The 112,838-nt window shown below is 69.0% G+C and carries 107 protein-coding genes and 1 riboswitch (1 of these 108 running past the window's edge); of the genes, 54 read left to right on the top strand and 53 right to left on the bottom strand.

Going from position 1 to position 112,838, the window contains the following annotated elements; translation table 11 throughout:
* Positions 1 to 689, top strand: the 3' portion of a protein-coding gene (locus BLV57_RS35620; RefSeq protein ID WP_218134947.1) for a CdaR family transcriptional regulator. 409 nt of this gene lie to the left of the window's left edge; 689 of the gene's 1,098 nt are visible here — the last part of the coding sequence; the start codon falls outside the window, past its left edge; its stop codon occupies positions 687 to 689.
* On the top strand, positions 686 to 1,342 hold the full coding sequence (locus tag BLV57_RS35615; RefSeq protein WP_091297112.1) for an O-methyltransferase: 657 nt from the start codon (positions 686 to 688) through the stop codon (positions 1,340 to 1,342). Before BLV57_RS35620 ends, BLV57_RS35615 begins: the two co-directional genes overlap by 4 nt.
* Before the next feature lie 159 nt (positions 1,343 to 1,501).
* Here the strand turns inward: BLV57_RS35615 and BLV57_RS35610 are convergent, their stop codons facing one another.
* From BLV57_RS35610 to BLV57_RS35595, 4 genes are all read right to left on the bottom strand, one after another.
* Complete coding sequence (locus BLV57_RS35610; protein WP_245757647.1) at positions 1,502 to 3,334, bottom strand: transglycosylase domain-containing protein; 1,833 nt, start codon at positions 3,332 to 3,334, stop codon at positions 1,502 to 1,504.
* Between the two features lie 708 nt (positions 3,335 to 4,042).
* Positions 4,043 to 6,151 (bottom strand): NAD-dependent DNA ligase LigA, encoded by a 2,109-nt coding sequence (gene ligA / locus BLV57_RS35605; RefSeq protein ID WP_091297108.1) that lies wholly within the window; start codon positions 6,149 to 6,151, stop codon positions 4,043 to 4,045.
* An 11-nt stretch (positions 6,152 to 6,162) separates the two neighbouring features.
* Positions 6,163 to 6,846: a hypothetical protein gene (locus BLV57_RS35600; RefSeq protein WP_091297106.1), complete on the bottom strand. Its 684-nt coding sequence runs from the start codon at positions 6,844 to 6,846 to the stop codon at positions 6,163 to 6,165.
* Between the two features lie 10 nt (positions 6,847 to 6,856).
* Positions 6,857 to 7,894 (bottom strand): uroporphyrinogen decarboxylase/cobalamine-independent methonine synthase family protein, encoded by a 1,038-nt coding sequence (locus BLV57_RS35595; RefSeq protein WP_091297104.1) that lies wholly within the window; start codon positions 7,892 to 7,894, stop codon positions 6,857 to 6,859.
* Positions 7,895 to 7,987: 93 nt separating this feature from the next.
* Here BLV57_RS35595 and BLV57_RS35590 point away from each other — a divergent pair, with 93 nt between their 5' ends.
* Complete coding sequence (locus tag BLV57_RS35590; protein ID WP_091297102.1) at positions 7,988 to 8,794, top strand: LURP-one-related family protein; 807 nt, start codon at positions 7,988 to 7,990, stop codon at positions 8,792 to 8,794.
* A gap of 243 nt (positions 8,795 to 9,037) precedes the next feature.
* Complete coding sequence (locus BLV57_RS35585) at positions 9,038 to 10,075, top strand: MBL fold metallo-hydrolase (protein WP_091297552.1); 1,038 nt, start codon at positions 9,038 to 9,040, stop codon at positions 10,073 to 10,075.
* Here BLV57_RS35585 and BLV57_RS35580 read toward each other — a convergent pair.
* The gene (locus BLV57_RS35580; RefSeq protein WP_091297099.1) at positions 10,063 to 10,794 is read right to left on the bottom strand and encodes a class I SAM-dependent methyltransferase; all 732 of its coding nucleotides are present in this window, start codon (positions 10,792 to 10,794) and stop codon (positions 10,063 to 10,065) included. The two genes, BLV57_RS35585 and BLV57_RS35580, sit on opposite strands and share 13 nt — an antisense overlap.
* Positions 10,795 to 10,812: 18 nt before the next feature.
* On the opposite strand from BLV57_RS35580, the gene BLV57_RS35575 reads away from it, so the two are divergent.
* Positions 10,813 to 11,259: a GNAT family N-acetyltransferase gene (locus BLV57_RS35575; RefSeq protein ID WP_425426065.1), complete on the top strand. Its 447-nt coding sequence runs from the start codon at positions 10,813 to 10,815 to the stop codon at positions 11,257 to 11,259.
* Here BLV57_RS35575 and mnmA read toward each other — a convergent pair.
* From mnmA to BLV57_RS35540, 7 genes are all read right to left on the bottom strand, one after another.
* A complete protein-coding gene (gene mnmA / locus BLV57_RS35570; RefSeq protein ID WP_091297096.1) occupies positions 11,256 to 12,332 on the bottom strand; it encodes a tRNA 2-thiouridine(34) synthase MnmA in 1,077 nt (358 codons plus the stop codon). The two genes, BLV57_RS35575 and mnmA, sit on opposite strands and share 4 nt — an antisense overlap.
* A gap of 3 nt (positions 12,333 to 12,335) precedes the next feature.
* The gene (locus BLV57_RS35565) at positions 12,336 to 13,508 is read right to left on the bottom strand and encodes a cysteine desulfurase family protein (protein ID WP_091297094.1); all 1,173 of its coding nucleotides are present in this window, start codon (positions 13,506 to 13,508) and stop codon (positions 12,336 to 12,338) included.
* Between the two features lie 27 nt (positions 13,509 to 13,535).
* The gene (locus tag BLV57_RS35560; protein WP_091297091.1) at positions 13,536 to 14,900 is read right to left on the bottom strand and encodes an MFS transporter; all 1,365 of its coding nucleotides are present in this window, start codon (positions 14,898 to 14,900) and stop codon (positions 13,536 to 13,538) included.
* Positions 14,901 to 15,007: 107 nt separating this feature from the next.
* Complete coding sequence (locus tag BLV57_RS35555) at positions 15,008 to 15,865, bottom strand: lysophospholipid acyltransferase family protein (RefSeq protein WP_091297088.1); 858 nt, start codon at positions 15,863 to 15,865, stop codon at positions 15,008 to 15,010.
* Positions 15,862 to 16,641, bottom strand: a complete 780-nt coding sequence (locus BLV57_RS35550; RefSeq protein ID WP_091297085.1) for a GNAT family N-acetyltransferase — start codon at positions 16,639 to 16,641, stop codon at positions 15,862 to 15,864. The genes BLV57_RS35555 and BLV57_RS35550 overlap by 4 nt, the downstream gene beginning before the upstream one ends.
* A gap of 143 nt (positions 16,642 to 16,784) precedes the next feature.
* A complete protein-coding gene (locus BLV57_RS35545; RefSeq protein WP_091297084.1) occupies positions 16,785 to 17,744 on the bottom strand; it encodes an electron transfer flavoprotein subunit alpha/FixB family protein in 960 nt (319 codons plus the stop codon).
* A 15-nt stretch (positions 17,745 to 17,759) separates the two neighbouring features.
* Entirely contained in the window at positions 17,760 to 18,548 is a 789-nt protein-coding gene (locus BLV57_RS35540; RefSeq protein ID WP_091297081.1) for an electron transfer flavoprotein subunit beta/FixA family protein, read from the bottom strand.
* Positions 18,549 to 18,774: 226 nt separating this feature from the next.
* Here BLV57_RS35540 and BLV57_RS35535 point away from each other — a divergent pair, with 226 nt between their 5' ends.
* The 6 genes from BLV57_RS35535 to BLV57_RS35510 all read left to right on the top strand — a co-directional run bounded on the left by BLV57_RS35535 (position 18,775) and on the right by BLV57_RS35510 (position 24,560).
* Positions 18,775 to 19,623, top strand: coding sequence for a DegV family protein (locus tag BLV57_RS35535; protein WP_091297079.1), 849 nt, complete (start codon positions 18,775 to 18,777; stop codon positions 19,621 to 19,623).
* Positions 19,624 to 19,747: 124 nt separating this feature from the next.
* Positions 19,748 to 20,434, top strand: coding sequence for a TetR/AcrR family transcriptional regulator (locus tag BLV57_RS35530; protein WP_091297076.1), 687 nt, complete (start codon positions 19,748 to 19,750; stop codon positions 20,432 to 20,434).
* 34 nt (positions 20,435 to 20,468) lie between these two features.
* Positions 20,469 to 21,680 carry a cytochrome P450 gene (locus BLV57_RS35525; RefSeq protein ID WP_091297073.1) on the top strand — a complete coding sequence of 404 codons (1,212 nt, stop codon included), beginning with the start codon at positions 20,469 to 20,471 and terminating at the stop codon, positions 21,678 to 21,680.
* 132 nt (positions 21,681 to 21,812) lie between these two features.
* Positions 21,813 to 22,586 carry a class I SAM-dependent methyltransferase gene (locus BLV57_RS35520; RefSeq protein ID WP_091297070.1) on the top strand — a complete coding sequence of 258 codons (774 nt, stop codon included), beginning with the start codon at positions 21,813 to 21,815 and terminating at the stop codon, positions 22,584 to 22,586.
* Positions 22,583 to 24,061: a 1,4-alpha-glucan branching protein domain-containing protein gene (locus BLV57_RS35515; RefSeq protein ID WP_091297069.1), complete on the top strand. Its 1,479-nt coding sequence runs from the start codon at positions 22,583 to 22,585 to the stop codon at positions 24,059 to 24,061. Before BLV57_RS35520 ends, BLV57_RS35515 begins: the two co-directional genes overlap by 4 nt.
* A gap of 10 nt (positions 24,062 to 24,071) precedes the next feature.
* A complete protein-coding gene (locus BLV57_RS35510) occupies positions 24,072 to 24,560 on the top strand; it encodes a glutathione peroxidase (RefSeq protein ID WP_091297066.1) in 489 nt (162 codons plus the stop codon).
* Here the strand turns inward: BLV57_RS35510 and BLV57_RS35505 are convergent.
* The 4 genes from BLV57_RS35505 to BLV57_RS35490 form a co-directional block, all read right to left on the bottom strand.
* A complete protein-coding gene (locus tag BLV57_RS35505; RefSeq protein WP_245757646.1) occupies positions 24,557 to 25,477 on the bottom strand; it encodes a nitroreductase family protein in 921 nt (306 codons plus the stop codon). The two genes, BLV57_RS35510 and BLV57_RS35505, sit on opposite strands and share 4 nt — an antisense overlap.
* A gap of 65 nt (positions 25,478 to 25,542) precedes the next feature.
* Positions 25,543 to 27,195, bottom strand: coding sequence for a sensor histidine kinase (locus BLV57_RS35500; protein WP_176968954.1), 1,653 nt, complete (start codon positions 27,193 to 27,195; stop codon positions 25,543 to 25,545).
* 104 nt (positions 27,196 to 27,299) lie between these two features.
* Positions 27,300 to 27,944 carry a response regulator transcription factor gene (locus BLV57_RS35495; RefSeq protein ID WP_091297063.1) on the bottom strand — a complete coding sequence of 215 codons (645 nt, stop codon included), beginning with the start codon at positions 27,942 to 27,944 and terminating at the stop codon, positions 27,300 to 27,302.
* Positions 27,945 to 27,979: 35 nt separating this feature from the next.
* Positions 27,980 to 28,390 carry a pyridoxamine 5'-phosphate oxidase family protein gene (locus BLV57_RS35490; protein WP_176968953.1) on the bottom strand — a complete coding sequence of 137 codons (411 nt, stop codon included), beginning with the start codon at positions 28,388 to 28,390 and terminating at the stop codon, positions 27,980 to 27,982.
* 220 nt (positions 28,391 to 28,610) lie between these two features.
* On the opposite strand from BLV57_RS35490, the gene BLV57_RS35485 reads away from it, so the two are divergent.
* The 3 genes from BLV57_RS35485 to BLV57_RS35475 all read left to right on the top strand — a co-directional run bounded on the left by BLV57_RS35485 (position 28,611) and on the right by BLV57_RS35475 (position 30,834).
* Positions 28,611 to 29,402 (top strand): nitroreductase, encoded by a 792-nt coding sequence (locus BLV57_RS35485; RefSeq protein WP_143047231.1) that lies wholly within the window; start codon positions 28,611 to 28,613, stop codon positions 29,400 to 29,402.
* A gap of 153 nt (positions 29,403 to 29,555) precedes the next feature.
* Complete coding sequence (locus BLV57_RS35480) at positions 29,556 to 30,608, top strand: trypsin-like peptidase domain-containing protein (protein ID WP_091297054.1); 1,053 nt, start codon at positions 29,556 to 29,558, stop codon at positions 30,606 to 30,608.
* Between the two features lie 10 nt (positions 30,609 to 30,618).
* Complete coding sequence (locus BLV57_RS35475) at positions 30,619 to 30,834, top strand: hypothetical protein (protein WP_091297051.1); 216 nt, start codon at positions 30,619 to 30,621, stop codon at positions 30,832 to 30,834.
* A gap of 42 nt (positions 30,835 to 30,876) precedes the next feature.
* Here the strand turns inward: BLV57_RS35475 and BLV57_RS35470 are convergent, their stop codons facing one another.
* Complete coding sequence (locus tag BLV57_RS35470; protein WP_245757645.1) at positions 30,877 to 32,526, bottom strand: glycoside hydrolase family 2 protein; 1,650 nt, start codon at positions 32,524 to 32,526, stop codon at positions 30,877 to 30,879.
* Positions 32,527 to 32,591: 65 nt separating this feature from the next.
* Here BLV57_RS35470 and BLV57_RS35465 point away from each other — a divergent pair, with 65 nt between their 5' ends.
* Positions 32,592 to 33,845, top strand: a complete 1,254-nt coding sequence (locus BLV57_RS35465) for a glycosyltransferase family 4 protein (protein WP_091297045.1) — start codon at positions 32,592 to 32,594, stop codon at positions 33,843 to 33,845.
* A 10-nt stretch (positions 33,846 to 33,855) separates the two neighbouring features.
* On the opposite strand, the gene BLV57_RS44285 is transcribed toward BLV57_RS35465, so the two are convergent.
* Complete coding sequence (locus BLV57_RS44285) at positions 33,856 to 33,978, bottom strand: hypothetical protein (RefSeq protein ID WP_281244458.1); 123 nt, start codon at positions 33,976 to 33,978, stop codon at positions 33,856 to 33,858.
* A gap of 112 nt (positions 33,979 to 34,090) precedes the next feature.
* Positions 34,091 to 34,528: a nuclear transport factor 2 family protein gene (locus BLV57_RS35460; RefSeq protein ID WP_091297044.1), complete on the bottom strand. Its 438-nt coding sequence runs from the start codon at positions 34,526 to 34,528 to the stop codon at positions 34,091 to 34,093.
* An 83-nt stretch (positions 34,529 to 34,611) separates the two neighbouring features.
* Between BLV57_RS35460 and BLV57_RS35455 the strand changes: the two genes are divergently transcribed.
* Positions 34,612 to 35,130 carry a TetR/AcrR family transcriptional regulator gene (locus tag BLV57_RS35455; RefSeq protein WP_091297040.1) on the top strand — a complete coding sequence of 173 codons (519 nt, stop codon included), beginning with the start codon at positions 34,612 to 34,614 and terminating at the stop codon, positions 35,128 to 35,130.
* Between the two features lie 181 nt (positions 35,131 to 35,311).
* On the opposite strand, the gene aceB is transcribed toward BLV57_RS35455, so the two are convergent.
* Both aceB and aceA read right to left on the bottom strand, forming a co-directional pair.
* Entirely contained in the window at positions 35,312 to 36,904 is a 1,593-nt protein-coding gene (aceB, locus tag BLV57_RS35450; protein WP_091297038.1) for a malate synthase A, read from the bottom strand.
* A gap of 83 nt (positions 36,905 to 36,987) precedes the next feature.
* A complete protein-coding gene (gene aceA / locus BLV57_RS35445; RefSeq protein ID WP_091297036.1) occupies positions 36,988 to 38,262 on the bottom strand; it encodes an isocitrate lyase in 1,275 nt (424 codons plus the stop codon).
* Between the two features lie 227 nt (positions 38,263 to 38,489).
* Between aceA and BLV57_RS35440 the strand changes: the two genes are divergently transcribed.
* A complete protein-coding gene (locus BLV57_RS35440) occupies positions 38,490 to 39,914 on the top strand; it encodes a short-chain fatty acyl-CoA regulator family protein (RefSeq protein ID WP_091297033.1) in 1,425 nt (474 codons plus the stop codon).
* A gap of 48 nt (positions 39,915 to 39,962) precedes the next feature.
* Positions 39,963 to 40,229 carry a PASTA domain-containing protein gene (locus tag BLV57_RS35435; protein ID WP_091297031.1) on the top strand — a complete coding sequence of 89 codons (267 nt, stop codon included), beginning with the start codon at positions 39,963 to 39,965 and terminating at the stop codon, positions 40,227 to 40,229.
* 211 nt (positions 40,230 to 40,440) lie between these two features.
* On the opposite strand, the gene BLV57_RS35430 is transcribed toward BLV57_RS35435, so the two are convergent.
* Entirely contained in the window at positions 40,441 to 41,193 is a 753-nt protein-coding gene (locus BLV57_RS35430; RefSeq protein ID WP_091297028.1) for an acyltransferase, read from the bottom strand.
* Positions 41,194 to 41,245: 52 nt separating this feature from the next.
* Between BLV57_RS35430 and BLV57_RS35425 the strand changes: the two genes are divergently transcribed.
* Complete coding sequence (locus BLV57_RS35425; RefSeq protein ID WP_091297025.1) at positions 41,246 to 42,187, top strand: nucleoside hydrolase; 942 nt, start codon at positions 41,246 to 41,248, stop codon at positions 42,185 to 42,187.
* Positions 42,184 to 43,278 (top strand): C40 family peptidase, encoded by a 1,095-nt coding sequence (locus BLV57_RS35420; protein ID WP_425426064.1) that lies wholly within the window; start codon positions 42,184 to 42,186, stop codon positions 43,276 to 43,278. Before BLV57_RS35425 ends, BLV57_RS35420 begins: the two co-directional genes overlap by 4 nt.
* 63 nt (positions 43,279 to 43,341) lie before the next feature.
* Here BLV57_RS35420 and BLV57_RS35415 read toward each other — a convergent pair whose 3' ends face one another.
* On the bottom strand, positions 43,342 to 43,782 hold the full coding sequence (locus BLV57_RS35415; RefSeq protein WP_091297024.1) for a MerR family transcriptional regulator: 441 nt from the start codon (positions 43,780 to 43,782) through the stop codon (positions 43,342 to 43,344).
* Positions 43,783 to 43,818: 36 nt separating this feature from the next.
* Here BLV57_RS35415 and BLV57_RS35410 point away from each other — a divergent pair, with 36 nt between their 5' ends.
* The 4 genes from BLV57_RS35410 to BLV57_RS35395 all read left to right on the top strand — a co-directional run bounded on the left by BLV57_RS35410 (position 43,819) and on the right by BLV57_RS35395 (position 48,089).
* The gene (locus BLV57_RS35410; RefSeq protein WP_091297021.1) at positions 43,819 to 44,475 is read left to right on the top strand and encodes a class I SAM-dependent methyltransferase; all 657 of its coding nucleotides are present in this window, start codon (positions 43,819 to 43,821) and stop codon (positions 44,473 to 44,475) included.
* 183 nt (positions 44,476 to 44,658) lie between these two features.
* Entirely contained in the window at positions 44,659 to 46,071 is a 1,413-nt protein-coding gene (gene rox / locus BLV57_RS35405; RefSeq protein ID WP_091297019.1) for a rifampin monooxygenase, read from the top strand.
* Positions 46,072 to 46,096: 25 nt separating this feature from the next.
* A complete protein-coding gene (locus BLV57_RS35400; RefSeq protein ID WP_091297541.1) occupies positions 46,097 to 46,762 on the top strand; it encodes a DNA alkylation repair protein in 666 nt (221 codons plus the stop codon).
* Between the two features lie 118 nt (positions 46,763 to 46,880).
* Positions 46,881 to 48,089 (top strand): glycosyltransferase, encoded by a 1,209-nt coding sequence (locus tag BLV57_RS35395; RefSeq protein ID WP_091297017.1) that lies wholly within the window; start codon positions 46,881 to 46,883, stop codon positions 48,087 to 48,089.
* Here the strand turns inward: BLV57_RS35395 and BLV57_RS35390 are convergent.
* A complete protein-coding gene (locus BLV57_RS35390; protein WP_091297014.1) occupies positions 48,086 to 49,312 on the bottom strand; it encodes an MFS transporter in 1,227 nt (408 codons plus the stop codon). The two genes, BLV57_RS35395 and BLV57_RS35390, sit on opposite strands and share 4 nt — an antisense overlap.
* Before the next feature lie 97 nt (positions 49,313 to 49,409).
* Between BLV57_RS35390 and BLV57_RS35385 the strand changes: the two genes are divergently transcribed.
* Positions 49,410 to 50,000, top strand: coding sequence for a class I SAM-dependent methyltransferase (locus BLV57_RS35385; RefSeq protein ID WP_091297011.1), 591 nt, complete (start codon positions 49,410 to 49,412; stop codon positions 49,998 to 50,000).
* Here BLV57_RS35385 and BLV57_RS35380 read toward each other — a convergent pair.
* Positions 49,992 to 50,810, bottom strand: a complete 819-nt coding sequence (locus BLV57_RS35380) for an alpha/beta fold hydrolase (RefSeq protein WP_091297008.1) — start codon at positions 50,808 to 50,810, stop codon at positions 49,992 to 49,994. The two genes, BLV57_RS35385 and BLV57_RS35380, sit on opposite strands and share 9 nt — an antisense overlap.
* 96 nt (positions 50,811 to 50,906) lie before the next feature.
* Between BLV57_RS35380 and BLV57_RS35375 the strand changes: the two genes are divergently transcribed.
* Entirely contained in the window at positions 50,907 to 51,797 is an 891-nt protein-coding gene (locus tag BLV57_RS35375) for an SGNH/GDSL hydrolase family protein (protein ID WP_091297006.1), read from the top strand.
* A gap of 58 nt (positions 51,798 to 51,855) precedes the next feature.
* Here BLV57_RS35375 and BLV57_RS35370 read toward each other — a convergent pair whose 3' ends face one another.
* Positions 51,856 to 52,200, bottom strand: coding sequence for a peptidase inhibitor family I36 protein (locus BLV57_RS35370; protein WP_091297004.1), 345 nt, complete (start codon positions 52,198 to 52,200; stop codon positions 51,856 to 51,858).
* A gap of 144 nt (positions 52,201 to 52,344) precedes the next feature.
* Here BLV57_RS35370 and BLV57_RS35365 point away from each other — a divergent pair, with 144 nt between their 5' ends.
* On the top strand, positions 52,345 to 53,088 hold the full coding sequence (locus BLV57_RS35365; RefSeq protein ID WP_091297002.1) for an SDR family NAD(P)-dependent oxidoreductase: 744 nt from the start codon (positions 52,345 to 52,347) through the stop codon (positions 53,086 to 53,088).
* A gap of 149 nt (positions 53,089 to 53,237) precedes the next feature.
* On the top strand, positions 53,238 to 54,827 hold the full coding sequence (locus tag BLV57_RS35360) for a TolB family protein (protein WP_143047230.1): 1,590 nt from the start codon (positions 53,238 to 53,240) through the stop codon (positions 54,825 to 54,827).
* A 55-nt stretch (positions 54,828 to 54,882) separates the two neighbouring features.
* On the opposite strand, the gene BLV57_RS35355 is transcribed toward BLV57_RS35360, so the two are convergent.
* Positions 54,883 to 55,425: a TetR/AcrR family transcriptional regulator gene (locus BLV57_RS35355; protein ID WP_091297538.1), complete on the bottom strand. Its 543-nt coding sequence runs from the start codon at positions 55,423 to 55,425 to the stop codon at positions 54,883 to 54,885.
* A gap of 79 nt (positions 55,426 to 55,504) precedes the next feature.
* On the opposite strand from BLV57_RS35355, the gene BLV57_RS35350 reads away from it, so the two are divergent.
* Together BLV57_RS35350 and BLV57_RS35345 are read left to right on the top strand one after the other, a co-directional pair.
* Positions 55,505 to 57,769, top strand: coding sequence for a molybdopterin-dependent oxidoreductase (locus BLV57_RS35350; RefSeq protein WP_091296997.1), 2,265 nt, complete (start codon positions 55,505 to 55,507; stop codon positions 57,767 to 57,769).
* 124 nt (positions 57,770 to 57,893) lie between these two features.
* Complete coding sequence (locus BLV57_RS35345; protein ID WP_091296994.1) at positions 57,894 to 58,517, top strand: TetR/AcrR family transcriptional regulator; 624 nt, start codon at positions 57,894 to 57,896, stop codon at positions 58,515 to 58,517.
* A 5-nt stretch (positions 58,518 to 58,522) separates the two neighbouring features.
* On the opposite strand, the gene BLV57_RS35340 is transcribed toward BLV57_RS35345, so the two are convergent.
* Positions 58,523 to 59,395, bottom strand: a complete 873-nt coding sequence (locus tag BLV57_RS35340; protein WP_091296992.1) for a zinc metalloprotease — start codon at positions 59,393 to 59,395, stop codon at positions 58,523 to 58,525.
* Positions 59,396 to 59,687: 292 nt separating this feature from the next.
* On the opposite strand from BLV57_RS35340, the gene BLV57_RS35335 reads away from it, so the two are divergent.
* Positions 59,688 to 62,420 (top strand): AfsR/SARP family transcriptional regulator, encoded by a 2,733-nt coding sequence (locus BLV57_RS35335; RefSeq protein ID WP_091296989.1) that lies wholly within the window; start codon positions 59,688 to 59,690, stop codon positions 62,418 to 62,420.
* Between the two features lie 158 nt (positions 62,421 to 62,578).
* Positions 62,579 to 63,547 carry a chitinase gene (locus BLV57_RS35330; RefSeq protein WP_091296986.1) on the top strand — a complete coding sequence of 323 codons (969 nt, stop codon included), beginning with the start codon at positions 62,579 to 62,581 and terminating at the stop codon, positions 63,545 to 63,547.
* 67 nt (positions 63,548 to 63,614) lie between these two features.
* Here BLV57_RS35330 and BLV57_RS35325 read toward each other — a convergent pair whose 3' ends face one another.
* Genes BLV57_RS35325 through BLV57_RS35305 form a run of 5 tightly spaced genes read right to left on the bottom strand, consistent with a single transcriptional unit; the run spans position 63,615 to position 68,146 of the window.
* Positions 63,615 to 64,370, bottom strand: coding sequence for an HAD family acid phosphatase (locus tag BLV57_RS35325; protein ID WP_091296983.1), 756 nt, complete (start codon positions 64,368 to 64,370; stop codon positions 63,615 to 63,617).
* 10 nt (positions 64,371 to 64,380) lie between these two features.
* The gene (locus BLV57_RS35320) at positions 64,381 to 65,541 is read right to left on the bottom strand and encodes a class I SAM-dependent methyltransferase (protein ID WP_091296980.1); all 1,161 of its coding nucleotides are present in this window, start codon (positions 65,539 to 65,541) and stop codon (positions 64,381 to 64,383) included.
* Entirely contained in the window at positions 65,542 to 66,498 is a 957-nt protein-coding gene (locus tag BLV57_RS35315) for a class I SAM-dependent methyltransferase (protein ID WP_091296977.1), read from the bottom strand.
* Positions 66,499 to 66,500: 2 nt separating this feature from the next.
* Entirely contained in the window at positions 66,501 to 67,280 is a 780-nt protein-coding gene (locus BLV57_RS35310; RefSeq protein WP_091296976.1) for an enoyl-CoA hydratase/isomerase family protein, read from the bottom strand.
* Positions 67,281 to 67,333: 53 nt separating this feature from the next.
* On the bottom strand, positions 67,334 to 68,146 hold the full coding sequence (locus tag BLV57_RS35305) for an ABC transporter ATP-binding protein (protein ID WP_091296974.1): 813 nt from the start codon (positions 68,144 to 68,146) through the stop codon (positions 67,334 to 67,336).
* Between the two features lie 334 nt (positions 68,147 to 68,480).
* On the opposite strand from BLV57_RS35305, the gene BLV57_RS35300 reads away from it, so the two are divergent.
* Positions 68,481 to 69,026, top strand: coding sequence for a cysteine dioxygenase (locus BLV57_RS35300; protein ID WP_091296972.1), 546 nt, complete (start codon positions 68,481 to 68,483; stop codon positions 69,024 to 69,026).
* Complete coding sequence (locus BLV57_RS35295; RefSeq protein ID WP_091296969.1) at positions 69,023 to 69,418, top strand: rhodanese-like domain-containing protein; 396 nt, start codon at positions 69,023 to 69,025, stop codon at positions 69,416 to 69,418. Before BLV57_RS35300 ends, BLV57_RS35295 begins: the two co-directional genes overlap by 4 nt.
* A 71-nt stretch (positions 69,419 to 69,489) precedes the next feature.
* On the opposite strand, the gene glgP is transcribed toward BLV57_RS35295, so the two are convergent.
* Positions 69,490 to 72,000 (bottom strand): alpha-glucan family phosphorylase, encoded by a 2,511-nt coding sequence (gene glgP, locus BLV57_RS35290; RefSeq protein WP_091296966.1) that lies wholly within the window; start codon positions 71,998 to 72,000, stop codon positions 69,490 to 69,492.
* A 157-nt stretch (positions 72,001 to 72,157) separates the two neighbouring features.
* Between glgP and BLV57_RS35285 the strand changes: the two genes are divergently transcribed.
* Positions 72,158 to 73,588 carry a neutral zinc metallopeptidase gene (locus BLV57_RS35285; RefSeq protein WP_091297536.1) on the top strand — a complete coding sequence of 477 codons (1,431 nt, stop codon included), beginning with the start codon at positions 72,158 to 72,160 and terminating at the stop codon, positions 73,586 to 73,588.
* Between the two features lie 55 nt (positions 73,589 to 73,643).
* Here BLV57_RS35285 and BLV57_RS35280 read toward each other — a convergent pair whose 3' ends face one another.
* Together BLV57_RS35280 and BLV57_RS35275 are read right to left on the bottom strand one after the other, a co-directional pair.
* The gene (locus BLV57_RS35280; RefSeq protein WP_176968952.1) at positions 73,644 to 73,829 is read right to left on the bottom strand and encodes a DUF397 domain-containing protein; all 186 of its coding nucleotides are present in this window, start codon (positions 73,827 to 73,829) and stop codon (positions 73,644 to 73,646) included.
* Between the two features lie 17 nt (positions 73,830 to 73,846).
* Entirely contained in the window at positions 73,847 to 74,731 is an 885-nt protein-coding gene (locus tag BLV57_RS35275) for a helix-turn-helix domain-containing protein (protein ID WP_176968951.1), read from the bottom strand.
* A 184-nt stretch (positions 74,732 to 74,915) separates the two neighbouring features.
* Between BLV57_RS35275 and BLV57_RS35270 the strand changes: the two genes are divergently transcribed.
* Entirely contained in the window at positions 74,916 to 75,191 is a 276-nt protein-coding gene (locus BLV57_RS35270) for a hypothetical protein (protein ID WP_091296957.1), read from the top strand.
* 71 nt (positions 75,192 to 75,262) lie between these two features.
* Here the strand turns inward: BLV57_RS35270 and BLV57_RS35265 are convergent, their stop codons facing one another.
* On the bottom strand, positions 75,263 to 76,234 hold the full coding sequence (locus BLV57_RS35265) for a tetratricopeptide repeat protein (protein WP_091296954.1): 972 nt from the start codon (positions 76,232 to 76,234) through the stop codon (positions 75,263 to 75,265).
* Between the two features lie 168 nt (positions 76,235 to 76,402).
* On the opposite strand from BLV57_RS35265, the gene BLV57_RS35260 reads away from it, so the two are divergent.
* Positions 76,403 to 76,633 carry a hypothetical protein gene (locus BLV57_RS35260; protein WP_143047229.1) on the top strand — a complete coding sequence of 77 codons (231 nt, stop codon included), beginning with the start codon at positions 76,403 to 76,405 and terminating at the stop codon, positions 76,631 to 76,633.
* 57 nt (positions 76,634 to 76,690) lie between these two features.
* Here the strand turns inward: BLV57_RS35260 and BLV57_RS35255 are convergent, their stop codons facing one another.
* A complete protein-coding gene (locus BLV57_RS35255) occupies positions 76,691 to 76,993 on the bottom strand; it encodes a thiamine-binding protein (protein ID WP_091296949.1) in 303 nt (100 codons plus the stop codon).
* A gap of 94 nt (positions 76,994 to 77,087) precedes the next feature.
* Between BLV57_RS35255 and BLV57_RS35250 the strand changes: the two genes are divergently transcribed.
* Positions 77,088 to 77,588: a MarR family winged helix-turn-helix transcriptional regulator gene (locus tag BLV57_RS35250; RefSeq protein ID WP_091296947.1), complete on the top strand. Its 501-nt coding sequence runs from the start codon at positions 77,088 to 77,090 to the stop codon at positions 77,586 to 77,588.
* Positions 77,589 to 77,642: 54 nt separating this feature from the next.
* Here BLV57_RS35250 and BLV57_RS35245 read toward each other — a convergent pair whose 3' ends face one another.
* From BLV57_RS35245 to BLV57_RS35230, 4 genes are all read right to left on the bottom strand, one after another.
* The gene (locus BLV57_RS35245; RefSeq protein ID WP_091296945.1) at positions 77,643 to 78,005 is read right to left on the bottom strand and encodes a DUF3817 domain-containing protein; all 363 of its coding nucleotides are present in this window, start codon (positions 78,003 to 78,005) and stop codon (positions 77,643 to 77,645) included.
* Positions 78,006 to 78,177: 172 nt separating this feature from the next.
* The gene (locus tag BLV57_RS35240; RefSeq protein ID WP_091296942.1) at positions 78,178 to 79,272 is read right to left on the bottom strand and encodes an ABC transporter permease; all 1,095 of its coding nucleotides are present in this window, start codon (positions 79,270 to 79,272) and stop codon (positions 78,178 to 78,180) included.
* The gene (locus BLV57_RS35235) at positions 79,269 to 80,189 is read right to left on the bottom strand and encodes an ABC transporter ATP-binding protein (RefSeq protein ID WP_091296940.1); all 921 of its coding nucleotides are present in this window, start codon (positions 80,187 to 80,189) and stop codon (positions 79,269 to 79,271) included. The genes BLV57_RS35240 and BLV57_RS35235 overlap by 4 nt, the downstream gene beginning before the upstream one ends.
* 144 nt (positions 80,190 to 80,333) lie before the next feature.
* Positions 80,334 to 82,673, bottom strand: a complete 2,340-nt coding sequence (locus tag BLV57_RS35230; RefSeq protein WP_091296937.1) for a GH92 family glycosyl hydrolase — start codon at positions 82,671 to 82,673, stop codon at positions 80,334 to 80,336.
* A gap of 216 nt (positions 82,674 to 82,889) precedes the next feature.
* Between BLV57_RS35230 and BLV57_RS35225 the strand changes: the two genes are divergently transcribed.
* From BLV57_RS35225 to BLV57_RS35205, 5 genes are all read left to right on the top strand, one after another.
* Positions 82,890 to 83,873: a LacI family DNA-binding transcriptional regulator gene (locus BLV57_RS35225; protein ID WP_091296934.1), complete on the top strand. Its 984-nt coding sequence runs from the start codon at positions 82,890 to 82,892 to the stop codon at positions 83,871 to 83,873.
* Complete coding sequence (locus tag BLV57_RS35220) at positions 83,870 to 84,910, top strand: class I mannose-6-phosphate isomerase (RefSeq protein WP_091296931.1); 1,041 nt, start codon at positions 83,870 to 83,872, stop codon at positions 84,908 to 84,910. The genes BLV57_RS35225 and BLV57_RS35220 overlap by 4 nt, the downstream gene beginning before the upstream one ends.
* Positions 84,907 to 85,674 carry an ATP-binding cassette domain-containing protein gene (locus BLV57_RS35215; RefSeq protein ID WP_091296929.1) on the top strand — a complete coding sequence of 256 codons (768 nt, stop codon included), beginning with the start codon at positions 84,907 to 84,909 and terminating at the stop codon, positions 85,672 to 85,674. Before BLV57_RS35220 ends, BLV57_RS35215 begins: the two co-directional genes overlap by 4 nt.
* 62 nt (positions 85,675 to 85,736) lie before the next feature.
* Entirely contained in the window at positions 85,737 to 86,723 is a 987-nt protein-coding gene (locus tag BLV57_RS35210; RefSeq protein ID WP_425426069.1) for an ABC transporter permease, read from the top strand.
* A gap of 29 nt (positions 86,724 to 86,752) precedes the next feature.
* On the top strand, positions 86,753 to 87,745 hold the full coding sequence (locus BLV57_RS35205) for an ABC transporter substrate-binding protein (protein WP_176968950.1): 993 nt from the start codon (positions 86,753 to 86,755) through the stop codon (positions 87,743 to 87,745).
* Positions 87,746 to 87,807: 62 nt separating this feature from the next.
* Here BLV57_RS35205 and BLV57_RS44065 read toward each other — a convergent pair whose 3' ends face one another.
* Positions 87,808 to 88,245 (bottom strand): CPCC family cysteine-rich protein, encoded by a 438-nt coding sequence (locus tag BLV57_RS44065; RefSeq protein ID WP_245757644.1) that lies wholly within the window; start codon positions 88,243 to 88,245, stop codon positions 87,808 to 87,810.
* Between the two features lie 655 nt (positions 88,246 to 88,900).
* Positions 88,901 to 91,198 carry a tetratricopeptide repeat protein gene (locus tag BLV57_RS35190; protein ID WP_091296919.1) on the bottom strand — a complete coding sequence of 766 codons (2,298 nt, stop codon included), beginning with the start codon at positions 91,196 to 91,198 and terminating at the stop codon, positions 88,901 to 88,903.
* A gap of 91 nt (positions 91,199 to 91,289) precedes the next feature.
* On the opposite strand from BLV57_RS35190, the gene BLV57_RS35185 reads away from it, so the two are divergent.
* The 6 genes from BLV57_RS35185 to BLV57_RS35160 all read left to right on the top strand — a co-directional run bounded on the left by BLV57_RS35185 (position 91,290) and on the right by BLV57_RS35160 (position 97,156).
* Positions 91,290 to 92,306 (top strand): sensor histidine kinase, encoded by a 1,017-nt coding sequence (locus BLV57_RS35185; protein WP_091296917.1) that lies wholly within the window; start codon positions 91,290 to 91,292, stop codon positions 92,304 to 92,306.
* A complete protein-coding gene (locus BLV57_RS35180) occupies positions 92,303 to 93,064 on the top strand; it encodes a LytR/AlgR family response regulator transcription factor (RefSeq protein WP_091296915.1) in 762 nt (253 codons plus the stop codon). The genes BLV57_RS35185 and BLV57_RS35180 overlap by 4 nt, the downstream gene beginning before the upstream one ends.
* Positions 93,065 to 93,084: 20 nt before the next feature.
* The gene (locus tag BLV57_RS35175) at positions 93,085 to 93,405 is read left to right on the top strand and encodes a hypothetical protein (RefSeq protein WP_091297532.1); all 321 of its coding nucleotides are present in this window, start codon (positions 93,085 to 93,087) and stop codon (positions 93,403 to 93,405) included.
* Positions 93,405 to 95,144 (top strand): sodium/solute symporter, encoded by a 1,740-nt coding sequence (locus BLV57_RS35170; protein WP_091296912.1) that lies wholly within the window; start codon positions 93,405 to 93,407, stop codon positions 95,142 to 95,144. The genes BLV57_RS35175 and BLV57_RS35170 overlap by 1 nt, the downstream gene beginning before the upstream one ends.
* A 72-nt stretch (positions 95,145 to 95,216) precedes the next feature.
* Positions 95,217 to 95,552 (top strand): DUF485 domain-containing protein, encoded by a 336-nt coding sequence (locus BLV57_RS35165; protein WP_091296909.1) that lies wholly within the window; start codon positions 95,217 to 95,219, stop codon positions 95,550 to 95,552.
* Entirely contained in the window at positions 95,549 to 97,156 is a 1,608-nt protein-coding gene (locus tag BLV57_RS35160; RefSeq protein ID WP_091296906.1) for a solute symporter family protein, read from the top strand. The genes BLV57_RS35165 and BLV57_RS35160 overlap by 4 nt, the downstream gene beginning before the upstream one ends.
* Positions 97,157 to 97,280: 124 nt before the next feature.
* Here the strand turns inward: BLV57_RS35160 and BLV57_RS35155 are convergent, their stop codons facing one another.
* Positions 97,281 to 98,015 (bottom strand): isocitrate lyase/PEP mutase family protein, encoded by a 735-nt coding sequence (locus tag BLV57_RS35155; RefSeq protein ID WP_091296904.1) that lies wholly within the window; start codon positions 98,013 to 98,015, stop codon positions 97,281 to 97,283.
* Positions 98,016 to 98,477 carry a carboxymuconolactone decarboxylase family protein gene (locus BLV57_RS35150; protein ID WP_425426063.1) on the bottom strand — a complete coding sequence of 154 codons (462 nt, stop codon included), beginning with the start codon at positions 98,475 to 98,477 and terminating at the stop codon, positions 98,016 to 98,018.
* A 46-nt stretch (positions 98,478 to 98,523) separates the two neighbouring features.
* Between BLV57_RS35150 and pdxR the strand changes: the two genes are divergently transcribed.
* Entirely contained in the window at positions 98,524 to 99,879 is a 1,356-nt protein-coding gene (gene pdxR / locus BLV57_RS35145) for a MocR-like pyridoxine biosynthesis transcription factor PdxR (RefSeq protein WP_091296902.1), read from the top strand.
* A gap of 235 nt (positions 99,880 to 100,114) precedes the next feature.
* Positions 100,115 to 101,377 (top strand): HNH endonuclease signature motif containing protein, encoded by a 1,263-nt coding sequence (locus BLV57_RS35140; protein ID WP_091296900.1) that lies wholly within the window; start codon positions 100,115 to 100,117, stop codon positions 101,375 to 101,377.
* A gap of 547 nt (positions 101,378 to 101,924) precedes the next feature.
* Here BLV57_RS35140 and BLV57_RS35135 read toward each other — a convergent pair.
* From BLV57_RS35135 to gcvP, 7 genes are read right to left on the bottom strand one after another with little or no spacing between them, the layout of a single operon-like run.
* Complete coding sequence (locus BLV57_RS35135; protein WP_176968949.1) at positions 101,925 to 102,641, bottom strand: FadR/GntR family transcriptional regulator; 717 nt, start codon at positions 102,639 to 102,641, stop codon at positions 101,925 to 101,927.
* Positions 102,642 to 102,658: 17 nt separating this feature from the next.
* On the bottom strand, positions 102,659 to 104,023 hold the full coding sequence (locus tag BLV57_RS35130; protein ID WP_091296895.1) for an L-serine ammonia-lyase: 1,365 nt from the start codon (positions 104,021 to 104,023) through the stop codon (positions 102,659 to 102,661).
* A 12-nt stretch (positions 104,024 to 104,035) separates the two neighbouring features.
* Positions 104,036 to 105,034 carry a lipoyl synthase gene (lipA, locus tag BLV57_RS35125; protein ID WP_218134946.1) on the bottom strand — a complete coding sequence of 333 codons (999 nt, stop codon included), beginning with the start codon at positions 105,032 to 105,034 and terminating at the stop codon, positions 104,036 to 104,038.
* On the bottom strand, positions 105,031 to 106,302 hold the full coding sequence (locus tag BLV57_RS35120; RefSeq protein WP_091296892.1) for a serine hydroxymethyltransferase: 1,272 nt from the start codon (positions 106,300 to 106,302) through the stop codon (positions 105,031 to 105,033). Before BLV57_RS35120 ends, lipA begins: the two co-directional genes overlap by 4 nt.
* 4 nt (positions 106,303 to 106,306) lie before the next feature.
* Positions 106,307 to 106,684, bottom strand: a complete 378-nt coding sequence (gene gcvH, locus BLV57_RS35115; protein ID WP_091296890.1) for a glycine cleavage system protein GcvH — start codon at positions 106,682 to 106,684, stop codon at positions 106,307 to 106,309.
* Between the two features lie 14 nt (positions 106,685 to 106,698).
* On the bottom strand, positions 106,699 to 107,799 hold the full coding sequence (gcvT, locus tag BLV57_RS35110; RefSeq protein ID WP_091296888.1) for a glycine cleavage system aminomethyltransferase GcvT: 1,101 nt from the start codon (positions 107,797 to 107,799) through the stop codon (positions 106,699 to 106,701).
* Positions 107,799 to 110,618 carry an aminomethyl-transferring glycine dehydrogenase gene (gene gcvP / locus BLV57_RS35105; protein ID WP_091297525.1) on the bottom strand — a complete coding sequence of 940 codons (2,820 nt, stop codon included), beginning with the start codon at positions 110,616 to 110,618 and terminating at the stop codon, positions 107,799 to 107,801. The genes gcvT and gcvP overlap by 1 nt, the downstream gene beginning before the upstream one ends.
* A 43-nt stretch (positions 110,619 to 110,661) precedes the next feature.
* Positions 110,662 to 110,762: riboswitch (glycine riboswitch) on the bottom strand.
* A 275-nt stretch (positions 110,763 to 111,037) separates the two neighbouring features.
* Here gcvP and BLV57_RS35100 point away from each other — a divergent pair.
* The 3 genes from BLV57_RS35100 to BLV57_RS35090 all read left to right on the top strand — a co-directional run.
* Positions 111,038 to 111,628: a type IV toxin-antitoxin system AbiEi family antitoxin domain-containing protein gene (locus BLV57_RS35100; protein ID WP_091296885.1), complete on the top strand. Its 591-nt coding sequence runs from the start codon at positions 111,038 to 111,040 to the stop codon at positions 111,626 to 111,628.
* Positions 111,625 to 112,497, top strand: a complete 873-nt coding sequence (locus BLV57_RS35095) for a nucleotidyl transferase AbiEii/AbiGii toxin family protein (RefSeq protein ID WP_091296882.1) — start codon at positions 111,625 to 111,627, stop codon at positions 112,495 to 112,497. The genes BLV57_RS35100 and BLV57_RS35095 overlap by 4 nt, the downstream gene beginning before the upstream one ends.
* A 149-nt stretch (positions 112,498 to 112,646) precedes the next feature.
* The coding region (locus tag BLV57_RS35090) for a helix-turn-helix domain-containing protein (protein WP_218134942.1) at positions 112,647 to 112,838 on the top strand (192 nt) is incomplete at its 3' end.

Raw genomic sequence — 112,838 nt, 5'->3', positions numbered from 1 at the left:
CTTTCTTCGACGCGGCCATCGTCGAACCAGCCGCCATCGCGGGACGCGCGGTCGAACTGGGGCTGGACATCCGGCTGCCGAGGACCGCCGTGGTCATCGAGATCAGCGGCACCCCGGAGACCTCGCCGATCCGGACGGTCCGCGAGGTCTTCGGCGACCCTCAGGACGCGGTCGCCGAGATGACCGCGAGCCGGTTCGCCGTGCTGCACCGCGGCTCGGCGGAGACCCCGTGCGCACGGGCCGTCGAGCTGCTCGCCGAGCGCAACGGACTGCGAGCGCGCGCCGGTTTCGGGTTGCCCGCGACGACCGTCGCCGGGCTGCACGAGTCGTACCTGGACGCGGTCGCCGCCGTCCGGCTAGGCCGGACCGGGCGAGTTTCGGCCATCGCGGACCTGCGGGTCGAGCAGCTGCTGGCGGCGGCCCCACAGCTCGCGCGGCAGCGGTTCACGGCCACGGTCCTGGGCGCGCTGCGCTCGGATCCGGCGTTGCGCGCGACCGTGGTGGCGTGGTGCGAGAGCGGGTTCAACCTGGTGCGCGCCGCGGGCGCGCTGCACATCCACCGGAACACCCTGCTGAACCGGCTCGACAAGATCTCGAAGCTGACCGGGCGGCCGGTGCGGACCCCGGCCGAGGGAATCGCGCTCTACCTCGCGTGCGTGACGAGTAAGTTGGCAGGGGAGGTCTCATGACACAGGAACTTTGGTCCACAGTAGACGATTACCTGACCACGACGCTGTCCCCCGACGACCCCGCGCTCGAAGCGGCCAGGCGCCGCTCCGACGACGCCGGGCTCCCGCCGATCGCGGTCGCGCCGAACCAGGGCAAGCTGCTGCATCTGCTGGCCAAGCTCGCGGGTGCGCGCCGGATCCTCGAGGTCGGCACGCTCGGCGGCTACAGCACGATCTGGCTGGCCCGCGCGCTGCCCGCGGGCGGCGAGCTGATCACGCTGGAGTTCGACCCGAAGCACGCCGAGGTCGCGCGCGAGAACCTCGCGGCGGCCGGTGTCGGCGACCGCGTCGACATCCGGCTGGGCGCGGCGGCCGACACGCTCCCGGCGCTGGACGGGACGTTCGAGTTCGTGTTCATCGACGCGGACAAGGTGAACAACCCGACCTACTTCACCGAGGCGCTGCGGCTCACGAAGCCGGGCAGCGTGATCGTGGTCGACAACGTGGTGCGCGGCGGCGCGGTCGCGGACGCGGCGAGCACCGACCCGTCGATACTCGGCATCCGCCGGATGAACGAGCTCATCGCGGCCGAGCCCCGGGTGGACGCGACGTCGTTGCAGACGGTCGGCGGGAAGGGGTACGACGGCCTGACCATCGCTTTGGTGGTCGCTTAGGGCGTGTTTCATAAGTCTGTTCGATGAGCTTCGTGATCCAGGTGGTTCCTGGCGGCGCCGCGGAATCGCCCTCGTACCGGGTTGTACTCGGGTGATTCCGCGGTGCCGCCAGGGGCCGCCTGGGCGCGAAGATCGCGAACAAGACTTATGAAACACGCCCTAAGTTCCCATGAAAGCGTTCCAGATGGCGGCGGGGACGTTCTGGCCGCTGAGGTGCTCGTCGTTCGCGTCGCGCATCCGGCGTTCCTCGTCGGCGCCGACCCAGACCGCCGTGGCGAGCTGGGTGGTGTAGCCGGCGTTCCAGGCGTTCGCGGCGTCGCCCGTGTCGTTGAAGCGGAACGCGCCACGCATGACCGGGATGGGCCTGCCGTCGGCGGCTTTCTCCTGCAGCGCGCCGGTGATCGTCTTGGCGACGCGCGGGTCCACTCCCGGCGCGCGCTTGACGTCACGCTGCCAGACGACCTGGCCGTTCTCGTCGCGGATCTTGGCGACGAAGTGCGTCTCGACCTTCTGGCCGTCCCCGGCGAACGTCGCGTACGCGCCCGCGACGTCCCGCGGCCGCAGCCCGTAGCGCCCGACCGCGATGCCCGCGCCGATCTTGACGCCGTCCGGCTCGCGCAGCGTCGCCTGGCCGTCGACCTCGTCGGGGATCCCGGCGTCGCGCGCCGCCTTGCTGACGGCGTCGACGCCGAACCGCCTGGTCATGTCGACGAACGGGGTGTCGGCAGGCAGCTTGATCGCCTCGCGCGCCGAGCATTTCTTCTCGTCGGCGCAGTCGTTCTGGTTCTTGAACGTCTCGCCGCCGAACTCCATCTTGAACGGCGCCTCGTAGGGCTGGTCGAGCGTCCCGCCATGCTGCAGCGCGGCGGTGGCGATGAACGGATAGAACGCGGGCCCGGCCGCGTACGGCGTGCCCGCGTAGTCGTGCGCGCTCCATTTCCCGCCCTGGTAAGCACGAACGGCCCCCGTCGCCGGATCGACGGCGACCAGCGCGGCGCGGTAGTGCTCCGGCATGTCCTTGAGCCCGCCGTCGACGGCCTTCGCGGCGTTGGCCTGCGCTTGACGGTCCAGGGTGGTCTCGACCTTCATGCTGCCGCGGCGGAGCCGGTCGAGCGGGAAGCCGAGCTGCTCGAGTTCGGTGAGCACCTGCTGCTTGACGTGATAGTCGGGGTAGGTCACGCGCCCGGCCCGGGTCTCGGACGGCGGCAGGATCGAGTCTTTCGGGTACGCCAGTGCGCTGACCTGGTCCTTCGGCACATAGCCACGCGAGGTCAGCTTGTCGGCGACGTACTGCCAGCGTTTGGCGGCGTGCTCGTGGCTGGACGCGAACGGGTCGTGCACACTCGGCGACTGGATCATCCCGGCGAGGAAGGCGGCCTCGCTCCACGTGATCGAGTCGTCCAGCTTGCGCCCGAAGTAGGCGTTCATCGCCGCCGCGGGCCCGGACGTGCTGCGGCCGAACGAGATGATGTTGATGTAGCTCTCGAAGATCTGTTCCTTGCTCTGTTCCTGGGTGATCTTCGTGGCCAGCACCAGCTCGGTGAACTTCCGGCCGGCGGTGGCGTCGTCGTCGCCGGTCGACTTCTTGATGTACTGCTGGGTGATCCCGGACCCGCCGCCGACCCCGGTCACCGCGGCCCTCGCGATGCCCATCGGGTCGAAGCCCTGGTTGTCCCAGAACGTCGGATCCTCGACGGCGATGATCGCGTCACGCAGTTTCTGCGGAATCTCCTGGTACCGCACGTAAAGCCGGTCACCGTCCGACGGAACGACCTTGAGCAGATCGGTGCCGTCGGAGTACTGCAGGACCACGGTCTTGTCGAGATCCGCGAGCACGTCCTGCGGACTCCGCACGTCCAGCATCAGATAGGCGACCCCGAACGCGCTGACCGGTATGGCGATCCCGATCCCCGCCAGCCAATACGCGACCCGGCGCACCACCCTCCACCGCTTCCGCCGCCGTGCCTTCGCCTCGTCCGGAAGATCGTCCACGACCCCTAAGACGCCCGACCGGGTGACAGGTTCAGTGAAAAGATCACCAAAAGTTATGAAGATCTTGTCAAGCCCCCCACCCGAGTCACCCCTGCCCCCAAGCCCTACCACGCGTCGTCCGTCTGTGCACGCGCGTCGTCCGTCTGTGCACGCGTGTCGTCTATCCATGCACGCGTGTCGTCCGTCTGTGGACACGAAGTGCCCGAGCGCGGAACACGAGGTGCGCGGGTGCGGAACACGAGGTGCGCGAGTGCGGAACACGAGGTGCCCGAGCGTGCGACACGAGGCACGCGAGTGTGGGACACGACGGACCCGGGTGCGGGACACGGGGCACGCGGGTGCGGGACACGGGGTTTCGCCGTGTCCCACACTCCGGTAGCGCGTGTCGACCACTCCGGTAGCGCGTGTCCCACGCCCGCGCGCCGCGTGTCCCACGCTCGGGTAGCGCGTGTCGACCATTGGGTGCTGGGCGGTGAAACTCAGGCGGTCAGGTGACCCCGGGAAGTCGGCACGCGTGCCCGAGGAGTCGGCACGCGTACCTGAAGGGTCGGCACGCGTACGCCGATGGACGACACGCGTACCTGGACGGACGACACGCGTGCACAGGCGGACGACACGCGTACGTGGATGGACGACACGTGTGCACAGATGGACGACACGCGTGCCTGGACGGACGGCGCGCGGGTGGGGTGGGTGGGGTGGGGTGGGTTAGGCGTCGGGGGTGGTGGGGAGGGCTTGGGTGAGGGCGGCGTCGGGGCCGTTCGAGAGGAGGGTGCGGAAGCCGGGCTCGTCGAGGATGGGGACTTGGAGCTGGACGGCTTTGTCGTATTTGGAGCCGGGGGCGTCGCCGACGACGAGGAAGGCCGTCTTTTTGGAGACCGAGCCCGCGGCTTTGCCGCCGCGGGCCATGATGGCTTCTTTGGCTTCGTCGCGGGAAAAGCCGGGGAGGGAGCCGGTGACCACGATGGACAGGCCTTCGAGGTTGCGGGGGATGGACTCGTCGCGCTCCTCGACCATGCGGACGCCCGCGCGGCGCCACTTGGTGACGATGTCGCGGTGCCAGTCGACGGCGAACCACTCGACGACCGCGCGGGCGATCGTCGGGCCGACGGTGTCCACCTCGGCCAGCGCTTCCTCGGTCGAGTCCTCGATGACCGTCAGGGAACCGAATTCGCGGGCGAGTGCCTGAGCCGCGGTCGGGCCGACGTGGCGGATGGACAGCGCGACGATGACCTTCCACAGTGGACGGTCCTTGGCCGTCTCCAGGTTGGCCAGCAGCTTGGCGCCGTTGGCCGAGAGCTCGCCCGCCATCGTGCGGAACAGCTCGACCTGGAGCAGGTCTTCCTCGGTGAGGTCGAAGATGTCGCCCTCGTCGGCGACGACGCCTGCTTCGAGCAGCGCGGCGGCCGCGGACTCGCCGAGTACCTCGATGTCGAACCCGCCGCGACCGGCCAGGTGGAAGATGCGCTGGCGGAGCTGGGCCGGGCAGGCCTGCGAGTTGGGGCAACGGATGTCGATGTCGCCCTCCTTCTGCGCCGCCAGCTCGGTGCCGCACGAGGGGCACACGGCGGGCATCACGAACTCGCGCTCGGCGCCGGTGCGCGCGTCGGCGACCGGGCCGAGCACTTCGGGGATCACGTCGCCCGCCTTGCGCAGGATGACCTTGTCACCGATCAGGACGCCCTTGCGCTTGACCTCTTCCTGGTTGTGCAGGGTCGCCATCGAGACCGTCGACCCGGCGACCGTCACCGGCTCCATCACGGCGAACGGGGTGACGCGGCCGGTGCGTCCCACGTTGACCTGGATGTCGAGGAGCGTGGTGACGACCTCCTCCGGCGGGTACTTGTACGCGATCGCCCAGCGTGGCGCGCGCGAGGTGGAGCCGAGCCGCCGCTGCAGCGAGACGTCGTCGACCTTGATGACCACGCCGTCGATCTCGTGCTCGGCATCGTGCTTGTGCTCACCCCAGTACTGGATGTGCGCCAGCAGGTCCTCGCCCGAGGTGATCACCTTGCTGTGCGTGGAAACCGGCAGCCCCCACGCGGCCAGCGCTTCGTACGCCTCCGACTGACGCACCGGCTCGAAGCCCTCGCGCCTGCCCAGGCCGTGACAGATCATCCGCAGCCTGCGGGACTTGGTGATCTTCGGGTCCTTCTGCCGCAACGACCCGGCCGCCGTGTTGCGCGGGTTGGCGTACGGGGTCTTGCCGGCCTCGACCATCTTCGCGTTGAGCTCCAGGAAGTCCGAGACGCGGAAGAACACCTCGCCGCGCACCTCGACCAGCGCGGGCACCGGGAACTCGGCGGTGCCGGTGAGCTCCTCCGGCAGCCCTTCCAGCGTGCGGATGTTGAGCGTGACGTCCTCGCCGGTGCGCCCGTCGCCGCGCGTCAACGCCCTGGTGAGCTTGCGGTTCTCGTACAGCAGGTTGATCGCGAGCCCGTCGATCTTGAGCTCGGCCAGATACCGCGTCGGCCCGATCTCCTTCTCCACCCGCTCGGCCCAGGCCCGCAGCTCATCGGCGGTGAACACGTTGTCCAGGCTCAGCATGCGCTCGAGATGGTCGTGCGTGGCGAAGTCGGTGGAGAACGTGCCGCCGACGTTCTGCGTCGGCGAATCCGGCGTCTGCAGCGAGGGGTGCTCGTCCTCGATGCGCTGCAGCTCGCCGAGCAGCTCGTCGAACTGGCCGTCCGACACGATCGGCGAATCCAGCACGTAGTACCGGAACTGATGCCCGGTGATCTCCTCCGCGAGCGCGGCGTGGCGCTCGCGGACGTCGGCGGGAACGTCAGCGGGGATCTCGGCGGGTTCGGTGCTCACAGTGGGTAAGACTAGTCGTCCCCACCGACAGTTTCGGCGAGGCCGCGCACCAGGTCACGGAACTCCAGGAGGGTGATGGCGCCCTGCGGCTCGGCCTCGGCGGTCTCCACGCGGCGTAACCGTTCGGCGGCGAGCCGCTCCCCCAGCGCCGCGTCGAGCGGCAGGAAAGTCAGCGTCGACCGGGTCTCGGCGTCCAGCGACGCGAACACCGGGTGGTACACCGCCACGTCCACAACGGACTCGTCGACCTGGGCGACCACGCGCACGTCGGCCAGCGAGATCCGGTGCTGCGCGATGTTGACGGTCACCTCGGCCGGGTCGGGCACCGGCGGCACGGAGTCGTGGTACTCCCAGATCGCGTCCTCCGGCGGCGCCGCGGCCTTCCACGCGTCGGTGTACGGCCGCAGCGCCGGGTCCTCCTGGCCGGTCAGGACCAGCGAGTAGATCGCGCGCTGTCCCCGGTCGAGCGAGAAGTGCAGGTCCGGGTGCAGCAGCGCGACCGCCTGGCACAGGTCGTGCTCGACCCGCTGCGGCTCGCGCTCGCCCAGCGCGGCGCTGATCAGCGGCAGCAGCTCGAACCAGCGCGTCCAGAACGCCACGGCCGCCGCGTCGGCGTCGGCCGGGATCTCCTGCTCGGGCCACGCCGTGCGCGGGTCGGGGACGTCTTCGGTGCGGTTGCGGCGGAAAAAACCCATGGGTACCTGGCTACCAGGTTTCCGGCGGCTCGACGAAAGCTTTGCCGAGATCGCGGGTGAGAGCGAGCGCACGCCGCATCCACTCCGGCTTCGCGCCCGCGAGACCGCAGGTCGGCGTCGGCACCGCGCGCTCGGCGAGGATGCGCCGGTTGAACCCGAGCCGGTCCACCAGCTGCAACGCGGGCCCGGCGACGTCACGCAGCTTGACGTCGGTGCCCGGATCGGTCGACGGCACCAGCCCGAGGAAGAAGCTGACGCCGCTGTCCCAGGCCTCGCCGAGGTCGTCGAGCAGCGAGGCGGGCGAACCACCCAGCAGGGTGGCGTCGATGGCCAGCGCGCCCGCGCCCGCCGAGCGCAGCAGTGCGACCGGCGGCCGCGCGGCGCAGCAGTGCAGGACGACCGGCTGCCCGGTGATCTTCTCGGCGCCTTCGATCACCTGCGCGAGCAGTTCGCGGGCCTCGGGCTCGGGCACCGACCGGACCGTGCCGTAGCCCGAAGGCGTCGGCAGCGAGCCCGCCAGCACGTCCGGCAGCGACGGCTCGTCGAACTGGACGACGATCGGGGCGCCGGTCCGCTTCGTCAGCTCGGCCACGTGCGCGGCGAGGCCCTCCAGCAGCGACGACGTGAAGTCGCGGACGGCACCGGGGTCGGTGAGCACGCGATGCCCGCGCGCGAGTTCGATACCGGCGGCCAGCGTCCACGGGCCCGCGAGCTGGGTCTTGAGCACCGGCGGGGTGAGGCCGGTCTTCTCGCGCGCCTCTTCGAGCGCGTCGAGGTCGTAGCGCAGCAGGTCGACACCGCGCCGGTGCTCGTGCCCGGCGTGCGGCGCCACCCGGTAGCCGCTCGGCACGGTCTCGACGGCGAGGTCGACCAGCAGCGACGCGGTGCGCCCGATGATGTCGGCGCCGAGCCCGCGCGCGGGCAGTTCAGCCAGGTGGGGGAATTCGGGAAGCTCACCGAAGACGACGGCAGCGGTTTCAGCGGGGTCGACGCCCGGCATCGACCCGATTCCGGTGGCCGCGCCAGCGGACCAAGGTTGCACAGTCACTCGCACAGTGTGGCAGTACCCGTGACACGGACATTGGGCGCATTTCTCTTTCTTGGCTCCACTTTCGGTGTGGCACTACTACGCTGACCTGCTATGACGAGCACCCCGCCGCCTCCCGGCTGGTATCCCGATCAGCAGAACCCCAAGCAGGTCCGCTGGTGGGACGGACAGGTCTGGACCGCGAACACCCGCAGCGCGAACGACGCCGAGGTGATCGAGCTGGACATCGAGCGCCAGCACGACCCGGGACGCATCCAGCAGCAGGCCGCGAAGGGCACGCAAGGCCGCGCGGGCGCGCACCAGGGTGGCGGAACGCTGTTCACCGAGCCGGTGCTCGTGGTCAACCAGCGCGCCAAGCTGATCGAGATGGCCAACGAGTTCGGGGTGTTCGACCAGAACGGCAACCGGCTCGGCGGCGTGGTGCAGGTCGGGCAGAGCACGCTCAAGAAGGCGATCCGCCTGCTCACCAACTACGACCAGTTCCTCACGCACAAGTTCGAGGTCCGCGACGCCAACCACAGCACCGTGCTGAAGGTGACGAGACCGGCGAAGGTCTTCAAGTCGCGCTTCCTGGTGACCCGCGCCGACGACTCACCGATCGGCGAGATCGTCCAGGAGAACATGATCGGCAAGATCCGGTTCTCGTTCCTGGTCAACGGGCAGAAGGTCGGCGGCATCCAGGCGGAGAACTGGCGTGCCTGGAACTTCTCGATCAAGGACCACACCGAGACCGAGGTCGCTCGGGTGACCAAGACCTGGGGCGGGTTCATCAAGGCCGCGTTCACCACCGCGGACAACTACGTGGTCGAGATCCACCGGCCGCTGCAGGATCCGCTGGCCAGCATGGTGGTCGCGACCGCGCTGACCATCGACACCGCGCTCAAGCAGGACGACCGCTAGGCCGTGTTTCTCGGATCTCGTTCGATGAGAGTCGAGATCCAGGTGGTTCCTGGCGGCGGCGCGGGACCATCCTCGTACCGGGGTTGTACTCGGATGGTTCCGCGCCGCCGCCAGGGGCCGCCTGGGCTCGGCTATCGCGAACACGGATCCGAGAAACACGGCCTAGTGACGTGCGTCTCAAGGTAGCGCCATAGCGGCGTTTCCCGGCCCATGGTGAAGGGCACGAGAGACAAAGGGGTCGCCGTGGAGCTGCTGGAAGACGACAACACCCGCCACTGGGCCGAGCCGGGCGTCTACGCCGTGGCGCCCGGCGTGTACCGGATCCCGCTGCCGTTGCCGCACGACGCGTTGCGCGCGGTCAACGTCTACGCCATCACCGACGGGTCGGAGCTCGCGCTCATCGACTCCGGCTGGGCGCTCGACGAGGCGCGGGAGCTGCTTTCGCTGGGATTGAAGGCGATCGGCGCCGATCTGGCCGACATCGGGCAGTTCCTGGTCACGCACGTCCACCGCGATCACTACACGCAGGCCGTCGCGCTGCGGCGAGAGTTCGGCAGCAAGGTCGCGCTCGGCGAGCACGAGGAGCCGTCGCTGGCGCTCGCGGCTGACCCGGAAGTGTTCGGCATGAACGGGCAGATCGAGCTGCTGCGCCTGCACGACGCGCAGCCGGTGATCGAGGAGCTGGGCCGGTTCTTCGGCGACGCGAAGCGCACCGACCTCGACCTGTGGGAGTACCCCGACGAATGGCTGGCACCCGGGCGCCGCTCGGTGCTGCCGGGACGCGAACTCGACGTCATCCACACGCCCGGGCACACGGCCGGGCATGTGGTGTTCGACGACGGCGCGGCCGGGCTGCTGTTCACCGGCGACCACGTGCTGCCGCACATCACCCCGTCGATCGGCTTCCAGCCGGAGCCCACCGCATTGCCGCTTCGCGACTACATCGGCTCGTTGAAGGTGGTCAGGGCGCTGCCGGATCGCCGGATGCTGCCCGCGCACGGCGCCGTCTCCCCCAGTGTCCACGCGCGCGCCGACGCGCTGCTGGAGCATCACCGGGACCGGCTGGAGAAGATGGGCGGCAAGATCCTGGCGGGCGCGAGCACGGCGTACGAGGTCGCGCTCAGCCTGGGCTGGACGCGACACGAGCGCAAACTCGGCGACATGGACGCCTTCAACCAGATGCTCGCCGTGCTGGAGACCGCCGCGCACCTGGATCTGCTTGCCGCGGACGGAAGACTGCGTTCGTCCGATGTGGACGGTGTGCGGCACTACTCGGCCTGAGCGACGAGCAGCGGCTGGAAGAAACCGCTGTCTTCCGGTTCGACCCAGCGCAGGTCCGTGAACCCCGCCTCGGCGACGAGGGGGCTCAGCTGCGCGCGGGTGATGGCCCAGTAGGTCATCTGTCGCGTGTGGACGGTCCAGGTATCGCCGTCGGGCAGCAGCTGGAAAACCTCGGCGTCATAACGCTCGCCGTCGTCGTGCCAGTGCCAGAGCTGGAACGTGATCGCGCGGCCGTCCGCGGCGTGCTTGACCGACGGCGGCTGCGAGCCGGGCCTGGTCCCGTCGTACGGCCGGGTGCTGATCAGCAGCCCGCCGCCGGGCTTGAGCACGCGGCGCATCTCGGCGAGACCGGCACGCATCTCGTCCGGAGTCGTCAAGTGCGGCAACGAGTTGTCCGCGCAGACCACGGCCGCGAAAGTGCCGTCACCGAACGGCAAAGCACGCATATCGGCGGCGGCGAACGAAACGCGCACGCCCCGTTGCGCGGCCTCACGCCGGGCGCGCGCGACCGCGACCGGGCTCAGGTCAGTGCCGACGACTTCACGCCGCCGCAGCGCGAGACCGAGCGACTGGGTGCCGATGCCGCACGCGCAGTCGAGCACCAGGCCGTCCGGCAGGAACCAGTCGAGCGCCTTCGCCTGGCGGGCCATGCTGGCGTCCCAGTCGGCGTACAGGAGGTCGTACGTGCCTGCGAGGTCGTCGTAAAAGCCCCTGGTCATGGCTTGTAGTTTGACACCGTGATCGAGATACGACGAGCCACCGAAGCCGACCTCGAAGCCATCGTGCGGATGCTCGCCGACGACCAGCTCGGCAGCACCCGCGACTCGGCCGAGGACCTCACGCCGTATCTGAAGGCGTTCAAGGAGATCGAAGCCGACCCCGCGAACCTCCTGGTCGTCGCGGCCGACGGCGCGGAGGTGGTCGGCACGCTGCAGCTGACGATCATCCCCGGGCTGGCGCGAAGCGGCGCGCTGCGCGGACTGGTCGAAGCCGTGCGTGTGCGCTCGGACCAGCGCGGCAAGCGCGTCGGTGAGCAGCTGATGCAGTGGTCGATCGACGAGTCACGCCGCCGCGGTTGCGCGCTCGTGCAGCTCACGTCCGACAACAAGCGCGTGGACGCGCACCGCTTCTACGACCGGCTCGGCTTCGTCGCCAGCCACACCGGCTTCAAGCTGCTGCTCTAGCGTGTGGCGCGGATCTTCGCGCTGCCGAGCACCAGGTCGCCGCGGTAGAGCACCACGACCTGGCCCGGCGCGACGCCCTTGAGCGGCTCGCGGAGCTGGATGGTCACGTCGTCGCCGTCGGCCTCGGCGACCGCTTCGACGATGCCGCCGTGCGCGCGGACCTGGATGGTGCACTCGGTCGGGCCGTCGAGCGGCCGCTCGCTCGGCCAGATCGGGCGGTCCGCCTCGATGACATCGACGCCGAGGTTGTCCGCCGAGCCGACCTTCACGGTGCCGGAGACGGGCTCCAGCGAGAGCACGTAGCGCGGGCGGCCGTCGGGCGCGGGCGCCTCGATGCCGAGGCCCTTGCGCTGGCCGATCGTGAAGCCGTGGACGCCGGTGTGCTGGCCGAGCACGGCGCCGGTCTCGGCGTCGATCAGCTGGCCGGGCGCCTGGCCGAGGCGCTTCTCCAGGAAGCCCTTGGTGTCGCCGTCGGGGATGAAGCAGATGTCGTGGCTGTCTGGCTTGTTGGCCACGGACAGGCCTCGGCGGTCGGCCTCGGCGCGGACGTCGGTCTTCCACGAGTCGCCGAGCGGGAACATCGAGTGGCGCAGCTGCTCGGGGGTCAGCGAGGCCAGCACGTACGACTGGTCCTTGCCGACGTCGACGCTGCGGCTGAGCGAAGGCACACCGTCCTCAATGGACAGCTGGGCGTAGTGCCCGGTGGCGACCGCGTCGAAGCCGAGCGCCATCGCCTTGTCCAGCAACGCCTCGAACTTGATCTTCTCGTTGCAGGTGACGCACGGGTTGGGCGTGCGGCCCGCGGCGTACTCGCCGACGAAGGTCTCGATGACCTCCTCGGTGAACCGCTCGGCGAAATCCCAGACGTAGAACGGGATGCCGAGGATGTCCGCCGCGCGGCGAGCGTCGTGCGAGTCCTCGATCGTGCAGCAGCCACGGGACCCCGTGCGCAGCGTGCCCGGCTTGGCGGACAGCGCGAGGTGCACGCCGACGACGTCGTGCCCGGCGTCGACGGCCCGCGCGGCGGCCACCGCCGAATCCACTCCCCCGCTCATCGCGGCCAAAACGCGCATTTCCTACACCTCCTGCTTTTGTTTACGCATACCTGCGAGACCAGCTTGCCTTGCTCTCGTGACGACGCCACCGATTTCCCGTGCGACGGCTTCGACGTCGGCGCGGGTGGACGTGTGGCCCATCGAGAACCGCAGCGAACCCCGCGCGGCCATCGGGTCGGCGCCCATCGCGAGCAGCACGTGGCTGGGCTGGGCGACGCCGGCGGTGCACGCGGAGCCCGTCGAGCACTCGATGCCCTTGGCGTCGAGCAGCATCAGCAGGCTGTCGCCCGCGCAGCCGGGGAACGTGAAGTGCGCCGTGCCGGGCAGCCCGTCGCGGTCGCCGTTGAGCACCGCGTCCGGCACCGCGCGCAGCACCGCGCCGACCAGCTCGTCCCGCAGCTCGGCCAGCTCGAGCGCCTTCTTCTCCTGCTGGTCGACGGCCACGCGGACGGCCGTCGCGAAACTGTGGATCGCGGGCACGTCGAGCGTGCCCGAGCGCACATCGCGCTCCTGGCCGCCGCCGTGCAACAGCGGGACACAGGGCGTGTCGCGCGCGAGCAGCAGCGCGCCCACTCCGTACGGCCCGCCGAGTTTGTGGCCGGTCAACGTGAGCGCGCTCGCGCCGCTAACCGCGAAATCGACGGGAACCGCGCCGACCGCCTGGACGGCGTCGGTGTGCAGCGGGATGCCGTGCTCGGCGCAGATGGCGGCCAGCTCGGCGATCGGGTTGACCGTGCCGACCTCGTTGTTGGCCCACATGACGGTGACCAACGCCACAGTCGAGGGGTCCTCGTCGATGGCGGCGCGCAAGGTCTCCGGGCTGACCCGGCCGTGCTCGTCGACTTCCAGCCAGGTGATCTCGGCGCCCGAGTGCTCGACCAGCCATTCCACGGTGTCCAGCACGGCGTGGTGCTCGACGGCGCTGGCCAGGATCCGGGGCTTCTCGCGTGCCCAGAAGATACCCTTGACCGCGAGATTGTCGCTTTCGGTGCCACCGGCGGTGAAGATCACCTCGGACGGCCGCGCGCCCAGCGAAGCGGCGATGACCTCGCGGGCCTCCTCGACCATCCGGCGGGCCCGCCTGCCCGAGGAATGCAGCGACGAGGCGTTGCCCACTGTGGACAGCGCCTCGGTCATCGCCGCTATGGCTTCGGGCAACATGGGGGTCGTCGCCGCGTGGTCGAGATAGGTCATCGCCCACCCAGGATAGTCGCACCTGGCTCAGGCTTTTTCCGGCCACCGCCCGGTGAGGAAAACACCCGAACAGGCGATGCCGATGGTGATCATCGCGAGCACGGCCACCGCCGGTCCCGGATGCTCCGCCGAGGCCAGCGCGGCCAGCAGCACGCCGCCGACGCCGATCAGCAGCGCCGAGCCCACCCAGTCGACCAATTGCAGTGCCGAGGTGTTGAATCCGCGCTCACTTTCCGGCGAATAGCGGTACAAAAGCACCGAAATGGCGGGCATCGCGATGCCCATTCCGGCGCCACCGATGGTGCAGACCACGAACGCGATCCAGCCGGGCAGCCACGGCTGGCTGACCATGAGGAACCCGACCAGGCCGAACGCGACCAGCCCGAACCCCACCCGCAGCGAGGTCTCACGCGACCAGTCCGGGTACCGGCCCTGCACCGCCGAGCCCGCCGACCAGCCGAGCGCGGTCAGCGTCAGCGGCAGCCCGGCCATCGACGGGCTGTAGCCGTGCACGGTGGACATGGTCAGCGGCAGGAAGGCCTCCATCGAGGCGTACGCGGCGGCGATCAGCCCGCGCGAGGCGACCACGGTCGGCAACCCGCGCCTGCCGCTGAGCGTCCCGGCTGGGAGCAGCTTCCGCAGCGCGACGGCGAGCACGACCAGCGCCGCGGCGCCGTAGCCGAGCGCGAGGGGCGACGGGTGCTGCGCGGCCCAGCTCAGCGCGGCGATCCCGAGCGCGGTGGCGACCGCGGCGGGCACACTCGCGCGCGCCTGCCGTTCGCCGGGCACGTGCGGCGGGAGCCGCCGGGCGACCACCACCAGCATCGCGGTCCCGACCGCCACGAACGGCACCAGCCCGAGGAACACCCACCGCCAGCCGAAGTGGACGGTGACCAGCCCGGCCACGAACGGCCCGACCACCGCGGGCAGCACCCAGGCCGCCGCGGTCGCCGCGTACATCACCGGGCGCTCGCGGTCGGTGTAGGTGAGCGCGATCAGCAGCGAGTACGCGACCAGGAAGAACCCGGAGCCGAGGCCCTGCAGCACCCGCCCGGCGAGCAGCGTGGCCATGTCCTGTGCGCTGCCGGCCACCAGCAGGCCCGCGACGAAGACGACCAGCCCGCCGAGCAGCGCGGGCACCGGGCCCTTGCGGTCACCCAGCCGTCCGGACAGCACGGTCGCGACGACACTGGCGACCAGGAAGCCGGTGAACGGCCACGAGTACAGGCTCTGCCCGTGCAGCGCGGCGACCATGGTCGGCATGGCGGTCGCCACACCCATCGCCTCGAACGCGACCAGCGTCACGAGGAGCAGCAGTCCGGCTGTGGTGACGCGGTGCTCAGGCGTCCACAGCACGCCCTTCTTGGGTGGTGCCCCCAGTGTGTCGGTCATGGCCCTCAGCCTGGTACCTCGACCTGGGTGGAGGTCAAGCGGGATAAAGCGGGCTTTATCCCGGGCGCTTTTCCCGGGATAAAGCCCGCTTTATCCCGTTCTTGCCCCTAGCGGGAGGCGAGCACCTTGCGCGCGGCGCGGCGGCGGGCCGGGATACGGACGGTGCCGAGCGCCGAGTGCACGGCGGACTCGGCGAGCGCGGCGAGTTCGCGGCGATCGACCGCGCGGCCGGGCGCGATCTCCGGGCAGATGAACAGCTCCAGCACCAGGCCGCGCAAAGCCGCGACCCGGCTCAGCGACGCGATCAGCGACTCCGGGCCGATGAACGCCGGGCGGCTGGTCTCCCGGCCGTCGGCGAGACGGAAGCGCAGCGCGATCGGGCGCACCGGCACACCGCCGTCGATGGCCGCCTGGAACGTCGCCGTCGTGAAGCGGCCGGAAGCGAGGCCGCACCACGTCGTGCCTTCGGGCGTGACGCTCACCAAGGATCCGGAACGCAGTGCCTCGGCCAGCTCGGCCATGGTCCCCGGAAGCGTCGAAAGCCGTTCCCGGTCAAGGAAGATGCTGCCGCCCCGGCGGACCAGGGTGCCCAGCAGCGGCCACGACGCGATCTCCTTCTTGGCCAGCGCGCGCATCGGGCGGACCGCGTTGATCGCGACGATGTCGAGCCACGAGATGTGGTTGTTGACCACCAGCGCGCCACGGCCCGCGGCGAAGTCGTCGGCGCCGTGCACGAGCAGGCGGACGCCGAACGCGCGCAGCACGCCGCGGAAGATCAAGCGCACCAGGCGTTCGCGGGCCGCGCCGCGCAGCGCGAACATGACCGGCGCGGCCAGCAACGCGAGCAGGAGCACGCCGATCGCGCTGCCGAACCGGAAGATCCGGCGCGGCAGCGAGACCGTCGGCTCGCCTTCGGTCAGGCATCCGTCGCCGCAGGGCGACGTCGGCATGTACGCGTGCCTCATTGGACACCTAGGAAGAACTTGAGGTAACGCTCGTCGATCTTCTGCAGGTCGAGCAGCACGAAGAAGTCCGCGACCCCGAAGTCCGCGTCGAGCGCGGGCGCGCCACAGACCTGGGCGCCGAGGCGCACGTACCCCTTGATCAACGGCGGCAGCACGGACCGCGCCGGTCGCTCGATGCCGTCCGGATTCCACGGATGCAGCGGCGAGACACGCAGCGAGTCGGGCGAGAAGTGCTTGGTACGCAACACATCCCACACGCCGGCGGCGTAGCTGCCACCGTCCACGAGCGGCACGGAGGCGCAACCGGCGAGGTAGCGGTGACCCGAGAGCAGCATGTAGCGCGCGATGCCCGCCCAGACGAGGCTGACGACGGCGCCGCTGCGGTGATCGGGGTGCACGCACGAGCGCCCGGTCTCGACCAGCGACGGCCGCAGCGGGGCCAGCGCGGTCAGGTCGAACTCACCGTCCGAGTACAACTGTCCGGCCGAGACGGCCCGCTCGGGCGGCAGCATGCGGTAGGTGCCGACGATCTCGCCGGTGTTGTCGTCACGGACGACCAGGTGATCACAGAACTCGTCGAAGCGGTCCACGTCCAGCCCGTCGACGAGCGAGTTGAGCCGCGCGCCCATCTCTTCGGCGAAGACCTGGTGGCGAAGTCTTTGCGCGGCAAGGACTTCGGCGTTGTCGTTGGCTACGAGAAGTGAATACCGGGGCGCATCGGCCGGGAGCTCGACACCCGCCTGATCAGTGCTGACGAGTAGCTGTGACGACGTCATGCCATAGGTGTACGCCTGCCTTAGAAAAGGCTGAGAGAGCGATCCGATGGCCGGTCCATGCACTTCGGGTTAATTGCCGGTACTTGATAAAGGAAATGGGGCGGTCCCGTTAAGGAACCGCCCCATCCAGATGAACGCCCGGGTCAGCCCTTGCGGGCCGCGACCGCCTCGGTCAGCTGCGGCGCGACGTTGAACAGGTCGCCCACCACACCGAAGTCGGCGATCTCGAAGATCGGCGCCTCCGCGTCCTTGTTGACCGCGATGATCGTCTTCGAGGTCTGCATGCCGGCGCGGTGCTGGATCGCGCCGGAGATGCCGAGCGCGATGTACAGCTGCGGCGAGACCGTCTTGCCGGTCTGGCCGACCTGGAACTGCGCCGGGTAGTAGCCAGAGTCGACGGCCGCGCGCGACGCGCCGACGGCCGCGCCGAGCGAGTCGGCCAGCTTCTCGACGACGTCGAACTTCTCGGCCGAACCGACACCGCGGCCACCGGAGACGACGATCGACGCCTCGGTCAGCTCGGGACGGTCGCCGCCGACCAGCGGCTCGACGCCGACGATCTTCGCGGACTTGGCCGCGTCGACCGCGGGCAGCTCGACGGCCTCCTCGGCGGCGGCGCCCTCCGCGGGCTCCGCCTCGACGCCACCGGGGCGCACCGAGATGATCGGGGTTCCCTTGGCGGCCTTGGCCTTCACGGAGAACGCGCCACCGAAGATGGACTGCTCGACGGTGCCGTCGGAGTTCACGCCGACGACGTCGATGAGCAGACCGGAGTCCAGGCGCGCGGCGAGGCGGCCCGACACCTCCTTGCCCTCGGCGGTGGCGGCGACCAGCACGGCGGCCGGGGAGGCCTGCTGAGCCAGCTTGTGCAGCGCGTCGACCTTCGGGGTCACCAGGTACGAAGCGGCCTCGTCGGACTCCGCGACGTAGACCTTGGCGGCGCCGTAAGCAGCGAGCTGCTCCTTCACCTTTCCGGCGGTGCCGGGCGAACCCACGACCACCGCGGACGGCTCACCCAGCGCGCGAGCGGCGGTCAGCAGCTCGAGGGTGACCTTCTTGACCGCGCCGTCGGCGTGGTCGACGAGAACGAGAACTTCAGCCATGTTGTGTCAACTCCCTCAGATGAGCTTCTGACCGACGAGGTACTCGGCGACCTTCGTGCCGCCGTCGCCTTCGTCCTCGACCCGCTGCCCCGCGGTGCGCGGCGGCTTCGGCGAGGCTTCGACGACCGACGACCACGCGTTGCCGAGGCCGACCTCGCCCGCGTCGACACCGAGGTCGGCGACGGACAGCGTTTCGACCGGCTTCTTCTTGGCGGCCATGATGCCCTTGAAGGACGGGTACCGCGGCTCGTTGATCTTCTCGGTCACGGAGACCAGCGCGGGCAGGCTCGCCTCGAGGTGCGTGAGGCCCTCGTCCGCGGTCTCGCGCTTGACCTTGACGGTGGTGCCGTCGACGGTCAGCTCACGCGCGTGGGTCAGCTGCGGCAGGCCCAGCAGCTCGGCGACGATCGCCGGGACGGCGCCACCGCGGCCGTCGGAGGCCTCGTTGCCGGCGATGACCAGGTCGACGCCCTCGACCTTGCGGACGGCGGCGGCGATGACCTTGGCCGTGGCCAGCAGGTCGGAGCCGTGCAGCGCGTCGTCGGAGACGTGGATGGCCTTGTCCGCGCCCATGGAGAGGGCCTTGCGGATGGCGTCGGTGGCACGCGACGGGCCGACGGCGAGCACGGTCACCTCGCCTTCACCGGCTTCCTTGATCTTGAGCGCCTCCTCGACGGCGCGCTCGTTGATCTCGTCGAGCACCGCGTCGGCGGACTCACGGTCGAGTGTGTGGTCGGACTCGGACAGCTTGCGCTCCGAGTAGGTGTCAGGCACCTGCTTGACCAGGACAACGATGTTCGTCATGGGTCTTCTTCGACCTCCCGCTATTACGAAGCTCTGCTTCGGCGAAGGTTATGGCCTTTGACGCCTGCTGGGAGCCCCTAGGTGACCTCATTCACCCCTAAGCGCTGTTTACCGGGACTATCGTCCCATTAGTCTCGCGTACCGCCCATCGGAACCGATCCGGTAACCCGGTTGGAGCAACACTGGGCTACACGGAGTAGGCCGTTAGGGGTTAACCTCCCTGCCCATGCCCGCCCACGTCGCTGTGATCACGGACTCCACCGCCTGCCTACCCGATCATCTGGCCGCCCAATGGGGTGTCGCCGTCGTGCAGGTCCAACTGCAGGTCGGGAAGGCCATGGACGACGAGCACCGGGTCGGCAGACAGGACCTGATCGAGGCCATGAAGGGGGGAACGCCGGTCGCGACGGCGCCGCCGGACACCGGCGCGTTCTTCTGGGCGTTCCAGGAAGCCGCGAGCTCAGGCGCCAGTTCGGTGGTAAGTATCCATCTGTCGGGACGGATGTCCGCGACCGTCCAAGCCGCCCGTGAAGCCGCGGGCCAGGTGCGCATCCCCGTCCACGTGCTGGACAGCCAGACGACCGGCATGAGCCTCGGCTTCGCCGCCATTTCGGCCGCGCGGGCCGCGGGCGCGGGCGCGCAGGCGCGGCGGGTGATCGACGCCGCCGAGCAGCGATTCCGCACCAGCACCGAGTTCATCTACGTCGACACCCTCGAATACCTGCGCCGCGGCGGCCGGATCGGCGGCGCGCAGGCGTGGATCGGCACGAAGTTCGCCATCAAGCCCGTGCTGACCGTGCGCGGCGGCGAGGTCGCGCCACTGGCCCGCGTTCCCGGCGCCCGGCGGGCGATTTCGAAGATGACCGACCTGGCCGTCGCCGCAGCGGGCACCCGGCCGGTCGACATCGCGGTCACCCGCTTCGGCTCGGACGAGCGCTTCGCGGAACTGTCCGCTGACCTGGTGAAACGCATCCCGAACGTGCACGAGAGCCACCTCGTCGAGGCCAGCGCGATCATCGGTGCCCACGTCGGGCCCGGCGCGCTCGGCATCACCGTCTCGCCCGTTGGCGGCTGACCACCCGTTCGCCCGCCCCGAAAACCCTTGCCGTGCTTGGCGGTTCGGCGCTACCTTGGATTATGACCGGATGACCGACTTTGGTCATCTGGTCAACAAGTCAGGGGGTATGCGAACATGCCGTATGCCAGAACCATCGAAGGACCGGGCGGACCGGATCCTGGACGCGGCGGCCTCACTGCTGATCCGTTACGGCTACCGCAAGGTGACCGTCGAGGACGTCGCCAGGCAGGCGGGCATCGGCAAGGGCACCGTCTATCTGCATTGGCGCACCAAGGAAAAACTGTTCGAAGCCGTGATTCTGCGTGGCTACATCGAGCTGGCGGGCGAACTGCTCGACCGGGTCAGGGAAGATCCGGCCGAGGTCGTGCCGCACCGGTTCCTGCGCGCGTCCTATCTGGCCACCATGCGGCGCCCGCTGATGCTCGCGCTGCTCACCGGCGACAGCAGTGAGCTGCTCGGCTCACTGAAACGCGATTCCTCTTATCAGGCACAGGAAACAGTGGTCGGCGACCGCTTCGCGACGATGATGGCCGAGCGCGGCCTGATCCGGCCGGACGTCCCGCACGTGCAGTTCGCGCTGCAGGCCGTCGGCGCCGGTTTCTACCTCGTCGACAACGTCAGCGAAGACGGCAGCGGGCTGACACTGGAGGCCAAGGCCGACCTGCTGGCGTACACGGTGCGCAGTGCTTTCGAGCCTGCCGAACCGGCGGACCCGGCCTCCGTGGCCTCGACCGCCGCCGAGCTGGTCACGCTGCTCGAAGGCTTGCTTTCCATCTACCACAAGGGAATTTACGCCGAGCCCGGCTGATCGCCGGTGCGTCGGCGTGGACAAGGGGAGAACGATGACCACCACACTCGCCGACAACTGGGGCGTCCACGAAGCACAGTTCTGGCTGCGCGGGAAACAGCCGGAAAAGCGCGTCGAGTTCAGTGAGAAGTCCGGGATGTGGAACGTCTACGGCCACCAGGAGGCGTTGCGGATCCTCGCCGACCCGGCCACCTTCTCGTCGGACTTCCTGCGCGTCGTGCCCGAGGGGACCTTCCCCGACCAGGACAAGGACGCGCTCTCCGCGGGCAACCTGATCCAGCTCGACCCGCCGATGCACACCAAGCTGCGCAAGCTGGTCAGCCACGCCTTCACCCCGAAGGTGGTCGCCGACCTCGAGCCGCGTATCGCCAAGGTCACCACGGAACTGCTCGACGCGGTCGGCGGCGCCGGACGGCTGGAGCTGGTCGAAGACCTCGCCTACCCGCTGCCGGTCATCGTGATCGCCGAGCTGCTGGGCATCCCGGCGAGTGATCGCGCGCTGTTCAAGGGCTGGGTCGACAAGCTGCTCGACAACGACGACGAGTTCTCGCTGAAGGAGCCGACCGAAAAGCAGCAGAAGCGGCTCAAGGACACGATGGAGGTGCGCCAGCACCTCATCGACTACATCACCGGACATGCCGACGAGCGCCGGAGCCGTCCCCGCGAGGATCTGCTCACCAAGCTCATCGAAGCCGAGGTCGACGGCGAGAGCCTGAGCCCGGTCCAGGTGGCGAACTTCGCGAACCTGCTGCTGGTCGCCGGGCACATCACCACCACCATGCTGCTCGGCAACACGATGCTGTGCCTCGACGCGCATCCCGGGGAGTGGGAGAAGGCACGCGCCGACCGGTCGACCGTGCCCTCGGTGATCGAGGAGTCGCTGCGGTTCCTCAGCCCGTTCGCGGCAGTGGCGAGGGTCACCAACACCGAGGCCGACTTCGGCGGCACGGTCATCCCGCCGGACCAGATGATCATGGTCTGGGTGGCCGCCGCCAACCGCGACGAGCGCACGTTCACGAACCCGGACACCTTCGTCGCCACCCGTGACCCGAACCCGCACCTGGCGTTCGGCCGCGGCGTGCACTTCTGCCTGGGCGCGCCGCTGGCCAGGCTCGAAGGCCGGGTCGCGCTGAACCTGCTGCTCGACCGGTACCCGGCGCTGCGCTCCGACCCGGACGCCAGGCCGGAGTTCCAGCCGAGCCCGAACATGACCGGCGTGCGCAAGCTCCCGCTACTGGCCGGCTGACGAACGGGATAAAGCGGGCTTTATCCCGGGCGCTTTTCCCGGGATAAAGCCCGCTTTATCCCGTCTTGGACCCGTGCCGTGCGGGAGGGCCAGCGCGAGCCACCGGGATGTGGCACCGGCTAAGGTCGCGGAGTGACCACCCCAGCCACCCGAGCCGACGCGTTGCACCTGACCGGGGAACGCACGGTGCCCGGCATCGCCGAGGAGACCTACTGGTTCAGGCGCCACGAGGCCGCCTACCTCGCGCTGCTGCCGTACTGCGACGGCGCGACCGTGCTCGAGGCGGGGTGTGGCGAAGGTTACGGCGCCGGGCTGATCGCGCGGACCGCCGCGCGCGTGCTCGCGCTGGACTACAACGTCGAGACGACCGAGCATGTCCGGCGCCGGTATCCGGAGGTGGATGTCGCGCGAGCGAACCTCGCGTTCCTGCCGGTGCGGTCGTCCACTGTGGACGTCGTGGCGAACTTCCAGGTGATCGAGCACCTCTGGGACCAAGGCGGCTTTCTCGCTGAATGCCACCGAGTGCTCAAGCCGGGCGGCAGGCTGCTGGTCACCACGCCGAACCGGATCACCTTCAGCCCAGGCAGCGACACCCCGCTCAATCCCTTTCACACCAGGGAACTCGCACCGTCCGAATTGGACTCGCTGCTGACCGATGCCGGGTTCGAGGTCGAGCTGCTGCACGGCCTGCACCACGGCGAGCCGCTCAAGGAGCTCGACGCGCGCTACGGCGGTTCGATCATCGACGCGCAGCTCGACGTCGTGATGGGCCATCTGCCCGGGCAGGCGACCTGGCCGCCGAAGCTGCTCGCGGACGTCGCCGCGATCAAGGCCACGGACTTCGCCATCCACGGCGACGAGCTCGACGCCAGCCTGGACCTCGTCGCGGTGGCGGTCCGGCCGTGACCGCGAGCGAAGGCACGTTCTGCCTGGTCGTGCACAGTCACCTGCCCTGGCTGCCCCATCACGGCTCCTGGCCGGTCGGCGAGGAATGGCTGTACCAGGCGTGGGCGCATTCGTACCTGCCGATGGTCGACCTGCTCGACCGGTTCGCCGACGAGGGCAAGCGCGACGTGCTGACACTGGGCGTCACGCCGGTGCTCGCCGCGCAGCTCGACGACCCGTACAGCCTGCGCACGTTCCACGACTGGCTCGGGCATTGGCAGCTGCGCGCCCAGCAGGCTTCGACGCTCTGGCGCGGCGATCCGCTGCTGCGTGAGCTCGCCGCCGCCGAGCACCGGACCGCGATGCGGGCCTCCGAGGCGCTGGAAACCCGGTGGCGGCACGGTTTCTCGCCGGTCTTGCGGTCCTTTGTGGACAACGGGACGGTCGAGCTGCTCGGCGGGCCGCTGACGCATCCGTTCCAGCCGCTGCTCGACCCGCGCATCCGGGCTTTCGCGCTGCGTGGCGGTCTCGACGACACCGCGCTGCGGATCGGCCACCGGCCCGAAGGCATCTGGGCGCCCGAGTGCGGCTACGAGCCCGGCATGGAGGTCGGTTACGCGCGGGCAGGCGTACGGCGGTTCATGGTCGACGGGCCGTCGCTCAAGGGCGACACGTCGCAGGCGCGCACGGTCGGCGACTCCGACGTCCTGTGCTTCGGACGGGACCTCGAAGTCACGTATCGCGTGTGGTCGCCGAAGGCCGGTTACCCGGGGCACGCCGCCTACCGGGACTTCCACACCTGGGATCACCGGGTCGGGCTCAAGCCGTCGCGGGTGACCGGCAAGACAGTCGAGCCGCCGGACAAAGCACCCTACGACCCGGCGCTCGCCGCGGACACGCTTCGCTTGCACGTCAAGGACTTCGTGGACACGGTCGTCACACGGCTGCGTGAGCTGCGTGGCCGGCACGACCGCGAGCCGATGGTCGTGGCCGCCTACGACACCGAGTTGTTCGGCCACTGGTGGCACGAAGGCCCGGCGTGGCTGGAAGGCGTGCTGCGCGCGCTGCCGGAAGCGGGCGTGCGGGTCACGACGCTGCGCGGGGCGGCAGAGGCCGGGCACGTCGGCGGGGCGGTCGACCTGCCCGCGTCCTCATGGGGCTCGGGCAAGGACTGGCGGGTCTGGGACGGCGAACAGGTCGCCGACATGGTCGACGCGAACGCCGCGTTGCAGGAGCGGCTGCTCAAGCACGTCCAGCCGGGGACCGCGCGCGACGCCGTGCGCGACCAGGCCGTCATGGAAGCCATGCTCGCGCTGTCCAGCGACTGGGCTTTCATGGTCACCAAGGACTCGGCGGCCGACTACGCGCGGCGCCGGGCGCGGGTGCACACCGAGCGCTTCGACGCGCTCATCAGCTCACCGGACCGCGAGCGGCTCGCCGCGGAATACCGGGCACAGGACCGGCCGTTCGGACATCTCGACGCACGAAACCTCTAGGGAGAAACACTTGAGCATTCACGACATCCCGCTGCGCACGCTCTCCGGCGAGCCGTCCACGCTCGGCTCGCTCGGCGGCAAGGCGCTGCTCGTGGTCAACGTGGCCTCGAAGTGCGGGCTGACGCCGCAGTACACCGGGCTGGAGAAGCTGCAGGAGACCTACGCGGACAAGGGTTTCTCCGTGGTCGGCTTTCCGTGCAACCAGTTCGGCGGGCAGGAGCCGGGCAGCGCCGAGGAGATCGCGACGTTCTGCTCGACCACGTACGGCGTGAGCTTCCCGCTGTTCGAGAAGATCGACGTGAACGGCGACGACCGGCACCCGCTCTACGCCGAGCTGACCCAGGCGGCCGACGCCGACGGCGCCGCGGGCGACATCCAGTGGAACTTCGAGAAGTTCCTGGTCAGCGCCGACGGCGAGGTGCTCGCCCGTTTCCGCCCGCAGACCACCCCCGAGGACGAAACCCTGGTCAAGGCCGTCGAAGCCGCCCTCCCGCGCTAGGCCTTGATCGCGAACTGGACGATCTCGTCGAGCGAGCGCCTGGGCTCGTCCGGGACCGGCTGGGCGCTGACCGGCGCCCAGCCGACCCGGATCACCGCCTGCGGGAACCAGCCGCCGAGCAGTTCGGCGCGGAGCACGGCGCGGGTGTCCGCGATGCTCAGCGGCGTGGTCAGCAGGCAGCTCGCCAAGCCGAGACTGGTGGCGGTGAGCAGGACGCGGCTGGCGATCTCGCCGGCGCGCAGCCGCGCCTGCCGGTCGTCCGAGCCGGTGCCGAGCACGAACAGCTCGGACTCGCGGTCGAAGTCGAGGGTCGGCGACGTCCAGGCGAGACCGTTCACCTCGAGCAGCTCCAGCAGCAGCGCCGGGTCCACCGACCGGCGGCGCTCCGCTTCCGCGATCGCGTGCACGAGCCGCGGCCGGACCGCGCCGTCACGCACCAGCTCGACCGAGACCGAGTCCTTGGCACAGCGCGAAAGCCAGGTCAGGTGCGCCTCGGGCACCTTCCAGTCGCTGTAGCGGCGCGGATCGTCGCGGCGGCGGCCGATGGCGGCGGCCAGCGAGATCTCGTCGGCGGTCGGCTCGCCCCTGGTCAGCTCGATCGTCGCCAGCAGCTCGGGCTCGGCGGCGTCGGGCAGCCGGTGCACCAGCGTGCGCCAGCCGAGCCCGGCCAGCGCGATCCGCAGGTGGTGCAGCGCGGTGCCGCAGCTGAACAACAGCACGGGGCCGTTCGGATCGGTTTCGAGGGTCTGCCGGTCACGCCCGGCGTAGAGATGCACCGTCGGGCCGTCGACCACCCAGCGCCACGGCTGTGAGTTGCGCGGCGATGGCGCGCGCACCGCGAGAGTCAGCGCCTCGCGCACGATGGACTCGTCAAACGGCCCGGGACTTCTCCACGGCATCTCCGGCAAGCTGATCACTTGGGCACTCTGTCAAAACCCCACGCGGCCGCGTCAGGGCCGAAAGTCACCAGAAGCAGGGGCCTTCAGGGCAGTGGTACCGACCAGAAGACCCGCGTGCCGCCGCCCGGCCTCGGCGAAAGGGTCAGCGTCCCGTCGTGCTCCACGGCCCGTTCGGCCAGATTGCGCAGCCCGCTTCCCTCCGGGCTGCCCCCGATGCCGATCCCGTCGTCGGTGACCTCGACGCTGACGTCGTCGTCCATCGTGACGGTGACCGTCAGCATCTTCGCCCGCGCGTGCCGCAGCACGTTGCTGATCGCCTCCCGCATCACCGCCTCGACCTGATCGGCGAGCCCGGCCGGCACCACGCCGAGCGGGCCGGACAGCCGCACCACCGACCGCAGCCCCGCGTCGGCGGTCAGCTCGGCGATGGCCTCGTGCAGACGTTTGCGCAGCCGCGACGTCCCGTCGTGGTCACCGTGCAGGTCGAAGATCGTCGTGCGGATGTCGCTGATCACGCCCTGCAGGTCCTCGATGCCGTCGCCGAGCCGTCTCTGGGTTTCCGGTGACCGGCTGCGATGCCGGGTCGCCTGCAGGGAAAGCCCGATGGTGAACAGCCGCTGGATGACCCGGTCGTGCAGATCGCGGGCGATCCGCTCCCGGTCGGCGAGCAGCCCCAGCTCATAGCGCTGCCGCTGTTCCCGCGCGACCTGCAGCGCCAGCGCGGCCTGGTCGGTGAACGAAGCGACGAACGGGACCTGTTCCGCCTCGAAGTTCTCCCCGCCGAGCTTGCGCAGCACGGCGAGCACCCCCGAAACCGATCCCGCCGTGCGCAGCGGCAACGCCAGCACCGGCCCGAGTTTCACGCCCACCTCGGACGACAGGTCGTAGTACAACGCGGACGCGCGGCACGGCATCCGCGTGCGGAAGGCCTCACCGCAGGTCGAGCCCTTGATCGGGATCGTCCGGCCGACGACCGTCCCCTCGTCGAACCTGGCGGCCATCGTGATCACCAGCTCGGTCACCTCGTCGGCGGGCGTCTCCGGATCCGTCGGCAGCGCGAGGAACGCGTAGTCGGCGCCGACCAGCTGGCACGCGCGCTCGGCGATCAGCCGCAGCACGTCGTCCGCGTCGGCTCCGGCCAGCAGCTCGGACCGGATCTCGTCGGCGGCCGCGCGCCATTGCAGGCGCCTGCGCGATTCCTCGTTCAGCCGCACGTTCTCGATCGCGATCCCGGCCACCGCCGCCAGCGCCTGCAGCACTTCGCCGTCGTCGTCGCTGAAAGTCCGCCCGCCCGCCTTGTCCGTCAGGTAGAGATTGCCGAACACCCGGTCCCGCACCCGCACCGGGACACCGATGAACGAGCCCATCGGCTGGTGCCCGCCGGGAAACGCCGCGGCGGCGGGATGTTTCGAAAGGTCTTGCAACCGCACCGGCTGTGAGGCGTCGAGCAGCAGTGAAAGCAGGCCGTGGCCGACGGGAACCGAGCCGGTGGCGCCTTCCTGGACGAACTCCGCGAGCCCGCCACTGGCCTTGAACACGCCGATCGCGCCGTAGCCGGCGTCGGTCAGCTTGATCGCGGCGAGCACGACACGGCGCAAGGTCGCTTCCAGCTCGAGCCCCGAAGTGACCGCGAGCATCGCGTCGAGCAAGCCGTCCATCAGCTCGCGCGCGTCGACGAGAAGGTTGACGCGGTACTGGATTTCGGTGACGAGTTCGCGGAGGCGCAACTGCGACATCGGGTCCCGCTGGCTAGGCTCAGGACCGTCAGAAGCGGCTCGGTCGCTCTCGGTCACTGGCTGAGGGTCTCACCCATTCACCGGGAATGACAGCACCGTTCAGGCTAAGTGCCCCGTCTGCCGTCTTTCAGGCGGCTCGCCAGCGCGGCCGCTTGCGCGCGCCGCTGCACGCCCAGCTTCGTGAGCAGCCGGGATACGTAATTCTTGACCGTTTTTTCCGCCAAATGCAGGCGTTCCGAGATCTGCCGGTTGGTAAGTCCCTCACTGATGAGGTCGAGCAATTGGTGTTCACGGTCGGTCAGCTCCTTGAGCGGCCCGCCGCGCCCGGCGTCGGCGCGCACCTTGGCCATCAACGTCGCCGCGGCGCGGTTGTCCAGCAGCGAGCGCCCGGCGCCGACGTCACGCACGGCACTGATCAGCCGCGTGCCGTCGATGTCCTTGATGACATAGCCCCGCGCTCCGGCCAGTATCGCGTCGAGCATCGCCTGCTCGTCCGTGAACGACGTGAGCACGAGACACTTGAGGTCGGGCACCCGCGACCGGAGTTCGCGGCACAGTTCGATGCCGTTGCCGTCGGGCAGCCGGATGTCGAGCACGGCCACGTCCGGGCGCAGCGCCGGAATCCGCGCGAGCGACTGGGCGTACGTCGCCGCCTCGCCGATCACCAGCAGGTCTTCGGCCGAGTCCAGCAGGTCCGCCACACCGCGCCGCACCACCTCGTGATCGTCGACCACGAACACCTTGATCATCTTCCCCCCTGCCTGTGCCATACGCTGAAGATCGCTCAACCCCCCTCCGACGTGACGCGCCCGCCCGAAACGACCTCGACCGCGATGCGCACGTAGGCACCGTTTTTCTGGATTCCCCAAGGCCACGGCCGCAACCCCGCCAGTTTGGCGAGTTCGAGACTGTCCTTGACGGCCGTGGCGTGCCCGACCACCGTGACACTCCAGCCGCCGCCGAGCTCGGGGGAGATCTCGTCGGCCTGGAACGCCACCACCGCGTCACGCACGGCCTTGGCGACATCGGAATCCACCACCCGCATGATGACGGTGCTCTCCCTGACGGCGAAAGGGACCAGCCGGACCGCGGGCAGCGCGTGCGCGGTATAGACGAGCCTGCCGAGTGACACGCTGCCGAGCAGCCGGAGACATTCGCGGTAGCCGAGTTCGTTCACCCCTGCCGACTCGTACATGCCATCCTCCCGTTGACCCTCCGTTGGCCACCTGATTGTCGCCCGGCGAGCGACAGGGCAGGGAGGGCCGAAGGTCATCGACCAACGCCTCTTGTGCCGCCGAAGCGGCGAATGAGGGGCCCATGAGTCCCCGCCCTTGAGGACCAAAGTCTCTTAACCGGGTGTCACGGGTCCCGCATGCTGTGTCACGAATCAGTCGTGGCGAGGAGGCCTGGTGCCGATGACAACGAGATTCGTGCTCGGACGGTCCATCAGGGTCGAACGCCAGCCCACGACCGAGGATCTGGCCACGGACGGCCAGGTTCGCATCGCCCTGCACGTGGCCAACCGCGTGCAGGGCACCCACGTCATCCGGCCGTGGTGCTTCGAGGTCGAGGACGACCGCATCGAGGTCTGGCTGGAGAGCGACCGTGCGTGGCCGGGCACGATGCCGCCCTCACGCGAGGTCAGGGTCAACTGTGGCGCGGCGATCTTCAACCTGCGCACCGGTCTGCGGGCGAGCGGGCGGTCCTCGGCGACCCACCTGCTGCCGAACCGGCGGCGCCCCGGTCACCTCGCCACGGTCTGGCTCAAGGGTGCGCGGCCGCCGGCGTTCGCCGATCAGGCGCTCTACCGCGCGATCGCACACTGGCGCCCGCACCCTCACCCCTTCGACCGGCGCCCGGTCGCGCCGAACATCGTCAACGCGCTGGCCCGCGCCGCCCGCGCGGAAGGCCTCGACCTGATCCAGAGCCACGACTCCACAATGGACGGACGGGACGCCAGGGCGCCATTGGTGGCCGAGATCGTCTCGCGCGGCGACACCGCGCTCGACCAGCTGCACGCGGGCCAGGCGATGCAGCGCGTGCTACTCGCGGCGACCGCGTCCGGCGTCAGCGCCTCGTACACCATTCCAGAGGAGGCCATCAAGAAGAACCGCACGACCAGGGGCCGGCGCGACGGCGACACCTACTCACAGGTTGTCATCCGATTCGGCTACGGATTCGCGGCGGTCACGAAAACGACGTTCTGAAGCCTTTTTCGTCCGTCCTTTGTGGATTTAAAACTGCGGATTTAAAACGCGCACCCGATTGACGTATTGCCGACACGCGCGCGGCGGGGAACACTCGATTCCTTGGGGATCCCCGCTTCGTCAACGCCTAGCAGCCAGGAAAGCGTGAGCGGCATGATCGAGAACAACATGATCCCGGAGGAGTACATCTCACTGGCCGGCGTGCAAGCCGCCGAGGAAGAAGCCCTGTTCGCCCGGCAGAACGTGGTCGGCGTCGCGCTCGGCACGAAGTGGCGGGACGGGGTGGACACCGGCGAAAAGGCCATCACCATCCTGGTCGACGCGAAGCTCCCGCGCGAGATGCTGCGCGAAGACGACGTCCTGCCCGAGCGGCTCGGCGACGTGCCGACCGACGTGCAGGAGGTCGGCGTGCTGCAGGCGGGCGCGCCGGTGGTTCCGTTGCTGGACAACGGGTCGGCCGTGCGTTCCGACGAGTCCGGCGTCCGGCTGGCGTACCGGACCGAAGAGGAACAGCCCGGCCCCTTCACGCTGGCCAAGAAGTTCCGCCCTGCGTTCGGCGGCGTGAGCGTCGGCCACTTCAAGATCACCGCGGGCACGTACAGCACGGCCGTCTACGACGCGTCCGCGTTCCCCGGAAAACCGTCCCGCTACTACATCCTGAGCAACAACCACGTGCTGGCGAACTCCAACGCCGCCGCGATCGGCGACCCGATCCTGCAGCCGGGCCCGTTCGACGGCGGCACGGCGCCCGCCGACGTCATCGCCAGGCTGAGCCGGTTCGTGCCGATCAAGTTCATCCAGCCCGGCCAGCCGGTGCCGCTGAACTTCGTCGACGCGGCCATCGCCGAAGGCCAGTTCCACGACCTGCACCGGCGCGTCTTCTGGATCGGTGAGCTGGCGGGCGTCAACACCACCCCGGCGATCGGCCTGCAGGTGCAGAAGTGCGGCCGCACCACCAACTGGACCACCGGCACGATCACGAACATCAACGCCACGGTCGACGTCAACTACGGCGGCGGGCAGGTGGCCCGGTTCGCACAGCAGATCCTGACCTCGGACATGTCCGCGGGCGGCGACTCCGGCAGCCTGGTGGTCGATCTGACCAAGCGCGCCGTCGGCCTGCTGTTCGCGGGTTCGCCCGTGGTGACGGTGATGAACCGGATTTCGCTCGTCGAGGCGCTGCTCAGCATCCGCGTGTACCCGTAAAATACCCGCCATGACCGACGCCGACACCGAAGCCGCGCTCACCGTCGCCGCACGCTGGCTCGACGACGTGCCGGGGGTGATCGGCGTCGGCCAGGGCGAAGCGGACGGCGCACCGACGATCGACGTCTTCACCGGCGGCGGCAAGGTCGGCACCCTGCCGCGCGAGGTGCACGGCATTCCCGTGCGAGTCCGCGAAGGCGGCCCCTTCGACATCCAAGCCGAGTAAAGACTCGTGAGTGTTTAGGCCGGTTAGAACCGGCCGTACCACTCACGAGTCTTGACCTGCGGAGATGGCCTTGCGGTTGAGGTCGGCGACGCCCGGGTCGAGTTTCAGCACCCGCCGGTCGTAGGTGTAGAAGCCGTTGACCTCGTTCTCCACATCGGTCAGCTGCGTGTAGACCGCGCCCGAAAGTCCTGTCGCGCCAATGATTTCCACCAAAGCCTCGCTGACCTCGGCGTAGCGGGACGTCAGCGTCTCCGAGTCTGGACACATCTCGTAGGCGTCCGGCGGCCCCGGCCACCGATGTTCGTCGAGCACCAGGCCGAGCCCACCGTACTCACCGTCCACAATGGCCCGTCCACCCGAGACCACCGGCACACCGGGGCCGACGTAGGTGTGGTCGTCGTAGACGTCACCGGCGCCGGAATCCGGGTGGGAGAAACAACAATTGACCCCGCTCGACGCCACCACGAGCCGCGTCGGATCCATTCCCTTGACGAGCGCGGCGATCCGGGCCGTGTCGAACTCGCCCCAGCCTTCGTTGAACGGGACCCAGCCGATGATCGACGGCACGCTTCGCAGCTGAGAGATCATCGCCACCAGCTCGGCCTCGAAGCGCGCCTTGGCTTCCGGCACCGGGTCGGGTTCGGGCACCTGCGGGCCGTCGAAGTGCATCGCCAGGGACGGCATGTCCTGCCATACCAGCAAACCCAGCCGATCCGCCCAGTAATACCAGCGCGCGGGTTCCACTTTGACGTGCTTGCGGACGAAGTTGAAGCCGAGTTCCTTCGCCTTCTCCAGATCGGACCGCAGCGCCTCGTCGGTGGGCGCCGTCGAGATGCCGTCCGGCCAATAGCCCTGATCGAGCGGGCCGTGCAGAAAGGTGATCCGGCCGTTCAGCGCGATGCGCGGCCTGCCCTCCGAGTCCGGCAGCAGGCCGACCGTGCGCAGGCCCGCGTAGCCGCGCACGACATCCGTGCCCACGCGGACGGTCACGTCGTACAGGAACGGGTCCTCTGGCGTCCACAGCCGCGGCTCCCCGATGTCGACGCGGTCGCCGGTCGTCCGCGCGACCTCGCCGTCCGGCGTCGAGACCACGATCTCCCAACCGGTGTGCGGCCCGACGACGTGTGGCCGCACGGTGAAGCCCGTCAGGTCCGGTGTGATGTCCAAGCCAGAGACGTGGGTCGCGGGCACGGGCTCCAGCCACACCGTCTGCCAGATGCCGGAATGCGCCGTGTAGAAGATCCCGCCAGGTGCCGCACGCTGCTTGCCGACCGGGAACGTCTCGACGTCCGTCCGGTCCTCCGCGTGCACGACCAGCTCCTGTGAACCGGTTTCGCGCAGCACGTCGGTGATGTCGACGGAAAAGGCTGTGTAGCCGCCCTCGTGAGTGGCGACGCGCTGATTGTTGACCCAGACGGACGCCCGCTGATCGACCGCGCCGAAATGCAGGAGCACCCGGTCGCCCGTCCAGCCCGCTGGGATTTCGAACACGCGCCGATAGCGCATCCGGTCGTCGTGCCGCCCGATCCCGGACAGCGCCGACTCGGGCGGATACGGCACGCGGATCCGCTCGTCACGGCCGTAGTCCCAGGTCCCGTTGAGATTCAGCCAGCGCTCACGCACCAGCGCGGGCCGGGGATACTCCGGCAGCGCGTCGGCTTCCCATGGCGTCGTCAGTGTGCCGCCCGTCACAGTGATGGCCTGCTCCTTTCCCGCGAGGTTCGAGTCTCACCGACTGGTGAGTAACCTGCTGTGTCATGCGTGTGCTGATGTTGTCGTGGGAGTACCCACCGGTGGTCGTCGGCGGCTTGTCCCGGCACGTGCACGCGCTGGCGCGGCACCTGAGCCGCCGGGGGCACGAGGTGGTCGTGCTCTGCCGTCACACGGCGGGCACCGACGCCGAGACCCATCCGCGCACCGACCGCGTTGTCGACGGCGTGCGGATCATCCGGGTCGCCGAGGATCCCGCCCACCTCACCTTCGAACGCGACCTGGTCGCCTGGACGCTGGCCATGGGCCACGCGATGATCCGCGCGGCCACCGACCTGCTGCGCACCTGGCAGCCCGATGTCGTGCACGCCCACGACTGGCTCGTCACCCACCCTGCCATCGCGGTCGCCGAGGCGGCCAGGGTGCCGCTCGTGGGCACCATCCACGCCACGGAGGCCGGGCGGCACTCCGGCTGGCTCTCGCAGCCGCTCAGCCAGCAGGTGCACTCGGTCGAATGGTGGCTGGCGAACAGGGTCGACGCGCTGATCACCTGCTCGCAGGCGATGCGCAAGGAGGTCGCGCACCTCTTCGAGATCGAGGCCGGCGACATCACGGTCATCCACAACGGCATCGAGGAACGCAGCTGGCAGGTCCCCGAGGACGAGATCGCGCACGCACGCGAGGTCTACAGCCCGTCCGGCGCGCCGCTGCTGCTGTTCTTCGGCAGGCTGGAGTGGGAAAAGGGGGTGCAGGACCTGCTGGCCGCGCTGCCGAGGATCCGGCGCTCCCAGCCCGGGACCCGGCTGGTCGTGGCAGGCAAGGGACGGCATCTCGAGGAACTGGTCGAGCAGGCGCGCAAGCTGCGGATCCGGCGCGCGGTGGACTTCGTCGGGCATCTCACCGACCGCGAGCTGCGCGCGGTGCTGGCCGCGTCGGACGCCGTCGTGCTGCCGAGCCGCTACGAGCCGTTCGGCATCGTCGCGCTCGAAGCGGCGGCCGCGAAGGCGCCGCTGGTCGCGTCGACCGCGGGCGGGCTCGGCGAGGTGGTGATCGACGGCGAGACCGGCCTGGCGTTCAAGCCTGGCGACGTCGACGCGCTCGCGACGGCCGTGGAAGCCGTGCTGGAAGACGAAACCGCGGCGACCCGGCGGGCGCTGGCCGCCCAGTCCCGGCTCGCCGCGGACTTCGATTGGGACCGGATCGCCCAGGCCACGGCGGATGTCTACCGCCGTGCGAAGGTCGGCGAGCCGGTCGAGTTCGGACGGCCCAAGATCGCTACGGGCAACGCCTTCGAACTCTAGGTAGCCGGGACTACCAGTGGCAGGGCCGGACGCAGACCGGCGCCGCGGACGCGGTCGACGGCACGACCGTGGCCCCGGCCAGCGCCAGCACCGTGAAAACAGCGGCCAGCACAGCTCTCAACTGCGTTTTCATGGGGACTCCTCAGGGATGACAGGCGCGAACGCGCCTGCGCAGAGCATCCGCGCGCGGTCCCGGCGAAACAATAGGTGGAACACTAGGTACCGGTACTTATTTCCGTTTTCCGTCAGAAAACGGGCAACAGGACCCCATGTTCTGACTCCGGACGGCTGCCCCTGATGCGCCGTTCGGACGCGTCGATCGCCACGTCGTTGATGCTCGCCTCGCGCCGCCGCATCAGCCCGCTGTCGTCGAACTCCCAGAGTTCGTTGCCGTAGCTGCGGAACCACTGGCCGTCCGCGTCATGCGACTCGTACTGGAACCGGACGCCGATCCGGTTGCCCCGGAAGCCCCATAACTCCTTGCGCAATGCGTAGTCGAGTTCCCGCGCCCACTTGGCCGTCAGGAACTCGACGATCTGCGCGCGCCCGACCACGTGCTGGTCGCGGTTACGCCAGACGCAGTCCTCGGTGTAGGCGAGCGCGACGCGTTCGGGGTCGCGGGTGTTCCAGTTGTCTTCGGCGGCCTGCACCTTCCGGCGCGCCGTCTCTTCGTCGAACTGCATGACTAGTGCTCCCTCGGTTTGGAGAACATGCGTTCTCCGGATAGCCTAGAGAACGCACGTTCTCCAAACCAGAGGCAGGTGTCGTGGACCACACCGAGGCGACCGAACGGCTGCTCGACGCCGCCGAGTCGCTCTTCTACGCGCACGGCGTCTCGGCCGTCGGCATGGACGCGATCCGCGCCGAGTCCGGGGTCTCGTTGAAGCGGCTTTACCAGTGCTTCGCTTCGAAGGACGAGCTTGTCGAGGCGTACCTGCTGCGGCGGGACAAGCGTTGGCGCGCATCGCTGGAGGCCTACGTGACCGCGCACGGCAACGATCCGCTGGCGGTGTTCGACTGGCTGCACGACTGGTTCAGCGAACCCGGGTTCCGGGGCTGCGCGTTCATCAACTCGTTCGGGGAGCTGGGCTCCCCCGCGCCCGGCATCGCCGCCGCGATCCGGCTGCACAAGAACGAAGTCCGGCGGTACTTGCGTGGGCTGAGCGCCGACGGTGACCGGATCTTCGTGGCGATGGAGGGCGCGACCGTGCTCGCGGCCATCACCGGCGACCCAGGCGAGGCCCTGACCGCCAAAGACCTCGTTTTCGCAGCTCAGGGGTCGTGAGTGTTTGGACCGGTTAGAACCGGCCGCGCCACTCACGACCCCTGAGCTGGGCAAACCCTCGGAGCGGGCCCGGCGCAAGGGGAGCCACCCTGCGCCGGACCCGCTCCACACACCGGCCCAAATCCATTCCCGGTGTGCACCGCTCCGGTCCCTCGTCAGGTAGGGACCGGAGCGGGGTCTCTCACGCGGTGAGGTACCGCGCGTAAGCGCTCGTCGTCAGGAAGCTGGGGAGCTTCTCGCCGAGCGCGGTCTCTTCGAAGATGGCACGAGCGTCATCGAGCCGGGAGTGGCCGAGTTCCGCCCGGATCGACGCGAGCTCTTCGTCCAAATAGGACACTGCCAGCTCGTGGGTGAGCGCCGTGCCGTCTTCGAGCTTGGTGCCGTTGCGGATCCACTGCCACACCTGGCAGCGCGCGATCTCCGCGGTGGCGGCGTCCTCCATCAGGTTGTGGATCGCCGCCGCGCCGGTGCCGCGCAGCCACGCGTCGATGTACCGCAGCGCGACGTTGATGTTGCCGCGCACGCCGGCCTCGGTGACCTCGCCGCCCGCGCTGGCCACGTCGAGCAGGTCCTCGGCGGTGACCACGACGTCCTCACGCAGCTTGCCGAGCTGGTTCGGCCAGCCGCCGAGCACCTCGTCGAAGACCTCGCGGCACACCGGGACCAGGCCGGGGTGGGCGACCCACGAGCCGTCGAATCCGTCGCCCGCCTCGCGTTCCTTGTCCGCGCGGACCTTGTCGATGGCGACCGCGTTGACCTTCGGGTCCTTCGACGGGATGAACGCCGCCATGCCGCCGATGGCGTGCGCGCCACGCTTGTGGCAGGTCCGCACCAGCAGTTCGGTGTAGGACCGCATGAACGGCACGGTCATCGTCACCTGCGCCCGGTCCGGCAGCACGAAGTCGGCGCCGTGCTCGGAGAAGTTCTTGATGACACTGAAGATGTAGTCCCAGCGGCCGGCGTTGAGCCCGGCGACGTGCTCGCGCAGTTCGTAGAGGATCTCGTCCATTTCGAACGCCGCGGTGATCGTCTCGATCAGCACGGTCGCGCGGACCGTCCCGCGCGGGATGCCCAGTTCGTCTTGCGCCAGCAGGAAAACGTCGTTCCACAGCCGGGCTTCGAGGTGGCTTTCCAGCTTGGGCAGGTAGAAGTACGGGCCGCGGCCGCGGGCGATGAGCTGGCGCGCGTTGTGGAAGAAGTACAGCCCGAAGTCGACCAGGCTCGCCGACACCGGGCGGCCGTCGATGCGGATGTGCTTCTCCACCAGGTGCCAGCCACGCGGGCGGGCGACGATGGTGGCAGGCGACTCGCCGACGGCGTAGTGCTTGCCGGACTCGGTGGTGAAGTCGATCGCGCGGCGGATGCCGTCGAAGAGGTTGAGCTGGCCGTCGATCACGTTGTGCCAGGTCGGAGACGTGGCGTCCTCGAAGTCGGCGAGCCAGACCTTGGCGCCGGAGTTGAGCGCGTTGACCGTCATCTTGCGGTCGGTCGGGCCGGTGATCTCGACGCGGCGGTCCTCGAGCCCGGGCGCGGTGGGCGCCACGTGCCACGAGTCGTCGTTCCGGATCGAGGCGGTCTCGGGCAGGAACCCGAGCGTCTCCTCGCCGGAGCGGATCTTCTCGCGGCGGAGACGGCGCGCGTCGAGCAGCTCGGCGCGACGGCCGGCGAAGGCGTTGTCCAGCTTGGCCACGAAGGCGAGCGCGGCGGGGGTGAGGATCTCGTCGAACCGCGGGCCATCCGGTCCGGTGACCTCAATCCGGTAGTCCAGCTTCATCTCAAGTCCTCCAAGAAGGGGGGATTTAGCGGGCTTTATCCCGGCGCTTTTCCGGGATAAAGCCCGCTAAATCCTGGGCTGCGTCAGAACTGGGCTTCCTCGGTGGAACCGGTGAGCGCCGTGGTCGAGCTGGTCGGGTTGAGCGCGGTGGCGACCTTGTCGAACCAGCCGGTGCCGACCTCGCGCTGGTGCTTGGTGGCCGTGTAGCCGCGCTCCTCCGAAGCGAACTCGCGCTCCTGCAGGTCGACGTAGGCGGTCATGCCCTCGCGGGCATAGCCGTGCGCCAGGTCGAACATCGAGTAGTTCAGCGCGTGGAAACCGGCCAGCGTGATGAACTGGAACTTGTAGCCCATGTGCCCGAGCTCGCGCTGGAACTTCGCGATGGTGGCGTCGTCCAGGTGCTTCTTCCAGTTGAACGACGGCGAGCAGTTGTAGGCCAGCAGCTGGTTCGGGTACTTCGCCTTGATGGCCTCGGCGAACTTGCGGGCCACCTCCAGGTCCGGCTCCGAGGTCTCCATCCACAGCAGGTCGGCGTACTGCGCGTAGGCCAGGCCGCGGTCGATGCAGGGGTCGATGCCGTTGCGGACGGTGTAGAAGCCTTCAGCGGTGCGCTCGCCGGTCACGTACTTCTGGTCACGCTCGTCGACGTCGCTGGTCAGCAGGGTCGCGGCCTGCGCGTCGGTGCGGGCGATGATGACCGACGGGACACCGGCCACGTCCGCGGCGAGACGCGCGGCGTTGAGGGTGCGCTCGTGCTGCTTGGTCGGGATGAGCACCTTGCCGCCGAGGTGGCCGCACTTCTTCTCCGAGGCGAGCTGGTCTTCCCAGTGCACGCCAGCGGCTCCGGCGGCGATCATGCCCTTCATCAGCTCGAACGCGTTGAGCGGACCACCGAAGCCCGCTTCGGCGTCGGCGACGATCGGGGCGTACCAGTCGATGTCGGTGTTGCCCTCGGCCCAGTTGATCTGGTCGGCGCGGCCCAGCGCGTTGTTGATGCGGCGGACGACCGCGGGCACCGAGTTGGCCGGGTAGAGGCTCTGGTCGGGGTAGGTCTGGCCCGCGAGGTTCGCGTCGGCCGCGACCTGCCAGCCGGACAGGTAGATCGCCTTCAGGCCGGCGCGCACCTGCTGCACGGCCTGGTTGCCGGTGAGCGCGCCGAGCGCGTGGATGTAGTCCTCGGTGTGCAGGAGGTTCCACAGCTTCTCGGCACCGCGGCGGGCGAGGGTGTTCTCTTCGACGACACTGCCGCGCAGCTTCACCACGTCGGCCGCGGTGTAGCTCCGCTGGACGCCCTCCCAGCGGGGATCGGTGGCCCACTGCTCGGCCAGTTCCGCCGCCTGCTGCTGCTGATCAGTCATCGATGCTCCCGGGTGTTGCGAATCTTGCGATGTCTCGTCTTGCCGGTCCAGACCCTGACACGGCCGGGGAAACGAGATCCAGAGCGCCAATTTGCCAATTTCTGCGAAGATTCCGTACGCTTCTGTGAAGGTTGCGAATCGCAGGTTCGCAACCGAGCGAGAATCCGCGTTCTGGATCGTTCACGGAATCGTTCAGAACCGGAAACCTTGCGGACAGAGAGGCCAGAGTGGACAAAACCTTCGCCGGGGCGCGGCTGCGGCATCTGCGCGAAAGCCGGTCGATGAGCCAGGCGGATCTGGCTCGTGTGCTGGAGATCTCACCCAGTTACCTCAACCAGATCGAGCACAATTCGCGCCCGCTGACCGTTCCCGTGCTGCTGCGCATCACGCAGGCTTTCGGTGTCGACACGGAGTTCTTCGCCAACAACGACACCGCCCGCCTGGTCGCCGACGTCAAGGAAGCGCTGCTCGACGAGGTGATCGGCGTCGACGTGACCACCTCCGAGCTGAACGAGCTCGCCACCAACCTGCCGACCATCGCGCAGGCACTGGTCAAACTGCACCGCAGCTACCGCAACGCCGTCGAGAACACCGCGGCGCTGACCACGGAAAACGGCCTCGGCCTGCACGGCAGCGCGGCGGGCAGCCTCCCGCACGAGGAGGTGCGCGACTTCTTCTACGAGCGCGAGAACTACGTCGCCGAGCTCGACGAGCGCGCCGAGCGCATGGCGGTGTCGACGCCGTTGCGCCGGGGCGAAGTGCTCGGCGCGCTACGCGAATACCTGACGGTGAAACACGGCGTCGAGGTCACCAGCGAGGGCATCAACCAGGCATCCGACGAACAGCACCGCTACGACCCGCGTGCCCGCGTGCTGCGGCTCGCGCCGAGCCTGCGCGTCGGCCAGCAGGCGTTTCGCATGGCTTCGCAAATCGCGTTGCTCGAATACGACGACCTGATCACCGAACTCGCCGACTCGTGGGCGTTTTCGGGGCCTGCGGCCAGGTCTCTGGCCCGCGTCGGGCTGGCGAACTACTTCGCGGGCGCGCTGATCCTCCCCTATGGACCATTCCTGTCGGCGGCGGAAGGCTTCCGCTACGACATCGAGCGGCTGTGCGACCACTTCGGCGTCGGCTTCGAGACGGTCTGCCACCGCCTGTCCACCTTGCAGCGCCCCAAGATGCGCGGGGTGCCGTTCTCCTTCGTGCGGGTGGACCGCGCGGGCAACATGTCGAAACGCCAGTCGGCGGCCGGTTTCCACTTCTCACGGGTGGGCGGCGCGTGTCCGCTGTGGAACATCTACGAAGCGTTCACCTCACCCGGCAAAATCCTCACACAGATCGCGACCGTGCCCGACGGCAAGAGCTATTTCTGGATCGCGCGCACGGTGTCACGCAACATCGGCGGTTACGGCAGCCCGGGAAAGACGTTCACGGTCGGCCTCGGCTGCGAACTGCGGCACGCCCGCCGCCTGATCTATTCGACCGGCCTCGACCTGGACGACCGCGCGGCCGCGACCCCGATCGGCATGGGCTGCAAAGTCTGCGAACGCCCGGCGTGCTCGCAGCGCGCGTTCCCCACGATCGGCAAGCAGCTCACGGTCGACGAGAACACCAGCACCTTCGTCCCCTATCCGGCGGTGCCGAAGTCCTAACGGGTGCACCTGCTTGGGACGGGCACGGCGGCGCGGTAAGCAGGATCCATGAAGTCGATCATGATCGCCCTGTTGCTGCTGCCGCCGATGCCCGACGTCGTCGGCAAGACGGTGGTCGAGGCGTACGACCAGATCGGCTGGCAGAACCCGGTCCACGTCCGCGACATCTCCGGCGACGACCGCCCGGTCCTGTGGCCCGCGCACTGGAAGGTCTGCGCCCAGCGCCCCGCCGCAGGCGCACCGGTCAAGCGCTACGAGCCGGTGGAACTCGACGTCGTCAAGCTGAAGGAGCCCTGCCCCAAGCCGGGGTCGTGAACGTTGCGAGCGGCTCTTTTGCAACCTTGAGCGTTGTGAGCGCCTCGTTCACAACGTGCGCCCGGACGTGACAAGGGCGGCCCTTGTCACGCTGAGCGTTACAAGGGCCACCCTTGTTCCTTGCGGAGCCTGCCCCTGAGCCAGAACGGGATAAAGCGGGCTTTATCCCGGGTGCTTTTCCCCGGGATAAAGCCCGCTTTATCCCGTTCGCCTAGGACTCGAGGGTTTTCTGGAGGGCTTTGTTGGCTTTGCGGGCCATGTCGGCGATGGCTTCGCGGCGGGCCGCGTCGGCGGCGTAGTCGTCTTGGCGGTTGCGGACGACGCGGGCGGGTGAGCCGACGGCGATCGAGTAGTCCGGGATCTCGCCGCGGACGACCGCGTGGGCGCCCAGCACGCAGCCTCGGCCGACGCGGGTGCCCTTGAGGACCGTGACCTTGGTGCCGAGCCAGGTGTCCGGGCCGATGCGGACCGGGGACTTCACGATGCCCTGGTCCTTGATCGGCACGGTGATGTCCGCGGTGACGTGGTCGAAGTCACAGATGTAGACCCAGTCCGCGACCAGCGTGGCCTCGCCGAGCTCGATGTCGAGGTAGCCGTTGAGCACGTTCTGCCTGCCGAAGACGCACTTGTCCGCGATGCGCAGCGAGCCCTCGTGGCAGCGGATGGCGTTGCCGTCGCCGACGTGCACCCAGCGGCCGATCTCCATCCGGCCGTAGCCGGGGCGGCAGTGGATCTCGACGTCCTTGCCGAGGAACAGCATGCCGCGCAGGATGATGTGCGGGTTGGCGATCCGGAACTTGAGCAGCCGCCAGTATCGGACCAGGTACCAGGGCGTGTACGCGCGGTTGCGCAGCACCCAGCGCAGCGAGGCCTTGGTCAGGAACTTCGCCTGCCGCGGGTCGCGGCGGGCCTTCCCCCAGGCCTTCAGCCTGGACATGGCGGGTGCACCCCACATGGACGTCATACCCGAGACCGTAACCTGATGCGGGGTGCACGTCGTTATCAAGGGGATGGACATGGGGACGAGGCTGATCATCGACACCGATCCGGGTGTCGATGACGCGTTCGCGATCGGGCTGGCCGCGCTGAGCGACGACGTCGAGCTACTCGGGGTGACCACGGTCTTCGGCAACGTGCCACTGGAAACGACCACGCTCAACGCGCGGCGGCTGCTCGAACTCTGCGGCAGGCCGGACGTGCCGGTCGCCGCGGGCGCGGACCGGCCGCTCGTGCACGCCCAGCTGGACAGGGCCGCGCACGTCCACGGCGCCGACGGGCTGTCCGGCCGCTCGCACACCCTGCCGGAGCCGACCAGGCCGCTGGAGTCCTCGGACGCCGTCAGCCTGCTGGTCTCCCTGATCGAAGCGGCGGACGGGCCGGTCACCCTCGCGCCGATCGGCCCGCTGACCAACATCGCGCTGCTGCTGGCCGCGCACCCCGGCGTCAAGGCGAAGATCGCGCGCATCGTGATCATGGGCGGCGGCCTGCACCACGGCAACAGCACCCCGGCGGCCGAGTTCAACATCTGGAGTGACCCCGAGGCCGCGCGGCGCGTGCTGGTCGAGGAGGACGTGCCCTGCGTGCTGGTGCCGCTCGACCTCACGCATCGCTGCGCGTTCGACTCGGCGTGGCTGGGCAAGCTCGCGGCGTCCGGCCCGCTCGGCGCGACGCTGAAGAGCCTGACCGCCGAGTACCTGGCGCACTACCGCACCGAGCTGGGCTTCGACGGGATCGTGCTGCACGACGCTGTCGCCGTCGCCGAGGCGATCAAGCCGGGCATCCTGGTGACCGAGACCTACCCGATCGAGGTGGACTGCGGTTTCGGCGCGGCGCGGGGCGCGACCGTGGCCGATCGCAGGCTCAAGCCCGGCGGCGGCCGCACGGTCGACGTCGCGCTGGACACCGATCTCGACGGACTCCGCGCATTCCTGCTGACCCGATTGGCTGGTACCCGGTGAAGCGCAAGGCAGTGATCTCCCTCGGAGCCGTCGTCGTCGCGGCGGGCGCGCTGGTCGTCGCCGTGCAGCTCGCGCCGGGCGGCGCGAAGACGACGACCGCGGCCGACCCCGCCCCCACGCAGCTGCCGCCGGTCGAGACGCCGGTCATCCTGCGCGACAACAGCAAGCCGCCAGCCGAGCCCGGCCAGGCGTTCGACGCGTGGGCCAGCAAGACCAGCACCTGGCTCGACATCCCGTTGCGCCCCATGGAGAGCTACGCCAAGGCGACGCTCGCGATGGCCAAGGAGAAGCCGGACTGCCACCTCTCGTGGGTGACGCTGGCCGCCGTCGGCAAGACCACCACCGACCACGGCCGCGCGCTCGAGGCGCAGTTCGACCAGGCGGGCACCCCGTCGAAGCCGATCGGGAACGTGCAGTTCAAGGACTTCTACGGCCGTGTGGTGTCGTCCCCTGACGCGAACGGCCCGTTGCAGCTGCCGTCGGCGATCTGGGACAAGTGGCAGGCCAGCGCGTCGGGCAAGACGCCCGATGTGCAGAACATCGACGACGTGGTGCTCACCGCGGCCCGCGCGCTCTGCGGCGACGGCCGCGACCTGCTCAAGGGTGACGTGTGGTGGAAGGCCGTGAGCACACTGCACTCCGCTCCCCTGATGCTGCACCGCACCCTGGCCACCCTCAACGTCTACGGCACCGTCGGCCAGCGCTCCGACGCGCCGAACCCGGCCGTGCTGGGCGCGGTGAACTTCGCGATCAGCAAGATCGGCCTGCCGTACGTGTGGGGCGGCAACGGCAAGGGCGGCAGCGACCCCGGTTTCGACTGCTCCGGCCTGACCACCGCCGCGTACGGGAGCGCGGGCGTCAAGCTGATGCGCACGGCCGACACGCAGTTCCGCAGCGTGAAGGCGGTCAGTGAGCCGCAGCTCGGCGACCTGATCTTCTACGGCGAGCCGAAGACGAAGATCCACCACGTCGGCCTGTACATCGGCAACCAGCAGATGATCGACGCGCCGACCGAGGGCCAGGCCGTCCAGGTGCACACGTACCGCAAGCAGGGTGACGACTACGCGGGCGCGGGCCGTCCGGTCGCCTGACCATCCGTCGCAGGTGACGAGCATGACCCGGCATCCGGGCACTCGGGCTCGGTGAGCGGTCGGTCAGTGCGCTCGCTCGTGGCTTTCTTCCAGTGAGAGGCCGCGCTGTCGCCCTTCGATGATCGACCAGAACCGGGGGCACTTCACGGGATCGCCTGCCGGGCATCGCCGACCGTGCTCGAGCGCCGCGCGGGCCACCTCGATACGGTGCTGCTGCTCGGCCAGCTCAGCCAGCTTGTGCTCGATCATCTCCCGCCGGCCCTGCCGCTCGCCCGCGAGGAACCGCCCGATCTCCGCCAGCGAAAATCCGATCTCGCGGAAGAAGAGGATCGTGGTGACGTCCCTGGCCGCCGACGCGGCGTAGCGGCGTCGTCCCGACGCCCGTGCCTCCGGCCGCACCAAGCCGAGTTCGTCGTAGTAGCGCAGCGCGCTCGTCGGCACACCGGTGCGTTCGGACAGCTCACCGATGGACAACGACGGCGGGGTGCGCTCGGTAGCGGACATTGACTTCAAGCGTACTCGAAGTGCTTGGCTCACCCCATGAAGATCAAGGAGAGGGTGCTGGGCCGCATCCTGCGATGGTGGGGTCCTCGTGGTGGGCTGGCGCAGTTCCACCAGCCGACCGGAGCGGTGGGGCATGTCGCCGGCTGGATCATGGGCCGACGCTCATCGAACGTGGCGCGCAACCGCTGGGCAGTGCGGCTTCTCGACGTCCAGCCGACCGACCGCGTCATCGAACTCGGCTGCGGTCCGGGCGTGGCCATCGCCGCTCTCGCCACCCGAGCGTCCCGGGGATTGGTCGTCGGCGTCGACCATTCGCAAGTCATGATCCGCCAGGCCCGCCACCGCAACAGGCCCGCCATCAGGACCGGACGAGTACACCTGGTGCACACTCCGGTCGAGAACCTGTCGATCAGCGAAGGGCCATTCGACGCCGCGCTGGCGGTCAACACGGTAGGCATGTGGCCCGAGCCGACCGCCCGGCTCCGCGAACTGGCCCGGCTGTTGCGGCCCGGTGGGCGCATCGCCCTGGTCTCCCAGCCCCGCTGTCCCGGTGCCACCGCGGCCACTTCGGCGGCGGCCGCCCAGGAGCTGGCAGGCCGGCTGACCGAGGCTGGGTTCGAACGCCTCCGCACCGAGATGCTCGACCTCGACCCGCCGGCGACGTGCGTCATCGGGTACGTGGCACCTGCCTGAGGCCGATAAAGAAGTGGCGCCGGGCGGGCGGGAGCTTGTAGCTTGCTCCCGTCCGTGACACCGCCCGAGGAGGTGAGACCCATGACCGCTGGATCGACGTGGGTGCTCCCCCTTGCTGTCACGGCAGGCGATTGACGTAGGTGTCGCCGGGAGCGCCGCCAGGCACTCCCGAAAGGCACCACCATGGATTTCGATGTCGTCATCGCCGGCTGCGGGCCCACCGGCGCGATGCTGGCCGCCGAACTGCGGCTGCACGAGGTGCGGGTTCTCGTTCTCGACAAGGAAACCGAACCCAAGTCGTTCGTCCGCATCGTCGGCCTGCATGCCCGCAGTCTCGAACTGATGGCCATGCGCGGCTTGCTGGACCGCTTGCTCGAACACGGCAGGCAGCGTCCGGCGGGCGGCATCTTCGCCGCCATCGACAAACCCGCTCCCCAGGACCTGGACACCGCGCACGCGTATCTGCTGGGCATCCCGCAGCCGGTCATCGAGCGCCTGCTGGAAGAACACGCGGCCGAGCTGGGCGCTCAGGTCCGGCGCGGTCACGCGGTCACCGGCTTCGAGCAGGACGACGCTGGCGTGACCGTCGAGCTGGACGATGGGCAACGGCTGCGTACGCGCTATCTCGTCGGCTGCGACGGCGGGCGCAGCAGGGTCCGCAAACTGCTCGGCGTCGGATTTCCCGGCGAGCCCTCACGGACCGACACGCTGATGGGCGAAATGGAAGTGAGCGCGCCGCAAGCGGAGATCGCCGCCAAGGTCGCCGAGGTCCAGGAGATCCACAAACCGTTCTGGCTCAGGCCTTTCGGCGGCGGAAGCTACAGCGTCGTCGTTCCGGCGAAAGGAGTCAGTACGGAACCGCCGACTCTCGCGGATTTCCAAGACCGGCTGCGCGCCCTCGCCGGAACCGATTTCGGCGTGCACTCGCCGCGCTGGCTGTCCCGTTTCGGGGACGCCACCCGGCTGGCCGAACGGTATCGGGTCGGACGGGTGCTGCTGGCGGGCGACGCCGCGCACATCCACCCGCCGACCGGCGGTCAAGGCCTCAACCTCGGCGTCCAGGACGCGGTCAACCTTGGCTGGAAACTGGCGGCACAAATCCGCGGGTGGGCTCCGGAAGGTCTGCTGGACACCTACCAGGCCGAACGTCATCCGGTCGCCGCGGACGTGCTCGACAACACCCGTGCCCAGATGGCTTTGCTGTCCACCGAACCGGGCGCGCAAGCGGTGCGCAGGCTGCTCACCGAGCTGATGGACTTCGACGAGGTGAACCGCCATCTGATCGCGAAGATCGCCGCGCTCGACCTCCGCTACGACTTCGGCGAAGGCCCCGACCTGCTCGGCCGCCGTCTTCGCGACATCGACGTGAAAACGGGCCGCCTCTACGACCTGCTGCGCCGTGGCCGCGGCCTGCTGCTCGACCGCACCGAACGCCTGACCACCGGCGGCTGGTCGGACCGGGTCGATCACCTCGCGGACCCCACCGCGGCGATCGACGTTCCGTGCCTCCTGCTCCGTCCCGACGGTCACGTCGCCTGGATCGGTGACACGCAGTCCGGACTGGACGACCATCTCGCGCGCTGGTTCGGCGAATGATTGACTTCCGCCGGAGGTGGTGGCGATGAGCGTGGCCGAGGTGATGGCCGAACTGGCCGATCTCGAGGACCCGAGAGCCCGCGCGGTCAACGAGAAGCACGGCGACGACCACGGCGTGAATCTCAGCAAGCTGCGCGCGGTCGCGAAACGGCTGAAAACCCAGCAGGACCTCGCGAAGGAGCTGTGGGCGACCGGTGACACCGCGGCGCGGCTGCTGGCGTTGCTGATCTGCCGTCCGAAGGCGTTCGAGCGCGACGAGCTGGACACGATGCTGCGCGAGGCACGCACACCCAAGGTGCATGACTGGCTCGTGAACTACGTCGTCAAGAAAAGCCCGCACGCCGAAGAGCTGCGCGTGGCCTGGTTCGCGGACGCGGATCCGGTGGTCGCGAGCGCGGGCTGGGCGTTGACGACCGAACGCGTCGCCAAGAAGCCGGAAGGTCTCGACCTCGCGGGCCTGCTCGACGTCATCGAGGCCGAGATGAAGGACGCGCCGGACCGGCTGCAGTGGGCGATGAACCATTGCCTGGCCCAGATCGGGATCGAGCACGCGGAGCTGCGCGCCCGCGCGCTCGAGATCGGCGAGCGGCTGCAGGTGCTCAAGGATTATCCGACGCCGCCGGGCTGCACTTCGCCGTTCGCGCCGATCTGGATCACCGAGATGGTGCGGCGCCAAGAGGTCACCGGATAGGGGGAACTCCCCGCCCCCTTCAACATATAGCGCACCCCGGGGCTTGCGGCAAGCCCCGGGGCATGTTCCACAATTGCCCGGTCCAAGGCTATGACCTGGGGAAACGGGGATTCGAAAAGTGCGTGTGCTGTTGTCGACATGGGGATCACGCGGGGACGTCGAGCCGCTGGCGGGGCTCGCGGTGGCGTTGCGGGGGCTGGGCGCCGAGGCCTCGGTGGCCGCGCCGCCCGACGACGATTTCGTCGAGCTGCTCGGGCGGGCCGGGGTCCCGCTGGTGCCGCTCGGGCCGTCGGTGAAGTCGGTGGTGTCCGGGGAGAAGCCGCCGACCGCGAAGGACGCGTTCTGGCTCGCGCCCGAGCTGGTCAGGGCGCGGTTCGAGGTGCTCGGCAAGGCGGCCGAGGGATGCGATCTGATGATGGGCTCCGGCCTGATGCCCGCGGGGGTGCGGGACGTGGCCGAACATCTGGGAATTCCTTACGTGTACGCGTGTTTCCAGATCTTCGGGCTGCCTTCGCGGCACTTCCGGCCGGGTCAGCGGCCAGGCACGCCGTCGTCCGAGGACGAGACGGACAGCGAAGTGCTGTGGAAGCAGGACGCCGAACGCGTCAACGGCCTGTACGGCGAGGCGCTCAACGCCGGGCGGGCGAAGCTCGGCATGCCGCCGGTGGACAACGTGCGTGATCACGTCTTCACCGACCGGCCGCTGCTGGCCGCCGATCCGACGTTGTGCCCGTCGGAGGGCATGACGAATTACGACGACCTTGTCCAAACCGGAGCGTGGCTGCTGCCCGACGAGCGGCCGCTCCCGGACGACCTGACCGCGTTCCTGGACGCGGGCGCTCCGCCGGTCTACGTCGGCTTCGGCAGCATGGCGGCGCACGCGCCGTCGGACATCGCGCGGGTGGCGACCGAGTCGATCCGCGCGCAGGGGCACCGGGTGCTGCTCGGCAGCGGCTGGGCCGGGCTGGGACTGGTCGACGACGCCGACGACTGCTTCGCCATCGGCGAGGTCAATCAGCAGGCGTTGTTCCGGCGGGTGGCCGCGGTCGTGCACCACGGCGGCGCGGGCACCACGACGACGGCCGCCGGGGCCGGTGCGCCGCAGGTGATCATGCCGCGCATCGCCGACCAGCCGTACTGGGCCTCCCGGGTCGCCGACCTGGGAATCGGGGTGGCGCATATGGACTCGACGGCGACCGTCGAGTCACTGACCGCCGCGCTCACTCAGGTACTCACCCCCGAAACGCGGGCGCGGGCGAGTGAAGTGGCGGGCATGATCCGGACGGACGGCGCGACCGTCGCCGCGAAGATGCTGCTCGAGCGCTAGGAAACGGGCTGCGGCTGTTTGGTGTGGTCGCGCCGGGGCAGCAGGACCGGCGTGATCAGGCAGAGCACGCCCGCGGCCGCGAGCGCGATCCGGGGGCTGGTGGCGGTGGCCAGCAGCCCCCACAGCGCGGTCAGCGCCGCGATGGTCGCGCTGGAGCTGATCGACCACGCCGAGAGCATCCGCGCGACGCGGCCCGTCTCGGTGCTGGCGAGGCGGTACGTGGTCATCACCGGGTTGAACAGGCTGATGCACAGGATCAAGCCCAGCTCGACGACCATCACGATCACCAGTCCCGGCAGTCCGGGCCGGATGAAGACCAGGCCGATCAGCCAGCACGCGCGCAGTGTCCCAGCGACGAGCAGGACCCGGTGCTGGCCGAATCGCGTGACGAGCTTGCGGGCCAGCCGCGAACCGATGAGCCCGCCGGCACAAGGCACCGCGAACGCGAGGCCGTACTGCCACGGCTCGAACCCGAGCTGGCCGAGCATGAGCACGGCGAGCAGCGGTTCGGTCGCCATGATCAGGCCGTTGACGAGCATCGTGTTGAGGAAAAGCTTGCGCAGCACCGGGTTTTCCAGGATGTAGCGCCACCCGTCGAGCAGGTCACTGGCGCGCGGCCTGGCCTTGTCCACGCGCTCGGGGCGCAGCTCGGTGCCACCGATCGCGCGGATGCCCAACGCCGACAGCAGGTAGCTGCACGCGTCGGCCAGCACGGTCGTGACCGGGCCGAACAGGCCGATCGCGGCTCCGCCGAGCGGTGGGCCGAGCGCGACGGAGCTCCAGGTCGTCGACTCGAACCGGGCATTAGCGACCAGCAGATCCTCTTGCGGCACAAGCGTTTTCAGGTAGGCGCCGCTCGCGGAGGTGAACGCGATCTTGGCGGCGGCCACGAGCACCGACACCACCAGCAGCTGCACGAAACTGAGCCACCCGAACGCGAACGCCAGGGGGATGCTCAGCAGCGCGGCGAACCGGATCAGGTCCATCGCGATCATCACCGGCCGCTTGCGCCGGAACTCCACCCACGGCCCGAGCGGGACGGCGAGCACCGCCCCGGCCGCCAGCCCGGCGGCCGACAGCACCGACACCGCGGCCGGTCCCACGTGCAGCACCATGATCGCCAGCACCGAAAACGCGCCGAAGCCCAGTCCGGACCCGTAGGAACTGACCGCGTACGCGGCCCAGAGCCAGCCGAACTTCCGCCCCAAAGATCGCCGCCCCATCGCATGATCCAAGCAGATCTACCCGGCCCCGGCGCGACTTTGCCAAAGTGGCAAACCGATTTGGCGGAATCGCAATCCCGCGCGCACTGTGGACGGTATGGATCAGGAATTCTGGGATGAGATGTACCGCGAGCGGCGCTGGAGCGGCCGCCCGAACGGCGCGCTGTGCGTCGAGGTCGAGGACATGAAGCCGGGCAAGGCGCTGGATCTCGGCTGCGGTGAGGGCGGCGACGCGATCTGGCTCGCGGGCAAGGGCTGGAAGGTGACCGCGATCGACATCTCCCCGGTGGCGCTCGCCCGTGCGGCCGAGGCGGCGGGCCCCGCCTCCGGGATCGACTGGCAGCAGACCGATCCGAGGGTCTCCCCGCCACCGAGCCGGAGCTTCGATCTCGTGTCCGCGCAGTACTTTCCCGTGCTGCACGAAGAAGACCACGCCACGCTGCGCGGTGTGCTCGACGCCGTCGCGCCTGGCGGCACGCTGCTCGTGGTCAGCCACCTCATCGAAGGCTCGCCGCCCGAAGGCTGGTCCGGTCCCGACCCGAGCGAGTTCTACCAGCCGTCCGAGATCGCGGAGCTGCTCGACGACGACTGGGTGATCGAGCGCCACGAGAACCGCGCGCGCGTCGACGTCCCGCACGACAACCCGCATCACGCCGACATCGTGCTGCGGGCCCGCCGCCTACGCTGAGAGCCGGGTCAGCCAGTCCCGTGCTTCGGCGGCCCGCCGGAGCACGGAGACATGCCCGTCGCCGGGCGAAGACCAGAATTCCGCCGAGGGACACCGTTTCGCGAGCCACGCGCTGTGCGAGTGGGGCACCACCCGGTCGTCCTCACCGTGCACCAGCAGCACCGGAGCGGTGACCTCGGCGGGATCGAACCCCCACGCGCCCACGAACGCCAGATCGTCGTCGATCAGCGCACTGGTGCCCGCCGCGAGCGCGGGCCCGACCACCTCGCCGACCCACGCCCAGTCCCCCGCCAGCGCGGCATGGTCGGCCTCGGTGAACATCGCCGGGTCGTAGGCGCCTTCGGCCTCGAACCGCTCCTTCGCCGCGCGGCCCTCGACGGCAGCACGCAACCCGTCCGCGCCGGACGCGTTCATGCCCGCGTACCAATCGAGCCCCTCGGCGTCGAACGGCGCGAGCCCGGACAGGCTCACCACACCCACCACCCGGTCCGGCAGCAACGCCCCACACGCGAGCGCGTGCGGACCTCCACCCGAATGGCCCATCACGGCGAACCGCTCGATCCCGAACGCGTCGGCCACGGCGGCGACACACTCCGCCACCGACGCCACGTCCCGCTCGGGCACCGCGGTCGACCCGCCGTATCCGGGCCGGTCGAACGAGACCCAGCGGACTTCCTCGGTGAACAGCGGCCTCGGCGGGGCGCCGATGTTCGGCGTGCCGTGGTGCCAGAACACGGCCAACCCGTCCCCGCCGGTGTCGTAAGCGTGCAGTGCGCGGCCGTCCGGCAAGGTCAAGTCGGTCTCGATCACCCGGCCGAGCTTAGCTCCTTCGGCTCTTGACCTTGGACGGGAAATCCGCTGACGTTACGTTCGAGTATTTTCCCCTCAGCGCCGAGAGGACCACCCATGTCCGCACGCCTGTCCGCGGTACTCGCCGCCCTTCTGCTTCTAGCCGGGATCGCCACTCCGGCGACCGCGGCCACGCGCACGTACAGCGAGTACGTCGCGCTGGGCGATTCCTGGACGGCGGACGTCGTCCTCGTGCCACTGCCCACGACCGAGTACGTGCCGTTCGGCTGCGCGCAATCGGCGAGGGACTACCCCAAGCAGGTCGCCGCGGCGCTCGGCGTGCCGAAGTTCTTCGACGCCAGCTGCGGCGGCGCGACCACCGACGACTTCGCCAACCCGCAGAGCGGGCTCCCGCTGGGTGGCACCAACGCTCCGCAGTTCTCCCAGCTCACCGAGTCCACCGACCTGGTGACCGTCGGCATCGGCGGCAACGACGCCGGGCTCGCCGGCGCAGTCAGCGGCTGCATCAACCTGCTGCCCGCCCCGCTCGGCGTGCCCTGCAAGCCGAAGTGGGTCAGCGGCGGCGTCGACCGGATGTCGGAGAACATCAAGGCGGCCAAGCAAAAGGTGATCAACGCGGTCACCCAGATCAAGCAGCGCTCCCCGCACGCGCGGATCCTGCTCGTCGACTACCTGGCGGGCATCCCGCAGACGGGCGGCTGCTGGCCGTTCCAGCCGGTGCTGGACAGCGACATGGAATGGCTCGGCGCCAAGCTCCGTGAACTCAACGCGGCCGTCAAGAGCGCGGCGACGGCCACCGGCGTCGAGTTCGTCGACACGCACAGCCAGACCATCGGCCACGACGTGTGCACCAGCCCGCTCACCCGCTACGTCGAAGGCCTGCTCCCGATCTCGGCGAACGGCCTCGCCATCGCGGTCCCGTTCCACCCGAACTCGGCGGGCGGCGACGCGCAGACCCGCGTCGTGCTGTCGAAGATCCGCGGCTGACGTGAGAAACCCTCTGCTCTGGGGGCTCCCCGGAGCAGAGGGTTTCGTTTCGTTGTGTCTAGCAAGGCCTGATGGCCACCACGGGCGTCCAGTCCCAATAGCCGTTGGAATGGTGAGGCGGGGGCGTCACGTAACGCGTGCCGTCGGCGTTGTAGATCACCGCACGCACTCCGCCTGACTGATTGTTGTCCCACGACCCGATTCCAGACCATGGCATGGTCCAGACGCCGCAGTCGCGCATGGGAACCATCCTTCCCGTGTAGTGCGGCCCGGTCCAGACGCAGAAGTTCTCATATGGGCATGACTCCTGCGTCGAGGCGTTCGCGGCGCCGCCTGGCGCGGCCACCACCACCGAGAGCACCATCGCGAGCATGATCCCCAACTGACTGGCAAAACGTTTCATCTCTGACTCCCTCCTTGCGGTCGAAACCCAGGTCTAGCCCGGATGGCTTGTTCGGTGTCGGGACCTCGGTGCCGAACGCCGAAGTCCGAACAACCGGCCTCGCCAGGCTGCGCCGGTCGGGGACGACCGGAATACTGGGCGGCCATGGGCAGATTGCTGGAAGGCAAGACCGCGATCGTCTACGGCGCCGGCGGGCCGATCGGCGGCGCGGTGGCCACCGCCTTCGCCAGGGACGGCGCGCAGGTCTTCCTCGCCGGGCGGACCAAGTCCAAGCTGGACGCGCTGGCGCAGAAGATCGGCGCCGCCGTCACCGAGCTGGACGCGCTCGACCAGCTGGCGGTCACCACGTTCGTCGACTCCGTGGTCGCGCGGACAGGGCGGGTGGACATCTCGGTCAACGTCATCTCCTACGGCGACGTGCAGAAGCCGTTGGCCGAGCTCACCGTCGAGGAGTTCCTCCAGCCGATCACCACCGCCATGCGCACGCATTTCCTGACCACCAGCGCGGCCGCGCGGCACATGGTCGCGCAGGGGTCGGGGGTGGTGCTGGCGTTCGGCGGGTCGGGGCCGCAGACCGTGCCGGGCCTGGGCGGGTTCAAGGTCGCGCTGGACGCGCTCGAGGGGCTGCGGCGGCAGTTCGCGGCCGAGCTCGGGCCGCACGGGATCAGGGTGGTCACGCTGAAGACCGGCGGGGTACCGGAAAGCATCCCGGAGTCGTTCGGCGAGCGCGGCGAAATCGAAAGCATGATCCGCGGGTCGACGCTTTTGGGTAAGGCGGCTACTTTGGCCGATGTCGGGAATGTCGCGTCGTTCGTCGCTTCGGATCAGGCGCGGACGATGACCAGTTCCGCGGTCAACATCTCGTGCGGGGCGATCGTGGACATCTAGGGCTGATCGGGTATTCGTTCCCCTCGCTCAGTGTTCCCCTAACCGGAAATCGTTGGGCCGGTCAGGTGTTACCTTCCCGGACCGGTTGACCGTGCCCGGCGCGCCCATTTAGGAAATGGGAGGTTGTCCGTCCTTTGGGGAGGTAGGGAATGTCCGCTCTCAGACCCGTGCTCGCGACCGCGGGCGTGCTCGCCGGATTACTGGTGGCAGCGCCCGCATCGGCGGCGGCGCCGGTGATCCAGGTGGTCAGCCGCACGCAGGCGGCCGAGGGTAACGACAGTTCTTCGGATCCGGCCACGAGCGCGGACGGCCGGTATGTGGTTTTCGCGTCCTACGCGACCAACTTCATTCCGGGGAATACGAACGGAAGTCAAGGTATATACGTCAAGGACACCGTCTCCGGTGTTATATCCCATGCCTCGGCGGCGGCCAATGGCACGCAGGCCGACGCGGATTCCGAAGGCCCCAGCATCAGCGCGGACGGCCGGTACGTCGCATTTTCCTCACTCGCGGCGAACCTGGTGCCGGGCGACACCAACGGCGCGCGCGACATTTTCGTCAAAGACATCCGGACCGGCGCGATCGTCAAGGCCAGCACCGCGGCGAGCGATTTCGCGACGATCAGCGCGGACGGCAAGCACGTGAGCTTCCGGTCGGGGACGAACGCGTACGTCAAGAACCTCGACACCGGCGAACTCAAGCTCATCGTCGCCACCGCGCCCGCCACGCCGTACCCGCTCAGCGCCGACGGCCGGTTCGCCGTGTTCACGACCACCGGCGCGCTCGTCGCGGGCGACACGAACGGCAAGTCCGACGTCTACCTCAAGGATCTGCAGACCGGCACGCTGACCAGGATCAGCACCACCGCGACCGGCGGGCAAAGCACGGGTGGCGCCACGGCACCCGCGATCAGCGCCGACGGCCGGTTCGCCGCCTTCGAGTCGGCGGCCGCCGACCTGGTGCCCGCCGACACCAACGGCGCGTCCGACGTGTTCGTCAAGGACCTGGCGAAGGGCACGATCCGCATCGGCGCGGTGGCCGCCAACGGCGCCACGACGGAGCCGAAGCTCAGCGCCGACGGCCGCTACCTCGCGTTCGCGTCCAGCGCGACGAACCTGGTGCCCGGGGACACCAACGGCGTGAGCGACGTCTTCGTCAAGGATCTGAGCAAGGACACGGTCATCCGCACCAGCGTGGCGGCCGGCGGCGCGCAGGCCGACGAAGGCAGCGACAACGTCGACCTGAGCGGCAACGGCCGGGTGACCGTCTTCCGTTCGGAGGCGGCGAACCTGGTCCCGGCCGACGGCAACCACGTCGCCGACATCTTCTCGGCGCCGGCCTTGAAACCGGGCGCCGACCCGTACGCCGACGCGATCGCCGCGGGCACCACGGTCGGCCTGTCGAACGGCGCCAACGCGCTCGGCGCCCCGGACGGCAAGCTCGCCGGCGTCACCGGCCTGCTCGGCGGGCGGCTCGTGCTCGACATGGGCGAGGACGAGGAAGGCACCGGCGATCTGGCGGTCTACTACGGCGGGCTCAACCTCGGGTTGCTGACCTCGCTCGATTTCCTTGACGCGCAAGGAAAAACCGTCGGCTCCGGCCAGCTGAAGCTGATCGACCTCGGCGCGGGCACACACGTCGCCAAGGTGCCCCACAGCGGCGCGCCGTACCGCTACGTCCGCATCAACACGGGCCTGCTGCAGGTGTTCAGCCTCGACGCCGTCGAAGCCGCAGGTTAAGCGGGGTCGTGCGCGTTGCGGGCGGTTAGAACCGCCCGCAACGCGCACGAGCCTTTCAGCCCAGGTAGACCTCGAGGAGCTTGTGGAGGTGGGCGTCGGCGTCGTCGAGCGGGCGCGTCGACTTGGTGCTGCGGCTCTGGATGATCGCGCCTTCGATGGCGCTCACGATGAAGGTGGCCATCGAGGGCGCCGACGCCTCGTCCATGCCTGCTCCGGTCAGCGCGGCCGTGAGGCGGCGCTGCCATTCCTCGAAAACCGTGGCCGCGGCCGTCTGCTCGGCCAGCGCGGCGGCCACGACCGGGCAGCCGAAGCGGTAGTCGCTGGCGTCGAGGGTGCGTTTCCACCAGCGGACCAGGGTGGCGATCAGTGCGGATGGCGAGTCGGCCCGTGCCTCGATCAGGGCGCTCATCTGCTCGCCTGCCGAGAGCGTCGCGTGCTCGATCAGCTCGGTCTTGCCGCCGGGAAAGTGCTGGTAAATCGAGCCGCGCGCGGTTTTGCTGTGGGTGAGCAGCTCGGTGAGGCCGGTGCCGTGCACGCCGTGCTCACGGATGAGCGTGATGGCGCTTTCGATCAGGCGCTCGCGTGGTCCGGCGGTCATCCACATCTCCTCATGCTCTAGACCGGTCAGTCTAGATGTGCCATCGTACCCATAGACCGATCGATCTACGGGAGCACTCGTGAGCACAGCCAAGAGCGCCTGCATCCTCTGCGAATGCAACTGCGGCATCGAGGTCACGCTGGACGGACGCAGGCTGGCGAAGATCAGCGGCGACAAGGAGCACCCGGCGTCGGCGGGCTACACCTGCGAGAAGGCGCTGCGGCTCGATCGCTATCAGAACGGCCGCGACCGCCTGACCTCCCCGCTGCGCCGCCGCCCCGACGGGTCGTACGAGGAGATCGACTGGGACACGGCGATCACCGAGATCGCGCGGCGCCTCGAGGTCATCCGTGACGCGCACGGTGGCGACAAGATCTTCTTCTACGGCGGTGGCGGGCAGGGCAACCATCTCGGCACCACGTACAACCGCGCGTTCCAGGCCGCGGTCGGCGCGCGATACTACTCGAACGCGCTCGCGCAGGAGAAGACCGGCGAGATGTGGGTGGACGGGAAGCTCTACGGCGGCCACACGAAAGGCGACTTCGAGCACGCCGAAGTGGTCGTGTTCGTCGGGAAGAACCCGTGGCAGTCGCACAGTTTCCCGCGTGCCAGGCCGACTTTGCGCCAGATCTCGGCCGATCCGGGCCGCAGCATGGTCGTGATCGACCCCAAGCGCACCGAGACGGCCGACCTCGCCGACTTCCACCTCCAGGTCAAGCCGGGCACGGACGCCTGGTGTCTCGCCGCGATCCTCGGCGTGCTCGTGCAGGAAGACCTGGTCGACAAGGCGTTCCTGGCCGAGCACACCACCGGAGCGGACGCCGTGCTCGCCGAACTGTCCGATGTGGACGTTCCGGCGTTCGCGGACGCGTGCGGGGTGCCCGAGTCACAGCTCCGGGCGGCCGCGCGGCGCATCGGCGCGGCGTCGAGCGTGTGCACCTACGAGGATCTCGGCATCCAGCAGAGCATCCACAGCACGCTCTGCTCGTACTTGAACAAGCTCCAGTGGATCCTCACCGGCAACTTCGGCAAGCCGGGCGCGATGTACCTGCACTCGTCGTTCGTGCCGCTCGCCGGTTCGAACACCTCGGCCGCCGCCAAGCCGAGCCGCGTCACGCCGGTCACCGGCGCGCGGATCATCGCCGGGCTGGTGCCGTGCAACTCGATCGCCGAGGAGATCCTCACCGATCACCCGGACCGCTTCCGCGCGATGTGGCTCGACAGCGTCAACCCGGCGCACTCGCTGGCCGACTCGCCGACGTTCCGCCGCGCGCTCGACGCGCTGGACCTGGTCGTCGTCGTGGACGTCGCGTTCACCGAGACCGCGCGGCACGCCGACTACGTGCTGCCCGCGGCGAGCCAGTTCGAGAAGTGCGAGGCGACGTTCTTCAACGTCGAGTTCCCGCACAACGCCTTCCAGCTCCGCGCGCCGCTGTTCGACCCGCTGCCGGGAACCCTGCCCGAGCCGGAGATCTACGCCCGGCTCATGCGCGAACTCGGCACCGTCGCCGAAGCCACGCTCGACCGGCTGCGCGCGGCCGGGCGTGAGGACTTCGCCCAGGCGTTCTTCACCGAGGTCGCCGCCGACCCGCGCCTCATGGGCCTCGCGCCGTACGTGCTGTACGAAACGCTCGGCCCGGAGCTACCCGCGGGCATGTCCGGCGCGGCCTCGCTCTGGGGCGCCGCGCACCTCTGCGCCCAGGCGAACCCGGATTCCGTGCGACGCGCTGGCTTCACCGGCGACGGCCTCGAACCCGGTGAGAAGCTGTTCGAGGCCGTGCTCACCCGACGCTCCGGCGTGACCTTCACCGTCGACGAGTGGGAGCACGTCTGGAACTACGTGCGCCGCGAAGACCGCCGCTTCACCATCGCGCTGCCCGAACTCCTCGCGGAGCTGCGCGCGCTGAGCGGCGAGCACCCCGGCAAGACCAGCGCCGAGTTCCCGTTCGTGCTCTCGGCAGGCGAACGCCGCGCCTTCACCGCGAACACCATCTTCCGCGACCCCCGCTGGCGCCGCCGCGACACCGACGGCGCGCTGTTCATCAGCCCGGCCGACGCGGACCGCCTCGGCATCGCGACGGGTGACCACGTCACCCTCACCACCGCCCGCGGCAGCATCGACACCCCGGTCGCCGTCAACGACCGCATGCAGCAGGGGCACCTCTCCCTGCCGAACGGCATGGGCGTCGACTACCCGGCGGACGGCGCCGATCCCGTGCACGGCGCCAGGACCACGACCGGTGTCGCACCGAACGAGCTGACCGACCTCGACTGGCGCGATCCGTTCGCGGGCACTCCCTGGCACAAACACGTGCCTGCCAAGCTGGAGCCCGTGCGAAGGTGAGCCGACGAGCTTGGCCTCGTCCACGGCGGACACCGTGAACTTGGCCAGTTCGATCACCATGATCACCACGCTAGAACACCGCACCGACAGTTTTCAGTGAGCGCACGCGCGTACCTTGTCCCCCATGCCGCCACGCACAACCTACCGCCACGGTGACCTGCGGCGCGCGCTGCTGGAGGCGGGCACGGCGATGGCGCGCGAAGGCGGCCCCGAGGCGGTCGTCCTGCGCGAAGCCACTCGCCGCGCCGGCGTCGCACCCAACGCGGCATACCGGCATTTCGCCGACCGCCAGGCCCTGCTCGCGGCCGTCTGCGCGGTCGCGCAGACCCAGGTCGCCATCGCGATGGAGACCGAGCAGAGCACCCTCCCGCCTGCCGCCGACCACGCCGAGGCAGCCCGTGCCCGGCTGCGCGCGATCGGCGTCGGCTACCTCCGCTTCGCCCAGTCGGAGCCGGAGCTGTTCCGCACCGCCTTCTCGGTCCCGCTCGACATGACCGACGCCGCCGCGCCCAACCGCGCGGGCCCGAGTGGCCTGACCCCGTTCCAGCTGCTTTCGTCCGCGCTCGACGGCCTGGTCGAGGCCGGGGTGCTGTCCCGGGAACGCAGGCATGGCGCCGAATTCCTCGCGTGGTCCGCCGTGCACGGCCTGGCAACGCTGGAAACCCAAGGCCCGCTGCGCATGCTCGGTGACGAATTCCGAGAGGCGATCGGGCAGCGCGTTCTGGACATGATCGAGAACGGCCTGTAACCGGCTCAGGCGCGGTAGGCCTTCCACTGGTCCTTCATGCGGTCGATCTGCCCGTCGGAGAACCGGTTCAGGCAGGCGTCGTCGCTGTAGTCCATGTAGTTGTGGATCGGGTCCAGACCAGGCTTGTCGCAGGTGTCGCGCCCCTTGGGACAACCAGTGGCGGCGCTGCGCTCATAAGGCGTGTCGTCGACGTAGTCACCCGGAGCCTTGCAGCCGCCTTGGAAGGTGTGCAGCAGCCCCATCCAGTGGCCGACCTCGTGCGTCGCGGTCTTGCCGAGGTCGAACGGGGCGACGCCGCCCGGCAGCGTGTTGTACGCCAGCACCACGCCGTCCTTGCGTGGCCTGGCGGTGTACTCCCACGGGAACGTCGCCCAGCCGAGGATGCGGGACTCGGGTTTGGCCGTGTACAGGTTGAGCGCGCCGGCGCCGCCGCGGCGCAGTCCCTGCTTCATGGCCAGCTCGGTCGAGGAGTCCGGCTTGACGCCGAACCAGTCGGCGTCGTCGGTGCGGTCGACGCTCTTGAGGTCGAACTTGAAGCCGGTGCCGCCGAAGTCCTTGTTGAGCACGGCGATCTGCTTGCCGATGTCGGCGTCGGAGACCTTGCCGTCCGGGCCGTCGGTGATCACGTGGAAGTGGACCGGGATGGTCTCGGCGACCACGCGCGGCGCGGGCGAGAGGGCGAGCCTGGCGCGAAAGTCCAGCTCGGCGACCGCCGCTTCGACGGTGCCGACGTCGTTGAGGCCGCCGTCCCGGTTCCGCGCCGCGGCCGAGTCCGGCGGGGTGACGCAGCCGTCTTCGGCCGCGCCGCCCGCGCTGTTCGGTACCGCCAGGAACGTCAACGCCAGCGCGGAGATCGCGACGACATGTGCGGGCCTCATCCGGGCACTCCCCTTCCGGTTGCTCTGTGCAACCGGAAAGGTACTCAGGCAGAGTCCCCTGCGACCCTCTGAGCGGGACACGGCCACCCCACCGTGGACGGGTTTTCGCCCGTTCAGCCCCACCAGCGCCCGCGCATGCCGTCCCTCCTCCTCAAGTAGAGGCGGCGGTCTTACCCCCAGGAAGGCCGTCGCCGTGCACTACTGTGCAGGGCCGTTCGTGGGAAAATCTTGAACAGGCATTGAATGCGCAGCTAGATGCCGCTATGCACTCCTCGGGGAGGGAAGAGGCGCGGTGACAGCCCGGTTCGGTGTGCTCGGTGAGATCGAGATCCGCTTCGATGGCGTGCCCGTCGACGCCGGTCATGCCCGGCAACGGTCGGTGCTCGCCGCACTACTGTTCGACGCGAACCGGGTGGTGTCCGCGGACACCCTGGTCGACCGGGTCTGGGGCGAGCAGCCGCCGCATCGGGCGCGCGGCACGCTGTCGAGCTACCTCACCCGGCTCCGGCAGGCGCTGCCGTCCGACGTGTCGATCACCCGGCATTCCGGAGGCTACCTGCTGACGGTCGATCCCGCCGCCGTCGATCTGCACCGGGCGCGCACGCTGCTGCGCGACGCCCGCGCGGCAGGCACCGACGATCTCGCCGAGCCGCTGCTGCGCGAGGCGCTCGGCCTGTGGCGGGGTGAGCCGTTCGCGGGGCTCGACACGCCGTGGGTCAACGGCGTGCGCGACACGCTCGACAAGGAACGGCTGGCGGCCGAGCTCGACCTCACCGACATCCGGATGCGACGCGGCGAACACGCGTCGTTGCTGCCGGAGCTTTCGGCGCGGGCCGCCGAACGCCCGCTCGACGAGCGCGTCGCCGGGCAGTACCTGCTCGCGCTGTACCGCTGCGACCGGCAGGCCGACGCGCTCGACGGGTACGAGCGGCTCCGGCGGCGGCTGGCCACCGAGTTGGGCGCGGATCCGTGCCAGGCGCTGCGGACGCTGCACCAGCGGATGCTGCGTGCCGACCCGGCGCTCGCCCCGGCAACGCGGCGGATACCGATGCCGCGTCAGCTCCCGGCGCCGCCACATTCGTTCATCGGGCGGGCGCGGGAGCTGGCCGCGCTCGGCGAGCTGCTCGAGGTCTCGGGCGCGCTGCCGATCGCGGCCGTCAACGGCGCCGGCGGCACCGGCAAGACCTGGCTCGCCGTTCACTGGGCGCACCGGCATCTCGACCGGTTCCCCGACGGCCAGCTGTACGTGAACCTGCGCGGGTTCGACCCGTCCGGCTCGGCCGTGCCGCCATCCGCGGCCATCCGGGCGTTGCTCGACGCGCTCGGCGTCGACCCGTCGGCGATACCGTCCGGTGTGGACGCCCAGGCCGCGCTGTACCGGAGTGTGCTGGCGGACAAGCGGATGCTCGTGCTGCTCGACAACGCGCGCGACGCCGCGCAAGTGCTGCCGCTGCTGCCGGGCGGCTCGCGATGCACCGTGGTCGCGACCAGCCGCAACCAGCTGACCGGGCTCGTCACCACGCACGGCGCGCGTGATCTGACGCTCGGCGTGCTCGCCGAGGCCGAGTCGCGCGAGCTGCTCACCCGGCAGCTCGGCACGGCGCGGGTGGACGCGGAACCGCTGGCTGTCAACGCTTTCGTCCGGTACTGCGCGGGACTGCCGCTGGCGCTGAGCATCGTCGCGGCACGGGCCGGGCGCCATCCGGGCTTCCCGCTCGCCGCGCTGGCCGAAGAGCTCGAAGACCGCGCGACGCGGCTCGACGCGCTCGGCTCCGGCGACCTGAACGCCGACATCCGTGCGGTGTTCTCCTGGTCGTGGCACGCGCTCGGTGCCGACGCGCTGGCCGTTTTCCCTTTGCTGGGCACGTTTCCGGCGTCGGACATCACGCCGTTCGCGGTCGCGAGCCTCGCCGGGCTGCCGCTGAGCCGGGTGCGCGGGCTGTTGCGGGAACTCGAGGCCGCGAATCTCGTCCAGCAGCACTCGCCGGGCCGCTACCGCATGCACGACCTGCTGCGGCTGTACGGGTCCGAGCAGGCAACCGCCGAGGACGCGCAGGCGGCGCTGCGGCGGGTCACCGAGTTCTACCTGCACACGGCGCACGCGGCCGACCGGCTGCTCGACCCGCACCGGCCGAGCATCGAACTCGGCCCGCTCCCGCCGGGACGCGAGCCGCAGGCGCTGCCCGACCGGGCGGCCGCGCTGCGCTGGTTCGCCGAGGAGTACGCGAATCTCGGCGCGATGCACCGGCTGGCCGTCGAGTCCGGCTGGGACGAGACCGTCTGGCTGCTGTCGCGGAAGATGGAGGCTTACCGCTGGCTGCGCGGGCACGCCGACGACAGCCTGGTCGCCTGCCGGGACGCGGTCGCGGCGACAGGGCGTCTCGGTGACCGGCGCGCCGAGGGCTGGGCGCTGGTGATGCTCGGGCACGCGCTGACCCGGTCCGGGCATCTGGACGAGGCGATCGCCACGCTCCGGAAGTCACTGTCCGTGCTGGAGACCACGGGCGACACCCAGGGCATGGCCAACGCGCACATGGCCACGGGCGACACGCTCGGCCTGCGCGGCGAGCACCTGCCCGCGCTGCGGCACACCCGGCTCGCGACCCGGCTGTTCCGCGAGCTCGGCGACGTGGTCTGGGGCGCCGCCGCGCTGACGATGGCGGCGAAATGCTGCGCGCGGCTGGGCCGGACCGACGCGGCGCGCGCGTGCTCGGAGTACGCGTTGCCGCTGCTCAGGAAGCACGACAACCAGGAAGGCGAGAGCGCGGCGCTGCTCGTGCTCGGTGATGTCGCGCCGACGAGCGGCGAGGCGATCGGCTACTACGAGCGTGCGCTCGAGGTGCTGAGCGGGCTCGGCTACACCTTCTACCTGCCGGACATCCACGCCAAGCTCGGCGAAACGCACGCCGCCGCGGGCGACATCCCACGCGCGCGGGCCTCGTGGCAGGACGCGCTCGAGTTGTACGCGGCGCAATATCGGACGGCCGACGTCCGCCGGATGCAAGACCGCCTCCAAGGGTCGTGAGTGTTCCCGACGGTTAGAACCGTTCGGAACACTCACGAGGCTTGACAACTTTTGTCCTCCCTCGAATGGCCTATGGCCGCGCGGGATTCACTGGTCTATACCAATCAGAAGGCTTCTTTACTTGGCCGCTCCGCCGCCCCTGCACCGGAGGTCCTCGCATGTCCTTCTCCCGCAAGCTGACCGCGCTCGGTGGCCTGCTGGCCGTCGCGCTCGGCGTCGTCTCCCCCTCGGCCGAAGCCGCGCCGGGCTCACCGCTCCCCGTCGCCCCGTACGTCGACATGGGCGCTTGGCCGACTCCGCTTCTGTCCACAATGTCCGCTTCCGGCGGCGTCAAAGGCTTCACGCTCGGCTTCGTGACGTCCTGGGGTTGCAAGGCGAGCTGGTTCGGCGCCTACGACCCGCGAACCGCTTGGCAGGTCGACGAAATCGCGAAGATCAGGGCGGGCGGCGGTGACGTCAAGGTGTCGTTCGGCGGCGCGTCCGGCATCGAACTCGCGCAGGCCTGCAGCAGCGTCTCGACGCTGGCGGCGGAGTACGACGCGGTCGTCAAGGCGTACGGGCTGAAGTACATCGACCTCGACATCGAAGGCGCGGCGGTGGCCGACCCGACGTCGATCCAGCGTCGCTCGCAGGCACTGAAAATCGTGCAGCAGAACAACTCCGGGCTGAAGATCTCGCTCACCCTGCCGGTGCTGCCGAGCGGGCTCGACGCCAACGGGGTCGCGGCCGTCCAGGCGGCCAAGAACGCGGGCGTCGACCTGGACATGGTCAACGTGATGGCGATGGACTACTACCAGGGCCCCGGCGACCAGGGCGCGAAGGCGATCTCGGCGGCGAAGGCCACCCAGGCGCAGGTCAAGTCGATCTTCGGGCTGTCGGACGCGGCCGCGTGGAAGAAGGTCGGCGTGACGCCGATGCTCGGGGTGAACGACTCGCAGAACGAGATCTTCTACCAGAAGGACGCGCGGGCGCTGGTGGCGTTCGCCAAGACCGTCCACTTGGGAATGCTTTCGTTCTGGGAGGCGGGCCGCGACGCGAACGCCTGCACCGGCGCGCTCTACAAGTGCACCAACATCAGCCAGTCCAAGTACGAGTTCGCCAAGATCTTCGCCGCCTACACCGGCTAGCAAAACGGGATAAAGCGGGCTTTATCCCGGGTGCTTTCCCCGGGATAAAGCCCGCTTTATCCCGTTTTCAGGGGAGGTAGTACATGGGGTTGGGGAGCTTGACGGGGTGCTCGGCGAAGCCGCCGGTGAGGTCGCTGAACTGGTCGCCCAGGTTGAGCACGATCGTCGAGGTGCGCGAGATGTAGGCGCGGGTGCCGGACTTGTACTGGAGGGTGGTGCAGGTCAGGCCGCACGGGAGGTAGTCGGGCGCGGTCGTCTTGGGCTTGAAGAAGGCGCCCGCCGGGGCCGGGAAGCCCTCGTTCGCGAGGTTCTTCAGCGACTGCGGGCCCTGGAACTCGTTGCGGCCGGTCAGGAAGTAGACCTTCACGCCGTGCTGCGAGGCCCAGTTCGCCAGCTCCAACACCGGCTTGTTCGCGACGAACGTGCCGTTGTCGATGGCCTGCTGCTGCTTGACCGGGTCGAAGCCGAAGTCGTTGTCGGCCTCCCAGCCGTAGGTGACCTCGGAGGTGTCGTCGACGTCGAGCACGATCGCCGGGTTCTTGACGCCACGCGCCAGGCGGCGGGCGAGGTACTGCTTGGCGTCGTCGACCTGGCGCTTCGTGTCCTTCACGAAGGTGCTCGTGTCGGAGTAGTGGTGCTTGCCGGCGGCGTCGACCGTGTCACCGTAGTACGCCTTGACGTCCAGCTTGACCTGGCCGATGTTCGCGGGCTCGTGGCTGTGCGACCAGCCGCCGGTGGTGGCGATCGCGGTGGCACCGCCCGCGACCGTCGCGCCGACCGCCGCCGCGGCGGCCAGTTTGAGCAATCCCGACAAGCGGCTCATAACGTTCTCCCTACGTGCGTTGTGCGCGGCAGAGGAACGCTACCCCGGATCGGCCGATTCTGGTCAGCACCAAAGTCGCTTCTTCGCGGCCTTTCGGTTTCAGCTTGCGCCGCAACACGTCGGGGTCGACGTCGAGGCCGCGCACGAGGATCTCCAGCCTGCCGACTTCGTACTTCTTGAGCAGCGCGCGCAGGCTCTTTTCGCTGTACGGACCGTGTTCGAGTATCCGGAATGCCCGGATTCCGGTCGGCGGTTCGTCTCCGGTCAGGTACGCGATCCGGTCGTCGAGCTGCCAGAGGCCGTGCCGCGCCGCGTAGTGCCGGACGAGCCCGGCACGCACGACCGCGCCGTCGGGATCGATGAGCCATTCCCCCGGCTCGCGGCTGGGGATCTCGTCCGGTTCGGCGTCGGTGAGCGTCCACTGTGCACCGTCCGAACGCAACACGGTCGCGCGCCGCGAGACGGCCGAGTCGCCACGCCACAGGCACGCTTCCCGCACCTGGCCGTCCAGGGAGACGACCTCGACCTCGTCCGCCCACGGCGCGATGTCGAAGTCCAAGCCCGGCGCGCACTTCACCGACAGCTCGCGGCCGGGATAGGCGTCGACCAGCTCGTCGAGCGGCGGCAGGAAATCCGCCGGTTTCCACGCCCGCCTGCCCGCGGAGTCGCGGCGTGCCGGATCGGCGACGACCACGGTGTCCCTGCTGACCGGGCGCAGCGCGTCGGCACGCACCAGCCCCGGCGAAACCCCCGCCACGAAAGCATTGTGCCGAGCCATAGCGAGCCGCACTTCGTCCAAATCGGACCCAAGCGCGCGAGAAGCCACGCGGGCGATCTCGATCAGGTCGGCGCCTACGGAACACGTCACGTCATGCACGTCACGCCCGGCGAGCCGCGCCGCCCGATGCCGCGCGACCAAGGAAGCGCTCGCCTGCTGCAGCGCGTCCGAAGTGAACAGCCAGTCCACGGCGTCCAGTTTGGACACCGACTTCCGGCGCAGCACGGCCGTTTCCAGCACCGCGGCCGCATACCGCTCACCGACGAGCCGCCGCACGAAAGCGACGTCGCCGATCGGATCGGTCAGCGGCCGGGTGGCGCACTCGGCGAGTGCCGCCACCCCGGCTGCGGACTTCAGGAACCCGACATCGTCGAGTGAAAACGCATAAGCCACTTAGGACGGCCGCTTGGTCCCGGTGATCATCACGTTGTAGAACAGCTCACGCGGCAGCACCTTCGAGAGCAGCTTCTTGTCCAAAGCGGACAGCCGCAGCCACAGCCGGTACGCGAACAGCCGCCACCGCAGCGTCAGCTTCTCTTGCGGCACAGCGGCTTCGAAGGTCCGGATCGGCCAGCCCGCGAGCGCGGCCGCGAACTCCTCGGTCACCGCGCGCACGTCCTGGGCACCCGCGTCGCGGGCCTGACGCTCCAAAGTGGCCGGATCGAAGGTGTGGATGTCCACCACGGCCTCCAGCGCCGCCGCGCGCGAGGACTCGTCGAGCTCCTCCTGCGGACGCCGCCAGCCGCGCAGCACCGGCAGCTTCGTGACGTTGGTCGTCAGGAACCAGGTCAGCTGGCCGAGCTTGCGCGCGTAGGTGTCGCCGATCTTCGTCGGCTCACCGGCGAACACGAACCGCCCGCCCGGCTTGAGCACCCGCAGCACCTCGCGGAACGCCGCCGGGACGTCCGGGATATGGTGCAGCACGGCGTGCCCGACCACCAGGTCGAACGAGTCGTCCGGGTACGGGATGCGCTCGGCGTCGGCGACGCGGCCGTCGACGTCGAGGCCCAGCTTCTCGGCGTTGCGCAGCGCGACCTGCACCATGCCCGGCGAGAGGTCGGTGACCGACCCCTTCTTGATCACCCCGCCCTGCATGAGGTTCAGCAGGAAGAAGCCGGTGCCGCTGCCCAGTTCCATCGCGGTCGGGTACGGCTGGCCGTCGTCACCGGCGACGGCGTTGAACACGCCGGTCGCGTAGGAGATGCAGCGCTCGTCGTAGGAAATGGACCACTTCTCGTCGTAGGTCCCGGCTTCCCAGTCGTGGTAGAGCACGTTCGCCAGCTTGGGGTCGGCGAAGGCCGCCTTGACCTCTTCCTCGGTGGCGTGCGGGTTGGGTGCTGGATCGGTCAAAGCTACTTCCCCTCGAAAGTGGCCTTGCCTGGCCCGTTCTCGATGAACGACTTCATGCCGTTCGCCTGGTCCTCGGTCGCCCACAGCGCGGCGAACAGGGTCGCCTCCAGCTTGAGCCCGGTCGCGAGGTCGACGTCGAGCCCGCCGTCGATCGCGGCCTTGGCCGCCGCCAGCGCCACCGCGGGGCCGTTGACGAACTGCGAAGCCCACTTCAGCGCCGCCGCGTACACGTCGTCCGGCGCGACGACCTCGTCGACGATACCCAGCGAGAGCGCCTCGTCCGCCTTCACCCAGCGGCCGGTGAACACCAGGTCCTTGGCCTTGCTCGGGCCGATCAGCCGCGCGAGCCGCTGCGTGCCGCCCGCGCCGGGGATCACGCCGAGCTGGATCTCCGGCTGGCCGAGCTTGACGTTGTCGCCCGCGATCCGGCGGTCGGCAGCCAGCACCAGCTCCATGCCGCCGCCGAGCGCGTACCCGGTGATCGCCGCGACGACCGGCTTCGGGATGGCCGCGACCGCGGACACCGACGCGGTCAGCGCGGCGCCGAACTTCGCGATCTCGACGTACGACCTGGCGGCCATCTCCTTGATGTCCGCGCCACCGGCGAACGTCTTCTCGCCGCCGTAGAGGATCACGGCACGGATGTCGTCACGTGCCGCCGCCTCCCGCGCGGCGTCACCGAGCTCGGCCTGCAGCTGGTTGTTCAGCGCGTTGACCGGCGGCCGGCTCAGCCGGATCGTGCCGACGCCCGCCTCCACCTCGAGATTTACGAACTCTCCCACGCGCCATCCTCCTCATTGACCATGTGCCAGCAGGCTACCCGCCGGTAAGCAGACTACCGACGACGCGCGAAGTAGCGATCACCCGAACGCTGGAGCAGCAGATCCTGGTCGAACGTCTTCGACAGGTTCTCGCTGGTCACGACGTCTTCGATCAGCCCGGACACGACCGCGCGGCCCTCACGCAGCAGCAGCGCGTGGGTGAAGCCCGGCGGGATCTCCTCGACGTGGTGCGTCACCAGCACCATCGCGGGCGCCTCCGGGTCGAGCGCGAGCGCGGACAGCCGCGCGACCAGGTCCTCGCGGCCGCCGAGGTCGAGACCGGCGGCGGGCTCGTCGAGCAGCAGCATCTCGGGGTCGGTCATCAGCGAGCGGGCGATCAGCGCGCGCTTGCGCTCACCCTCGGACAGCGTGCCAAACGTGCGCTCCGCGAGATGGCCGATGCCCAGCGCCGCGAGCAGCTCGTCGGCGCGCTCGGTGTCGAGCGTGTCGTACACCTCACGCCAGCGGCCGAGCACCGCGTAACCCGCGCTGACCACGACGTCGCGCACCATCTCCTCACCGGGCACCCGGCCCGCGATGGCGGCCGAGGTGAACCCGATGCGCGGGCGCAGCTCGAAGATGTCGACGCGTCCCAGCTTCTCGCCGAGCAGGTGGACGCTGCCGGTGGTCGGGTGCAGCTCGGCCGCGGCGAGCCGGAGCAGGGTGGTCTTGCCCGCGCCGTTCGGCCCGAGCACCACCCAGCGCTCGTCGAGTTCGACGTTCCAGTCGAGATCGGCGAGAAGGTCGTTCTTACCGCGCCGGACGCCGACGGCGGCCATCTTCACCACGAGATCGTCAAGTTCGCTGGGCTGGATCGGCTCGCTCACGGGCCCATTGTGGCCGCAGACGCGCGCGGCGCTGCACCGGCATGCCAGTCGAGAAGAAATCGGCAGGTCGTAGGCGTCCACCACGTGGAACGGACGTTCGCGGGCTCAAGCGGAGTGTGGCAGGATCGAACCCGTGATCAAGTCCGGTGCGTGGAGGTTCCTCCCCTTCGTGGGGACCTTCTGGCGCGACCGCACGATCGATCTGGTCCTTGTCGCGTCGAGCTGTTGTACCGCCGCGCGACACGGCCGGTAACCACACTTTTCCTCCACGCCACCGCTTCAAGCCGTGTCGCGCGTGTCTTCGTGGCGTCCATCCCACGGGGAGTACCTGACGATGACCCAGTCACTGGCAGCCGCCGAACTCGAGATCCACCCGCAGCTCACCGACCCGCTGCTGCCCGACCTGCTGCACCCCTCGCGCCTGCTGTGGACGGCGCGTGAGCTGAACGACCTGACCTCCACGGTCACCACCGAGCTGACCACCAGCCTGCGCGGGCTGCTCCGCTTCGACGAGGAACGACGATGGTGGGCGCGTCTCGCGCTCACCGACGGCGTCGAGCTGTGGCTGCTGTCCTGGCTGCCAGGCCAGCACACCGAGCCGCACGACCACGGCGGCGCATCCGGCGCGTTCACCGTGCTCCAGGGCGAGCTCGGCGAGGAGTACCGCTACCCCGGCGGCCCGATCCGCCGCCGCACGCACACCGCGGGCCAGGGCATCGGCTTCGGCGCCGGCCGCGCGCACCAGGTGATCGGCATCGGCGACGAGCCGTCCGCCAGCGTCCACGCCTACTCGCCGCCCTTGGTCGCGACGCGCGAGTACGCCACACTGGCCGACGTGCCCGCCGAGATCCCGCCACTGCCCGCCCTGATCAGCCGATGAGCGCCATCGACGACGCGATCACCGCCGCGCGGTCCACTTTGGACCGTGCGGAGCCGGTCGACGCGCAGCGCCTGCAGCACGAGGGCGGGCTGATCGTGGACATCCGCCCGATCGTCAACCGGACCGAGGAGGGCGAGATCCCCGGTTCGGTGCCGATCGAGCGCATCCACCTGGAATGGCGGCTCGACCCGTCGAGCGAATGGCGCCTGCCCGAGGTGACACCGGAGCTGCCGGTCGTGGTGGTGTGCAACGAAGGCTGGGCGTCTTCGCTGGCCGCGGCCGACTTACAACGACTGGGGCTGAAGAACGCGACCGATCTCGTCGGCGGTTACCGCGCTTGGAAAGCGGCCGGGCTGCCCACCCAGGAAGGCGGGACCCCCGCGGTTCCGTGACGTCCTGCGCTGGTAAAAGCTCGTGCGCGTTGCGGGCGGTTAGAACCGCCCGCAACGCGCACGACCCTGGGTCAGGCCAGGTGCACGCGGGCCAGTTCGGCGGGGCTCGCCAGAAGCTCGTGCTTGGGCAGCACCCGGACCGTGTAACCCAAAGAGCCCGCGTAGGGCAGCCGGATCTCGGCCGCGAAGGCGCCGATGCCGTCCGGGTGCATGGCCACGGTCACCACGTCACTCAGCTCGTCGCCGTCGCCCACCTTGCCGACCACCGCTTGAACGTCCACTTCGGACAGATCGAGGCCTGCCAGGTCGATCCGGGCGCGCACCTGGACCTCGGTGCCCACCACCAGCGGCTCCTTGGCGCCGACGATCAGCTCCGAGTCGAAGATCCGCACCTGCGGCCACGAGGTGCCCAGCTTCGTGCGGTATTCCGCCAGCGAGCGCGCGCCCTTATAGCCGTCGGACGTCGCGGCCGCGACCATGCGGGCGGCGGGAACGTAGCCGGACTCGACGTATTCGCGGACCATGCGCGAGGCCTGCACACGCGGGCCCAGAGTCTCCAGGGTGTGCCAGACCATCGACATCCAGCCGCCCGGCACGCCTTCGAAATCGCGGTCGTAGAACAGCGGCGCGATCTGCTGGCCGAGCAGTTCGTACAGCGCCGCGGCTTCGAGGTCGTCGCGGCGCAGCGGGTCGGTGACGCCGTCGGCGGTCGGGATGGCCCAGCCGTTGCTGCCGTCGTAGCACTCGTCCCACCAGCCGTCGCGGATCGACAGGTTGAGCCCGCCGTTCAGCGCCGACTTCATCCCGGACGTGCCGCAGGCCTCCAGCGGCCGCACCGGGTTGTTCAGCCAGATATCGCAGCCGCGGTAGAGATACCGCGCCATCGACATGTCGTAGTCGGGCAGGAAGACGATCCGGTGGCGCACCGCGGGATCGTCGACGAACCGGACGATCTGCTGGATCAGCGCCTTGCCGCCCTCGTCGGCCGGATGCGACTTGCCCGCGACGACCACCTGGATCGGCCGTTTCTCGTCGAGCAGCAGCGCGCGCAGCCGGTCGGGGTCGCGCAGCATCAGCGTCAGCCGCTTGTACGTCGGCACCCTGCGCGCGAAGCCGACCGTCAGCACGTCCGGGTCGAACACTGTCTCGGTCCAGCCGAGTTCCAGCGGCGACGCGCCGCGCTGCAGCCAAGCCGCGCGCACACGCCGCCGCACTTCGTAGACGAGCTTCTCGCGCAGATCCCGTCGCAACGCCCACAAAGCGTCGTCGCCGACCCGCTCGCGCAGGCCACCCTCGCCGACCTCGCCGAGCAACGCGCTCAGCTCACGCGCGACCCAAGTCGGCCCGTGAACGCCGTTGGTGACCGACGAGACCGGCACCTCGTCCTCGTCGAAACCGGGCCACAGCCGGGAGAACATCCGCCGCGAGACCCGCCCGTGCAGCGCGGACACCCCGTTCGCGCGCTGCGCGAGCCGCAAGCCCATGTGGGCCATGTTGAACATGCCCGGGTTCTCTTCCGCGCCGAGCGCGAGCACGGCACGCAGCTCGACGTCCGGCACCAGCCTGCCGTCACCGAAGTACCGCTGCACCAGGTCGACCGGGAAGCGGTCGATGCCCGCGCTGACCGGGGTGTGCGTGGTGAACACCGTCCCGGCGCGCACCGCGGGCAGCACCTCGTCGAAGCCGAGCTGGTCGGCCTGGATGATCTCGCGGGCCCGCTCCAGCCCGAGGAACCCGGCATGGCCTTCGTTGGTGTGGAACACCTTCGGCTGCGGATGCCCGGTCAGCTCGCAGTACTTCCGCACCGCGCGGAACCCGCCGATGCCCGCCAGTATCTCCTGCCGGATACGGTGATCGGCGTCGCCGCCGTAGAGCCGGTCGGTGACCTTGCGCAGATCCTCGTCGTTGGCATCGGTGTCCGTGTCGAGCAGCAGCAGCGGGATCCGCCCGACGCGCGCCTTCCACACCTGCGCGTGCAGCACGCGCCCGGCAGGCATGGCGACGTCGACCAGCACCGGCCGCCCGCGCTCGGTGAGCAGCTCCAGCGGAAACGCGGTCGGGTCGATCACCGGGTAATGCTCGACCTGCCAGCCGTCGAGCGAAAGCGCCTGCCGGAAGTACCCGGCCCGGTAGAGCAGCCCGACCCCGACCATCGGCACACCCAGGTCGGACGCGGCCTTGAGGTGATCACCGGCGAGCACACCGAGCCCGCCCGAGTAGTTCGGCAGCGCCTCGGTGACGCCGAACTCCATCGAGAAGTAGGCGACGGCGTCGGGCAGCTCACCGTCCTGCTCCTGGTACCAGCGCGGCTCGGTGAGGTAGTGCTCGAGGTCCTCGATGGCCGCGCGCGAGCGCGCGAGGAAGTCCTCGTCGACGGCGAGCTTCGCCAGCCGGGACGGCGGTAGCGCGGTCAGCATGCGCAGCGGGTCGCGGATCCGGTTGAACAGCTCCGCGTCCATCGACGCGAAGAGGTCACGCGTCGGCGGATGCCAGGTCCACCGGAGGTTGGTCGCCAGCGCGCCAAGGCCCGACAAGGATTCCGGGAGGCTCGCGCGCACGGTGAAGCGTCGAACTGCTCGCATCCGGCGACCTTAGCGCTCGTGAATCTTCGGCGCTGTGACCACCGACATGGGCATTCCGTGGGCGAACCGCAAAAGCCCTGAGTATGGTGCGTCTGCCGGGTTCTGTAACGGTCTGACTGGTTGGGGAATACGAGTGAACAGGTTCGGGAAAATCGCCATGGCCCTGGCTGTGGTCCTAGTCGCGGGCACCGCCTGCAAGGACGGCGGCGGCGGGCTGGGCGTCAGCGGCGACACGCCGAAGACGAGCCCGGGAGACATCGCTGGCCTGCCCGTGACGCATTTCGAGAGCGGGCTCAAGCAGGGCGCGCCGAAACCGGATCTGCAGGTCAGGAACAACGGCAACACACCGGAGGACGAGCTCGCGATCGCCACGATCGCGGACGTCCAGGGCTACTGGACCGAGAAGCTGCCCGCCGAGTTCGGCGGCCAGAAGTTCGACCCCGTCAAGATCCTGGTCTCCTACGACTCGAAGGGCGCCGACCAGAAGACCGCGTGCGGCTCGACGAAGGGCCAGGTCAACGCCTTCTACTGCCCGCCGGACGACTCCGTCGCCTGGGACCGCGGCGGGCTGCTGAAGATGCTGAACAAGCGCTTCGGCCCGATGTCGGTGGTGACCGTGCTCGCGCACGAGTTCGGCCACGCCATCCAGTTCCGGCTCGGCCAGAAGGCGGGCGTCGGCAAGAACACCCCGACCATCGTCAAGGAGCAGCAGGCCGACTGCTTCGCGGGCGGGTACATGCGCTGGATCGCCGAGGAGAAGAGCAAGTACCTGCGGCTGTCGACCTCCGATGGCCTGAGCTCGGTGCTCGCGTCGATGTTCCTGATCCGCGACACCGCGGGCAAGAGCGCCACCGAGCAGGGCGCGCACGGCTCGGCCTTCGACCGGACCTACGCCTTCCAGACCGGCTTCGAAAAGGGCCCCAAGGAATGCGCCGGGATGAACGAGGAGAACATCAAGGCCCGGGTCACCGAGGAGCCGTTCGTCAAGGGCGACAAGGGCAAGGGCGACACCAAGTTCACCAAGGACACGGTCGCGCTGCTGAAGTCGAGCCTCGACGAGGCGTTCAAGGGCGCCGGCGTGCCCGGTCCGCAGATCGTCGACGAGGGCGCGGGCAACTGCGGCCCGAAGAGCACCCCGCCCGCGACCTACTGCGCGGACAACAACACGGTCAGCATCGACGGCGAAAAACTCAACATCCTGGCCCAGCGCATCGACCGTGAGGCCGAGTGGCAGGGCGAGGACCAGGGCGGCATGGGCGACTTCGCCGCGTTCGCCGAGGTCGCGTCGCGCTACGTGCTCGGCATCCAGAAGGGCGTCGGCGCCTCGCTCGACAACGCCAACGCGGGCCTGCGCACCGCGTGCCTGGTCGGCGCGTGGGCGAAGTTCGCCAAGAACCCGCCCCCCGGGCAGAAGCTGAAGCTCTCGGCCGGTGACCTCGACGAGGCGATCGCCGACCTGCTGCTGCCGAACAGCCTGATCTCGGCCGACGGCAACGGCGTCCGGCCGCCGAGCGGGTTCCAGCGGGTCGAGGCGCTGCGCAAGGGTTACCTCGAAGGCTCGCCGGTCTGCTCGACGCAGTTCGGCTGATCACTCACGGAAAAGCGGGCTCTCCCTCGTCAGGGAGAGCCCGCTTTCTTTGTGCCTAGTTTTCCTTCACCGCCACCAGAAGCGCAGCCCAGGCTGCTGGTGGCAGGGTTAGTGAATCGCCGACACGGTCCTTTGTGTCACGCACGCCGACACCGTCGCCGAGGTACGCGACCTCGACGCATTCGTTGTTGGCGCCGCCGCTGTAGCTGCTCTTGAACCAAACACCGGTGCTCACGGCCATCATGTGCTCGCTTCCGCCTAAGTGCCCGTCTTCGTGTGCGGCAGCGCGGAAATGAGCGCGGAGGTGTCCTCTGTGCTCAGTGCGACGTTCCGCAAACCGCCGAAGGCAAGGTTATACGGCTCAATGTCTTCCGACCGTTCCAAATAGACGCCACGGCCGAGCAGCTCGACATACCCGACATCCGGATCCGTTGGCGTGCCGTTGAAGCTCAGGATGTTGAACGGCACCCCCATCGACGCGTAGGCGCCCGCGCCGGTGGGGATCACCCGCAGCTCGACGTTCGGCAGCTCCGCGAGCTCCAGCAGACGGCCGCGCTGGCGCCGCATCACCTCGGGCCCGCCCACCTCCAGGTGGAGCACGGCCTCGGTGAGGATCGCCTCGACGCGGAGTGGATTTTGGTCGGCCAGACGGGTTTGCCGCTGGATACGCGCCTCCACACCACTGCGCGTGACCTCCTCCGGGAACGACGGGACGAACGCGCGGGCGACCGCCGCGGCGTAGTCACGGTTCTGGAAGAGGCCGGGCACGATGTCGACCTTGAACGTGCGCAGCCCGGTCGCCTCGGCCTCCAGCTGGACGTAGTCGAGCACGTCCGCGGCGAGCGCGCCCCGCTCGACACTGCCCCACCAGCCGGGAGCCTGCGCGCTTTGCGCGCTGTTGAACAGTGCCTCACGCTCGGTTTCGGGAATGCCGTAAACCAGCGCCAAGGTCATCACGTCGGCCGGCCGGATCGGCGGGGTCGCCGCCTCCAGCCTGGACTGCTTGGCCCTCGACCAGCCCGCCAGCGAGGCGGCGCCGTCCTGGGTGAACTCGGTGCGCGAACGCCATTCCCGCAGCACGCGGGCTATCCGCCGGAGCCGGACACTCGGCGACGTCGGCTCCGCCGCCTGGCCGTCGGCCATCGTTGTCTCCTGCCCATGTCCTCTGTGGATCGTCATTTTCGGCAGGGGTGAGCGTAGCCGAATGATGAACCGTCCCAGCTTCACTCTTTCGAGTGGCATTGAGAATTCTCATTGTCGAGGACGTTGCAAAAACACTGTTCGCGCAGGAGGGTGAACGGACCCGGCCGAAGAGGTGATGCCAGACATGGGCCCGATATCCGAGGAAGAGCGCCCCCACATCGAAGCGATGAAACGCGCGATGCGAGCGGGCTTCCGTGCCGTGCCGCTCGCCGACGCCCCCGTCATCCACGCGGAGCGCTGGCGGCAGGAGTCGGTCGACACGTACACGATCAGTTCGATGACCAGCGCGACGGCGGCCCGGTGGCGGGTGAACGACTACGGCGACAACGAAAAGGACCCGCTGTGGCAGACCACCGGCACGGTCGCCGAGGTGATCGTCGCCGTACTGGCGCTGCGTTAGAAGTGCGTTAGAAGAGACCAGGACTCAGCGGGCTTCCCGGCGCGGGAAAGCCCGCTGAGTCCGTTGTTCGATCAGAAGAGCGCGCTGGCCAGATTGCGGCGCGCCTTGAGCACTCGCTCGTCCGACGGGTCGAACAGCTCGAACAGCTCCACCAGGTGCGTGCGGACCCGGTTGCGGTCGTCGCCGGAGGTACGGCGCACCGCCTCGACGAGCCGGGCGAACGCGTCCTCGACCAGCTGCTCGGCGATCTCGAAGTCGGCGGCGGCGATCTGGGCGTCCAGGTCGTCCGGGTTCGCGGCGGCCCGCTCGACGGCCAACGCGTCGGCCTGCTCGGCCCTGGCGGCGAACCGGACCTGCACCAGCGCGGCCTTGGCCAGCTCGTTGGCCGGCTCGACGTCCAGGATGCGCTCGTAGGCGGCCTCGGCCGCGGCGTAGTCACCGCGCTCGAAGGCGTCCTCGGCCTCGGTGAACCGCGGGTCCTCCGGCTCCTCGACCGGCTCGGCGCCCTCTTCGGCCGCCCGGATGCCGGGGAGCTTGTCGCGCAGCACGTCGAGCAGCGAACCCAGCCACTTGCGGATCTCCGGCTCCGGCAGCGCGCCGGAGAAGGCGTCGACCGGCTGGCCGCCGCCGATGGCGACGATCGTCGGGATCGACTGCACGCCGAAGAGCTGCGCGATCCGGGGGTTGGCGTCGACGTCGACCTTCGCCAGCACCCACGCGCCGTTCGACTCGGCCGCGAGCCGCTCCAGCACCGGGCTGAGCTGCTTGCACGGGCCGCACCATTCGGCCCAGAGGTCGACGACGACCAGCTGGTTCATCGAGCGCTCGACGACGTCGGCCTGGAAGGTGGCCTCGCTGACCTCGATCACGGCGGCCGAGCTCGCCGGCGCGCCGCCCTCGCGCGGCGGCGACGGGGGCGCGGCCGCGGCAGGCTGCTGCCGCGCCGCGTCGGCACGGGCCTTGAGCGCGGACAGGTCGACCGCCCCGGATAGCGCGGCGGACACCGCCGCTGACTTGGCTGCAGATCCGCGTGGTTGTGTCACGGTTCCATCCTGGCACACGCGCGCGGGTGGGTTTCAGGGCTGGGACAGGCGATCAGCACGATGATCGAACCGACAGCGCGCATCGATGGTCGGAAACCTTCCACCCGACCGAGTGGTTGGTCGACAATTATCCCAGGTCACCGGCGAGACCCTGAAATGATCTTCGGGATGAAGAAGACCTTGAGGCGTTTCGCCTTCCTGACCGCGTCCGCGGCTGTCGTGCTCGGCTCCACCACCGGCGTCGCGGCGGCCTACGACTGGAAGTTCTACGCCAAGTACCTGAACGAGCCCGCCTGCCTGGCGGCGAGTGGCTATGTCGGCAGCGCCGACCTGGCGACGAAGTGCGTGTACACGCAGGAAGACGGCTGGTACATGTTCATCCGCTCGATCGGCAACTGAGCGAACCCGTCGCGAAGGGCTGGGCCGGTATCCCGCGGATACCGGCCCAGCCCTTTCTCATGCGTCCTTGAGGTGCGCCTCGACGCGCTCGACCTTGGCCTCCAGCTGGCCTTCGAAGCCGGGCCTGATGTCGGCCTTGAGCACGAGGCCGACGCGGGCCGAGCCGGCGCCCGCCGCTTCGACCGCGCGCTTGACGACGGCCATCACCTCGTCCCACTCGCCCTCGATGTTGGTGAACATGGCGTTGGTCGAGTTCGGCAGCCCGGACTCGCGGACGACACGCACGGCGCGCGAGACGGCTTCGCTCACGCCTCCGTCCGGGTCACCGCCGGAGGGGCTCACTGAGAATGCGACGATCATGGGGACTCCTGCACGCTGTGCTTTTTGAAAAGCAGGGGGGATTTATCCCCACCCTGCCGCACAAACGCGGTACCCGCTGGTAACTTCAGACGTCATGAGCCACCCGCTGCCGTTCGACCCGATCGCCCGCGCGGCACAGCTGTGGGAGGAGCGGATCGGTCCGTCCACCACGATGGCCGCGGTCACCGGGGTGATGCGCGTCCAGCAGATCATTCAGTCCGCTGTGGACAGTGCGCTCAAGCCGCACGGCCTGACCTTCGCCCGCTACGAGGCGCTGGTGCTGTTGACCTTCGCCAGGCGGTCCAGCCTGCCGATGCGGGTCATGGGCGAGCGGCTCCAGCTGCACCCGACGAGCGTGACCAACATCGTCGACCGGCTGGAGAAGGACGGGCTCGTCAAGCGCGTGCCGCATCCGACCGACCGCCGCACCACGCTCGTCGAGATCACCGACGACGGCCGCACCCGCCGCGAGGAGGCCACCGAGGCGGTCACCGCGATCGACTTCGGGCTGACCGGGCTGACCGACCGGCAGACCGAGCAGCTGACCGAGCTGCTCACCAAGGTGAGGAAGGCCACAGGCGACTTCACGGATTGACGCAACGCAAAGGGCCGCCATCTTCCCGGGAAGATGGCGGCCCTTTGCGTTGCCTTACGCGGCGACGGTCTCGCGGACCTCGAACAGGCCCGTGCCACCGTGCGCGAGACGGCCGGGGCCGTCGAGCTTTCCGTTACGCAGCGCCCACTTCTCGAAGAGCCAGGTGAACAGCGGCGGGATACTGGAGAGAAGCGCCAGCACCAGGGTCTTCGGACGCCAGCCGAGCGGCTTGGCCACGGAGAGGGAGACCAGCACGTACACGGCGAACACCACGCCGTGGACCATGCCGAGCACCGGGACTCCACCCTGGCCCGCTTCGACGACGTACTTGAAGAACATCCCGATCAGCAAACCGGCCCAGGACAGGGCTTCGGCGACTGCGGCCACGCGGAATACGAGAGCGGCCTTGCTGGACACGACTTCCTCCCATGAGGTCTGCACAAAAAAGAGTCCGACTAGCACTGTCCACGGGGGACTCCCGTTGGACGTCAACAGCGCTGTCGGACGTTGTGATCCCAGTGTGAGGCGTGACGGCCCTCACCGGAACACCGGGGGCCGTGATGATGCTCACGACCCCCGGTTCAGCCGGTTAAGAGTCCTCCCATTTGAACACCTTTGAGGCGATAAATCCGATCACGACGGTGAACGCGATCAGCACCGCGCCCGGCACGAGCAACGCCTCGAAACCCTTACCCCGCACCATGACATCGGTCATCCCGGTGTTGAGGTGCTTCATCGGGAAGATGTTCGAAACGGCTTTGAGCCAGCCAGGCAGTCCATCTGTTGGGAAGAACGAGCCGGACAGGAAAGCCATCGGCAGGATCACCAGGTTTCCCGCCCCGTTGGCCGCCTCTTCGGTCTTGCAGAACGCGCCGACGAGCATGCCGATCGAGAAGAACGCCAGCGCTCCCAAGATGAGCAACGGGATCGCGAGCCACCATTGACCGGAGAGTTTCAACCCGAACACCGGCAGTGACGCGATCCCGACGAAGATCACCGCCTGCGCCAGCGCGACGCCGAGCGTCACCACCACGCGCGAGCCGAGCACGGTGACCGGGCTGATCGGCGCGAGCCGCAGCCTGCGCAGCACCTGCTTGCGCCGCCAGTTCACCAGCGTCATCGCGGCGCCGAATACCGCGCCGATCGACACCGCCCACGACAGGATGCCCGGGGTGAGGAACTGGATCGGCTTGAGCGAGGAGTCCTCGATCTGCGCGGTCTGCAGGGTGAACCGCGGCGGCTGGCCGGTGGCGGCGATGTTCGCCTGGTCGACCACCCCGTTGACCATGCCGACGATCATCCCCGCCTTGGCCTGGTCACTCGCGGCGAACCGCAAGGTAATCCCGGTGCCGTTCTCGGCGACGAAGCCGGGCAGGTCACCGTCCTTCACCTGCTGCGCGGCCTCGTCCGCGGTGGCGAGGCGTTTGAGCTCCAGCGCGGGCGACTGCCCGAGCGACTGGATGACCGGGCCGTCGCCGACCACGCCGATGGTCGTCTTGGACGTGCTCGCGTTGCCGAAGATGAGCCCGAAGATCACCAGGAACATCAGCGGGAACAGGAAGGTGAAGAACAGCGTGGCCTTGTCGCGCACGAAACCCTTGATCATCGCGCGGGCGAGGCTCTGGAACGGGCTCAGCGCCGGCTGGGCCGCTTCGGTCTTCTTGGGTGTTTCGGTGACGGTCATGCCCGGTACTCCCTGCCGGTGAGCTCGAGGAAGACGTCTTCGAGGGTGGCGGTGCGCACCTGGAGTCCGTCGAGGGTCCCGCGGTCGGCCAGCGCGGAGAGCACCGGCGCCGGCGTGCGGGTGGAGATGGTCAGCGAGACGTCGGTCTCGTGCGCCTCGTCGACACCGGGCAGCGCCCTCGCTTGGTCGAGCGGCAGTGTCCCCGGTTCGAGGATGACGTGCGTGGCGGCGTTGAGGTCCCGGACGAGCCTGGCGGGCGTGTCCATCGCGAGGATCTCGCCGTGGTCCATGATCGCGACCCGGTCACAGAGGATCTCGGCCTCGTCGAGGTAATGCGTGGTGTAGACGATGGTCTTGCCACGCGCCTGGATCTCGCGCAGCACGTCCCAGAGGTTGCGCCGGGCCTGCGGGTCGAGCGCGGCCGTCGGCTCGTCGAGGAAGACGATGTCCGGATCATGGATGAGCGCGCAGGCGATCGACAACCGCTGCCGCTGCCCGCCGGACAGCTTCGCCTCGGGCGTGCTCGCCTTCTCGGTGAGCCCGACGAGTTCGAGCATTTCGCCCACCCGGTGCGATTTCACCCCGTACAGCGCACCGAACGTCTCCAGCTGCTCGCGCGCGGTGAGCTTCTCGAAGAACGCCGACGCCTGCAGCTGCACCCCGATCCTGGGCAGCAGCTTGAGATTGCGCGGCCACGGCTTCTCGCCGAGCAGCTCGACCGACCCCTTGACCGGCTCACGCAGGCCCTCCGCGATCTCCAGCGTCGTCGTCTTCCCGGCGCCGTTGGGCCCGAGAATGCCGAAGAACTCCCCCTCCTCGACCGTGAACGACACCCCGTTCACGGCCTTCAGCTCGCCATAGGTCATGTGGATGTCGTCCACGGCGAGCGCCAAACGTGTGCTGACTCCCGTACTCATGCCAGCACGCTACTGCGACCAGCCCCCTCACCTCGGCGTTTTGCACCTAACCGCCACCCAGCATCCACCTTTGGTTGACAGGCCCGGGATAAAGCGGGCTTTATCCCGACGCTTTTCCGGGATAAAGCCCGCTTTATCCCGGTCTTACCCGGCGCAGGGGGAGGCTGGGGCCGAACCGGGCGCCGTCGCCCAGGAGGACGGGGTCGCCGACAGCGTGAAGTCCAGCGTGGCGCCCCGGGTGAGCTGCTCCAGCCCGACGTAGACGCGGTCCGAAGCCCGCCCGGCCACGTTGAGCCCTGAGATGTACTGGAGCTTTGCAGCGTCCGCGCCCGGGGCCCGCAGCGTCACGTCACGCCCGTTTTCCAGGTGCAGCACCGACTTCGAGAAGCGGGGCGCGTTCAGGACGAACTGTCCCGTGCCGGGCACCGCCGGGTAGAGACCCAGCGCGCTGAAGACGTACCAGGCCGACATGGTCCCGAGGTCGTCGTTGCCGGTCACGCCGTTCGGCGCGTTGGTGAACAGCGTGTGCGCCGCCCTGACCACCGCCGAGGTCTTGCCCGGCTGCCCGGTGAGCGCGTACATCCACGGCGAGTGCAGGTCCGGCTCGTTGTTCGGGTTGTAGCGGAACTGGTTGTAGTAGTTGTACGGCCCGACGACCCACTCCTTGCGCACGGTCGTCGCCGGGTCCTTGACCAGGTCGGTGTACGCGAAGAAGTCGTCCAGCCGCTTGCCGACCGCCTCGGCCCCGCCCATGCGCTGCGTCAGGCCCGGGATGTCCTGCTGCACCAGCCATTGGTACTGCCACGACGTGCCCTCGTGGAACCCGTCCTGGCTCTGCGGGTTGAACGGCTTGTCGGCCGGGGTGAACCACGCGCCGCCGAGCACCTTCGGCCGGAAGAAGCCGGAGAAACCGCGGTCGGTCAACGACGAGTCCCACAGCGTGCGGTACGTGCGTGCCTTCTCCGCCAACGCCTTCGCGTCGTCCTTCTTGCCGAGCGCGGCGGCCATGATCGAGAGCGAGCAGTCGCCGAGCGCGTACTCCAGCGTCGCCGACGCGCCGTGGTTCGGGTCGGTGTCCTGGCCCTTCTTCGGGAAGTTCGGGTCGTACTGGACGAACCCGTCCTTCTGGTACGACGGGTTGCCGGAGCGGCCCTGGAACGGCGAGGCAGCGGGCGGCACCTCGCGTGAGTTCTGCAGAAGTGCTTGGTACGCCTGGAGTTCCGAGCCGTTCAGCGCGCCGAACCGCCACAGGTCGACCAGGAACGGCACGACCGGGTCGCCGGTCATCGTGTTCGTCTCCTGGTTCGCGTAGGCCCAGCGCGGCAGCCAGCCGCCTTGGTCGTGAATGGCGAGCACGGTCTTCGCGATGTCCTTCGCCCGCGACGGCCGCAGCAGCGCGAGCAGCTGGTTCTGCGTGCGGTAGGTGTCCCACAGCGAGAAGAACTCGTAGTAGGTCCAGCCGATCGCGCGGTGGATCTTGTTGTCGAAACCGCGATAGCGACCGTCGGCATCGTTGCCGGTCAACGGTTGCAGCAGCGCGTGGTACAGCGACGTGTAGAACACCGTCCGGTCGTCGTTGGCGCCGCCGGTGATGTCCACAGAGGACAGCTCGCGCCGCCACACGCGCTGTGCGTCCTCGCGGGCACGGTCGAACGGCTTCACCTCAAGGTTCTTGCGCGCGCCCTCGGCGTCCACATGGGACAGCGCGGTTGAAGCGGTCACCTGGGCGCCGTCGAAGTCCAGCCAGGCGCCACGCAGACCGGCGCCGCCCGTGGACTCCTTCGAGCCGGCCGCGTTGCCCGCCGGCGACCACGTGCCGAACGACTTGAACGGCTTGTCGAACGTCGTCCGGAAGAACGTCGTGTACGGCTTGCCACCACAGAACGCTTGCGACTCAACGGTTCCTTCGACCGTGCGCGAGTCGACCACGCGGATCGAGGACGCCGTGACCGGCTCCTTGTCGTTGGCCTGCCCGACGTTGACGAACACGTGCGCGTCACCCGGCTTGGCGAAGGTGTACCGCTCGACACCGGTCCGGGTCGACGCGGTCGCCTCGACGTCGATGCCGCCGTACCCGGTCAGCTTCACCTTGTAGTAGCCGGGTTTCCCGACCTCGCCATCGTGCGTGTACGGCGACGCGTACTGCTTGTGGTCGAAGACCTGCGGCAACGCGCCGGTGGCGGGCAGCATCGACACCAGCCCGCCCTGCTCCCAGCAGCCGGCGCCGGACAGGAAGAAGTGCCCGAAGCCGCGAATGGCCGGGTCGTCGTACCGCCAGCCCGCGTAGTGACTCCCGATCGGCGACACGGACGTCATCCCGAACGGCGCCGACGCGCCGGGGAAGGTGTTCCCGTCGTCCTTGGTCCCGATGAACGTGTTGACCGCTTCGAGCGCGTCACCCGGCCGCGCCTGCGCGGTCACCGGCGACAGGCCCGCCGCGACCACCGCGAGCGCCAGCGCCCCGGCCAAAACCCTGCTCCGCATTCTCGTCTCCCGACCGCCGATGACAACCTTGTCGTCGCCGCTACCTTCGACAATCGCTCACCGGGCAGTCAAGCGCCCAGTGAGAGCCTGTCCGGTTCCGGACAGCCGGGGGATTGACAGGAATGCGACATCTGGTGTCCAATCCCAGCCACTATGACAACGTTGTCGCCGGGTGGCCATGGCGCCACCCCCAAGACCGCGAGCAGGCGAGCCACGATGAGTGACGTCGCCAGGCTGTCCGGTGTCAGCATCAAGACGGTCAGCCGGGTCGTCAACGACGAGCCCGCCGTGCACCCGGACACCGCCGAGCGCGTGATGGCCGCCATCGAGCAGCTCGGCTTCCGCCGCAACCTCGGCGCGCGCAACCTGCGCCGCGGCTCGACCACGGGCACCATCGGCCTCATCGTCGAGGACGTCGGCAACCCGTTCTACTCCGAGCTGAACCGGGCCGTCGAGAAGATCGCCACCTCGTTCGGGCGTCAGGTGCTCACCGGTTCGTCCGAGGAGAACTCCGACCGCGAGCGCGAGCTGGCGCTGGAGTTCTGCGCACGCCGCGTCGACGGCATCCTGGTCGTCCCCGCCGGCATGCAGCACGGCTATCTCGTGCCGGAGATGCGCGCGGGCACGCCGGTGGTGTTCATCGACCGCCCGGCAGGCGACATCGTGGCCGACACGGTGCTGGTCGACAACATCGGCGGCACGGTCGAAGCGGTGACGCACCTGGTCAGGCATGGTCACCGGCGCATCGCTTTCCTCGCGGACAGCCCGGACATCTACACCGCCGGTGAGCGCCTGCGCGGGTTCCGCGAAGGCTGCGCCCGCGCCGGGATCGCGTTCGACGAGCGGCTGGTGGTCATGCGCACGCCGACCGCCGAGAGCGTGTCCGACGCGGTCCAGCTGCTGCTCACCGGTCCCGACGCCGCCACCGCGGTGATCGCGGGCAACAACCGGGTCGCCGTGCACCTGCTGCGCGCGCTCGCGCACGCGGACAAGCGGCCCGCCATGGTCAGCTTCGACGACTTCGAGCTCGCCGATCTGCTCGACCCGCCGGTCACGGTGGTCGCGCACGACGTGAGCGCGCTCGGCCACGCGGCGGCGGAACTGCTGTTCGCGCGGGTCCAAGGAGATCAGTCAACCCCGAGAAAGGTAGTCCTGCCCGTGCATCTCGTAGCCCGTGGTTCCGGCGAGGTCGCCCCGTGACCACGCACCTCGAGCCGATCCGGCTCCCGGCGAACCAGCCGCCGCAGTTCTACCGAGGCGGTGACGCGATCGCGGCGTTGCGCGGCGCTTCGACCTCGGAGAAGTTCGGCCCGGAGGACTGGGTCGGCTCGGCCACCACGATGTTCGGCCAAGAGACCAACGGCCTGACCAGGCTCCCGGACGGCGAATGGCTGCGTGACGCCATCATCGCGAGCCCGGTCGCGTGGCTCGGCCAGAAGCACATCGACGCGCTCGGCGTGTCGACCGGCCTGCTGGTGAAGCTGCTCGACGCGGGCCAGCGCCTGCCGGTGCACTTTCACCCGTCCGACTCGTTCGCGCGGCGGCACTTCGACTCGCACTTCGGCAAGACCGAGGCCTGGATCATCGTCGGCACCTACGGCGACGACCCGCGCGTCTACCCCGGTTTCAAGGAGACGGTGAGCAAGGCGACCGTCAACGACTGGGCACGCACGCAGGACGCGCCCGCGATGCTGGACGCGCTGAACAGCATCCCGGTCCAGGCGGGTGACACGGTCTACATCCCGGCCGGGCTGCCGCACGCGATCGGCGAGGGCGTATTCGTCGTCGAGCTGCAGCAGCCGACCGACTTCTCGCTCACCCTCGAATGGCGCGACTTCCTGGCCAGCCCCGAAAAGGGCCACTTGGGACTCGGCTTCGAGACCGCGATCGAAACGCTGGACACGTCCGGCTGGGACACCGACCGGCTCACGAGCATCATCAAGCACACGGCCGACGACAGCTCGTCCACTGTAGACCTGCTCGCGGCAGGCAGCGATGAATTCTTCCGGGCCGATCAGTTGCGGCCTTCGACAACGTTGTCATTGGACCCGAGCTTCGCGGTACTGGTCGTGATGGACGGTGCGGGCACGCTGCGCACCGAGCACGGCGGCGAGTACGCGCTCGCCAAGGGCGACACCTACGTCGTTCCCCACGACGCCGGTGAGTCCACTGTGGAAGGAGACGTGACGGTGATCCGCTGCCGTCCGGCCGCACCCGAGAAAAGGAACAAGTCATGAGCGCCGAGATCCTGCTCGACGCACGCGATCTGGTGAAGCACTACGGTTCCGTGGAAGCACTGCGCGGCGCCTCGTTCCAGGCCCGCGCGGGCGAGGTCACCGCGCTGATCGGTGACAACGGCGCTGGCAAGTCCACTTTGGTCAAGTGCCTGTCCGGCGCGGAGCAGCCCGACTCCGGCGACATCGTGCTCGACGGCGAGAAGATCCGCCTCGACTCGCCGACCACCGCCCGCGAGCTCGGCATCGAGACCGTGTACCAGGACCTGGCTGTCGCACTGGAACTGGACCCGGCCGCGAACCTGTTCCTGGGCAGGGAAATCCACCGCAAGGGCATCCTCGGCAAGCTCGGGATGCTGGACAAGGCCGAGATGCGCCGCCAGGCCATCGAGGAGTTCAAGCAGCTCGGCGTCACGCTGCAGAGCACCGACGTGCCGATCGGCGCGCTGTCGGGCGGCCAGCGCCAGAGCGTCGCCGTGGCGCGCTCGGTGGTGTGGGCGTCGAAGGTCGTGTTCATGGACGAGCCGACCGCGGCGCTGGGCGTGGTGCAGACCGAGCGCGTGCTCGACGTCATCAAGAAGGTGCGCGACCGCGGCATCGCGGTCGTGCTGATCAGTCACAACATGCCCGAGGTGCTCAGCGTCGCCGACCGGATCGAGGTGCTCCGCCTCGGCCAGCGCGTCGCCCGCTTCAAGGCCGAGGACACCAAGCTCGAAGATCTCGTCGCCGCGATGACCGGCGCGCTCGTGCAAGAGGAGGCGGCGTGACCGTGGCCACCAAGGACAAGCCCGCCATCCAGTCAACCGTGGACGGGTTCGAGAAGCGTCCGATGTGGACGAGGCTGGCCGCGGCCAACACGTTCTGGATCGCGCTCGTGCTCATCGCGCTGATCGTGGTGTTCACCGCGATCGCGCCGAACGAGTTCGCGACCCTGTTCACCTTCCAGACCCTGCTCATCGAGACCTCGGTGCTGCTGGTGCTCTCGGTCGGCATGACGTTCGTGATCATCACCAGCGGCATCGACCTGTCGGTCGGCTCCGTGCTGATCTTCGCGGGCATGGTCGCGGGCAAGACGATGGAGGCGCTGAGCCCGGACGGCGACGCGACCAAAGCCGGGTGGGGCATCATCTTCGCCGGTCTCGCGGCCGCGGTCGTCGCGGGAACGGCGTGGGGCCTGCTCAACGGTTTCCTGATCGCGGTGGCCAAGATCCCGCCGCTGATCGTCACGCTCGGCACCATGGGCGGCGCGCTCGGCGCGGCGTACCTGCTCAACAACGGGTCCGACGTGCGCAGCGTGCCGACCGAGCTCAACAAGACGCTCGGCTACGGCACGTCCTTCGGCGGGGTGCCGAACCTGGTGCTGGTGGCGGTGGTCATCACCCTGATCGGCGCGTGGCTGCTGCACACCACCAAGTTCGGCCGCTACACCTACGCGGTCGGCTCCAACGCCGAGGCGGCGCGCCGCGTCGGCATCGGTGTCACCGCGCACCTGCTGAAGATCTACACGCTCACCGGGTTCCTGGCGGGCATCGCCGGGTTCATGTCGCTGGCGTACTACGCGTCGACCACGATCTCGGCGCACACCACCGACAACCTCAACGCCATCGCGGCGACGGTGATGGGTGGCACCTCCCTCTTCGGCGGTATCGGCTCGGTGCTGGGCACGGTGATCGGCGTGTTCATCCCGGCGGTGCTGAAGAAGGGCTTCAACATCACCCACGTCCAGGACTTCTGGCAGATGATCGCGGTCGGCGCGGTCCTCATCGCCGCGGTCTGGTTCGACCAGCAGCGCCGTCGCAAGCGCAACTCCCGCTAGTCCCCCCACAACGAAGTGAGGCACTGACAATGAAGAAGACCCTTCTCGTGGCGGGAGCCATGTTCTCCGCCGCCGCGCTCCTGACGGCCTGCGGTTCCGGCACGGTCGGCCAGACCGGCTCCGGCGGCGACTCCGCCAAGCCCGCCGCAGGCAAGAAGCTCGCCCTCATCCCGGGTGTGCAGGCCGAGCCGTTCTACATCTCGATGCAGTGCGGCGCCGAGGCCGAGGCCAAGAAGGCGGGCTACGAGCTCACCACCCAGGCCCCGCAGAAGTTCGACGCCGCGATGCAGACCCAGCTCGTCAACGCGCTCGGCTCGAACCCGCCGTCGGCACTGCTCATCGCCCCGACAGACGCCCAGGCCATGCTCGCCCCGATCCAGCAGGTCAAGACCCGCGGCGCCAAGATCATCGAGGTCGACACGGCCCTCAAGGACACCAGCGTCGCCGAGGCGTCCATCTCGTCGGACAACACCGAGGGCGGCAAGCTCGCGGCCCAGACGCTGGCCAAGCTGGTCGGCGACAAGCCCGGCTCGGTGCTCGTGCTCGACACGATCGCGGGTACGTCCACCACGAACGCCCGCGCCAAGGGCTTCACGGACGAGCTGGCCAACCACCCGAACCTGAAGTCGGCCGGCGTCCAGTTCACCCAGAACGAGCCCGACCAGGCCGCCTCGAAGGTCACCGCGGCGCTCGCGTCGACCCCCGACCTGGTCGGCATCTTCGCCACCAACCTGAACACCGGCGAGGGCGCCGCGACCGGCCTGCGCAACGCGGGCAAGGTCGGCGCGGTCAACCTGATCGGCTTCGACGCCTCCCCGTCCGAGGTCGAGGGCCTCAAGAAGGGCGAGTACCAGGGCCTCATCGCCCAGGACCCGGCCGCCATCGGCCAGCAGGGCGTCCAGCAGGCGATCGCGGCGCTGGAAGGCAAGCCGGTCACGCGCACGCTGACCGCGCAGCTCCACTCGATCACCAAGGACACCCTGGACGCGAACTCCCAGTACTTCTACAAGCAGAAGTGCTAAGGGCTCGTGCGCGTTGCGGGCGGTTCTAACCGCCCGCAACGCGCACGACCTATTCGGCCAGCTCACTCGGGCAGGCTGGGCGGGGTATGCGTCTCGCGCACACCACCGCCTGCCACGTAGTCGGCCCTCGCCTCATCAAGGCTGGTGCGTCCGTTCGGTCCGCCCCGGACAACGGCACTGTCGTGGTCGTCCTGCCCGTCGTCTTCCCACCAGCATTCGCGGCAGATGTCGTACCCGCCTCGCTCGTCAAGAGTCGCGTGGCCACAGCATGGGCAGGTGTACGGCCCGCCGCCACGTGGCGCGAAGACGTTCTTCTGGCTCAGGTAAGCGTGAAACCAACCCATTCGCTGAGCCACCAGCTCCTCGTCTGACAGCGACGGATCGTCGTTCGGCCCACGGACCACAGGGCGCGGATCTTGGTTTCCTGCCATTCGATCATCCGACACTTGTTCATCATGCACGCTCGGGTCCGAGGTCGCGCCGAATATCCGGCCGCGCACAGCCGGACCGTCGTGTTCGGGATCGTTCGGGACTGTTCGGTTCTGTGGCCGAACAGCGACCTCTCGTGGAAGCGTTGCCTTTGTTCGCAGGGGTTTCCTTGACGAGAGGACGAACACAGAATGCTTGTACGAGTACTCAGACTGATCGCCGTCACCGCGCTGGCCATCGGGCTTTCCGTGAGCGCGACCGGTTCCGCGAACGCGGCACCGGCGATGCGGCCGACCGGACCGGCGAAGATAAGCAAGACCGCGGCTCAGCCCAGCGTTTTCGGAAAGTACCACTTCAAGACGACGTGGAAACTCGAAGGAGATGCTTACTGCCTGGAGGACTGTGTCCTCGTCGTGACTTGGAGGGACGGACACGAAGAATGGTTCGTCTCCGGCTCCGATGCTCAAATGTATCGAGCGGTTCGCGGCGCCGGCTCTTGGACGAAAATGGGCGGCTGCGCCACGCACATTCTGGACGCGTACTACTACCACGATCAGTATCCGACAGTGGAAGTTCAGGGGTGCGACAGCCCGCCCCGCCGCTGGTGCAGCTCCTGGACCGGGAGCAGCTGGCAGAAGTGGCACCTGTGCGCGAGCGACACTTTCGCGGCACGAAGCCGGTCCTGACCAGCGAGGGGTGGCCGGCTGGGGGACGGCCACCCCTCCCCTAGCTGTTCAGCCGAACGATCTCCGGCGTATCCGGAACCGCCTGACCCAGCAAAGCCGCCGCCTCCGCGGGTTCGATCAACGAGGCATCCCGCAGCATCGTGATCGCCCGATCCCACTGCTCCCGCGCGGCCTTGCCGTCCCCGAGCGCGTGGAAGGCCTGTCCAAGACCCCAATGCTGCTCAGCCTCGTTGTACCGGTCAGAAACGGTCGCAAATACAGCCAAAGATCGCTCATGGCAAGGAATCGCCTCAGCAGGACGGCCCGAACGCTGATACGCCCACCCCGTATTGGCCACGGCGAAAGCCCAGCCATGCCTGCTACCGGCCTTCTCGTAGCGGTCCATGCTCTTCGAATGCCAGCGGATCGCCTCCTCGAAGTCGGCCATGCCTTGGCAGACCAGGCCGAGGTAGTTGAGCACGCTCGCCTCGCCGATCGCGTAGCCGGACTCGCGGCTGGGCACCAGGGCCGCCTTCAGTGTCTCGGCCGCCTCCGCGAACCGGCCTTGCTGGTAGTAGGCGATGCCGAGGCCGGTGAGGCAGCCCGCTTCGCCGGTGCGGTCGCCCAGTTCACACCAGATCGCCAGCGCCGCCGTGTTGTGCTCGATCGCCTCGCTCAAGCCTCCGTGCTGGCTGTGGATCGTGCCGAGGTCTTCGAGGAGCATCGCTTCGGCGCGGCGGTCGGGGATGCGGCGGGCGGCGGCCAAGGCGAACTCGGTGAGCCGGATGTGGGTACTGGACAGGCCGAGGTTGGTCAGGGGGCGATAGAGCACGGTGACCGCGCAGATCAGCGGGGGCAGGGCCTGTTTCGGCAGGTCAGGAGCGCGGGCGGCCAGGCCGAGCAGGTTGCGGTGCTCGGCCTCCAGCCACGTGGTCGCGTCCGCCACCGTGGCGATCGGGCACGTCCCCGGCGACGGCGAGGCAGGCAGGCGACGGCTTTCGGTCGGATGCAACAGCTTTGTGGCCTGCTCGGCGCCCGCTTGATAGTGCTCCAGCAGCCGGACGAGCGCGTCAGCCGATTCCGAAGCCTTGCTACGGGCGAAAAGCCTTACCAAGTCGTGCATGCGGTAGCGACCGGGCGTCGCCTGGATCAGCAAATGCTCGTCCAACAGGCGCTCCAGCATCTGATCCGCTTCCAATGCCGCGACACCGGCCAAAGCCGCCGCGGCCCGCACATCGATGTCATCGGCCATGTGACTGCCCAGCAGGCGGAACATCCGCTGGGCGGCCGACGGCAACGCCTGGTACGAAAGGGCGAACACGCCGGAGACCGAGCGGTGGGACGAGCCGAGCCGGGCGAGCCTGTTGTCCGCCAAGCGGTTCGCGAACGCGGGCAGCGACCAGGCTGGACGCGTCGCCAGGCGCCGGGCGGCCAGTGAGACCGCCAAGGGCAGATGGCCGCAGAGTTCGGCGATGCGGCGAGCGGCTTCCGGGTCCGCGTCGGTGCGATGGCGGCCGGCGATGCGGGCCATCAGCGCGACGGACTCCTCCGGGGTGAAGACGTCCAGGTCGACGTAGCGGGCGCCGTCGAGGCCGGTCAGGGTGTTCCTGCTGGTGACGAGCACGTGATTGGTCGTGCTGCCGGGCAGCAGCGGGAGCACCTGGGTCTCGTCGGCGACGTTGTCCAGCAGTACCAGCGCCCGGCGGCCCGCGAGCCGGTCGCGGAAGATCACCGCGCGGGACTCGAGGCCGAGCGGGATCTGTTCGGCGGGCAGGCCCAGTGTGTGGAGGAAGGTCTCCAGCACGACGCCAGGGTCGAGCGGGGAGTCCAGGCGCAGGTCGGCCCAGAGCTGGATCTCGTCGAACGTCCCCGCGCGGACCAGCAGGTGCGCCGCGCGGACGGCCAGCCTGGTCTTGCCGACCCCGGCCATGCCGGTGATCACCGTGACGCCGACCGCCGTCCCCTCCCGCGACAACCGGCCCAGCTCGGCCAGCTCCGCTTCGCGGCCGGTGAACTCCTCGATGTCCATCGGCAGCTGACGCAGTGCCCCGGCCATCGGCGGCGTGACCGTGCCGCCGCCGGCGAGCCTGCGGCGCACCTCGATCCAGCGGGCGACCGCGGCCTGGTCTTCGCCGCAGGCCCTGAGCAGGGCCGTGATGAGCCGCTCCCGGGGCAGGCTGTCGCGGCCGAGCATCGTGGCGAGCGTGCTCGGCGGCAGGCTGTGACCGAGCGCGGCGGCGCGGCGCTCGATCAGCCGCATGCTCAGGCCGGAGCGGTCACGCATCCGCCTGAGCAGGCCGACGAAGTCCGCGGGTGTCCGCGCGGCTTCCGGCCATGGGCGTGAATCGACGACGTCCATCGACTATCCCCCCTTGGCTCAGCAGGGTAGCGCCACCACACGGCCCGGCGAATCCGCTGAGCCGGGGACATGGGCGGCTAGGATTCGCCGCATGGCTGTGTTGCCGACGCTCGCCGCCGCGCGCCGGATCGCCGATGACCTGATGGACGGGCTCGCCGGGACCGGGGTGCGCAAGGCCGCGCACGGGCTGCGAAGGCTCTTCGCCGTGCCCGGGCTCGGGCTGGCCGATCTCTCCGGCTCGCTCGTCTGGTCCGGCAGGCCCGGCGATGACGGCAACGTCGCCAAGCTGCTCGACGAGGTGCTCCACAACGAGGCGCCCGGTGCGCGCAGTGAGCTGATAGCGCTTCCACTGCACGTCCACGATGAACTGGCCGGCGTGCTGGTGATCGCGGGCGACGTCAAGTCGGCCGCCGCAAAAGAGGCCGCCGACCTGGTGGTCCACGCGCTGGAGCGCGGGCGGCTGGAGGCTTCGGCCGAACAGGCGGCGCAGGCGGAGCTGCGGGCGTTGCGCGCGGAGATCTCGCCGCATTTCGTGTACAACGCCTTGACTGTGATCGCTTCACTGGTCCGCTCGGATCCCGATCGGGCACACGAGCTGATGCTCGACTTCGCCGACTACACCCGGTACAGCCTCGCGCGCCATGGGGAGTACACGATGGTGGCCGAGGAGTTCCGGGCCATCGACTCCTACCTGGCGCTGCAGCGGGCCGTGCTCGGCGAACGGCTGCGGGTGCAGGTGCGGGTGGCCCCCGAGGTGCTCGCCATCCCGGTGCCGTACCTGGTGCTGGAGCCGCTGGTGGAGAACGCGATCCGGCACGGCATCGAGCCGCGTGGCGAGCCGGGGCTGGTCCAGGTGCACGGGCAGGCCGAGGGCAACGACTGCGTGATCACCGTCGAGGACGACGGGATCGGCATGGATCCCGAGCGCGCCAAGGACATTCTCGCCGGACGGGGCCAGGATGGCAGTCTGGGATTGGCCAATGTGGACCGCCGGCTGCGTACGGTCTACGGGCCGTTCTACGGCCTGATCGTCGAAACGGAAAGGGATGCCGGTACCAAGGTGACCGTTCGCGTGCCCCGATTCCAGCCGGGGGTGTTGCCGTCATGACCGGATCGACAGGATTGCGGGTCCTGGCGGTCGACGATGTCCCGCCCGCTTTGGACGAACTCGTGCATCTGCTCACCGACGCGCCCGAGGTCGGTGAGGTGCGTGCCGCCGGTGATCCGCTGAGCGCGTTGAAGATGCTGCAGGCCGACCATTTCGACGCCGTCTTCCTCGACATCTCGATGCCGGGGCTGGACGGGCTCGAACTCGCCTCGCTGCTCGCGAAGCTGAGCAGCCCGCCGGTGATCGTGTTCGTCACCGCGCACGACGGGCACGCGGTCACCGCGTACGGCATCGGCGCCGTCGACTACCTGCTCAAGCCCGTGCGCGCGGAACGGCTGGCCGCGGCGCTCGGCAAGGTGCTCAAGATGGTCGGCGACGAGCCGGGCAAGCCTCAGGTCGACGCGATGGCCGCGCTGCCGGTCGAGATCGGCGGGCGCACGCGTTATGTGCGGCGCGCCGACGTGCGGTTCGTCGAGGCGCACGGCGACTACGTGCGGCTGCACACCAAATCCGGGGTGCACCTGGTGCGGATGCCGATCTCGCGGCTCGAAGAGTATTGGGAGGGCACGGGTTTCTCGCGGGTGCACCGGGGTTACCTGGTCGCCATCGGCGCGGTGCTGGAGCTGCGCAGCGATTCGGCGGGCGGCCTGCTCGCCCACACCGACGCCGGTGACGTGCCGGTGAGCCGTCGCCATGCCCGCGAACTGCGGGACCGGCTGTTGCAGGCCGCGCAACGCGGAGAGCTGGACCGCACTTGAAAACCAAGCGGCAGACCGTGATGAGCCCGCAGACCCGGCTGGCACACGGTCGCCGCCGCGCCCGCGCGCGCTGGCGGGTGCCGGTGCTCGCGCCCGCGGACGCCGAACGCGCGTCCGAACTCTTCCGCGCGCAACGCCGTCGCGGTGTGCTCGCGCTGGTCCTGATCTTCGCGCTGATACTCGGGTTGCCGGTGGTCTTCGCGCTTTGGCCGGTGCTGGATTCGCTGCGGCTGCTGGGGATCCCGGTGTCCTGGCTGACGCTGGCGGTGCTCCCCTACCCGGCGATGACGGCGATCGCGCAACTCCAGCTCCGGCGCGCCGAGAAGCTCGAGGACCGCTGATGGTCGCCGTGTTCGCGGTCGCCCCGGTCGTGCTGATCACGCTGCTGATCGGCCTGCGCGGGGTCGCCGCGATGCGCACCAGCTCGGACTTCCTGGTCGCGTCGCGCCGGATCTCGCCACTGCTCAACTCGGCGGCGGTGTCCGGCGAGTACCTCTCGGCCGCGTCGTTCCTCGGTGTCGCCGGGCTCGTGGTGAAGAACGGCATGGGCGCGCTCTGGTATCCGGTCGGGTTCACCGCCGGGTACATCGCGATGCTGGTGCTGGTCGCCGCGCCCATGCGTCGTTCGGGCGCGTTGACGGTCCCCGATTTCGCCGAGGCCAGGCTCGCGTCGCCCGCGCTGCGGCGGCTGGCGGCGGTGGTCGTCCTGGTCATCGGCACCCTGTACCTGGTGCCCCAGTTCCGCACGGCGGGCTTGGTGCTGAACGCGATCGGCGGCACGCCGTACTGGGTCGGCGTGGTGATCGCGGGCACCGCGGTGAGCGCGACGCTGGCGCTCGGCGGGATGCGCGCGGCGACCTACGTGCAGGCGTTCCAGTTCGTGCTCAAGCTGGTGCTGTTCATCGTGCCCGCGATCTGGCTGCTGCTGCAGGTGAGCCCGGCGCAGCGGCTCGAAGCGCTCAACCCGGTCGAGTTCACCCACTTCCCGCGACAGACAACGGTTTCGTTCAGCCTGGACGCGACGCTGGAGATCCGCGAGCCGACGCTGCTCGGCACCGACGGCGCCATGCGGGTCGAGCAGCCGGGAGACCTGAGTGTCCACTCCGGACAGTCGCTGACCTTCGGCGAGGGCGCGGCGGTGCCCGGTGTGCGGGGCGGCATGCCGCTGGGCGGGCCGGACTGGCAGCGCCCGCTGCTCGACTACGACAACAAGGGCTACCCGCTGCTCGGCACCTGGGCCGTGCTGATCGCGACGATGCTCGGCACCATGGGCCTGCCCCACGTGCTGATGCGCTTCCACACCAGCCCCGACGGCCGCGCCGCGCGCCGCACGGCCGCGATCACCGTCGCGCTGCTGAGCGTGTTCTACCTGTTCCCTGGCATTTACGGGGTGCTGGGGCGGATCATCGTGCCGGAGCTGTACCTGTCCGGCGTGACCGACACGGTGGTCGTGGCCCTGCCGTCCCAAGTGGACTCCGGCTGGGCCGGGCAGCTGTTCACCACCCTGCTGACCGCTGGCGCGTTCGCGGCCTTCCTGGCCACCTCGCTCGGCCTGCTGCTGGTGGTCTCCGGCGCGATCGCGCACGACCTGATGCCCGGCGGGCTGCGCAGGCTGCGGTGGACGGTGATCGTGGCGGCCGCGGCGATCGTGCTGCTCGCGCTGCAGTCCGCGCGCCTCGACGCGGGCATACTGGTGACCTGGGGCTTCACCGTGGCCGCGTCCACCTTCTGCCCGCTGCTGGTGCTGGGGATCTGGTGGAACCGGCTCACCGCAACGGGTGCCGTCTGTGGCGTTTTGGCGGGACTGCTGGCATCCTCGGGATCAATTGTCCTGACGCTCTTCGGACCGAAGCTCGACGGACTGCTCGCCATCCTGGTCGCGCAGCCCGCGCCGTGGTCGGTGCCGCTGGCGTTCGCGACGATGGTGGTGGTGTCGTCACGGGGTCGCGCGCCGACCTGGTCGACGGCCGCCATGCTGCGCCTCCATCTGGACGAGCGGGCGCCAGCCGCGTTCCATTCGACCGGGGCCATCCACCGTTCGTCGACCGTTCGTCGCCTCGGACGTCGTTTGAACCGCTGACCATTCCCCCGCGGGTGTGGGCTACCTAACGTGGCGCGGAACACAGTCCGCACCGTGGCGAGGAGATCCCCCATGACCGCGCGCATCGAAGTGGAACCCGAGGTGGATTGGGACAAGGTGCATGACAGCGCCGAGTTCCAGCAGCTGCGCTCGCGGCTGCGCCGCTTCGTGTTCCCGATGACCGTCGCCTTCCTGGCGTGGTACCTGCTCTACGTCCTCGTCGCCGACTACGCGCACGAGTTCATGGCCACCAAGCTGGTCGGCAACATCACCGTCGGCCTCGTCTTCGGCCTGCTGCAGTTCGTCACCACGTTCGGCATCACCGCGCTTTACGTGCGCTATGCGAACCGCAAGCTGGACCCGATCGCGGAGAAGATCCGCGGCGACATCGAGGGAGAGGCCAAGTGAACCTCGCCGCGGGAGTAGAGGGCAGCAACCCCGTCCTCAACATCAGCATCTTCGGCCTGTTCGTGGTGATCACCCTGGTGATCGTGTTCCGCGCCAGCCGCAACACCAAGACCGCTTCGGACTACTACGCCGCGGGCCGCGCGTTCACCGGTCCGCAGAACGGCGTCGCCATCGCGGGTGACTACCTCTCGGCCGCCTCGTTCCTCGGCATCGCGGGCGCCATCGCGGTGTACGGCTACGACGGCTTCTTGTACTCGATCGGCTTCCTGGTCGCGTGGCTCGTCGCGTTGCTGCTGGTCGCGGAGCTGCTGCGCAACACCGGCAAGTTCACCATGGGTGACGTGCTGGCGTTCCGCATGAGGCAGCGCCCGGTCCGTGCGGCCGCCGCGACCTCGACGCTCGCGGTGTCGTTCTTCTACCTGCTGGCCCAGATGGCGGGCGCGGGCATCCTGGTTTCGCTGCTGCTGGGCATCTCCAGCAACGCGGGCCAGGCCGTGGTCATCGCGGTGGTCGGTGTCGTCATGATCATCTACGTGCTGGTCGGCGGCATGAAGGGCACCACATGGGTCCAGATCATCAAGGCGGCGCTGCTCATCGCCGGCGCGGCCGTGATGACGTTCTGGGTGCTCGGCCGGTACGGCTTCAACCTGTCCGGCCTGCTGCAGGGCGCGGTCGACAAGGTGGGCAAGGGAGGCGAGAAGATCCTCGGCCCCGGCCTGAAGTACGGCGTCAGCGGCACCAGCAAGGTCGACTTCCTCTCGCTCGGTCTCGCGCTGGTGCTCGGCACGGCCGGTCTGCCGCACGTCCTGATGCGCTTCTACACGGTGCCGACCGCGAAGGAAGCCCGCCGTTCCGTGGTGTGGGCCATCGGCCTGATCGGCCTGTTCTACCTGTTCACGCTGGTGCTCGGCTATGGCGCGGGTGCGTTGGTGGGCAAGGACAAGATCGCCAAGGCGCCCGGTGGCGAGAACTCCGCCGCCCCGCTGCTGGCGCAGGCGCTGGGTGGCCCGGTGCTGCTGGGCTTCATCGCGGCGGTCGCGTTCGCGACGATCCTCGCGGTGGTCGCGGGCCTGACGATCACGGCTTCCGCTTCGTTCGCCCACGACGTCTACGCCAACGTCATCAAGAAGGGCAAGGTCGAGGACCCCAACGCGGAGGTCAAGGTCGCCAGGATCACCGCGCTGGTGATCGGCGCGGTCGCCATCGTCGGCGGCATCTTCGCGAAGGACCAGAACGTGGCGTTCCTGGTGGCGCTGGCGTTCGCGGTCGCGGCGTCGGCGAACCTGCCGACGATCCTGTACTCGCTGTTCTGGAAGCGGTTCAACACCCAGGGCGCGCTGTGGAGCATCTACGGTGGGCTCGCGGTGACCATCGTGCTGATCATCTTCTCGCCCGCGGTGTCCGGCACGGCGAAGTCGATGATCAAGGGCGCCGACTTCCACTGGTTCCCGCTGCAGAACCCGGGCCTGGTCTCGATCCCGGTGTCGTTCTTCCTCGGCTGGCTGGGCACCGTCCTGTCGAAGGAGCACAACGAGAAGAAGTACGCCGAGATGGAGGTCCGGTCGCTGACCGGCGCAGGCGCCGAAAAGGCGATCTCGCACTAGCTCCCGCGGTGCATGGCGGGGTCCTCGACACACCGGGCGGTTGTCGAGGACCCCGCTTTGTGATTTAGCGGGCTTTATCCCGGGCGCTTTTCCCGGGATAAAGCCCGCTAAATCCCGTCCTTGCTCAATACGGAAGCTTGCCGTCCGCCAGCTCGGCGAGCGTGTTCTTCAAGAACCTCTGCACCACATGCCACAGCCCGCCGCCGAGCGAGATCCGCGCGACCCCCAGCTTCGCCAGCTCGGCGAAGTCCGGCGCGCCCGGGAGGTAGGTCGCGTTGACCGCGGCTGGGCTGACCGCCTGGACGAACGCGCCGAGCACCTCGGGTGTCTTGGCGAGGATCGGGTACACGCAGTCCGCCCCCGCCTCGAGGTACGCCCGCGCACGCTCGATCGCCGCGTCCAGCACGGCGCTCTCGTCCTCGGCTCCGAGGAACACGTCGATACGGGCGTTGATGACCAGCTCGGGCGACGCCTCACGCAGCGCGGCGATCCGCTCGGCCTGGGTGGCGGTCTCGACGAGCCCGCTGCCCGCGTGGTCGGTGTCCTCGAAGTTCAGGCCCGCCGCACCCGCGTCCTTCAGCCGCTCGGCCAGTTCCGCGCTGGAGAGGCCATAGCCGCCCTCGGCGTCCACGGTCACCGGCACCGAGACGGCCCGTGCGATCCGGCGCGCGGCAGCGAACATCTCGTCCGCGGGCGCGTCATGACCGTCCTGGTAGCCGAGCACGGCCGCGACGGCGGCGGAACTCGTTGCCACCACGGGGAAACCGGCCGCTTCCACGAGGCGGGCCGAGTCGGCGTCCCAGGCGTTCGGCAGGATGAGCGGGCTGCCAGGGACGTGCAGAGCGCGAAGCTGGTTCATCTAAGCCTTCCGGGGCAAGGGTTTGTGGCTGGTCACGGCCAGCCGGTTGAACGAGTTGATGACCACGGCCAACCACGCGACCGCACGGTACTGGTCCTCCGTCAGCACCGAGGTGGCCTCAGCATAGACCGCGTCGGAGACACTTTGCGTCTCTCCGATCCGGGTGATCTCCTCGGTCAACGCGAGCGCCGCGCGCTCCTCGTCGCTGAAGAGTTCGGTCTCGCGCCAGCCGTCGAGCACGAAGATGCGGCGCGGGTCCTCGCCGAGTTTGAGCGTCTCGTGGCTGTGCATGTCGAGGCAGAACGCGCAGCCGTTCATCTGCGACGCACGGAGCTTCACGAGTTCGACGGTCAGCTTGCCGAGCCCGGCGTTTTCGGCGTAGCTGTGGACTTCGGCGCTGAGCGCGAGCATCGCTTTGTAAGGACCGGGCGTCCCCGGGGTCAGTTGGATTCGCTTGTTCACAAGATCCACGCTACGCCAAACTGGCACACGAGTATGGTCCAGTTCTATGGCAGATCAGTGGTCCAGTTCCCCAGACGTCCACCTCGGCTGGTCCCCTGGTGAAGGCCGCACCGGCCTGGCCGACGCCATCCGCACCGCGATCCGCGACGGCCGCTGGCGCCCCGGCGCGCCGGTCCCATCCACCCGCGCATTGGCCCACGACCTCGGCATCGCCCGCGGCACCGTCACCAGGGTCTACACCGACCTCGCCGCCGAGGGCTACCTCCTCATCAGCCAAGGCGCCCCGACCCGGGTGGCCACCGCCGTCGCCCGCCCGCAGCCTCCACCCCGCCGGCCGCCAGGTACCCCGGAGTCCCGCTGGACCCTGCGCCCCGGACGACCCGACCTGTCCACCTTCCCCCGCGACGCCTGGTCCTCCGCGACCCGCCGCGTCCTGCAACGCGCCCCAGCCGACCTCTTCGGCTACTCCGAGCCTTACGGCACCCTCGCGCTCCGCGAGGCACTCGCCCGCTATCTGGGTCGCAGCCGGGGCGTGCTCGCGGACCCCGGCCGAATCCTGATCTGCGCCGGCTTCACACACGCGATTTCGGTTCTGAGCCACGCTTTGCTCGACCTCGGCAGCCGCGAGCTGGCCTTCGAAGACCCCTCGATGTGGATGTTCCGCGACATCGTGGCAGCGGCAGGCCAGCTCGTGGTCGGCGTGCCCGTCGACGACGACGGGTTACAGGTGTCCAAAGTAGACAGCCCAGCGGTGATGGTCACACCAGCGCACCATTACCCACTCGGCGTGACCATGGCGCCCTCTCGCCGAACGGCACTGGTCAAGTCGGGCACGATGATCATCGAGGACGACTACGACGGCGAGTTCCGCTTCGACCGCCAGCAAGTCGGCGCCCTGCAAGCACTCGCACCGGAACGCGTCGTCTACGCGGGCACCGCGAGCAAGACACTGGCCCCGGCGCTGCGCCTGTCATGGCTGGTGCTCCCCCAGTCATTGATCGACCCGGTCTTCGCGGCGTTTTCCGCATCCGGCGCCCGCCCCTCGGCCGTCGATCAGCTGATACTCGCCGAGCTACTCGAATCCGGCGCCTACGACCAGCACGTCCGCCGGTGCCGCACGGAGTACCGGCGCCGTCGCGACCAGGTCGTCGCGGCGCTGCCGGATCACCTTGCTGTACAAGGCATTTCGGCTGGACTGCAGCTGGTCGTCCGACTCCCTTGCGAAGACGAGGTGCTCGCCGAGGCCCGACGTCGCTCGCTCGATCTGGAGACACTCGGGCCGCACTGGATCGACCAGGGTGAGCGTGAAGGCGGCATCATCGTTGGGTACGGGGCTCCTGCCAAGCATGCCTTCTCGGGGACGCTTGCCACCTTGGTGGAGGTTCTCGCCGCGGTTACTTGAGTTTTTTGGTGCTGGGTTGGATCTAAAGACATCCCGTATGGACATTTCCGCTCCGGGGTCGGGTGGTGTTTGGGGTCGCCGCGGAAATATCCATACGGACCGAGGGCACGGTGGCCAGATTTCGCTGCGGCTCACCAGAAACCCCGGCTGGTACTTGCTGCTTGCTTAGGTTTGGGGTCGACCAGCTCGGCGTGTCTAGTGGCATATGACTCTGAACGCGCGTAGAGTGGAATGCATGATCAGCACCGAATACCCCGACGCCGCAGCACCACCGGAGTGGTGGCGCTGCGATAAAGACACGCTGCTGCTCGCCTACGTCGCCCGCGAACGAGAGAAACGGCGCCTGGAGGCCGAGCAAGGACAAATCCTCGCCGAGATCGAATCCCGGGGCGTGAAGGAGGTGACCGGCTACGCGACGGTGCCGGGGATGCTGGTGGACTGGGTCCAGATCAAGCACTCCGAAGCCAAAGCCCGCGTCGACCGCGCCCGCGCGCTCAACCCCCGCCAGGATGGTGGCACGCGGATTCCAGCGCTCGCACCACATGCAGCAGCCGCGGCATTGAATGGTGATCTGGGACCAGCGCAGCTGGATCCGATCATCGCCGCCCTCGGCGCACTCCCACCCACAGTGTCAGCCGAAGACCGCGACACCGGTGAGCAGATTCTGGTGAATCTCGCCCGCACCGCAGGGCCTCGGCAGATCAGCCACGCGGCGAAGAACTTGCGGGATCGGCTCGACCCGGACGGGCGCGAGCCGAAAGACCCGGATCCGGCCGAGCCGCGGCATGAACTCGGGTTCGTGAGCCATCGCGACGGCACCCACGGCATAAAGATCAAGACCGATGCGGAGACCATCGCCCGATTGAAAGCAACCCTGGACCCACTCGCCAAACCCCGCCCCGCCACCGAAGAAGAAGGCCGCGACACGCGCTCTCAGTGGGAGCGGCTGGGGGACGCGTTCGCCACCTTCGTCCGCGTCGGCATGGGCAACCCCGAACTCCCCACCCAAGCCGGAGACAGCGTGCACGTCGTGGTCACCCTCGGCCTGGACGAACTCAAGTCCGGCATCGGGCGCGCCTGCTTGGACTTGGTCGGGGATATCAGCGCTACCGAAGCGCGGATTCTCGCGTGTGACTGCAAAGTCATCCCCGTGACCTTGGGCTCGCATGGCGAACCGCTCGATGTCGGTCGGGCTCAACGCCTCGCCACCCCAGCGCAACGGCGGGCGCTGGCGATCCGCGACGGTGGCTGCGCCTTCCCCGGCTGCGACGCGCCGCCACAGCAATGCACGGCCCACCACATCGTTTTTTGGGCTCATCACGGGGAAACCCGAATCGATAATCTCGTGCTGGTATGCGGCAAGCATCACCGGCTGATCCACAACAGTGACTGGGACGTGCGGATCGCCAGCGATGGGTATCCGGAGTTCATTCCACCGGCGTTCATCGACCCCGCACGCACACCCCGCCGCAACACCATGCACACCACCCGAACCTGAACCCCGCCGCAAGCACGGAAGCCCATCCTGCTGAGGCAGATCCTCTTCACTCACTTCCGGCGCAGCGGCCCCAGGCCTCGCGCGCCCTAAAGCACCGGAATTGCCGCTGCCGCGTACTCAAGCTACGCCCAGGCCCACCGGCACTGGCACAGAAACCCGTCTGGTCTTCTGCAGGCTTTTCGGCCACTCAGCGGCCGAATATCCCACACAACAACCAAAATACCCAGGCCGAACGCTCAAAAGATCTCGGCCGGACCACCCTCCCTGCCGCCATCGCACACCACGACCACGACAGCCCGACCCAACGCCCAGGCACGCAGCAAGTACCACCCGAGATTTCTGGCGAGCCCAAGCGGCGTTATACCACTGTGCCCTCGGTCCGTATGGATATTTCCGCAGCGAGCACAAACACCACCCGGCCACACGAGCGGAAATTTCCATACGGGACCGCCCTAGATCCGACCCCAACAGACCCAAAACCCAGAGCAAGCCCCAGACCCCGGACAGCCAGAAACCCCAGCGACAGGCCAGGCCGCAAAACCCAGTCCTAGGCCAAGAAAGCCCGCAACAACGAGGCAGTGCCCTCGATATGCTCAGCCATGGCCTGCCGCGCCGCACCCGGATCGCCCGCAAGAATGGCATCGACAATGGCCTCATGCTGAGCATTCGAGTGCTCGAGATTGGGCTCCAGCAAAGGAATCTGATCGAGCAACTGATTGATCCGCATCCGGACATCGGCCATCGCGGTCGTCAGCGAGCCCGACGCCGTGACTTCAGCGATCGCCAAGTGCAGGCGCGAGTCCTTGCGCCGGTAGTCGTCCAGCTCCGACGAGCACGCCTCGGCGAGCGTCGCCGTGAGGTGCTGCCGGTCAGCCGGGGTCAACGACCGCGCGGCGGCGGCCTCGGCGGCGCCGGTCTCCAGGACATAGCGCAAGCAGAGCGCGTCCTCGACCAGAGCCGGGTCCATCTTGCGGCCGTCACCGCCCGGCGCGGGCAGGGTCTCGTTGACGAAGGTGCCGCCGTACCGGCCGCGCCGGGACTCGACGTATCCGGCATCCGAGAGAGCACGGATCGCCTCGCGCAGGGTCACCCGGCTGACGCCGAGGCGCTCCGCGAGCTCGCGCTCCGAGGGCAGGCGCTCCCCGGCTCCGACCACGCCGAGACGGATCGCCTGGAGCAGGCGTTCGACGGTCTCTTCGAAGGCGTTGCCCGTGCGCACCGGCCGGAACAACGCCTCACCGGCATTGGCCACGGGCGCTTCCATACAGCCAGCTTAAGCGCTCAGCACTCGATCACGTTCACGGCGAGGCCGCCGCGTGCCGTCTCCTTGTACTTGACGCTCATGTCGGCGCCGGTCTCGCGCATGGTCTTGATGGCCTTGTCCAGGGTGACGACGTGGCTGCCGTCGCCGCGCATGGCCATGCGCGCCGCGTGGATGGCCTTGGACGCGCCGACCGCGTTGCGCTCGATGCAGGGAATCTGGACCAGGCCACCGACGGGGTCGCAGGTCAGGCCGAGGTGGTGCTCGACGCCGATCTCGGCCGCGTTCTCGACCTGCTCTGGCGACCCGCCGAGCAGCTCGGTCAAGCCGGCCGCCGCCATCGCGGACGCCGAGCCGACCTCACCCTGGCAGCCGACCTCGGCGCCCGAAATCGAGCCGGTCTGCTTCAGTATCGAGCCGATCGCGCCCGCCGTCAGCAGGAACGTGACCACGCCGTCGTCGTTCGCGCCGCGCATGAAGCGCTGGTAGTAGTGCAGGACCGCGGGGATGATGCCGGCCGCGCCGTTGGTCGGCGCGGTGACGACGCGGCCGCCCGCGGCGTTCTCCTCGTTGACCGCCAGCGCGTAGAGGCTGACCCAGTCCATCGCGTACAGCGGGTCGTCGAGGCCGTCCTCGGCGAGGAGCTTTTCGTGCAAGGCGCGAGCACGCCGCGGCACCTTCAGGCCGCCGGGCAACACACCCTCGTGCTCGCAGCCGTTGTGCACGCAGTCGACCATGACCTGCCAGATGTCCAGCAGGCCGGAGCGCACCTCCTCGCGCGTGCGCCACGCGAGCTCGTTGCGCATCATAATCTCGCTGATCGGCAGGCCGGTGTCGGCGCAGTGCTTCAGCAGATCCGCGCCGGTGCGGAAGGGGAACTCCAGCGCCGTGCTGTCCTCGACGACCACCGTGTCCGTTTCGTACGACTCGTCGCGGACGAAGCCGCCGCCGACCGAGTAGTACGTGCGCTCACGCAGCAGCACGCCGTCGGCGTCGAAGGCACGGAAGATCATGCCGTTCGGGTGCGCGGGCAGCGACTTGCGGCGGTGCATCGTGAGGTCGGTGTCCTCGACGAACACGATTTCGTGAGAGCCGCCGAGCAGGAGCCGCCCGGTCTCCCGCACGGCGGCGATCTTGGCGGGCACGGTGTCGGTGTCGATCTCTTCCGGACGTTCACCGGTCAGCCCGAGCAGGACTGCCTTGTCACTGCCGTGCCCGAAACCGGTCGCGCCGAGCGAGCCGAACAGCTCGGACTGGACACGCGCGACACGGCTCAGGTCATCGAGACCGTCCACAAAGGTACGAGCCGCCCGCATCGGGCCGACCGTGTGGGAACTGGACGGCCCGATGCCGATGGAAAACAGGTCGAACACGCTGATCGCCATTGAACAGCTTTCCTATCTGGCCAGCAGCGAGCTGGCTTCTTGGGCCGCCGGTCCCTGGGCGGCCAGATGGGCCAGGTTCTCCGGCAGCTCTTCACCGCGATGCTGCTTAGTCTGCGCGAACAAGCGGCCCGCGCGATACGACGAACGGACCAATGGCCCGGCCATCACACCGGCGAAGCCCATGGCCTCGGCGGCCTTCGAGTGCTCGACGAACTCCTCCGGCTTGACCCACCGGTCGACCGGGTGATGCCGCGGCGACGGCCGCAGGTACTGCGTGATCGTCAAGATCTCGCACCCCGCGTCCACCAGATCGCGCATCGCCGGAACGACCTCATCGGGAGTCTCGCCCATACCCAGGATCAGGTTGGACTTCGTCACCAGACCGGCCTCACGAGCGGCCGTGATCACCGAAAGCGAGCGGGCGTAACGGAAGCCGGGACGGATCCGCTTGAAGATCCGCGGCACCGTCTCCACGTTGTGCGCCAGCACCTCGGGACGCGACGAGAACACCTCGGCCAGCTGCGCGGGCTCCGCGTTGAAGTCCGGGATCAGCAGCTCTACACCCGTGCCCGGATTCAGCTCATGGATCTGCCGGACGGTCTCCGCGTACAACCACGCGCCGCCATCCTCCAGATCATCACGAGCGACACCCGTGACCGTCGAGTATCGCAGCCCCATCGCCTGAACCGACTCCGCCACCTTGCGCGGCTCGGTCCGGTCCAGCTCAGCGGGCTTGCCCGTGTCGATCTGGCAGAAGTCGCAGCGCCGCGTGCACTGGCTTCCACCGATCAAGAAGGTGGCCTCACGGTCTTCCCAGCACTCGTAAATGTTGGGACAGCCCGCTTCCTCGCACACCGTGTGCAGACCCTCGCGCCGGACGAGGCCCTTGAGCTCGGTGAACTCGGGCCCCATCCGCGCCTTGGTCTTGATCCACGGCGGCTTCTTCTCGATCGGCGTCTCACTGTTACGGACTTCCAGCCGCAACAGCTTCCGCCCGTCGGGCGCGGTCACGAAAGCCCTGCGTACAGCGGGTGCTTCTTCGCCAGCAGCTCGACACGGGCGCGCAACGCGGCCTGCGTGGCCTCGTCGAGCGACGGCTTCAGCGCCTCGGCGATGATGTCCGCGACCTCGGCGAAGTCCTCCGCCTCGAAACCGCGGGTGGCCAGCGCCGGGGTGCCGATCCGCAGGCCGGAGGTGATCATCGGCGGGCGCGGGTCGAACGGGACGGCGTTGCGGTTGACCGTGATGCCGACCGAGTGCAGCCGGTCCTCGGCCTGCTGGCCGTCCAGAGTGGACTTGACCAGGTCGACCAGCACCAGGTGCACGTCGGTGCCACCGGTCAGCACCCGGACACCGGCGTCGGCGCAGTCCAAACGCGACAGCCGCTCGGCCAGGATGCGCGAGCCTTCCAGCGTGCGCGCCTGGCGCTCGCGGAATTCCTCGGTCGCGGCGAACTTCAGCGCCACGGCCTTGGCGGCGATCACGTGCTCCAGCGGGCCACCCTGCTGACCGGGGAAGACGGCCGAGTTGATCTTCTTCGCCAGCTCCTGCTTGCAGAAGATCAGGCCACCGCGCGGGCCACCGAGCGTCTTGTGCGTGGTCGTGGTGACGATGTCGGCGTGCGGGATCGGGCTGGGGTGCAGCCCGGCCGCGACGAGACCGGCGAAGTGCGCCATGTCGACCATGAGCTTGGCCTCGACCAGGTCCGCGATGCGGCGGAACTCGGCGAAGTCGAGCTGACGCGGGTACGCGGACCAGCCCGCGATGATCAGCTTCGGCTTGTGCTCGACGGCCAGGCGCTCGATCTCGGCCAGGTCGACGATGCCTGTCTCTTTGTCGACGTGGTAGGCCACGACGTTGTAGAGCTTGCCGGAGAAGTTGATTTTCATGCCGTGCGTCAGGTGCCCGCCGTGCGCGAGGTCGAGACCCAGGATGGTGTCGCCCGGCTTGAGCACGGCGAACATCGCGGCCGCGTTGGCCTGCGCGCCCGAGTGCGGCTGCACGTTGACGTGCTCGGCGCCGAACAGCGCCTTCGCGCGGTCGATGGCGAGCTGCTCGACGACGTCGACGTGCTCGCAGCCGCCGTAGTAGCGGCGGCCGGGGTAGCCCTCGGCGTACTTGTTGGTCAGCACCGAGCCCTGCGCCTCGAGCACGCTCACCGGGGTGAAGTTCTCGGACGCGATCATTTCCAAAGTGGACTGCTGACGGGTCAGCTCGGCCTTGACCGCCGCGGCGACCTCGGGGTCGGCCTCGGCGAGCGAAGCGTTGAACAGCGTCATGGGGTCAGTCCTCCTGGGTCAGCGCGGCGTACGCGGCGGCGTCGAGCAGCTCCGGCACGTCGGTGGTACGCACCTTCAGCAGCCAACCCTGGTCGAACGGGTCCTCGTTGATGAGCTCGGGGCTGTCCGAAGTGGCCTCGTTCACTGCGACGACCTCGCCGGTGACCGGCGCGTACAGCTCGCTGACCGACTTGGTGGACTCGACCTCGCCGAACGGCTCGCCCGCGGTGATCGTCTCGCCCGCCTTGGGCAGCTCGACGAACACGATGTCACCGAGCGACTCGGCGGCGAAGGCGGTGATCCCGACCGTCGCGACGTCGCCGGAGATGCTGATCCACTCGTGTTCCTTGGTGTACTTCAGGTTCTCGGGAATGCTGCTCATGTTCGGGAAGCCTCTCAGGCGCGCTTGTAGAAGGGCAGTGCGACGACCTCGACGGTCTCGATCTTGCCGCGGATGTCGACGGAAAGCTGAGTACCCGGCTCGGTGAACGCGAGGTCCACATAGGCCATCGCGATCGGGTAGCCCAGCGTCGGCGACAGCGCGCCACTGGTGATCTCCCCGATCTCGGTATTGTTGGAGCCATTGTCCACGATCTTGTAACCGTGGCGCGGCGCACGCCGCCCCGAGCCCTTGAGACCGACCCTGATCCGCGGAACGTCCAGTTTGGACAGCTCGGCGAGCGCGGCCTTGCCGACGAAGTCACCCGGCTTCTCGAACTTGACCACCCGGCCGAGACCGGCTTCGAACGGGCTCAGCTCGACGCTGAGTTCGTTGCCGTACAACGGCATCCCGGCTTCCAGGCGCAGCGTGTCGCGGCAGGCGAGCCCGGCGGGCAGCAGCCCGTGCGGCTCACCGGCCTCGGTCAGCAGCGCCCAGACCGCGGGCGCCTCGGCCGCGGCGACGTACAGCTCGAAGCCGTCCTCGCCGGTGTAACCGGTGCGGGCGAGCAGCACGTCGTGCCCCTTCACCACGGCCGGGTAGCTCGCGTAGTACTTCAGCGAGTCCAGGTCGGCATCGGTGACCGAACGCAGGATGTCGACGGCCTTGGGGCCCTGGACGGCGATCAGCGCGACGTCCTCGGACTTGTTCGTGACGACCGCGTCGAACCCGGCGACCCGCTCGGCCAGCGCGTCCGCGACCACGTCGGCGTTGCCCGCGTTGGCCACGACCAGGAACTTCTCGTCCTCGAGGCGGTAAACGACCAGATCGTCGAGCACGCCGCCGTCGGCGTTGCAGATCATCGTGTAGCGGGCCTTGCCCGGCTTGACCCCGGACAGGTTGCCGACCAGCGCGTAGTCGAGTACGTCCGCGGCCTGCGGCCCGGTCACCTCGATCTCGGCCATGTGCGAGAGGTCGAACAGCCCGGCGGCCTCGCGGACGGCCTTGTGCTCGGCCAGCTCACTGGAGTACCGGACGGGCATCGACCAGCCCGCGAAGTCGGTGAACAGCGCACCGAGTCCTTTGTGGACCCCGTACAGCGGCGATTCCTTGGTCATCACTGGCCTTCGTAAGCGTTGAGGGGCGGGCAGGAGCAGACAAGGTTACGGTCACCGCGCGCACCGTCGATGCGCCGCACCGGCGGCCAGTACTTGTGCTTGCGCGACACACCGGCCGGGTAGACCGCGAGGTCACGGTCATACGGCAGGTTCCACTCGCCGACCAGCACCTCGGCGGTGTGCGGGGCGTGCCGCAGCGGGCTGTCCTCCGGCGTCCAGCGGCCCTGCGCGACCGCGTCGATCTCGCGGCGGATGGCGATCATCGCGTCGCAGAAGCGGTCGATCTCGCCGAGGTCCTCGCTCTCGGTCGGCTCGACCATGAGCGTGCCCGCGACCGGGAAGGACATGGTCGGGGCGTGGAAGCCGTAGTCGATCAGGCGCTTGGCGACGTCGTCGACCGTCACGCCGGTCTCCTTGGTGATGCCGCGCAGGTCGAGGATGCACTCGTGCGCGACCAGGCCGTCCTGGCCGGTGTAGAGCACCGGGTAGTGCTGGCCGAGGCGCGCGGCGACGTAGTTCGCGGCGAGCACGGCGACCTTGGTGGCCGCGGTCAGGCCGGGCGCGCCCATCATCCGGACGTAGGCCCAGGAGATCGGCAGGATCGAGGCCGAGCCGTACGGCGCGCCCGAGATCGGGCCGACACCGGTCTCCGGACCGGCGGCGCCGTGCAGCGGGTGGTTCGGCAGGAACGGCGCGAGGTGCGCGCGCACCGCGACCGGGCCGACGCCGGGGCCACCGCCGCCGTGCGGGATGCAGAAGGTCTTGTGCAGGTTCAGGTGCGAGACGTCGCCGCCGAACTCACCCGGCTTGGCGAGGCCGAGCAGCGCGTTGAGGTTGGCGCCGTCCACGTAGACCTGGCCGCCCGCGTCGTGCACGAGCTTGGCGAGGTCGGCGATGTCGTTCTCGTACACCCCGTGCGTGGACGGGTAGGTGACCATGATCGCGGACAGCGTGTCCTTGTACTGGTCCACTTTGGACTTCAGGTCGTCGAGGTCGACGTTGCCCTCGTCGGTGCACTTGACCACGACCACGCGCATGCCGGCGAGCACCGCGGAGGCCGCGTTGGTGCCGTGCGCGGACGACGGGATCAGGCAGATCTCACGCTCGGGCTGGCCGTTGGCGCGGTGGTACGCGCGGATCGCCAGCAGGCCGGCGAGCTCGCCCTGACTGCCCGCGTTCGGCTGCAGCGAGACCTTGTCGTAGCCGGTGACCTCGGCGAGCCAGGTCGCGAGCTGCTCGACCAGCACGTGGTAGCCCTCGGCGTCCTCGGCGGGCGCGAACGGGTGGATGCCCGCGAACTCGCGCCAGCTGATCGGCTCCATCTCGGTGGTGGCGTTGAGCTTCATCGTGCACGAGCCGAGCGGGATCATGCCTCGGTCGAGCGCGTAGTCCTGATCGGACAGTCCGCGCAGGTAGCGCAGCATGGCCGTCTCGGAGCGGTGCGAGTGGAAGACCTCGTGGGTCAGGTACTCGCTCTCGCGGACGATCCCGGTGGGGAGCGCGGTGGCCTTCTCGAGCTCGGCTTCGACGCCGAACGCGCGCAGCACCTTGGCGAGGATGGCCTCGGTGGTCAGCTCGTCGCAGGCGACGCGGACGTGCTCGGCGTCGACGTGGCCGAGGTTGATGCCCAGCTCACGGGCCTTGCTGTGCACCTTCTCGGCGTCCGCACGCACGACGATCGTGTCGAAGAAGCCCTCGTGCACGACGGCGTCCCCGAGCGCCTTGGCGAGCGAGGCAGCGTGGCCGTGCACCCGGGTCGCGATGCGCTTGAGGCCGTCGGGACCGTGGTAGACCGCGTACATCCCGGCCAGCACGGCCGGGAGCACCTGCGCGGTGCAGATGTTGGAGGTCGCCTTCTCGCGGCGGATGTGCTGCTCACGGGTCTGCAGCGCGAGCCGGTACGCGGGGTTGCCGTCGGCGTCGACGGACACGCCGACCAGGCGGCCCGGCAGCGAACGCTCCAGCCCGGCGCGGACGGCGAGGAACCCGGCGTGCGGGCCGCCGTAGCCGAGCGGGACACCGAAGCGCTGCGTCGAACCGGCGGCGATGTCGGCGCCGAACTCACCCGGCGAGGTGATCAGCGTCAGCGCGAGCAGATCGGCGGCGACGGTGTACAGCGCGCCGGCGGCCTTCGCCGACTCGGCGATCGCGGTGTAGAAACCGGCGCCACGCAGCACACCGGAGGCGCCGGGGTACTGGACGACGACGCCGAAGAACTCCTCGGGCAGCCCGGTCAGCAGGTCACGGACCTCGACCTCGATGCCGACGGCCTCGGCCCGCGTCTTGACCACGGCGATGGTCTGCGGCAGGCACTCGGCGTCGACGACGACCTTGGCCGACTTCGACTTCGACACCCGGCGCATGAGCGACACGGCCTCGGCGACGGCGGTCGACTCGTCGAGCATCGACGCGTTCGCGGTGGTCAGGCCGGTCAGCTCGGCGACCATCGTCTGGAAGTTGAGCAGCGCTTCGAGCCGCCCCTGCGAGATCTCCGGCTGGTAGGGCGTGTACGCGGTGTACCAGGCGGGGCTTTCGAGCACGTTGCGCCGGATCACCGGCGGCGTCACGGTGTCGGAGTACCCGAGACCGATCATCTGCGTCATCGGGCGGTTGCGGGCGGCCAGCGCACGCAACTCGGCGGTCGCGTCCTCCTCGGACGCGGCCTCGGGCAGGTCCAGGTCACGCGTGACCCTGATGGCGGTGGGGACGGCCGCTTCCGCGAGTGCGTCGAGGCTGTTGTAGCCGACCTCGGCGAGCATCTTGGCCTGTTCCGGCTCGGACGGGCCGATGTGGCGGGCGTCGAAAGTCGTACTGGTCAGGGGAGCTCCTCGGTTCTGGCGACGGATAGACCCGTGCGCTGGGAACTCCCCCTCTGTCATGGCACCTGAGAGTTTCACCGCGTATCGCGGCTTTCACCTTGGGTGAGGCGTCGTAGGTCACGCCTGCTTTCCAGAGTGGCCTCGCGGGGAGCGGTAGTGGTTACCTGAGAGATTCCGGGGAGTTTGCTCCTTCGGTGTCCCACCGACCTCGTGGGACTCTCCCGCTCCTGCTCGAACGGCCCGATATGCAGTTGACTCGCCCGCACGGTACCTGGGCTGGGGCGGAGCCGTCTACCTGAGTGCTGCCAAGCCCACAGCCATTGTCACCTCCGAGGTCGACCGGCCACGCTGTGACACGATCGGGTGCCCTGTGGATAAAAGTGTTGCCACCAATACCCATGATGGTGACACTTTTATCCATGTCGATCACCGTCGCCGACCTGCCGGCGACCTTCACCACCCAGATGGCGTTGGCCGCGGGCATGCACCCTCGAGAGCTCTACCGGGTAAGAAACGAGAGCGAAGTCCTCGAACTCTCCCGTGGCGTCTATCGCCGAGCCGATGCGCCGATGCCGGACTGGCCGGACCTGCTCGCCGTCGCGCACCGGTCGCCGATCGGCATCACCTGCTGCGTATCCGCGCTGTCCGTACACGACCTGACCGACGAGATCCCCGCGGCGGCGCAATTCGCCGTTCCACGCACCAACCGCGCACCGCGGATCGACTATCCGCCGACACAGGTGTTCCGGTTCGACGCGGCCACGTTCGAGCTCGGCCTGTCGTCCGTCGAAGCCGCGCCAGGCGAGCCGGTCCGGATCTACAGCGCCGAACGGACGGTCGTCGACCTCATGCGGCTCCGCCATTCGCTCGGCGAACCTCTGGCGTTCTCGGCGCTGCGCCGCTACCTGCGACGACCCGGCGCTCGTCCGGGTGAGCTGCTCACGTTGGCACGCGAGCTCGGCGTGTTCGGCCCACTTCGCGCCGCGCTCGATGTCGCGAGCGCCGAATGAGCCGTCCGACCAAGGCGACCGCGGGCGGCCGCGCCTACCTGGACCTTCAGAATCGAGCCCGCCGCGAGAAGCGGCCCACGCAAGAGCTGCTGACGCTTTACGTGCTTGAGCGCTGGCTCGCCCGGATGGCCGAATCGCCGTACAAAGCGAGTTTCGTGCTCAAGGGAGGCCTGCTCCTTTCGGTGTTCAACGCACGGCGGCCCACCGCCGACGCCGATCTGCTCGCTCAGCGGCTCGCGAACGACGAAGCCACCATCGTCGCTCGCGTGCGCGAGATCGCGGAAACACGGTCAGCCGATGACGGGGTCGAGTTCTTGACCGGCACGACCACCGCACAGTCCATTCGCGACGATGCGGTCTACAGCGGCGTGCGGATCAGCATGAACTGCCTCGTCTCCACCGCCTCAGTGAAGCTCAAACTCGACATCAACGTCGGCGATCCCGTCACGCCCGCGCCCCGGTTGATCGAGCTTTCCTCGCAGCGCCTGGACCAACCGCCCGTTCGACTGCTGGGCTACCCCATCGAAACGGTGCTGGCCGAGAAGATCAGCACCGCCATCGCGCTCGGCGAAGCGAACACCAGGGTTCGCGATTACGCCGATCTCTACACGCTGACCATCGGCCACCACCCGGCCGAGGCCGCGATATGCGCAGCCCTGCAGGCCACCGCGGCCCATCGCGCGGTCGACCTCAGGCCACTCTCATCGGTCATCGGCGAACTCGGAACACTGAGGCAAGGCACCTACCGCGCGTTCCGGCAACGGCTCGGCGACGACGGCGTCCACCTGCCGACGGACTTCGCCGAAGTGCTCTCCGCGGTCGTCGGCTATGTCGATCCGCTGATCACCCGGATGAACACGGAGTCGTGAGTGTTCCGGCCGGTTCTAACCGGCTGTCTTCGTTCAGGACTTACCCGACAGTTGATGTTTCAGGACCTCACAGACACTGACCGGCCTGTCGGTGTGGTGACCAGGGGTGTTGTGGTGATCATGCGGCGATGGGCAGAGCAGGGTTTTCGATGGATCCTGAGTTCGTCGCTATGGTCGCGCGGGTCGCGGCGGGCGAGAAGATCAACGTGACGCGGTTCTGCCGTGACCACGACGTCAAACGTGACCGGTTCTACCACTATGTGAACCGGTTCCGGACCGAAGGAGCGGCGGGGTTCACCCGGCGCAGCACCGCCCCGAAACACCACCCGACCGCGTTGCCG

Origin of the sequence: Amycolatopsis xylanica (assembly GCF_900107045.1) — a bacterium.
Taxonomy (GTDB): domain Bacteria; phylum Actinomycetota; class Actinomycetes; order Mycobacteriales; family Pseudonocardiaceae; genus Amycolatopsis; species Amycolatopsis xylanica.
The sequence above is the reverse complement of the archived record's forward strand: the minus strand, read 5'-3'. Positions and strand labels throughout refer to the sequence as shown.

Coding starts and splice junctions, on each gene's coding strand:
- BLV57_RS35280 (WP_176968952.1), bottom strand. CDS start 73,829: ATGGCCGTGAGCACCGGTGTTTGGTTCAAGAGCAGCTACAGCGGCGGC.
- BLV57_RS35365 (WP_091297002.1), top strand. CDS start 52,345: ATGGGCAGATTGCTGGAAGGCAAGACCGCGATCGTCTACGGCGCCGGC.
- aceB (WP_091297038.1), bottom strand. CDS start 36,904: ATGAAGCTGGACTACCGGATTGAGGTCACCGGACCGGATGGCCCGCGG.
- BLV57_RS35165 (WP_091296909.1), top strand. CDS start 95,217: ATGACCGCGCGCATCGAAGTGGAACCCGAGGTGGATTGGGACAAGGTG.
- BLV57_RS35415 (WP_091297024.1), bottom strand. CDS start 43,782: ATGTCCGCTACCGAGCGCACCCCGCCGTCGTTGTCCATCGGTGAGCTG.
- BLV57_RS35495 (WP_091297063.1), bottom strand. CDS start 27,944: ATGATCAAGGTGTTCGTGGTCGACGATCACGAGGTGGTGCGGCGCGGT.
- BLV57_RS35525 (WP_091297073.1), top strand. CDS start 20,469: ATGACCACCACACTCGCCGACAACTGGGGCGTCCACGAAGCACAGTTC.
- BLV57_RS35275 (WP_176968951.1), bottom strand. CDS start 74,731: ATGGCCGACGGCCAGGCGGCGGAGCCGACGTCGCCGAGTGTCCGGCTC.
- BLV57_RS35250 (WP_091296947.1), top strand. CDS start 77,088: ATGAGCCACCCGCTGCCGTTCGACCCGATCGCCCGCGCGGCACAGCTG.
- rox (WP_091297019.1), top strand. CDS start 44,659: ATGGATTTCGATGTCGTCATCGCCGGCTGCGGGCCCACCGGCGCGATG.
- BLV57_RS35095 (WP_091296882.1), top strand. CDS start 111,625: ATGAGCCGTCCGACCAAGGCGACCGCGGGCGGCCGCGCCTACCTGGAC.
- BLV57_RS35210 (WP_425426069.1), top strand. CDS start 85,737: ATGTGGACGAGGCTGGCCGCGGCCAACACGTTCTGGATCGCGCTCGTG.
- BLV57_RS35180 (WP_091296915.1), top strand. CDS start 92,303: ATGACCGGATCGACAGGATTGCGGGTCCTGGCGGTCGACGATGTCCCG.
- BLV57_RS35130 (WP_091296895.1), bottom strand. CDS start 104,023: ATGGCGATCAGCGTGTTCGACCTGTTTTCCATCGGCATCGGGCCGTCC.
- BLV57_RS35435 (WP_091297031.1), top strand. CDS start 39,963: ATGAAGTCGATCATGATCGCCCTGTTGCTGCTGCCGCCGATGCCCGAC.
- BLV57_RS35260 (WP_143047229.1), top strand. CDS start 76,403: ATGAAGAAGACCTTGAGGCGTTTCGCCTTCCTGACCGCGTCCGCGGCT.
- BLV57_RS35560 (WP_091297091.1), bottom strand. CDS start 14,900: ATGACCGACACACTGGGGGCACCACCCAAGAAGGGCGTGCTGTGGACG.
- BLV57_RS35340 (WP_091296992.1), bottom strand. CDS start 59,395: ATGAGGCCCGCACATGTCGTCGCGATCTCCGCGCTGGCGTTGACGTTC.
- BLV57_RS35270 (WP_091296957.1), top strand. CDS start 74,916: ATGGGCCCGATATCCGAGGAAGAGCGCCCCCACATCGAAGCGATGAAA.
- BLV57_RS35545 (WP_091297084.1), bottom strand. CDS start 17,744: ATGGCTGAAGTTCTCGTTCTCGTCGACCACGCCGACGGCGCGGTCAAG.
- BLV57_RS35390 (WP_091297014.1), bottom strand. CDS start 49,312: ATGGGGCGGCGATCTTTGGGGCGGAAGTTCGGCTGGCTCTGGGCCGCG.
- gcvH (WP_091296890.1), bottom strand. CDS start 106,684: ATGAGCAGCATTCCCGAGAACCTGAAGTACACCAAGGAACACGAGTGG.
- BLV57_RS35540 (WP_091297081.1), bottom strand. CDS start 18,548: ATGACGAACATCGTTGTCCTGGTCAAGCAGGTGCCTGACACCTACTCG.
- BLV57_RS35175 (WP_091297532.1), top strand. CDS start 93,085: ATGAGCCCGCAGACCCGGCTGGCACACGGTCGCCGCCGCGCCCGCGCG.
- BLV57_RS35300 (WP_091296972.1), top strand. CDS start 68,481: ATGACCCAGTCACTGGCAGCCGCCGAACTCGAGATCCACCCGCAGCTC.
- BLV57_RS35360 (WP_143047230.1), top strand. CDS start 53,238: ATGTCCGCTCTCAGACCCGTGCTCGCGACCGCGGGCGTGCTCGCCGGA.
- BLV57_RS35170 (WP_091296912.1), top strand. CDS start 93,405: ATGGTCGCCGTGTTCGCGGTCGCCCCGGTCGTGCTGATCACGCTGCTG.
- BLV57_RS35590 (WP_091297102.1), top strand. CDS start 7,988: ATGACGAGCACCCCGCCGCCTCCCGGCTGGTATCCCGATCAGCAGAAC.
- BLV57_RS35430 (WP_091297028.1), bottom strand. CDS start 41,193: ATGACGTCCATGTGGGGTGCACCCGCCATGTCCAGGCTGAAGGCCTGG.
- BLV57_RS35475 (WP_091297051.1), top strand. CDS start 30,619: ATGACCGACGCCGACACCGAAGCCGCGCTCACCGTCGCCGCACGCTGG.
- BLV57_RS35530 (WP_091297076.1), top strand. CDS start 19,748: ATGCCAGAACCATCGAAGGACCGGGCGGACCGGATCCTGGACGCGGCG.
- BLV57_RS35215 (WP_091296929.1), top strand. CDS start 84,907: ATGAGCGCCGAGATCCTGCTCGACGCACGCGATCTGGTGAAGCACTAC.
- BLV57_RS35155 (WP_091296904.1), bottom strand. CDS start 98,015: ATGAACCAGCTTCGCGCTCTGCACGTCCCTGGCAGCCCGCTCATCCTG.
- BLV57_RS35255 (WP_091296949.1), bottom strand. CDS start 76,993: ATGATCGTCGCATTCTCAGTGAGCCCCTCCGGCGGTGACCCGGACGGA.
- BLV57_RS35410 (WP_091297021.1), top strand. CDS start 43,819: ATGAAGATCAAGGAGAGGGTGCTGGGCCGCATCCTGCGATGGTGGGGT.
- BLV57_RS35135 (WP_176968949.1), bottom strand. CDS start 102,641: ATGGAAGCGCCCGTGGCCAATGCCGGTGAGGCGTTGTTCCGGCCGGTG.
- BLV57_RS35235 (WP_091296940.1), bottom strand. CDS start 80,189: ATGAGTACGGGAGTCAGCACACGTTTGGCGCTCGCCGTGGACGACATC.
- BLV57_RS35490 (WP_176968953.1), bottom strand. CDS start 28,390: ATGTACGAGTCGGCAGGGGTGAACGAACTCGGCTACCGCGAATGTCTC.
- BLV57_RS35400 (WP_091297541.1), top strand. CDS start 46,097: ATGAGCGTGGCCGAGGTGATGGCCGAACTGGCCGATCTCGAGGACCCG.
- BLV57_RS35615 (WP_091297112.1), top strand. CDS start 686: ATGACACAGGAACTTTGGTCCACAGTAGACGATTACCTGACCACGACG.
- BLV57_RS35190 (WP_091296919.1), bottom strand. CDS start 91,198: ATGGACGTCGTCGATTCACGCCCATGGCCGGAAGCCGCGCGGACACCC.
- BLV57_RS44285 (WP_281244458.1), bottom strand. CDS start 33,978: ATGAAAACGCAGTTGAGAGCTGTGCTGGCCGCTGTTTTCACGGTGCTG.
- BLV57_RS35480 (WP_091297054.1), top strand. CDS start 29,556: ATGATCGAGAACAACATGATCCCGGAGGAGTACATCTCACTGGCCGGC.
- BLV57_RS35370 (WP_091297004.1), bottom strand. CDS start 52,200: ATGAAACGTTTTGCCAGTCAGTTGGGGATCATGCTCGCGATGGTGCTC.
- BLV57_RS35555 (WP_091297088.1), bottom strand. CDS start 15,865: ATGAGGCACGCGTACATGCCGACGTCGCCCTGCGGCGACGGATGCCTG.
- BLV57_RS35285 (WP_091297536.1), top strand. CDS start 72,158: ATGGCCCTGGCTGTGGTCCTAGTCGCGGGCACCGCCTGCAAGGACGGC.
- BLV57_RS35500 (WP_176968954.1), bottom strand. CDS start 27,195: ATGTCGCAGTTGCGCCTCCGCGAACTCGTCACCGAAATCCAGTACCGC.
- BLV57_RS35325 (WP_091296983.1), bottom strand. CDS start 64,370: ATGAGCCGCTTGTCGGGATTGCTCAAACTGGCCGCCGCGGCGGCGGTC.
- gcvT (WP_091296888.1), bottom strand. CDS start 107,799: ATGACCAAGGAATCGCCGCTGTACGGGGTCCACAAAGGACTCGGTGCG.
- BLV57_RS35185 (WP_091296917.1), top strand. CDS start 91,290: ATGGCTGTGTTGCCGACGCTCGCCGCCGCGCGCCGGATCGCCGATGAC.
- BLV57_RS35140 (WP_091296900.1), top strand. CDS start 100,115: ATGATCAGCACCGAATACCCCGACGCCGCAGCACCACCGGAGTGGTGG.
- BLV57_RS35425 (WP_091297025.1), top strand. CDS start 41,246: ATGGGGACGAGGCTGATCATCGACACCGATCCGGGTGTCGATGACGCG.
- aceA (WP_091297036.1), bottom strand. CDS start 38,262: ATGACTGATCAGCAGCAGCAGGCGGCGGAACTGGCCGAGCAGTGGGCC.
- BLV57_RS35460 (WP_091297044.1), bottom strand. CDS start 34,528: ATGCAGTTCGACGAAGAGACGGCGCGCCGGAAGGTGCAGGCCGCCGAA.
- pdxR (WP_091296902.1), top strand. CDS start 98,524: ATGGCAGATCAGTGGTCCAGTTCCCCAGACGTCCACCTCGGCTGGTCC.
- BLV57_RS35580 (WP_091297099.1), bottom strand. CDS start 10,794: ATGACCAGGGGCTTTTACGACGACCTCGCAGGCACGTACGACCTCCTG.
- BLV57_RS35225 (WP_091296934.1), top strand. CDS start 82,890: ATGAGTGACGTCGCCAGGCTGTCCGGTGTCAGCATCAAGACGGTCAGC.
- mnmA (WP_091297096.1), bottom strand. CDS start 12,332: ATGCGCGTTTTGGCCGCGATGAGCGGGGGAGTGGATTCGGCGGTGGCC.
- BLV57_RS35465 (WP_091297045.1), top strand. CDS start 32,592: ATGCGTGTGCTGATGTTGTCGTGGGAGTACCCACCGGTGGTCGTCGGC.
- BLV57_RS35375 (WP_091297006.1), top strand. CDS start 50,907: ATGTCCGCACGCCTGTCCGCGGTACTCGCCGCCCTTCTGCTTCTAGCC.
- BLV57_RS35295 (WP_091296969.1), top strand. CDS start 69,023: ATGAGCGCCATCGACGACGCGATCACCGCCGCGCGGTCCACTTTGGAC.
- BLV57_RS35535 (WP_091297079.1), top strand. CDS start 18,775: ATGCCCGCCCACGTCGCTGTGATCACGGACTCCACCGCCTGCCTACCC.
- BLV57_RS35550 (WP_091297085.1), bottom strand. CDS start 16,641: ATGACGTCGTCACAGCTACTCGTCAGCACTGATCAGGCGGGTGTCGAG.
- BLV57_RS35485 (WP_143047231.1), top strand. CDS start 28,611: ATGACAACGAGATTCGTGCTCGGACGGTCCATCAGGGTCGAACGCCAG.
- BLV57_RS35385 (WP_091297011.1), top strand. CDS start 49,410: ATGGATCAGGAATTCTGGGATGAGATGTACCGCGAGCGGCGCTGGAGC.
- BLV57_RS35355 (WP_091297538.1), bottom strand. CDS start 55,425: ATGACCGCCGGACCACGCGAGCGCCTGATCGAAAGCGCCATCACGCTC.
- BLV57_RS35600 (WP_091297106.1), bottom strand. CDS start 6,846: ATGGGTTTTTTCCGCCGCAACCGCACCGAAGACGTCCCCGACCCGCGC.
- BLV57_RS35330 (WP_091296986.1), top strand. CDS start 62,579: ATGTCCTTCTCCCGCAAGCTGACCGCGCTCGGTGGCCTGCTGGCCGTC.
- BLV57_RS35230 (WP_091296937.1), bottom strand. CDS start 82,673: ATGCGGAGCAGGGTTTTGGCCGGGGCGCTGGCGCTCGCGGTGGTCGCG.
- BLV57_RS35120 (WP_091296892.1), bottom strand. CDS start 106,302: ATGACGCTGTTCAACGCTTCGCTCGCCGAGGCCGACCCCGAGGTCGCC.
- BLV57_RS35345 (WP_091296994.1), top strand. CDS start 57,894: ATGCCGCCACGCACAACCTACCGCCACGGTGACCTGCGGCGCGCGCTG.
- BLV57_RS35100 (WP_091296885.1), top strand. CDS start 111,038: ATGTCGATCACCGTCGCCGACCTGCCGGCGACCTTCACCACCCAGATG.
- BLV57_RS35240 (WP_091296942.1), bottom strand. CDS start 79,272: ATGACCGTCACCGAAACACCCAAGAAGACCGAAGCGGCCCAGCCGGCG.
- glgP (WP_091296966.1), bottom strand. CDS start 72,000: ATGCGAGCAGTTCGACGCTTCACCGTGCGCGCGAGCCTCCCGGAATCC.
- BLV57_RS35565 (WP_091297094.1), bottom strand. CDS start 13,508: ATGACCTATCTCGACCACGCGGCGACGACCCCCATGTTGCCCGAAGCC.
- BLV57_RS35205 (WP_176968950.1), top strand. CDS start 86,753: ATGAAGAAGACCCTTCTCGTGGCGGGAGCCATGTTCTCCGCCGCCGCG.